A 115343-nucleotide genomic window follows, 5' to 3' on the forward strand; every position below is an offset into this window, starting at 1 on the left:
TTTCTCTCTAACAACAAATAATCAATAAATTTAGATAAGAGTTCCATACGTTTTTAATGAAGTAATATGAAGGTACAAAAAAACCCTGAAGTAAATTCAGGGTTTTTAATTTGTTGCTTAATGAATTAAGCTTGCTCTTCGTTTGTTCTTAATCTCTGAACATAAGCTGCTTTGATTCTTTGCTTACGATTAACAACAGATGGTTTATTAAACTGCTGACGTTCACGCAAAGTTCTCATTGTCTTTGTACGATCAAATTTTCTTTTGAAACGTTTTAAAGCTCTATCAATGTTTTCTCCGTCTTTTACTGGAATGATTAACATACTATAGCACCTCCCTTCATGTCGTAATATATTTTTAGTGTTTTTGATTCTAATTTTCGGACTGCAAAGATAGATTAAATTTCCTTACAGGAACTAATCTTTTAAAATATTTCTAGAAATTACAACTTTTTGAATTTCAGTAGTCCCCTCTCCAATGGTACACAACTTACTATCTCTATAGAATTTCTCTACTGGAAAATCTTTGGTATACCCATAACCTCCATGTATTTGTACTGCTTCATTAGCTACTTTTACACAAGTTTCAGAAGCATACATTTTAGCCATTGCTCCAATAGTTGTCATTTTTTCTCCTAACTCTTTCTTGGCTGCAGCTTTATGTGTTAACAGTTCCGAAGCTTCAATTTCTGTAGCCATATCTGCCAACTTAAACGACACTCCCTGGAATGCTGATATTGGTTTTCCAAACTGTACCCTTTCTTTGGAGTATTTTAAAGCAGCTTCATACGCTCCTTTAGCAATCCCTATAGACAGAGCTGCAATAGAAATTCTACCTCCATCTAGCACCTTCATAGACTGTATAAATCCTTCTCCAACCTTTCCAAGTACATTCTCTTTAGGAACTCTACAATTATCAAAAACCAATTCTGCGGTTTCCGATGCTCTCATCCCTAATTTATCTTCTTTTTTACCTGAGCTAAACCCTGGTGTACCTTTTTCAATTGCAAAAGCAGTCATACCATGAGAATCTCCTTTTTCTCCTGTACGAGCAATTACCACGGCAATATCTCCACTAATAGCATGTGTAATAAAGTTTTTAGCTCCATTTAACACATAATGATCACCGTCCAAAATAGCTGTAGTACTCATTCCTCCTGCATCAGACCCTGTATTATGCTCTGTTAAACCCCAAGCACCAATCCACTCACCTGTAGCTAACTTAGGCAGCCATCTTTGCTTTTGTTCATCGTTTGCAAACTGTAAAATATGTCCTGTACATAATGAATTGTGTGCAGCAACAGATAAACCTATAGAAGGGTCTACTTTAGAAATCTCTTCTATTACGGTAATGTATTCATGATAAGATAACCCAGATCCTCCATATGCTTCTGGAACTAAAATCCCCATAAATCCCATTTCTCCTAATTGCTTGAACAAAGCAACAGGAAACTCTTGAGATTCATCCCACTTGTAGATATTTGGAGTGATGTTTATTTTTGCAAAATCTCTAATGGATTCTGCAATCATTTTTTGGGTTTCGTTCTGTTCGAAATTCATTCGAAAAAGGTTTTAGTTGTTCTAATGAGCGTGCAAATATAAACTTATTAAGTCATATTTATCAACAGGAAAATTGCTAATTATCTTTAGCTCGGCTAAGTTCTGAATTTCTCCTACTTTAGAACGATACATCACTATTGATTTTGCTTGTTTATAATTTATATAAACTACCTTTTTCAGCTCGTTAATACTGGCTAAATTCACATCTATCTTTTCTATTTCTGGCTTAGACAATACTTTAAACGCTGCTTTTAAATTTAACAACACATCTGGTGGAATTCCCCACACCTCATCTAATTGTCTATCAACACTAAACCCCTTTAACAGTTCTCTGTATTTTAAAATTCTATTGGCTCTTTTTTCCGCAATTCCGTTTACCTGTATCAACTGTGCTAACGTAGCCGTATTAATATCTTTTACAACGCTCTTTTTCTTAACAGCTTTGGTATTTGCTAACTGTCTTGAGTTTTTTTGAGTCCATGCTGGAAATTTAAAATAAGGAAGCAATACGCGTAATAAAGAATCTGATACATGCGTAACTTTTTGAAACTCTTTGGCAGAATTCACATACTTTTCCTGCTTTCTATATACCAACAATCGGTCTATCTCTTCTACGGACATCCCCAATTGATAAGCGCTATAGTCTGACAAATAATTAGGATTAAACGCTTTTATTTTTTTAGGTTGATTAGCAACAGCCTCTAGACTATCTAACTTTGCTTGCAATTCTAAAGAGACCGCATCTAAAAGATCTGTATCATCCTCTTTAAAATTCCCATAAAAAATAAAAGCCTGTAAAGTAAAGACCAATACTATCAAAACAAAAATCCCATTTCGCTGACTCTTGGAGTATTTGAAATGGGATTTATTTATTTTCATGTTTTTTCTAGCTATTTGTACTTCTTTATTTCTCCCGAATCGACTCGTTTGAAATAATCTATAGAGTCTAATTTAACTTCTTTTACCAAGAAATACAAACCAAACACATTTGGAAGTGCCATTCCAAGAATCATCATATCAGAAAAATCCATTACAGCCCCTAAAGAAGAGGAAGATCCTACTACTACAAATAACAAGAATAAAATCTTGTAAACAATCTCTGCTGTTTTTTCTTTCATAAAACTCTTACACAAAAAAGTAAAAGCTTTAACCCCGTAGTAAGACCAAGAAATCATTGTAGAAAAAGCAAACAATACAATGGCTACTAGCAACACATATCTAAACCATGGAAATACACTAGAAAAAGCCGCTGATGTTAATTCAGCCCCTGTTAAACCTCCATTGTCCGATGCAAAACCTGTAAATATTAACACCAAAGCAGTCATGGTACAAATTACAATAGTATCTATAAAAGGTCCTAACATAGCCACTACTCCCTCGGTAATAGGTTCGTCGGTTTTTACTGCTGCATGTGCAATTGTTGCAGATCCAACACCTGCTTCGTTAGAAAACGCTGCTCTTTGTACACCTACTACTAACACTCCTATCAATCCTCCCTTTATTCCGGCACCGGTAAAAGCTCCTGCTAAAATTTGAGAAAATGCATTTCCTATTTCAGCAATGTTTACACCAATAATAATTAAACAAGCTAACAAGTACACAGCTACCATTAAAGGAACTATTTTGTCTGTAACTTTAGCAATAGATTTAATACCTCCAATAATAACCAATCCAACAAAAGCTGCAATTATAATTCCGTACACGGCACCATATCCTTCTAACGCTGGGAATACATTGCTTAATTGAGCATATGACTGGTTAGACTGAAACATGTTTCCACCTCCAAAAGATCCTCCCACACAAAGAATGGCAAAAATAACCGCTAGTATTTTTCCTAATGTACCTTTTCCTTGCTTCTCTAATCCTTTCCATAAATAATACATGGGTCCACCAGAAACCTCTCCTTTTTCGTTTATTTCACGATACTTTACTCCCAACGTACAGCCTACATACTTGGCAGACATTCCAAAGAAACCTGCTAAAATCATCCAAAAAGTAGCTCCTGCCCCTCCTAACACAATAGCAACAGCAACCCCAGCAATATTTCCTAAACCTACGGTACCAGACAACGCTGTTACCAACGCCTGAAAGTGAGAAACTTCTCCTTTCTTATTTGGATTATCGTAATCTCCTTTTATTAAATGGATGGCATGTTTTGCTTTTCTAAGGTTTACAAAACCAAGATATACTGTAAAGAACACAGAACCTACAACCAGCCACAATACAATCATTGGCATTTCAAAACCAATAAAACTAAAAGGCTTCCAAAAAAAGAAATCACTCAACACTTTAACAATTGGCTCAAATACATTGTTGATTTTTTCTTCTACACTTGCAAAAGTCAACAAAGGACTTAGCATTAACAATAAACTCAGTTTAGATTTCATATTTATATTCAGTATTATTTTTCATTAAAAACATTAGATAGACAACAGAAAAAAAGATTTAAAATTCTTACGTATCCATTCCTTTTCCTGTTTGGGCAACGGGTTACCGTCTAACACAATTCCTTTTATATTAAAGCGATTGCTTTTATATTCCTTAGAAAGATTGCTTATTCTATTATTATTTATATGCAACAATATAAGCGTTCTCATTTTATAAAACACTTTAGGATACTCTGTCACCCTATTATTTCCCAAATGTAACACTCTTAAACTTCTCATTTTCTGCATTTCCTCAGGAAATTCGGTCAAATAGTTATGATCTAAAAAAAGCCTCTTAAGATTTGATAGTTCTCCTATTTGTCTTGGCAATACTTTTAGTTCATTCGCATCTAACCAAAGTAATTGCAGCTTTTCTAAACCCGATAGCACCGTAAAGTTTTCTCCGCTATGGATTCTGTTGTAGGACAAATTTAAATCTTCTATAGATGTTAATTGTGATAAACTTTTAGGCAAACTCTTTATATTGTTATTTGACAGGTTTAAATAACTAAGATTCAACAAACTTAGCTCCTTAAAAGTTTTTTCTAAATTTAAATTCGGATTGCTCGCAAGCGATAGTTGTTCTAAGTTAGAAAACCTTTGTACATTTTGAGGTAAGAAACTCAAATCTAAACTATCTAACATTAACACCCTTAGTTTTGTTGGATTAGGAATAGCACCAAGAAACTCCTCTACTTCTACTTGGGTAGCATCTTTTATTTGGAGCATTCTGAGTTCTTTTAAAACAGCTTCCTCTGGTAAAACTTGCCCACCTTTAAAAACCACTCTAGTAGTATTATCTGTTAAGGCTTTAACAGTATCCGTTTTACCATAAAAAGTATCAAACGTCTTACAAGACGTAGCACAAAGGGCAAATAGTAATATGTATAAATACCTTAACATTATTGTACCTTTAAGAAAGCGTTTGATTCTAATTCATAATAGAGCTTATTCTTGGCTTTTACATTCCATGGGTATCTTGGATTTAAACCAAAACCATCGTGCAACCAATTCTGAATATACGCTCCTATCTTTTGACTGTTTACACCAACACTTAACTTATTAGAAAGTAAGTTTTTCTGATACAATCCTGAAACGTACCAATTCCCATAAAAACTCTTATCCCCTTGTGGTTTTACAAACCATACATTTTTTCTTCCATCATCAGAATTAATAGGATTTCTAGGACTTTTTAAATAATCTGGCTCGGGTGTAAAAATGGTAAAACTAGTTCCTAACTGGAACAGCTCATTACGATTCATCATTTTAGAAAAACCAACATGTAAAGATCCAGTCTCTGCAAAATCGGATCCTTGACCGTAAAATAATTTTCCGATTTTAAAATCATTTAAAAAATTAATATGGAAACTATAAGCTCCTTCTGCAACTCTAACAATCAACTTCCCTCTTCTTGGCTGATACTGTTTTAGCTCTTTGGGTAAAATTTCTTTCTCGAAACCAAAACCAAAACCTTTAAAACTTGATTTCTCTGAAGTATCTAACAAAAAAGCAGTATTCTGATTTGATACAGTACTTCCCAACAGATTTAAATTCTTACCATATCCAATAAGTGTAAAAAACTCATACCTAAGTCCAAAACCAGACACTTTTACATTGTGTCGCTTAACAGCTTTGTACCCCATTAAAGAAAAACCATGCTCTGTGCTTATATTGTTGTAATTTAAGGCTCCAAAAGCATACAACCCTGTATGTAAGCTTTGGTTTTGATTTCCAAGTACCAACTGTGTTTTTAATAAAATTCCACCGTTTGCTTTTAGGGGTTGAGCTTGTATTTTATTCCACACAAAACTCAACAACAGCACAAAACAAACCTTGTAGAATTTACTACTCATACACTTCTTTAAATTTCTCTATCTGTTCTGGGCTTCCCAACACAATTAACTTACAGGTAGGTTCTAAAATTAAATCAGAATCTGGATTTACAATATACTTATCCTCGGCTGTAATAAAACCTATTACCGTACAACCTGAATTTCTACGCACATCTAAATCTCTGATAGATTTCATCATGTATTCTTTGGGTAATTCTTCAACAGCAATTTCTTCTAAATTGGCATTTCTTTCTCCCTCTAAGCCTAGCATATCAACAAACTTTACTAAATCTGGAGTTACCAACAAAGAAGCCATATGCTCTCCTCCTAACCTGTCTGGCATAATTACATGATCTGCACCTGCAATTTTCATTTTCTCTACAGACTGATAGCTACTAGCTCTACTTACAATATTAATTTTAGGGTTTAGCTGTCTAGAAGACAAAACAATATATACATTATTTGCATCAGAAGAAGAAGCCGCAATTAAACTGCTGGCTTTATCTATTCCTGCATTTTTTAACACTTCGTCACTGGTTGCATCTCCTTTTAGCAAGGTCATGTTAGCACCATCAATCGCTTCTAATCTAGATTCGTCTTTTTCTATAATTACGCAAGACTTATTAAATTTCTTCAATTTTGCGTAGGCCTGTTTCCCATTTCTACCAAAACCACAAATAATTGTATGTCCTTCCATCTTAGAGATTTTTTTTAATTTCTTTTTAGCTCTATAAGCCTGCATTAACATATTGTTAGAGAAAAACTCCGAAACCACTGTTACCAAATAACCATAGGCTACAATACTAATCAAGAGCAAGAAAATTGTAAATAACTTTCCTCCGTCATCTAATGGCTGTACTTCGCCAAAACCAACCGTGGTTACGGTAATAATACTCATAAAAAAAGCATCTAACACCGAATAGTTAAATGCAAACGTAAAGCCTAGTGTTCCTATTAAAAGAACAATTGCAAACAATGATAAGCCTTTGTATATTTTTCTAAGCATATAGTGTTTATAAATCAAAAACAGAGGTTCTTTTAGTGCGAATCATATCTTTTAACTTTAATAAAAAGGCCAAGGTCAAATAGATACCTGTAGTTGCCCCAAGCGTTACAAACGAAATATAGATAAAAAACAACCTAACATTTACCGCTCTTATCCCCATCCTGTCTGCCAATCTAGACGAGACATCGAAACCATGCCTTTCAAAAAAATATTGTATTTGATCTATCAAACGCATCTATATAGTTTTATTAATGGCAAGATACTAAAATGACTTTACTTTTACCGAACCCACAGCTGCTAAAAACAACGAGAAAAATTGCAAATAAAAGTCCTTAAAAACTATATTTACAAACCTTAAAAATCAGTTTTAATTGAATATGAACAATTCTCAGCAAGTTGCAAAACTTACCCATATAAATCAGAAACAAGTAAATACTGTTCTAACACTTTTAAACGATGGAGCTACCATCCCTTTTATCGCTAGATATAGAAAAGATCAAACCGGAGGATTAGAAGACCACGAGGTGTTCTTAATACAGAAACAAAACGATTTGGTAAACGAGTTGATTAAAAGAAAGGCTCATATTCTAGATACTTTAGCAGCGCAACAAGTGAGCGATGAAAAATTAGTCTCTAAAATTGAAAACTCTTGGGACAAAAAAGAACTAGAAGACTTGTTCTTACCCTACAAAACCAAAAGAAAAACCAAAGCAAGTGTAGCACGTGAAAATGGTCTAGAGGGCTTGGCAAAGATTATCATGTCTCAGAACAATTACGGAATTAACGCAGGTAGATTTGTAAAAGGAGCTGTTAAAACAGAAGAAGAAGCCATTCAGGGTGCATTGGATATTGTAAACGAATGGATTGTTGAACACACTTACAGTAGAAATCAATTAAGACGATTGTTCCAAAGAGAGGGAATGTTGTTTAGTAAACTTAAAAAAGGAAAAGACGAGGAAGCTAAAACGTACAAAACCTATTTTGAGTTTGAACAAAAAGCTACTAAAGTTCCATCGCACAGAGTATTGGCCATTTTAAGAGCTACCGAAGAAGGATTGTTAAGCTCTGGTATTTCTGTAGACAAGACAACCGCCATTGCACAACTAGAAAGAAACTTTGTAAAGGGAAATAGCGAATCTGCCAATTTGATAAAACAAGCCATTCAGACCGCTTACAGTAAAAGTTTAAAAACGGCTTTAGAAAAAGAACTCATCAAAGAAATTAAACAAAAGGCCGATGTTGATGCAGTAGCTGTATTTTCCAAAAATTTAGAACAATTATTACTAGCTTCTCCTATTGGTAAAAAAAGAACCTTAGCCATAGATCCTGGTTTTAGAACCGGTTGTAAAGTAGTTTGCTTAAATGCACAAGGTGATTTGTTAGAAGAAACCGTTGTATACCCTCATCCGCCTCAGCAACAAACACATAAAACCATAGATACATTAACTCGTTTGGTAAACAAACACCAAATAGAAGCCATTGCCATTGGAAACGGAACTGCGGGTAGAGAAACAGAAAGCTTGGTAAAATCCATCCGTTTTGAAAACGAAATAGCCATGTACTTGGTAAACGAAGATGGAGCATCTATTTACTCGGCTTCTGAAATTGGAAGAGAAGAATTCCCAGATTACGACATTACGGTCCGTGGAGCAGTGAGCATTGGTCGTAGATTAATGGATCCTTTGGCAGAACTCGTAAAGATTGATCCAAAATCTATGGGAGTGGGACAATATCAGCACGATGTAGACCAAAGCTTATTAAAAACAGAACTAGACCATATTGTAGAAAAATGCGTAAACAAAATTGGAGTTCAACTAAACACTGCTAGCAAATATCTTTTGCAATATATTGCTGGTATCGGTCCTGGGTTGGCTCAGAATATTGTAGATTATAGAAAAGAGAATGGGAAGTTTACCAACATCAATCAACTAAAAAAAGTACCACGTTTAGGAAACAAAGCTTTTGAACAATGTGCAGGTTTTTTAAGAATACAAGGGGAACAGCCTTTAGACAATACAGGGGTACACCCAGAACAGTACAAAGAAACGGAGTTAATAGCAAAACAATTAAAAATCTCTGTAAAAGAGATGATTGGCAACCAAAGTATTTTGTCTTTGTCCAACGATACTTCTTTACAAGAAAAGTTAGGAACGCTCACTTTAACTGATTTGTTAAACGAATTGGCCAAACCAAACCAAGATCCTCGTAACCAAGACGATCAATTGAGTTTTGATAAAAACATTACAAGCATTGAGCATTTACACGAAGGCATGGTTTTAAAAGGGCAAGTAACCAACATTACCAACTTTGGTGCCTTTGTCGATTTGGGAATTAAAGAAAATGGGTTGATTCATATTTCGCAAATAAGCGATACCTTTATATCATCACCTAATGATGTATTGCATTTGAACCAGGTAGTAAGGGTAAAGATTTTACAATTGGATTTGAATAATAAAAGAATTGGGTTGACGATGAAGTTTTAGAATACAGGGGTTAAAAATTTAGAATACAGAAGTTAGAATGTAGAAAATTATGTGACAGGTTTTATTAGGCACTTATTACAAAATTTAGCTTATCTGCTAACTCCTAAATTCTGTATTCTAGATTCTAGTCCCCTTACTTCTTTTCTTCTTGTTTGCATTAGTCATAACTATTACCTTTAAAGAAAAACTCCCATGAAAAACTTAGTCATACTAACTGGAGCAGGAATTAGTGCTGAAAGTGGAATTAAAACTTTTAGAGATCATAACGGGTTGTGGGAAAACCACGATGTAATGGATGTTGCCTCTATTGATGGTTGGTATAGAAACCCTGAATTGGTTTTAGAATTTTACAATCAACGAAGAGCGCAAGCGGCAACTGTTTTTCCTAATGATGCACATAGCTACTTAGCTTCGTTACAAGACACTTACAACATATCTATTGTAACTCAGAATGTAGACGATTTACACGAACGTGCAGGAAGCAAAAAAGTAGTACACTTACATGGAAAATTGTCCGAAGTAAAAAGTTATGACAACCCTGCTTATGTAAAAGACATTGGAGGAGCTGCCATTCAGCTAGGTGATTTGTGCCCTGATGGGCATCAGCTAAGACCTAACATTGTTTGGTTTGGAGAAGAAGTTCCCATGTTGGAGACTGCAGCAGAGATTTGTGAAACTGCCGATATCTTTGTGATTATAGGAACCAGCTTACAGGTATACCCTACTGCAGGATTAATTTACAATGTTCCGCAACATGCTGAAGTGTTTATTATTGACCCTAAAGTTGATGAGATTACTGTTCCTAGTAATTATACATGTATTAAGGAGTCTGCAGTGAATGGGGTTAAGATTTTGGATAGTTATTTACATAAAATTAAATGATTGAAAGATTCAATGATTAAACAATTCTCATAACCTTGAAACTTTATAAACTTTCAACTTTATAACCCTATACATTTGACCTCTAACGAAAAAATAACATATCAATACCAAGGATTTAAAAACCAACCCAACTTATGGTTGGACAATTCTTTTTTTGACTATCCCCAAATAGACATTCCTTTTTGTGAAACACTGGATCTTTCTGATATAGACAGTACCAAACACCATAGGCTGGGAAAATTAGTAGAAATTTTCTATCAGAAAAACATAGAAAGTTTGCCCAACTATACCCCACTAGCAAACAACTTACAAATCCAAATAGACAAACACCAAACCATAGGTGAATTGGATTTTATATGCAATACCCCAACGGGGATTCAGCACATAGAACTGACTTGTAAATTCTATCTATACAAAACAGATATTCCCTATGAAATAGACCGTTGGGTAGGCCCTAACTTAAGAGATTCCTTTGTTAAAAAGCTAACTAAATTAAAAGAAAAACAATTCCCAAAGCTATATCATACAGCTACTCAAAAATTATTAGCTGACTTAAACATCCCTTTTGACAACATTCAACAATCTGTGCATTTTAAAGCACAACTGTATGTTCCTTTAAGTTTGATGAACCATCCATTTCCACACATTAATAATGACTGTATTAAAGGCTATTATATTAGCCATAAAGAAATAGATTACTTATTTCCTTTAGCCTTGTATCATGTACCTAAAAAACAAGACTGGCTCATTGATCCCAAACACAATGACGAGTGGATGACGTTTGTAGATGCCAAGCCACTTATTTTGGAACAAATTGCTGTAAAGCACAGTCCTCTAGTTTGGATAAAACGAGACGGAAAGTTTGAACGTTTTTTTGTGACTTTCTGGGGAGCTTAGCCTCTCTTTTATTTTGCCTTTTCTGATACTCAAATCTTATTTATGTTGGGTTTATTCTGTTTACAAGAATTTCAACTTCTCTCCTCTACTAATGTTACCTAAACATTAAATTACACTCCACCTGTAATTAGTATACAAACACCAGTAATTAGTATAACTCACAAACAAAACAGACCGCTAAGTTTGTAAGCATCTATTCATTTAAAATTTTAACAAATATGAAAAAGAAATTACTTATTACACTTGCGTTTTTTTTAGGCTTTAATTCATTATTATCTGCTCAAACTACTTTTACCGTTGACGATATAAAGTATGAAATTACTTCTTCTACAGCTCCATTAACTGTGAAAACTATAGATTACACAGGTAGTGCAACTGCTGTTACCATACCTGAAACCATAACGTATGATAGTAATGGACGAGAGTATACTGTAAATGAAATAGGGTATTTCTCTTTTTCTAACAAGAATCTAACATCTGTTACGATACCTAATTCTGTAACTACTATTGAAGGTCGTGCTTTCCAAATGAATAACCTAACCTCAGTAACTATTCCTAGCTCTGTAACGTCAATAGAAGGTTATGCTTTTTTTAACAATGACCTAACATCAATAGCTCTTCCTAATTCTTTAACTACTATTGGGGCTACTGCTTTCGGCGGTAATGACCTAACATCAATAGCTCTTCCTAATTCTTTAACTACTATTGGACATTATGCTTTCCAATCAAACAAAATAACTAGTATAACTATTCCTAACTCTGTAACATCCATAGGATGGGCGACCTTTGCACAGAACCAACTTACTTCAGTAACAATCTCTAGTTCTGTAACATCAATTGAAGGCAATGCTTTCAATTATAACCCCTCCCTAAACACTGTTATATCTAAGAGTAAGACCCCTGCAACTATAAGTAGCAATGTTTTTCCTACATTTAGTAATATTGACTTAACAATACCCACTGGAACTCTATCCGCTTATACTAGTGCTGGTTGGACCGGATTTAAATCTATAACAGAAGACGGAACGTTATCTCACAAAGAAATTGAACTAAACAAAGACATTAGCATAGCTATTACCAGCGATAAAATTTCAGTTACCAATTTAACCAATGTAGTCACAGGAGAGATTATCATTTACAATGCCGTTGGAAAAGAAGTGAAAAGTAACAAAGCTGGAAACATAGATATTTCTTCTTTAAGTGCTGGGTTGTATGTACTACAACTTAAAACCAACAAAGGAGTGTTTAGTAAAAAGTTCGCGAAGTAGTAGACAATATATAGACAGGCAACCAACTATCAGGATGTAAATATTCTGGTAGTTGGTTGTTTACGCACTTCACATAGCTAGCCATTAAAAATTCAACAACTATTACATCATAAATTTTTAACAACATGAACCAAAAACTACTTATCACTTTTACATTTATTTTAACCCTTAATTCACTTCTATTTTCTCAGAATTTTACCGATAATGGTATAAAATATAACATTACATCCCCTATAACTCCCTTAACTGTGGAAGTTAGTGGAGGTTCAGTGGCTAATATTGTTATACCAAATAGTGTAACGCATATGGGGCAAAATTATACCGTAACAGCAATAGGAAATGATGCTTTTTATTACATTGGAGGAATGGGAGAAGAAGAAACTACGGTATCAATAGAATCAGTAACAATACCTAACACAGTAACGTCAATTGGACATGGTGCTTTCTTTGGGAATTCTCTTACTACATTAAACCTCCCTAATTCGGTAATTTCAATTGGAAACAGTGCTTTTACTGAAAATGGTCTTACTACAGTAGCTATTCCAAACTCTGTAACCAATATAGGAGGTTACGCTTTTGGTAACAATCAACTAACTACATTAACCCTTCCTAAATCTGTAACTTCCATTGGGATTTATGCATTTGCTATTAACCCTTTAACATCCATTGTGTCGGAAAGTAAAAATCCTGACATTATAACAAACAAAGATGTGTTTTCTAACTTTAATACTATTGACTTGACTATCCCTACTGGTACTTCAGCAGCTTATAGTGCTGCTGGCTGGATAGGTTTTAAATCTACTACAGAGGACCCTACACTATCTAGCAAAGAAATTGTATTAGACAAAGACATTTCTATAGCTATTACTAGCTATAAAATTTCGGTTAGCAATTTAACCAATGTAATTACAGAAGAGATTATTATTTACAATGCCGTAGGAAAAAATGTAAAAAGTAAGAAAGGTGAGCATATAGATATTTATTCTTTAAGTGCTGGGTTGTATGTACTACAACTTAAAACCAACAAAGGAGTGTTTAGTAAAAAGTTTGCGAAGTAGTAATGTTAATTAAATATTAAATCACACACTACCAGTAATTAGTATACAAAAAACAGTAATTCGTCTAATTCACAGACAAAATACCACTGTATGTTTGTGGTGTGATAGTATTCAATCAATCTATTACAGCATTCCTAAATTATATAACTACCAGAGCCGTGTTAGGGGTAGCACTATCTGGTAGTTTTTTTGTTAAAATCAGTAAAAAGTATAAAACTATCAGTAATTAGAGTAATTTCTTAGTACCTGCTTACTCTTACATTTGTAGGTGTATTCAATTTAAATACATTTTTTAGGTTATACAATAACTCGTTACTATTGTACGCTTATTTACTACCAGACTGTTGCTTTGGGGATTGCACTTTCTGGTAGTTTTTCTATATTTAGATTAAAAAATTGTACTATCATAAAATCTTAAAATCATGTCTACCATATTTAAAATAGACTCTATTAAACAGTTATTTACTTTCTTTAACCTACCAGAAAAACACCCTTTGGTTGGAACTATTGATTTTTCTAAAGTCAAAGGTGTAAACTTTGCTGAGGGAAAATATGTCAACACTTTTTATTGCATTGTATTAAAAGAATATGACTGTGGTTCTTTTGAATATGGTAAATCTACTTATGATTATTCCCAAGCACCTTTAACTTTTATGGCTCCAAATCAAACGATATCTATTAATAATAACGGAGAAGAAAGTAACGAAGCAGGTGGTATTGGGCTTTTCTTTCACCCTGATTTATTAAACGGAACTGATTTAGCAGATAAAATAAGTAAATACCGCTTTTTTAGTTACGACACTAATGAGGCATTACACCTGTCGGATTACGAAAGACAAATAATTAAAGACATTTTAGAAAAGATAGATTATGAAGTAAACGAAGGCATGGATCAACACAGTCAAATGCTGATAGCTTCTAACATAGAGTTATTACTTAATTATTCGGTTCGTTTTTACGATAGACAATTCAACACCCGTAAAAAGGTAAACCAACACATTCTTTCTAAGTTTGAAACCATGTCTACTGAATACTTTAGTTCAGAGAGCGTTAAAAAACAAGGAATCCCTTCTGTAAAATTCTTTGCTGAGAACCTAAACCTTTCTCCAAATTACTTTAGCGATTTATTAAAAAAAGAAACAGGTAAGAGCGCACAAGACCATATTCACGAATTCTTAATCACAGAAGCTAAAAAGAGATTAAGTACCACTGAAAGCTCAGTAACAGAAATCGCCTACATGCTTGGGTTTGAATACCCACAATATTTTAGTAAAATATTTAAGAAGAAAACGGGAATGACACCTAATCAGTTTAGAAAAGAGAATTCTGTGCAATTGTAATAGATTAAACCCTCAACCTGTTCTCGATACGCTACGCACTCGAACTGACAACACCTTTTACTATATGTCTCTTCGAGTTTTTTTTCTGAAGAAGTGAAGAAAAAAGTATCGAGAAGTATTTTAGAAGTAAAATCCTACAAATAGTTCTCGATACTCTTTTTCGTTCCTCAAAAGAACTCGAACTGACATTCGTATCTTTGCATTAAATTCATTCTACATGCACCCAAACAATCCTTTTCAGAAAGACTACAATTTTAATGAACTTACCCAAGTAAATTCAGCTTTAAAAAAGCATGTTTTTGTAAACGAATACGGTAACAAAACCATTCCTTTTTCGGATAAAAATGCTGTAAGAGAACTGAATAAAAGTTTATTAAAGCATCATTACAAGCTGGGTTTTTGGAATATTCCAGAACAAAACCTATGCCCTCCCATTCCGGGACGTTTGGATTATTTATTACATGTTGCTGATTTACTAGAACAAAAAAAAGACATTCACTTACTGGATATTGGAACAGGTGCTAATTTGATTTACCCTATACTAGGAACTTGTCATTTTAATTGGAAGTGCACCGCCAGTGAAGTGGATAAAACCTCTTTCTCTAATGCTGAGAAGATTATTCAGAACAACGAGGCCTTAAACACAGTTAACGTACGTTTTCAACAATACAAAAGCAACATATTACAGCACATTATTCAGCCCAACGACTTTTTTGATGTGGTGGTTTGCAACCCTCCTTTTTTTAAAAACTCTTTTGATGCTGCACAAAAAAACAAACGCAAAAACGAGAATTTAAAATTGAATGAAAAGGAAAATTTAAACTTTGGAGGAAAATCTAACGAATTATGGTACAAAGGAGGTGAAGAAGCTTTTGTAAAGAAAATGGCAGAAGAAAGTGCATTGTTTAAAACTCAGGTAAACTGGTTTACTTCTTTGGTTTCTCAGAAAGAAAATTTAAAAAACATTAAAAGAGCTATTAACAAAACCAAACCTACAGAAGTTAAAATTGTAGACATGCAACAGGGGAATAAGCAAAGTAGGTTTGTGGCTTGGAGGTTTTAAAGACAACATCATTAAAATAAAGATGGGCACTAAACCATAAAGTGTGTAAGTTCTAAAAACAGGGTTTGAAGATGTTCAAACCCTGTTTTTTTGTTTAATTATTAATTTTACACTTTATGAAACCAGAAGACTTATTAAACGACGACTTTTTAAAGCAATTCAAAACGGGCGATGAATTGAGTAATTTTTTAGCCAAGATTCAAAAAAGAGGAATTGAAAAAATGTTAGAGGGAGAATTAGATGCTCACCTAGACTATGACAAACACCAAACTTCTCTAAGTGATAATACACGTAACGGCTACTCCAAAAAGAAAATCAAAACTAGTTTAGGGGAATCTGAAATCACAGTTCCAAGAGATAGAGACGGTAGTTTTAACCCTATGATTGTAAAGAAGAGACAAAATACTTTAGATGGTGTAGAAAACATCATTATTAGCCTCTATGCCAAAGGGATGTCCGTATCTGATATTGAACAACAAGTCTTAGAGCTTTATGATTTCAATATCTCTAGTTCTGCTATATCTCGAATTACAGATAAAATCAACTCAGATATCGTTGCTTGGAAAAACAGACCTTTAGACCCTTGCTATTTGATTGTTTGGATGGATGGAATTGTATTTAAAGTTCGAGAAAACTCAAAAATCATCAACAAGACCATCTATATAGCTGTGGGATTGAAAACCAATGGTAAAAAAGAAGTACTAGGTTTATGGTTAGGTAAGAATGAATCTTCCGCTTTTTGGATGACGGTTTTAACTGATATCAAAGCTAGAGGAACTCAGGATATTTTAATCACAGCTACGGACAATCTAAATGGATTTACAGATACTATAAAGACCGTATTCCCTGAATCGGTAACTCAAATATGTGTGGTACACCAAATTAGAAACTCTTGTAAATATGTGGTCTGGAAAGATAGAAAAGTGTTTTCTAAAGATATGAAAGAAATCTATACAGCTCCTACTAAAGAGGCAGCCAAAGCTGCTTTAGAAGACTTTAAGCAGAAGTGGAACTCTAAGTACTCCTATGCTATTAAAAGTTGGGAAAACAACTGGGATGAACTAACTGTGTTCTTTGACTTCCCTGTAGAGATTAGAACTATTATTTACACTACTAATCTTATTGAAAACTTAAATGGAAAAATTAGAAAGTATACCAAAAATAAACTCTCATACCCAACCGATGATGCAGTAATTAAATCCGTGTTTTTAGCTTTAAGAGAATCAACTAAAAAATGGACGATGCCTATCAGAAATTGGGGAGTAATACTAAACCAGTTTTTAGCTATATTTGAAAATAGGATCCAGCTATAAGTAGCTAAACCCTATTTTTAGAACTTACACAAATTAAGGGACAGTGTCTAAAGATGATAGCTTTTCAATGTACCACTATTAGTTTTTATTTAATTAATGAAAACATCATCACACTCTTTGATTTATTTTTTTATTCTTTCAACTTCTTTTTTTACTCCATCTAAATCTGGCTGAATTGTAATCCAATTAATATTTAACAACTCAAGCCTTTTCACAATTTGCCAAGCTACTTTATGAGATAAAGTAAATAAACTTGGTCTTCCTATTTTCTCTTTAATTAACTTCCCATTATCAGAACTCTTCTTAGAATCAAATAAATATTTATCGAGTGATTTTATTCTACCTTCCTCATCAAAAAGATCCCCATCATTTGATCTACCTTTAAAATAATTAATAAACAATCCTTGTTGTGCTACCATATTATGATTCTGAAACCCTTCAATAAATATTTTTTGTAAATAAAAATCTTCTTGACATACTTCAATCAATCTCTCAGGGATTGCCCAAACCCCTATTTTCATGTCTCCCTCTTTATTTACATGTTTTATCTTCTCCGAAGCAAAAAAGATAGCCTTATTCGGGTTAAAAGTAAAATCCAACAATCTCGTATGAACTCCATAATGTTGAGCTAAAGCTAATTCTTTTAACTGTTCAGGTTTTGGAAAATCTTCTATTAAATCAAATGCTTGTGAAACATCATCAATCAAAGGTGAACTTATTAACTTAAAAGACTCATCTTCGATCTTATAACCCAAACTATTTATCCCCCTAATGAAAGTTATAAAATCAGTTAACTCGGGCAAAACATGACCGTTTCCTGATTTTAGTATATTTAGTCTATTAATTTCTTTATCAGAATTTAAGTTCCTAAATACAGTAGGAATTAACTCCCATTTTGAATCTTGATGCCCTCTGAATATATATTTTGAACCTGAATTATATAATTCTGAAAATGGATCATTAAAGCAATCGAAAAAAGATTCACAGTCTTCTCCAAAATCATAAATCCAGTGAGTGATTCCATCTATTGGTTCTATACCTTTAATTGTTTTCCCAAAAGGATTTATTTCAAGTTCATAGTTGACCCTAATTTTTATAGGCAGATTTTTTAGTTCTCTCATTTTTTTTCATTTAACACAACTTTTTAAATATACAAAAACCCTCCTTTTCCAAATGGAAAAAGAGGGTTCTATAAATGTATTAATCCGTAAATAGATTACATGCTTTTTGCAGCTTCTAAGAATGTAGCCAAACCACTATCTGTTAATGGATGTTTCATTAAACCTTCAATTGCTTTTAAAGGTCCTGTCATTACATCTGCTCCAATTTTAGCACAGTCAACAATATGCATTGTATGTCTTACTGATGCAGCTAAAATTTCAGTTTCAAATCCGTAGTTATCGTATACTTCTCTAATTTCTTGAATTAAGTGTAATCCATCTGTAGAAATATCATCCAAACGTCCAATAAATGGAGATACATAAGTAGCTCCTGCTTTAGCAGCTAAAATAGCTTGTCCAACAGAGAATACTAATGTTACGTTTGTTTTAATTCCTTTGCTAGAAAAATACTTACATGCTTTAATTCCATCTTTAATCATTGGTAATTTTACCACAATCTGAGGATTTAAAGCAGCCAAAGCTTCTCCTTCTTTAATCATAGAGTCGTAATCTACAGATAAAACTTCTGCACTTACATCTCCTTCTACAGCATCACAAATGTCACGGTAGTGTTGTAAGATATTTTCTTCTCCAGAAATACCTTCTTTTGCCATTAAAGATGGGTTGGTTGTAACCCCATCTAAAACTCCTAATTCTTGAGCTTCCTTAATTTGATCAAGGTTTGCTGTATCAATAAAAAATTTCATTTTGTTTTAATTTATGTTTTTAAACGTTTTGTTTTTTTCGAAAAATAAATCCTTAGCAAGGATACATATTTATAGTGATAATGAGGTTTAAATTTACCTAAAAATAATGTAGGTAGAAACTACAATTATACAAATTACCAAACCAACTGGCTTTACAAACTTCCAAGGAGTAACATCTACTTGTTGCGTGTAATCTTGTACAAAGTCCTCTTCTCTTGGTTTTAATTTTCCTATTACCAACATAATAATAATGGTTAACACACAAGTTATTGCCTGCATGTGTAACATGTGTAACTCTATCAATCCTAAACCATCGTGAAGTACAATGTAAGCTACGTAAATAGTAAAGGCAAAAATAACTCCAATTTTAGCAGCAATGGCAGGAACTCGTTTTGTTACAAATCCAATTACAACTACTGTTAAAATAGGCACACTGTAGGCTCCATTTACCGTTTGCAAGTATCCAAAAATACTGTCTGCGTATACCAAGAATGGAGCAATAAACATAGAGAAGAAAGCCAAAATAACTCCAAAAGTTTTTCCTTTCTTTACCACTGTTTTTTCTGCTGCATCTTTGTCTATAAACTGCTTGTAAATATCTACCCCGTATAAGGTAACACAAGAGTTTAATGCTGAGTTAAACGAACTTAAAATAGCTCCGAATAATACAGCTGCAAAGAATCCTACCCATACATCTGGCAATACATCTGCTACCAATTTAGGGTATACATCACTAGTATTTAATCCTGCACCGTATTTATGAAAAGCAATAATCCCTGGTAATACCACAATAATTGGCCCTAAGATTTTAATGAAAGCTGCAATGGTTAATCCTTTTTGCCCTTCTGCTAAATTCTTAGCACCTAAAGCACGTTGAATAATTTGTTGATTACTTCCCCAGTAGAATAACTGTACCAACATCATCCCTGTAAAAATAGTTTCAAAAGGAATAGATGAATCTGGCCCTCCAATAGAATTAAACTTTTCTGGATTCTTATTCATTAACTCTGTTAATCCTGTTAAAATACTTCCATCTTCACTAATTGCCATCAATCCAAAAACCGGAATTAACAAACCTCCAATTAACAATCCAACAGCGTTGATACTATCAGAAACAGCTACGGCTTTTAAACCTCCAAAAATGGCATAAATAGAACCGATAATTCCAATTCCCCATACACAAATCCAAACAGCTCCCCACTCACTAACTCCTAACATTTCTGGAATGTTAAACATTCCGCTAATTGCTTTAGAACCTGTAAATAGTACCATTGGTAATAAAACCACTGCGTATCCTGTTAAAAATAAACCAGAAGTTAAAGCCTTGGTTGTTTTGTCGAACCTTCTTTCTAAAAATGTTGGAATGGTAGAAATACCTCCTTTTAAATAACGAGGTAATAAATAAACCGCAGTAATTACCATAGCAATAGCTGCTAAAGTTTCCCATGCCATTACCAAAATACCATCTGTATAGGCATCACCATTTAAACCTACAATTTGCTCTGTAGAAAGGTTTGTTAATAGCAAGGAACCTGCAATAACTGTTGCGGTTAAACTTCTTCCCCCTAAAAAATAACCTTCAGAAGTACTCTCGTTGGTACCTCTAGTTGCCAAATATGAAATAATGGCCACAAGCAATGTAAAGCCTACAAATGAAATGATTCCCATGATATATTGTGTGTTGTTTTAATTAAGTTGTTAAAATAAGAATCCCAAAGCTTGAAACCATCAAACTTTGGGATTTTAAAATTAAATATTATTATTTACAATGTTTTCGAATAATTCTTGTTTACCGCTAATACTTTGTAACTCTCCGTTCTCTTTAGCAATGCTGTATAAATCTTCGAAAGATAATTTTCCTTCTTCAAAAGCTTTTCCGTTTCCAGCATCGAAAGAAGCGTAACGCTTTTCTCTTAAGCTTGTGTAGTCAGATTCTCTCATAATCTTATCAGCAATCAATAATCCTCTTGCAAATGTATCTGCACCACCAATGTGCGCTAAGAATACATCTTCTAAGTCTGTAGAATTTCTTCTAATTTTTGCATCAAAGTTAACTCCACCACCTTGTAATCCTCCTGCTTGTAAGAATACCAACATAGCTTCTGCTGTTTCCTGAATGTTGTTTGGGAATTGATCTGTATCCCATCCGTTTTGGTAATCTCCACGGTTGGCATCAATACTTCCTAACATACCTGCTTGTGCAGCCACATCCATTTCGTGTTGCATGGTATGACTTGCTAAAGTAGCATGGTTTACTTCTAAGTTAATTTTAAAATCGTCTTGTAAACCGTGTTTGTTTAAGAAACCAACAACTGTTGCTGCATCAAAATCGTATTGGTGCTTGGTAGGTTCCATTGGTTTAGGCTCAATAAAGAAGTTTCCTGTAAACCCTTTTCCACGTGCGTAATCTTTAGCCAATCCTAAAAATTGTCCCATGTGGTTTAATTCACGTCCCATATCTGTATTTAATAAAGACATGTAACCTTCACGTCCACCCCAGAATACGTAGTTTTCTCCACCTAATTCCATAGTTGCATCTAAAGCCAATTTAATTTGGGCTCCAGCTCTTGCTACTACATCAAAATTAGGGTTGGTAGATGCTCCATTCATATAACGTGGGTTAGAGAAACAGTTTGCAGTTCCCCACAATAATTTAACTCCACTTGCTGCTTGCTTTTCTTTTAAGTAAGCTACAATTTCTTTTAAACGAGCTTCAGACTCTTCAAAAGTTGCTCCTTCTTGAATCAAATCAAAATCGTGGAAACAGTAGTAATCAAATCCCATTTTTGTAATGAATTCAAAAGCAGCATCTGCCTTGTCTTTTGCTGCTTGAATAGGGTCTGCGTTTTGATCCCACTCAAAGTTTTGTGTACCTGGTCCAAAAGGATCAGATCCTTGTCCACAGAAGGTATGCCAGTAAGCAATAGAAAACTTAAAGTGTTCTCTCATTGTTTTCCCTGCAACTACCTGATCTGGATTGTAATATTTATAAGCTAAAGGATTTTTTGAGTCCTTACCCTCAAACTTAATCTCTCCAATTCCTTTGAAGTACTCTTTACTTCCAATTGTTAATTTTGACATGATTTTATAATTCTGATTTTATTTTATTTTTGTTTCTAACACCGCTAACCACTTCTGGTAAGCTTGCTCTAAAGCTTCTTTTTTAAGAGCATCTCCTTGATAGGTTTTTACAATATTTTCTTTAGAGAAAGCAGTATCTAAATTTTCTATTTCTCCTGCTCCGTATCCTGCTCCAATAGCGGCTCCCACAGCTCCAGATGTTTCTTTTACCTGAATTTCTGCTCCCGTTAAAGTTGCAATAGTTGTAGAAAATACTTCGGATTGGAACATATTATCATTTCCAACCTTCATAACACTAGGATCTAAACCTAATTCTGCCATACAACGGATTCCATACACAAAAGAAAACGCAATTCCTTCTAAACAAGCTCTTACCATATGGCTTAAACCGTGCTTGCTAAATTGCAATCCTTCAAACTGAGCTCCAACAATTTTGTTATTCAGCATACGTTCTGCTCCATTACCAAAAGGCAAGAATGACAATCCTTCTGCTCCTGCCGGAACTTCTTGAGCCATTGTTTCTAACTCAAAATAATCCTTATCTGCAGCTAAATTATTACGCAACCAAGCATATGCACTTCCGGTTCCGTTAATACACAACAACACTCCTAATTTTCTATCTTCTGCAGTATGGTTGATATGTGCAAACGTATTTACTCGTTGATTTGCATCGTATTTTAACTGATCTACCACTCCATACACCACTCCTGATGTACCCCCCGTAGCTGCAATTTCACCTGCATTTAATACATTTAATGAAAAAGCATTGTTTGGCTGATCTCCTGCTCTATAAGAAACAATTGCTTCTGAGCTAAAACCAAATTGCTCAGCCATTGCCGTAGAAATCTGACCTTGATTGGCAAAAACAGGAACAATTTCGGGGAACAATTCGTTGTCAAAACCATAATGATTTACAATAGTCTCACTTAATTGTTCTTCTTTAAAGTCCCATAAAATCCCCTCGGATAATCCTGTATTTGTGGTAGTAATTTTGTCTGTGAATTTATACGCAATAAAATCACCGGGTAACATAACCTTGGCAATTGTTTTGTACAATGCTGGCTCATTTTCTTTTACCCATGCCAATTTAGAAGCGGTAAAATTCCCTGGAGAATTCAACATACTTTCCAAACACTTCTCTTCTCCTATTTCAGCAAATGCTTTATTACCTGTTGCTACTGCTCTACTGTCACACCAAATAATTGCGGGTCTTACTACCCCTCCACTTTCTGTTAAAGTAACCAAACCATGCATTTGATACGCTATACCAATAGCTGTTACCTGCTTCCTTTCTACATCCGTTTTTTCAAATAGTTTATCCGTTACTTTCTGAATGTTATTCCACCAATCATCAGGATGTTGTTCTGCCCAATTCTCCTGAGGAGCATCAATCTTCATCTCTCTTTCTGGGTAACTAGCAGATGCTAATACCTCTTTTGTTTGATTATTTATTAGAGTCGCTTTTACAGACGAACTTCCTAAATCAAAACCTATAGATATCATATTCCTTAAATATTAGTTAGTTATGCCAAAATTGGCAACGACAAATTTACTTAGTTTATTTTTTAAACAAAGTAAATATAGTAAAAATTTTAGCTTATTATTAAAAGAGTTAGATTATTTATTAAACTATCTTTATTTTTATGGCTTAAACCAAGAAATATGATAGAGAATTCTGTAGATTGTGTAATTTTTGGATTCCAAGAAGAGAGCCTTAAAGTACTCCTAATTAAAAGAAAGAATGAGCCTTCTAAAGGATTAATGGCATTACCTGGAGATTTCCTTGATGAAAATGTTAGCATATATGACAGTGCTAAGAACACTTTAAAAAAAATTACCAACTTAGACGATATCTACTTAGAACAAATTAGAGCTTTTGGAGAAACAGACAGATATCCTGGAAAAAGAGTTATTACAATTAGTTATTACGCTTTAATTAATATAGAACAATACACTCCACAAGCGGGTTACACTGCAGAAAAATTAGAATGGTGCGATATTGACAAACTAAACGAAATAGATTTAGCTTTTGATCACGAACACATTATAACGTCTGCACACAAAAGATTAAAGAGAAGAGTTAGACACGAACCTATTGGTTTTAACTTATTACCCGAAGAATTTAGCTTGACAAACTTACAGCAAGTATATGAGTCTATTTTACAAATAGAATTGAACAAACGTAACTTTAGAACAAAATTAAATCAGATGAAGTTATTGATTGATACGGGGAAAAAACAACAAAAAGTAGCACACAAACCGGCTATTTTATATCGTTTTGATGAAAACGTATACCAAAAACTAAAAGAGGACGGATTTTACTTTAAATTATAAAATAAGAATTATGAAATATTTTGCTTTCTTTTTTTTAGTTACCACTACTCTTATTGCACAAACAGAAATAAAACTCCCTTATAAAAAAACAGACAATGTAAAATGGGAAGGAGAAACCTTTGAAATATCTAGAAACGACCACAAACAACTTACCAATATTGCCAAACCTAGTATTTTAATTTACTCTCCTAAAGAAGAAATTAACACAGGAACTACGGTAGTAATTGCACCAGGAGGTGGCCTTAGAGTAAATAGTATTGAAACCGAAGGAACCATGGTAGCAGATTGGTTGGTAAAAAAAGGGATTACAGCCATTGTCTTAAAATACAGATTAGTACCATCTAACAAAGGAAAAGTAGCTGGTGATTATAACCAAAAACAAGAACTGTTACAAAAAGTATTTCCGTATGCCATAGACGATGCTTTAAATGCCATTGCCTATGTAAGAAAAGCATCCAACGAGCTCTATATAGACCCAAATAAAATTGGAATGATGGGATTTTCTGCAGGTGGAGCTGTAACCATGGGAGTTGGGTACAATTACACAACTAAAAACAGACCCAATTTCTTAGTACCTATTTATCCTTGGACCTCTAAATACCCAGTACAGAAACCTAAAAAAGATGCACCTCCTATGTTGGTTATTTGTGCTAGTAACGATCCTTTAAAACTAGCCATGGGAAGTATTCAATTGTATAGCTCTTGGAAAGAAATGGACTTGAATGTTGCCTTACACATGTATGCCAAAGGAGGACATGGATTTGGAATGACCAAAAGAAATACTCCTTCTGACACGTGGATTGAACGTTTTTACGACTGGGCAGTTAGTGAGAAATTAGTCACTATAAAACCAACAGCTAAATAAGTTCTAATTAACCTTAATTTAATAACAAAAATCATCTTATTTTTTTAAGTTTGCCGGATTTAAATTAAAAACCGACAAAAATGTTATTAAAAAGAATCGCTATAGTTGCGCTTATGATAAGTGCAATGGGAATTGTTGCACAAAAAAAAGAGGTTGAACAGTTTCGAATTAAGGAAGGTAGTAAACTAATTGGTGGAGCTATTAACTACAATCAAAGTAAATTCACTAGTAATGATGACTGGTCTCCAATTGATAATAAGGAACAAACTGCTCTAATTAATCTAAACTACGGAGTTGCCCTAAACGACAATGTTGTTTTAGGTTTAAAAGCTAGTTATATAATGACACGAATTGAAGCTACTGATTACGATACTAACGGATTCAGTTCTTCGCAAGACACTAAGAATACAAATTACATCATAGGTCCCTACCTAAAGAAATACTACCCTATAACTAAAAAATTATTGTTTAATGTAGAAGGCTTTGCCGGGCTCGTTAAGGGAAAATTTGAAGATTTTAACTATGATTCTGAAACTAAAACTAACGGGTATACATTAGCTATTGAACCTGGTCTTACGCTACAAATTTCTAAAAAAATTGCTCTTACAGCAAATATGGGGCAAATAAGACATACTTCTACGGAATATAGCAATGATGATGTAGATGTAGATTACAAAGCAGACAATACAATCTTTAATTTTGGTTTAGACAACTTAACATTAGGAGCTATAATTATATTATAAAACAATATACAATCCCAACGAAGATTTATTCAACCACAAAAAAGAGGTTTCTAATTAATTAGAAACCTCTTTTTTGTGGTTAGAAATTTTAATGTGGCAATTTATCTTTTACAACTCCATACACATAGGTCCCCAAAACCGCGAAAGCAATTACAATAAGTAGACTAAAAAAACCTGAACCTACCAACGTAAACATGGGTCCGGGGCAAGCACCTCCTAAGGCCCAACCTAAACCAAAAATAATCCCTCCAAACAAATAGCGTTTTACACTTTTTGCTTTATCATCTATTGTTATTGGTACTCCGTAAAAACTCTTTATTTTAAATTTCTTTATAAGCTGGATTGTTAGTATTCCTACCACAACTGCCACTCCAATAATTCCGTACATATGGAAAGACTGAAAATTAAACATCTCGTAAATTCTAAACCAAGAAGCAGCCTCGGACTTATACATGGTAATACCAAACAACATTCCTATACTTAAGTATATTATATTTTTCATTTCTTTCTATTTAAAAAATTAAAGGATACAACAAATGAATCATTACCAATCCACCAATAAAAAAACCAATGACCGCAATTAAAGAAGGGAGTTGTAAATTACTTAATCCAGAAATTGCATGTCCAGAAGTGCAACCTCCAGCATATCTTGCACCAAACCCCACTAAAAAACCACCAACGGCCAATACTAAAATGTTTTTAGGATTTAAATCAACAAATAATTCAGTTGGCAAATAAGAAGTTGCAGCACTTGTAATTCCGTAAGTCTCTAAACTTACTATGGTATTTTCACTAATTGCAACACCTTGGTTAACACTTAAAAAATTAGCAGCTATAAAACCTCCTAGTACCGCACCAAGTGCTACCATTAAATTCCATCGTTGTTCTTTCCAATCAAAACGAAAAAAGGAAGTCTTTTTACCGGCACCGCATATGGTACATAGCGTCCTTAAATTAGAAGACATTCCAAATCGGTCTCCCATCATCAACAAAATAAACAGTACCAAAGCAATCAGTAATCCTGATATATACCATGGCCAAGGTTGTAGTATTAGCTCCATGTTATTCATTATTATTTATGGGAACAAAAATAGAAACACATTTACAGGGCATCAGTAACATTTGTTACAGGGAAAAAATGAATAAATATTTTTTAGTTAGGAATCCTTACTATATATTTGTAATGCAATATTGCAACAACTTTTAATTTTTTAACAAAATGAGTAAATCAATTTTTTATCACGCAGGTTGTCCTGTATGTATTAGTGCTGAACACGATTTAGTAAACTTAATTGGTAACGAAAATGTGGATATTATTCACATTGGAGAAGACAAAACAAAAATTTCTGAAGCTGAAAAATCTGGCGTACAATCGGTACCTGCATTGGTTACACCTAATGGAAATGTATTGCACATAAATTTTGGTGCTTCTATAGAAGATGTAAAGAGTTAAACACGTGTTAAAATGTTAGGAATCCTAATAAAAAATAAAGCCATAATGTTTTCTATGATATCATCTTAAAAAGCTTTTATTTAATTAGGATTACTAACTTTGCCTGTCAATAACAGTTGACAGGCAATTTTTATGGATAAAAGTACCTTTAACCCCAAACACCAAGAAAAAGATATAGCTAGCAAGGTTGTAGCTAGTTTGGAGCGTATTTCTGAAGTTTTTAAAGTATTGCTCTGGGAAAAAGCAAAAAAAGAAAGCTTAAGCCCTATACAGATACAAATTCTAATCTTTGTTGCTTACCATACACCTTCTCTTTGCAATGTAAGTCATCTAGCCAAGGAGTTTAATATTACCAAACCCACTGTTAGCGATGCTATTAGAGTTTTAGATAAAAAAGAATTAATTGTAAAAGACTTCTCATCTACAGATAGCAGAAGCTATACAATTCTTATCTCTGAAAAGGGAAAAGAAGTTATAAAAACAACCTACAATTTTGATTTACCTCTTATAAAACAGGTAAAAACCTTAAGTACAAAAGAACAAGAAGACTTGTTTTCTACATTAAGTAAGTTGATCTATCAATTAAATCAAAAGGAAATTCTATCGGTTCAACGCACTTGCTATGGTTGTAAGTTTTATCAAAATTCCACAAACAAACACTATTGTAATCTATTGGAAAAAGAGCTAAAAGTTGGACAAATTAGAATAGACTGTCCTGAATTTGAAGAAAAGTAACTTTGGTTACAATCCATTTCTTTTTTGTTCCATACTTTTGAATAATGGAACTCCTAAATAACATTTTTTGCAGCAGCATGCTAAACTACTTCCACTGGGTAGTATCCATGATTTGTTGGGAAGTAAATTGGTACGAAAATTACTTTTGGGGGCTTATATTAATTTCTCTAATTATTTGGTTTCTAGAAATTTTGTTCCCATGGAGAAAACACCAAGGAGTTTTTAGAAAAGATTTTTGGTTGGATGTATTTTACATGTTTTTTAACTTCTTTATTTTCGGAACTTTTATTAGTGGTTTTTACGCATTAACATCGTCCTTATTTAAAAGTATAGGTATAGTACCTGATACCCTTGTTCTTATAAACATAAAAGAACTCCCTGTTGTTTACCAACTGATTCTATTTTTTGTGATCAACGATTTTGTGCAATGGTTTACTCATATCCTTTTACATCGATTCGATTTTTTATGGAAATTTCACCAAATCCATCACAGTGTAAAAGAAATGGGGTTTGCTGCTCACCTTAGATATCATTGGATGGAAAACATTTTCTACAAACCTTTAAAAACACTAGTTGTTATGGTACTGGGTGGTTTTCAACCAGAACAGGCATATATAATTCATTTTGCGGCAATCACCATTGGACATTTAAACCACGCAAACCTTAATATTACCTGGGGGCCCCTAAAATACATTTTTAACAACCCTGTAATGCATTTGTACCATCATGCGTATACCTTACCCAAAGAAAGAAAACATGGGGTAAATTTTGGAATAAGTTTAAGCTTATGGGACTATATCTTTAAAACCAACTACATTCCAAAAACAGATAAAAATTTAGAAATAGGTTTTAAAGGAGATGATAAAATACCCGCTGACTTTTGGAATCAACTAAGGGTTGGCTTGCACAAAAACAACAAGATTAATTCGTAAGTTTTTGAATATATTCAAAATATTTACTGGTGTCTCTTAAATAAGAATATCCAGCTATTTGTTCTTTTACTTTTCCTCTAGAATTCATAAACACAACCAAAGGAAAAGACTTTCTCTTATTGTATTTCTTTAACAGTTCCTTATTTCTTTCCATCTGCTTCTCAGAAATAATATCTACTCTACGAGGAATATCTACCAAAACCAAATTAAACTTTTTTGATACTTCTAAAAATTGAGTGGAATGAAAAAAATCTGCATCTAATTTTTTACAAGGTGCACACCAATCGCTTCCGCTAAAATACAGAATGATAGGTTTCTTATTCTTTTTGGCTTTTTTTAGCGTTTTCTCAAAATTCTGAGACCATTTTAACTCGCTTTTCTGAGAAAAAACACAACAACTTACCGCTAAACAAATAATGAATAATAAACGTTTCATAAATATTCTATTGACGATTTAAATATATAAAAAAACTCTTTTCTAAGTTTCTTAGAAAAGAGTTTCAAATATAATGCCTTAATTTAGTTTAACTCAAACTATTGAATCAATCTAAACTCAGTTCTTCTGTTTACTGCATGCTCTCTTTCTGTACAAGAAACACCATCAGCACATCTGTTTTTTAATTTGTTTTCACCATGACCGTTGGCTACTAATAAACTTTCATTAATTCCTTTTGTTTTTAAGTAGTTTACTACTGCCAAAGCTCTTCTTTCTGATAAATCTTGGTTAGATGTTTTAGAACCTCTAGAATCTGTATGAGAAGCGATTTCTAATTTAACTCCTGGGTTGTTTTCAATCACAGGCATTAATCTATCGTCAATTAACTTTTTAGCTTCTGCTGTTAAAGTTGCACTTCCTAAATTCCAGTTAATAGGTAACGCTTGGTATTCTATTAAAGAACATTCAACTTCTTTCCAAGTTGTTAAACCTCCTTTTTTAACCAATACTTCTTTTACGACTACTTCGTAAACAGCAGGAACAATTTCCTCTGTAGTATAAGCATCTCTTACCAAAACAGTTTTTGTAATTGTTTTGTATTCAGCAGGAATAATAATCTCTTTTACATGAGCAGGTTCTTTAATAACTCTCTTTTTATACGTAGCCCTTTCTTCTGCAACAGGATTTCTATCTGCAGATGCATCAGACTCTAACTCAATAGTAGGTACTGTTTTATATTGTGCAGGATATCCTTTATAACACCAATATTTACAATCATCTGGATTGCTAGACTCACAATCTGGTTTTTCTGGACTTAATTCCCATCTTGCATAAGCAGGTTTAATTTCAACCATTTTAGAAGCATTTTTAAAAGTCGCAGAATTTAAACTAAGTGTATTAGAAGCCTCTTTAGAAGTATACTCTACTACTTCTGTACCCCATACAGCAGGAACAAATTCAAACTTTTTAGATTCTTCTTTAACTAAAACCTCTTCTGTTACTGTTTGATATTCTGCAGGTACTTCTGTTAAGATTTTGTAAGCTGGTTCTACCTCAACTTGCTCTTCTTTATTTTCATAAATATCTGGTGTTGTACAACGTACATAACATTTTCCTGGCTGTGGATTTAATGGTAAATCTTGTGCAAATGATGTTGCAGAAACAGCTAAAAACATAGCTGCTAGTAGTAATTTTTTCATTGTTGATTTAGTTTAAATATGCAGGCTAATATCACTCTTTTGGATGAGAAAAAAAATGTATTTCAAACCTTTTAAACTTTTGTTAACATACATCAATAACAAATACGTAAAACACTGAACAACAACCGTAAAAAAGTTACCTAGTTTAATCTAAAAGATTGAATATCTTTGCCTTTAAGAATAGTCTTTAATTAATGATTAACAATCAACACTTTCACTCCTTTAATAGGGATGTACTCCAAATACCTTTACCAGAAAAATTTACGTTTCCGTTTTATTACGAACCTCATCCTTTGTGCAAGTTAGCAGCAGCAGAAGTTCAACAATACATCACAACTCAAAAAGACTGGAAACATCCTTTTTTTGATTCCAACGAATTGAACGAAAAAACCATTGGAAAAATGTTTGGGGTTTTAATCGTTAAAAATTCAAAAGACGAATTGGGATATTTGGCTGCTTTTTCTGGAAAATTAGCAGGCACCAATGATCATGATTTTTTTGTTCCTCCTATTTTTGATATGCTGCAAAATGAAAGTTATTTTCTACAGCAAGAAGAAATCTTAAACCAATTAAATGCTGATTTAAAAACTGCAGAAAATAACGACACTTTTCTACAACTTACACAAACATTAGAAGCCTACAAAAAAACTGCCGCAAACGAAATTGAAGCTTTAAGGCAACGTATTATTGAAGATAGAAAACAACGAAAAAAGAAACGAAACCAAGCAGAACAAGAGCTAGAGGGAGAACCACTTAGTGCACTTTTAAACCAGTTGGCAAAAGAGAGTGTAAGTTCTAAAACAGCTCTAAGAAAACTAACGGAAAATTGGGAGGATCAAATCTTGGACATTGAAAAACAAATTACTCCTTTTACAAACAAAGTAACTGCTCTTAAAAAAGAAAGAAAAGAAAGGTCTAATGCCCTACAACAGTACTTGTTTAAACAATACAAACTCCTTAATAAAGAAGGAGTCTCTCAAAACTTACTAGATATTTTTAAGACTACAGCTTTTGAAACACCTCCAGCAGGTGCTGGTGAATGTGCTGCTCCTAAATTGTTACAATATGCTTTTCTAAACAATTTAACACCTGTTTGTATGGCTGAATTCTGGTGGGGAGATAGTCCTAAATCTGAGATTCGAAAACACGGGCAATACTATCCTGCCTGTCAAGGAAAATGTAAACCTATTTTAGGTCATATGTTAGAGGGCATAGAAATGGACGAAAATCCTTTGTTAAAGAATCCTGCAATAGGAAAAGAACTAACAATTGTATACAAAGACGATTACCTACTTGCTGTAAATAAACCTCCTGAATTTTTATCCGTGCCCGGTAAAGATATTAGCGACTCTGTATACATAAGAATCAAACAACAATTCCCAAATGCTACAGGGCCTTTAATTGTTCACCGTTTGGACATGTCTACTTCTGGTTTGTTATTAATTGCAAAAGACAAAGACACACACGAGGCATTGCAAAAGCAATTTATAAAGAGAACCGTTAAAAAAAGATATGTAGCATTGCTAAACGGAACACCCCTAAAAACAGAAGGATTTATAGACTTGCCTTTACGTTTAGATGTAGACGATAGACCTAGGCAATTGGTTTGTTATGAACACGGGAAATCTGCTAGAACAAAATGGGAAATTATTGAACAAAAAAACGGAAAAACCAAAGTGTATTTTTACCCTATCACAGGAAGAACACATCAGTTAAGGGTCCATGCTGCACACACTCTAGGCTTAAATACTCCTATTGTTGGAGATGATTTGTACGGACAAAAGTCTAATAGATTGCACCTACATGCTGAATCCATTACCTTTATACACCCTGTAAGCAAAAAAGAAATTCACATAAAAGTAAAGGCTGAATTTTAACATTCAGCCCTTGCTATAAACATACTCTTACAAAATTTATCAACTATTTAATCTAAAACAAAACTTGTTTCTATAACTGTTTTAGAGCTACCTCCTAAGAAAATTTTAAATTCTCCTGGCTCTACTACAAATTCACCTTGATTATTGTAAAAACCTAATTCTTCGCTGGTTAATTCAAAAGTTACAGGCTTTTCTTCTCCAGGTTGTAATTCTATCAACTCAAAACCTTTTAACTCTTTTACGGGTCTGGTAACACTCGCCACAATATCTCTTATATATAACTGTACTACTTCTTTTCCTATTCTTTCTCCTGTATTCTTTACATGTACTTTTACAGAAACACTTCCTTCTTTTTGTGTAACTGATAAATCTCCATATTCAAATTGAGTATAGCTCAGTCCATGCCCAAAAGGATACAAGGCATCATTCTTTTCATCTTGATAATGAGACCAAAAAACAATATCTTTTCCTGGCAAAGTTGGTCTTCCTGTATTTTTGTAATTATAATACAATGGCATTTGTCCTACACTTCTTGGAAAACTCATTGGTAACTTTCCACTAGGATTGTAATCTCCATAGAGCACTTGTGCAATAGCATGTCCACTCATAGATCCTAATTGCCACGCTTCTACAATAGCCGGAATATTTTCATCAGCCCAATTTAGCACCAATGGTCTCCCGCTATTTACCACTAAAACTATATTGCTATTTACTTTATAAACCTCTTCTAACAACTCTTGTTGTACCCCCGGTAAATCTAAAACTACTCTACTTCTTCCCTCTCCACTTTGAAAACCATGTTCTCCTAACACCATCACAACAACATCAGCATTTTTTGCCGCATCTTTTGCTTCAGAAAAACCACTGGTGTCTGTTTCGTTAATTTTTACCTCAGTTATAAAATTGGTTTCACCAATTGTTACATCAGCACCTTTGGCATACTGTATTTTATTCCCCTCGTATGCTTTCATTCCTTCTAACACAGAAACTGCTGTACTATCTTTCGCTGCAATTCTCCAACTTCCCAAAGGACTTGTTTTATCTGCTGCTAAAGCTCCAATTACCGCTATCTTTTTGCCTTTTTTTGCTAAGGGTAAAAGCCCCCCTTTGTTTTTTAACAAAACAATAGATTTTTTGGCCATGTCTAAAGAAGCATCCAATACTTCCTTACTACCAATAACTGTTTGTTCTCTCTGCTCATTGCAATACCTGTAAGGGTCTTCAAACAATCCCAATTCAAACTTTACTTTCAAAATTCGCTTACATGCATCGTCAACTAAAGATTCGTCTACTTTTCCGTTTTTCACCAATTCTGATAAATAAGCCACATAAGCATTCGATTCCATATCCATGTCGGATCCTGCATTAGCTGCAATCTCTGCAGCATGCTCTAAATCTTTTGCATGACCATGAGCAATCATTTCTGCTATTGAACCCCAATCAGAAATCACCAAACCATCGTATTTCCATTTCCCTTTTAAAAGATCTCTTTGTAAAAATGAACTTCCTGTTGCTGGTACTCCATTTAACTCATTAAACGAATTCATAAAAGTCCTTACTCCTGCATCTACAGAAGCTTTAAAAGGAGGCAATACAACATTGTGTAACGTAGAAGTACCAATATCTACTGTATTGTAATCCCTACCCGCCTCTGCAAAACCATAACCTGCAAAGTGTTTTGCACATGCCAATATGGTGTTCGCACTCGATAAATCTTCTCCCTGAAACCCTACCACTCTAGCTTTGGCAATTAGACTTCCTAAATAAGTATCTTCTCCTGCTCCTTCCATTACTCTTCCCCAACGAGCATCTCTAGAGATGTCTACCATGGGTGCAAATGTCCAGTTTATTCCTGCTGCAGAAGCCTCTAACGCTGCCATTTCTGCAGATTTTTTTATTGCCTGTAAATCCCAACTAGCCGATTCTGCCAAAGGTATTGGACTCATAGTTTCGTACCCATGAATTACATCAAAACCAATGACCAAAGGAATTCCTAACCTAGTTTCTTCTACCGCTATTTTCTGAACTGCTTTTACATGTTTTACCCCTCTAACATTTAACATAGAACCCACATAACCAGATCTTAAATCTTTGTATTTCTTTACTGCATCACCATGTATGGGTGCAGGACCGGTTACATTCCAAAAACCGTTGTATTGATTCATTTGTCCGACCTTTTCTTCTAAAGTCATTCTAGACAATAAATCATCAACTCTCTCTTCTATTGAATATTTGGGATTTTTATATTTCACTTCACTCGTTTGATTGCATGAAAATACCACGAACACCATCAGACACAACATCCATAAATTTATTCTATTTTTCATACTTAATTAACTTTTTAAACGATTTACTTAGCATAATATCGTTTGATTCAAACTTCAATAATTTTATTAGCTCTTAAATTCGCTAATTCACCCTATTGATATACCCTTACATAATCTATTTCCATAGTTGACTGGGTAAAATTGGCATCTATGGTACCACCTAATGTTCCCCCCATGGCTAGATTTAAAATCATAAACTGATTGTTATCAAACGGCCAATTGCTTACTGTACTATTTGTAGGTCTTTGATAAGTTCCCATTACAACACCGTCTACAGTAAAATCAATTTTATTTTCTGTCCACACCGTTCCATATACATGAAAAGCGGTAGCAACATCGTTTACTCTTGCATAATGCTTTACAAAAGCAGGATTTCCTCCAGATCCAGAAATGGTATGAATTGCACTAGAAGTAACTCCTAAATCGTTCCCCGTATGTTCCATAATATCTATTTCTCCACAAGCTGGCCAACCTGCTGTGGTAATATTTTCTCCTAACATCCATATTGCAGGCCACGTACCTCCACCGTTAGGTAATTTTGCTCTTACCTCTACTTTTCCATAAGTAAACCCAAATTTATCCTGAGTTTTGATTCTAGCAGACGTATACGTTGCTCCATTAAACAATTGTTTAATAGCCGTTATTTTTAAGACTCCATTTTCTACTCTTACATTTTCTGGTTCTCTGGTATAGAATTGAACCTCACTATTTCCCCATCCATTATCTCCTGTTCCTACATCATAGGTCCAGTTACCAGAACAAGGACTACCATCGGTATCAAACTCATCAGACCAAACTAAAGTCGTCATATCACCCGTAGGTGTAGCACTTTCAACTTTACCAGAACAACTTTCATCAACTATTAATAATGTTTTATCATCGTTGCTACAAGCACAAGAAAACAAACAAATTATTAACAGGCTCTTTAGCCATAAATTCTTAGGTGTTGATATATTATTTATTTTCATCCTTTGTTTGTATTTAATTAAAGATCCACACACACCCACTTTGAATGTATGTGGATTTTTTCACTACCTAACTTTCTTATTAATTAGAACCGTACGTAAAGTCATCTATATAACCTGTAACAGCTTCAAAATTGTTTTCACTGTTAAACTGTACCACTATTCTACTAAATTTCGTTTCAGCACTTTGAGCAGAGAAATCAAAAGTTAATTCTTGCCAAGTATCGTATTCGTAAGTTTGAATTACTTCTACTTGTCCTTCCCATGGAGAGCTACTAGAACCATCTTGTAATTTTAAAGCCAATTGCTTAGGCTGTGTATGTGCTGTTGCTGGTGAAGGTACATAAACTTTTACCTTAAAGATATTCTTGGTTGATAAATCAAACTTATCGGTCTTATCTTCATTCAAGTCAAAACGGATATTTGCATACTGCCCTCCTGTATCTTCGTACTTTAAGATTTTGTTAGAAGTGTTAATTCCTGTTTTCCAACCATTGTCAACAACTTCAACTCCTGCTGCATCTCCAACCCAAGTAATATTTCCAGCTCCTTCAAAATCATCATGCGGATCTGTTCCAATACCTGTTGATGGACATCCATCTGTATTACCTCCTCCATGAACATCAGGACAAGCATCATCTACATCTGCAACTCCATCATTATCAGAATCTGTAGTTGGTAACGAAGCTCCAGGAGTCCCTTCTTTAGCAAACATAAATCTCCAAAAACCATTTTTACCATCTGTCCCTGCATCATTTAAAACAGTTATATATACAGTCATCGTATTTTTATCATCAGAGAAAGTTACATCGCTATAAGTAACGCTATCAGGTGCTTCACTTGGATTTCCTATTTCTTTACCATTCATTATTTTTGCCAATCCTAAATAAGCTCCTTTACCTGTAATTGTAATCGTATTATTTGTTTCGTCGTGGAACCAAGTAGCCGATGCAGTACCATCAAATGGAGCTACAGGTGTAGCACAAGCTTCAGGATCTGTACCCATCCATGGCTCTCCCCAAGTTTGACTACCTAAAGTATTTACAAAACTACCATCGCTTTTAAACTCGTATACATCATCAAACAAACAATCTCTTTTTTTCAAGTCTGCTAAACCGTTAGACCACCAAGAAAAGTTCGTTGCATCTGGTCCAATTGCTAAAGCAGCTGCATCGTGTAACAATACCCATCTACCTACAGCATCTGTCTGTGGTACAGTAAACGTAATAGAAACTTGCTTTTCTGTAGAAACATCTTCTTTACCAGTAGCCATTGCTGTTACTTTAATCGTATAAGTTTTAGTTTCGTTTGGATAATCATAATTAACAGGAACTCCCGCTGTTGGTTTTACATCATCGGTAGCATCTGTACCAAAATCCACCTCATATGAAGTTGCTCCAGTTGCTGTTGGGGTTACCGTTACAACCGTTCCGTCTCCACTAATCTCTGTAGTAAAATCTACATTGGTAATACCATCTGCAGTACTACCACCACCCATATCATCTGAATCATCGCTGCTGCTACAAGCAATGACTAATGCTAAACTCGTTAGGATAAACATCCACTTCTTTAAATTTTTCATCTTTTATCTATTTAATAAGTTAGTAATGATTCTACGTTTCCGAAGAATATCTTTAAAACGTTCTTGTTTTCATCTATTAATATCCAGGGTTTTGCCCCCATCTCTCTAAAGCATTTGCCAAATTCAATTCTACTAATGGAATTGGAAATACTTCATTTTTTCCTGTTGCATATGCAATACTTCCTGCTTCTGCAGGTTTACTTGTGTTGTAATCATCAAAAGCATCTTGTGCTTTGTTGGTTCTTACCAAATCGAAGAATCTATGCCCTTCTCCCGCCAGCTCTAATCTTCTTTCTACATAAATAGCTTCTAACAAATCACTCTCCCCATTGTAAGGATAGTCGTGCGAGTTGTTTCCAAAAGCTCTTACTCTTACTGAATTTAAATAAGACGTTGCATTCACAACGGAACCTCCGCTTTGCACTTCTGCTTCTGCAGCCATTAGCAATACATCTGCATAACGAATTGCCCTGTAATTGTTCTGAAAGTTTAATGGATCTGATCCTGCTCTTGCATTTTCGTCTGCCTGAGTTGGTAAGTATTTTTTTGTAAAGAACCCTGTATCTTCTCTACTCTTTTCATAAGCACCATTTGTTCTTAGGTCAAGAATTGTAACATCTCTTCTGGTATCTCCAATGTCATACGAATCGTACAACGCTTGTGTTGGTAAATTAAATCCCCATCCATTTATGTAAGGTGCTATGGATACATTTCTAGGAGCATTGAATTTAGGGAAATACGTTCCCTCGCTACACTGAATACAATCCCATCCTGCTCCTTCTACATTGGTATACTGAATCTCAAAGATGGATTCATTTCCATTCTCTCCTCCTGCTGTAAATAGAGTATTAAAATTTTCTAGACTGTAAATATTTGCACTAATTACATCTCCTAAAACAGTAGCCGCATCTGCAAAGGCTGCACTATCAAATTTTCCATGATACAAATACACCTTTCCTAAAAGTGCCTGCGCAGCTCCTTTGGTTATTTCATACTTTTCGGTCTGGGTTACTGGTAAATTCTGAATTGCTTCTTTTAAGTCTTCTTCTATTAAACCATAAACCTGAGCAATGCTTCCTACTCTATTTAAAGCATATTCCTCTCCAACTCTAACACGCTTGTTTGCAATCCTCTGTACTCCATTTCTTTCTTCTGTTAACAATGGAATATCTCCATAGAACTTTGCCAACTCAAAAGTAAAATAGGCTCTTAAAAAATATGCCTGTGCAATAATCTCTTCTTTTCCAGCAAAGTCTGCATTGTCTTTAAACTCCAAAATGTAATTGGCTCTGTTTATAGCAGCATACATAAACTTCCAAATATCTCTTAATTGATTATTGTCCGCTTGTGTATGAGACATTTTATCTATTCGTTGCAAAGTTGGCTGGTCTAAATTTGCCGCATCTCCTCCTGCAATAATATCATCTGATGCTACAACACCTGTTAACACATTCCAAAAAGTAGTCTGTAACATATCATATGCACCAATCAATGCCTTTTCATACTCTTCTTGAGTCTGAAAATAATTATCTGCAGTAGGTCCTATAGGATCTAATTCTACAAATTCATCACAAGAGTTTAGGGTAGGTACTAATAATAGTAGTCCTGTAATGAAAGCCAAAAAGCTTATTTTTTTATTTATTGATCTATTTTTCATCTCTCTGTATTTATATAAGATTAAAAACTTAAGTTCATTCCAAAAATGTAAGTCTCAGCCACTGGATAAAAACCTCTATCTATCCCAGCTCCAATTGGCTCACCTTTGTTATCTGTACCTGGTGAAGAACCTGATGGATCGAACCCTGAATAATTGGTAAAAGTGTGTAGGTTATTAGCAGACACGTACAATCTTAGCTTGTCTATCCCTACTTTTGAAATTAACTTCTCGTTAAACGTATACCCCACTTGTACATTCTGAATTCTTACATAAGAAGCATCCTCTACATAATAGTCTGAAAATTTATCTGTGTTGATAGAAGCTCCAGAAACCACTCTAGGATTTGTGTTACTTGGGTTGGTTGCTGTCCAAGCATCTAACACTCTAGTACTTTTGTTGGCCAATGTATTTACACGTTCATAGTCGCGTACCATTTCGTTTCCAAAAGATCCAAAGGCAGAAGCGCTAAAGTCTATATTCTTATAAGAGAACCCTATATTTAAACCTGCTGTTAAACTAGGCAATGGATCTCCAATATTTGTTCTATCATTTTCGTCTACTTTTCCATCTCCGTTGGTATCTACAAATCTTAAATCTCCAACTCCTGCTCCATCGTGGTAAGTACCTTCTGGGGCACTTGCATCTAAAGCATCTATTTCTGCTTGACTTTGGTAGATTCCGTTAGTCTTGTATCCGTAGAAGTAACCTATTGCATGACCACTTTCCATTCTAGACGGTAAAATTCCTGTTCCAATTCCAAAACTACCTCCTTCTAAAAATCCTGATTCACTTCCTACAAATACAACCTCATTTTTAAGCGTTGTAAAGTTTACACTGGTATTAAATTTAAAATCATCAGAAAACTGATCTCTATAAGAAACTAGAAATTCAAATCCACTATTCTCAACCGTACCTGCGTTGATAAATGGAGCCGATGATCCAATACCTCCTACTCCTGTTAAACCTGAAATCTGAGCATCAATCAGTAAATCTTCTGTTCTTTTAGTATATACATCTGTGGTAATGGTAATCTTGTTTTTTAGCAATGCTATATCAAAACCTATATTTCCTGTAGTGGTTGTTTCCCATTTAATACTTGGGTTAGACAATCTCCCTTCTGCAACTCCTGTCAATAATTCTAACTGTGTAGCTTCTTCGTTGTTTGTATAAACTCCCTCACCATCTAACCTAGAGATGTAGGCAAAGTCTCCAATTCTATCGTTTCCAATAATACCGTAACTCGCTCTTAGTTTTAAGTTGTTTACCACACCTTTTTTCTTAAAGAAATTCTCTTCAGAAAGTACCCAACCTAAAGAAACCGAAGGGAAATAGGCTACTTTGTTTTCTGGTCCAAATCGAGAAGATGTATCTCTACGCAACATTCCAGAGAACAAATACTTTTCTTTGTAGTTGTACTGCAACCTTCCAAAGTAAGAAAACAACCTATTCTTAAATTGTTCGCTACCTACGGCCAACTGAGCTGGATTAAAACGGTCTCTTACAATTTCAAAATTCTCTATTCTTGCATAGTCATTAGCGTTTTCTCCTTGTCTCATAACCTCTCCAAACTGTCCAGCAAAAGTTCCTCTAAATTCAACCATTTCCTGCCCTAAAAGAACGTCTACATTGTGAACCTCATCAAACGTATTTTTATAAGTAACAATGTTGTTCCATGTATAATCATCAAAAGTATTCTGATCGTCTACATACTCGTTTCTTGTGGTTCTTGTTAACGATTTACCCGCTCCAAAATACGCTAAGGGTCTAAAGATGTTAATGTCTACAACCGCATGGTTGAATTGATATTTAGATCGAATAGATAAGTTCTCTGTAATATCGTATTTAGCAGTAAACGTTGGACTGATTTTATTTACAATATCTTTGTCAAAACTAGTTGCCATTTGAGCCACTGGATTTGCAACCTCAATCGCATTTGTATTCACAACTCCAAAACCCCCTCTGTATCTTTCAAAACCGATATCGTTTGTAGCAGCATTACTGTATACACTTGTTAAAGGGTCTGCATTTATAGCGTTGTACAACACTGCTCCCACTCCATTTTCTGCTAGTTTATTCTTTTCAGAAAAACTATAAATTGCCGTTGCCGAAAGGTTTAATTTATCCGTTACGTCGTAGCTTAATTTAGTTCTAGCAGTCAATCTATTGTAATTGGATTTTTCGCCTCCAACAATACCATCTTGATTTAGGTAGGAAGCTCCAACCGCATAAGTTAATTTCTCCGTACCACCAGTAGCAGATACATTTACATTGTACATAGGTGCTACTTCAAAAACTTCATCTTGCCAATCCGCAGCCCCCAAAGGAGTAACAGCACTAATACTTGGATCAAAAATCAACCCTGTATTGTCTTGTATAAAATATCTATTGCTTCCTTCTGCCTGATTTACATACCCTGCAAACTGACTTGGATTTAATAAATCTAACTTTTTACTTGTTTGCTGAAAAGCGTAGTAAGAATCTACATTTATTTTTAAGTCGCTCTTTTTACTTCCCGACTTGGTTTCTATAATAATTACCCCATTCGCAGCTCTTACCCCATAAATACCAGCTGTTGCATCTTTTAATACATTTACACTCTTAATATCATTTGGGTTGATAACTGATAAATCTTCTATAGGGTTACCATCTACCAGAATTAAAGGTCTGTTATCTCCATTTGTAGAAATACCTCGAATTCTAATGTTAGACCCTGCACCAGGTGCACCAGAAGATGACGTAATAGAAACTCCAGAAACCTGTCCCTGAAGTGCTTGTTCTACTCTTACAGGATTTAACTTTTCGATAGTTTCACTCTCCACTACCGAAACAGCTCCTGTTACTTCTCTTTTATCCTGAGTTCCGTAACCTATTAAAACAACCCCCTCTAATTGCTCAACATCTTCTTTTAAAATTATATTTAAAAACGTTTGAGACTTGATTGCTATTTCTTCTTTAGTATACCCTAAATATGAAAACACCAACACATCTTCTTCTTGGATATTTGCTAATTTAAACTCTCCATTAAAGTCTGTTAGAACAAGTTTGTCTGATCCTTTAATAGATATATTAACACCTATTAAAGGCTCCCTTGTTGTGTTGTCTACCACCTTACCTTTTACTTCTTTCCCTTGAGAGAAGACATTTAGCGAAAACAACAATAAAAAACACTTGAAAATAAAATTTCTCATTATTACAACTATAAAATTGAACATATGTCAAAATTAAAGCTGAATTATTGATATATCTAAAAAACAACCGCTACAAAAATCATACAAGTTGTTTTTTATACCCACCAGTAGGTTTTAACTAAGTTTTTAAAGGGTTTTAAAAGTATTAACTTTGGTTAATGTAGTGGTGTTGTATAGGTGTTGTAGTGTGCTGAAACCCCGTAAACAAAAGGCAAAACTAGGTTTTGTAATAAAATACACTACATAAAAACGCTTGTTTGTAGTAGTTTTAATACTAAAAAGAGACTTGTTAGTTACATCTGAAGTATGTAGTCTACCAAATTTTGCTCATTTGCCAAGCTCATTTTCTTTCGCAACCTATATCTTTTAACTTCTACACTCTTTGGAGATATATTTAAGAGTGGTGCAATCTCCTTAGAAGACAAATTCAAACGTAAATACGCACACAATCTTAAATCGTTAGACGTTAACGACGGGTGTAATTGTTTTACCTTTTTTATAAAATCTTTATCAGCATTATTAAAGGCTTCTTCAAACAATTCCCAATCTCCTTCGTTGTTTAAATTTTTATCTATAATTCGTATTACATTGTTCATGCTTTTTTGATCTCCTTTTAACAATTCATCTTTGATAGCACTTAACAATTCATTTTTCTTAATCACACTCATCGTAGAGCTTGCCAATTCTTTACTCTTTAACGCTACATCTGCTTCTAACTTTTCATTCTCCATAAGTGTTAAACGCTTGTCATTCTCTAACTTTTGCAATTCTAATTCTTTTTGCTTTTCTCTTAATAAACGTTGTTTGTCCTTATTGTGTTTTAGAGTATATACCCTATGCATAAAAACAGAAAAGAAAAAGATTCCTAATAAGTATAAACCAATCCATAGGTTAGAAAAATACCAAGGTCTTTTAACAGAGAAACGATAAGAAGCTATGTTTTCTGTCTCTATCCCATCTACTCTGGCTTTTACCGAAAACACATATTTTCCAAAAGGAAGGTTTTCTACTACTATTTTACTTTCTGTAGACCATTCGCTCCACAAATTAGACAAGCCCTCTACTTGGTATTGAAATTCTACTTGCTTAAACTGGTCGAATACGGGTGCACTACAATAGAATTCAAAATTATTTGCTTCGTTGGAAAACTTTCGAACGCTATCCAAAGCTATATTTACATAGTTCTTGTCTAAAGAGGCATTCTTTATTTGATTAATCTCTACATTACGTCCTTTAACTTCGCTTAAAGTTTTTATGTCTAAAGTGATATATCCATAAGAGTTCCCTAGCAAATATTTCTTAGAACTTACTTCTGATATGTTCTCAAAACCAGTTGCTCCTTTTCTTAAAACTAAAGGAACCGCATAGGTTTTTATATTAGGCTTTGAGCTTACCCCCCCTTGCTCTACACAAACAACTTCCTTTTGTGTAAAACCCCATAGTTTGTCTTCGCTCTTCTCTGCATGATACAACACTCCTGAAATGTATTTTTCTCCCGAAAGATATGCAGACAGTGTTTCGTCTTTTATAAATTTATCTTCTTGCTTTACATATTTAAACACACCTTTCTTATAGGCATACAAAACATCTCCCTTGTACTTAACCAAAGCAGAGTGTAAACCTTTAGGAATAGAACTTATAATTTTGGTATTTAACACCTCTGTTAGTTCTTTATTTACAGATAGTTTATAGACTCCTTTATACTCATGGTTTATAAAAATGGTTTTATTTTCAAAAATTTCGAAATACCTACTAGAGATATTAAACCCCTTTAATTTATTCTTTAACTCCCACATCCCTTCATTTTTACGAAACACATAAAGCCCTGTATAAGTTCCTTGTATAAACGTATTTTCATCTATTGCTTCTATTTTCCATGCTCCCATTACAGCACTAAACCTAGTAGCGGTATTACCTTTTATTAAAAAAGTACCAGAATTGTGTCCACAAAACAGCTCACCATTCAATTCTTTTAATGTCCAAACTTGTCCCTCTGTACCTTTCACCAGTAAAAAAGGTTCGTTCTCGTCTTTATTTTTAGAAAACAATCCTTGGTTGGTTCCTAAATACACTCTATCCTTATGTACTATAGAACTATAAACAGTTCCAATTACTCCATTTATATCCTTAAAAACTCGTAAAGGAGAATCTACATCTAGTACATTAATTCCATCATCTAAACCTAGCCAAACACTTTGCTCGCTATCCTCAAAAAGAGAGAGTACAGTATTGTTAGACAAGCCTTTTTTCTGATTGATTTTATAAACAACATTCCCAGTATCATCAAGTACTATTAGACCATGAGAAATGGTTCCTAAGACAATATTGTCGTTCTTTAATTGTATGCTACTATAGATGGTATATTTAGAAGATAGCTCTTCTTGAATAGTAACATTCCACACCTCTAAACCTTTTTCTCTCTCAACAAAAGCTCCTTTACTATCTGTTATATAAATAAGTTCTCCGTTAACAGCGTGCACACCTACCACCACGTTTTTCTTAAGTACAGGATTATCTACAATAAGCTCTGGCTCTCCTTTTAACATTTTATACACTCCCTTACCTAACTCTTGGTAATACAATACATCGTCTACCTCAAAAACGTTTTGCAACTGCCCTTCTGTTTGATGAATTTTTACAGCCCCATTTTCTATATTACAAAAATAGATTCTCTGTAAGGACTGAAAAACCACCCACTCTTCTACTGTTTCTATCCCCCAAAACTGTTCGTCATCTAACAAATCTAACTCTGCAGATAACGATGTATATTCTAAAATTCCTTTTCTGTTTTTTTGCCAATAACCAAAACCATTAAAAAAACCAGTATAAACCTTATTTCCCTTTGCCTTAACAGATCGTACAATGGTTTCGTTAGGAGATGGATACAAACTCCAATTGGCTCCATCAAATTCTAAAAGCCCTTTATTGTTTGCTACATATATATGCCCATCTTCCCCCTGAGAAATAGACCAATTCTGATTTTCGGCTCCATATTCTTTAGAACTGTAAATACTGATAGGTGGCAACTCTTGAGCAAAAAGTTGACTCATAAAAAGCAAAAAAAATAAAAGCTTAGGGATACGCATCTTTTTTGGGTTAGATTGCCCATTAAAATAACAAAAAAGAGCCACTTAATAGTGACTCTTTTGGTTTTATTAACTCTATTTATAATTTATTGTAACTCTAGTAAATTTTTATAAATTTTATAATTCTCATCATCGTAACAAACAAAATACACTTTCTTTACCTGTTTAACATCAGTCATTTTTATTGTTTCTATAGCAATTCTAGCAGCCAACCCTTTTGGTACTTATAAATCCCAGTACTTATATTAGGAAATGCTATACTTTTTAAACTTTCCTTTTCAGCTAGTTTTAGACTCTCTATGTAACAAGATTTTAACTTTTCTTCTTCATTAGATTTACCTAAATTCCATCTAGGACCAACTGTATGTATCACTCTACTACATGGTAAATTTCCAGAAACAGTTATTACAGCTTCTCCTACTTTACAACCTCCTTGGCGATTTCTTATCCTTTTACAATCTTCAAGTATTTCTCTCCCTCCTTTTCTATGTATAGCACCGTCTACTCCTCCACCACCTAATAAAGATGTGTTAGCTGCATTTACAATTACATCTACCTCTGTTATATCTCCTTGTACAATTTCTAATTCCATAGCTGCAATATCTATCTTTTATTCTTAAAAACTACAAATAACTCTCTGCCCATTCTGGTCTCGTGTGAATTGGTACAGGGTTCCATGCTTACAATTTCAAAATGATTTTTAAACAACGCTTGGTATTCTTTCTTAGCACCTCCAAAAGGGGGGTGGTCTTTATGTAGCTCCGCATTAAACAACAAACCCACTAACATACCATTTGGTTTTATAAGTTGTTCCATTTTTGCTGCATATGCTGGTCTTAAATCGGGATACAACGCACAAAAGAATGTTTGTTCTAACACCAAATCAAACGTATCATTCAGCTCAAAAAAATCACCTTGTATCAATTGATCTTTAGGAAAACTGGGAACTCTTGTAAGGATATTCTTTAAAGGCTCTTCCGCCAAATCTACCACAAATACATTTGTAAAGCCTTTACCAAACAAATACTCCGCTTCGTAAGAATTTCCTCCTCCCGGAATTAAAATTTTCAGGTCTTTATCTGTCAATTCATCAATATAGGCTTTTAAAGGAGGACTAACTTCTCCCAAATCCCAACGATGGCTACCTTCTAAATAACGATTGTTCCAAAATTCTGCATCTAATACCTCCATTCCTTATTTGCTAATTTTTCCTATAGCACAACTTACGTAAGACTGTGCTTTTTTATGCAATGGATTTTTCTCATCTACCATAGGATAACCAATGCTAGATAGTTTTTCCTTTACGAAGTCTACTTGCTCTTTTGCTACATATTTAAAAGTAACGGTACTTTCTTCTACATGTACTTGCACATTGCTAACTCCTTCTAAAGCATTTACTTTATTGCTAATAGTAGTGGCACAACCGCCACATTTTAAATTTTGTATTTTAATGGTTGCTTCCATAACGGTTTTGTCTATCTCTGTTGCTCCCAAGCCATATAACCACCTTTTAAATCCCAGGCTTGTTCAAAACCTGCTTTTGCTAAAATTCTTAGGGCTGTTAAACTTCTCTTACCCGATCGGCAATAAATGTATACGGGTTTGCTTGGATCTAATTTTTGTATTTGCAATTTAAAATTTGGTGTTGCCAGCACGTCTATGTTTTTTGCATTGGCAATGTGCCCAGCTACAAATTCTTTAGGTGTTCTTACATCTATTAACTGTACCTCTTCTACACTAATTGCGTTTTTAAACTCTGTTACGTTCATTCTTTTAAACTTTACCTGAGCCGTTAAACGTTGCGCGTAACTTAAGCCCCAGATAACAAGAACTACAATACAAATTGTTTTAATCATAATTTTTAAGATATGGTTGATGGACATACGTAATCTGTTATTTCTATGTCCGATTCTTTTATGGCTGCAAAACCACCGATTACATCTACAAAATTATGAATTCCTCTGCTTTTTAGTATAGATGCAGCAATCATACTTCTATATCCTCCTGCACAATGCATAAAAAAACTGCTATCTTTTGGAAAATCAGACAAATACGAATTGATCCCATCTAGTGGTGTATTCTTTGCTGTAGGTATTCTTTCCGAAATAAATTCGGTTTGTTTTCTTACATCAAAGACCTTTGCCCCTGGTAACTGCTCTTTTAATCCCGCTGCCGATACTTGATTTACCGTATCGTATTCCTTATTGGCCAACTTCCAAGCCTCAAATCCTCCTTTTAAATAGCCCAAAGTATTGTCAAAACCTACTCTAGACAAACGGGTAATAGTTTCCTCTTCTCTACCTTCTGGAATTACCAAAACAATAGGCTGTTGTACATCTCCTATCAACGCTCCTACCCAAGGAGCAAAACCACCATCAATCCCAATAAAAATAGACTGAGGAATGTGACCTTGTGCAAACTCTGTTGCTGTTCTAACATCTAAAACCAAAGCTCCTGCTTCGTTTGCCAACTGTTCTAGCTCGTTTGCAGACAACTCGTGTGTTCCTTGTGCTATTACGCTTGCAATATCCTCGTATCCTTCTTTATTCATCTTTACATTCAACGGAAAATATTGTGGTGGAGGCAACAAACCGTGGGTTACTTCTTTTACAAACTCGGCTTCTGTCATATTCGCTCGTAAAGCATAGTTATTCTCTTTCTGATCTCCCAAAGTTCCCGAAGTCTCTTTGCTCAAATTCTTTCCACAAGCAGATCCTGCTCCATGCCCAGGATATACAATTAGCTCGTCTTCTAAAGGCATAATTTTAGTTCGTAAACTATGATACAATGTTGCAGCTAACTCATCTTGAGTCATATCAGCAGCTTTTTGTGCCAAGTCTGGACGACCTACATCTCCTAAAAACAGGGTATCTCCTGTAAACAAAGCATGATTGTTTCCTTGCTCGTCTATCAACAAATAAGTGGTAGACTCCATAGTATGCCCTGGTGTATGTAACACTTTAATAACTACATCTCCTAGCTTAAACTCCTGTTGATCTTTTGCAATAATTGCTTTAAAACTGGGGTTTGCATTGGGTCCGTAAATAATAGGTGCTCCTGTTTTTTCTGATAAGGTAACATGTCCACTTACAAAATCTGCATGAAAATGGGTTTCTAAAATATAGCTAATACTCGCCCCGTTGGCTGCTGCCAAATCTATATAGGGTTGTACTTCTCTAAGTGGATCTATAATTGCTACTTCTCCGTTACTTTCTATGTAATAAGCCCCTTGTGCTAAACATCCTGTATATATTTGCTCTATTTTCATGAGTTGTGTTTTTAATACCATTCAAAAATAAGGTTCGTTCCCAAGCCCCACAGTAACAAACGTTACACATCCTTGGTAGCCTGATGACAAATTTTTCGCTGTAAATCGTCTTTGCAAATAATTCCATCAAAACAATCTACGGCTTCGTAAGTTCTTACAAATAAATTTTCTTTCCCCAACACGTCCATCAATCCATTGTTAAACAGCACATCTCGGGTAGGGCCAATGGCTCCGGCGATAAAGAATTGAATCTCCTGCTCTTTTAGTTTCTGAACTAGCTGAATTAACATGCTATTTGCACTGTTGTCAATATAATTGATGGATTCTGCATTGAGTATAATCGCTTTTAAAGTAGCGTTCTTTTGCTGCACTAAGCTTTCTAATTTTTTCTTAAAGTAATCTTTGTTTCCAAAGAACAATTGCGCATCGAATCTTAAAATGAGTAAATCTTCTCTTTCTTGCGTATTAAATCTGTGAATGTTTTTAAAATAATTGCTTCCTTCTATTCTTGCCAACACTGCAATATGTGGCTGCGATGTCCTGTACACCATTACAATTAAAGAGGCAATCATTCCAATAACAATTCCTTGGGTAATACCCATAAACAGCGTTATAATAAAAGTTCCTATCAGTAAAAAAAACTCTTCTCTATTTTGTTTCCATAACTCTATGGGATAGCTCACATTAAACAAATTGGCAACGGCCACCAAAATCATAGCTCCCAAAACTGCTTTGGGTAAATAGTAAAACAAGGGCGTTAAAAACAATAAGGTAAGTGCTACCACTCCGGCACTTATCCAACTTGCCACACCTGTATTTCCTCCAGACTGATTGTTAACTGCCGTTCTAGAAAAACCTCCTGTGGTAGGATAGGCCTGAAAAAAAGAACCAATCATATTGGCAGCTCCCAAGGCTATTAATTCCTGATTGGCATCTACCTCGTAATTCTTTTCCTTTTCTTCTAAAGATTTAGACACAGAAATGGCTTCCATAAAAGCCACCAAAGCCAAGGTAACCGCCAATGGAGTCATTTCTAAAAAAGGCAGCTCGTTTACACGGGGTATTTTAAAAGAAGGCAAACCTTGCGGAATGGCTCCCACTATTTGTACACCTAAACGCTCTAACTGCAAGCCATACACCAATAAAACACCTAGTACTACTACCACCAAAGCAGCAGGTACTTTAGGAACGTACTTTTTTAAAAGCACCAACACCACAATACTGCTTAGGCCAAGTACAAATGTTGCTCTATTTATATGAGGCAACACATCAAATAGCTGATAGGCTAACAGGTGCAACTTAGAACTCCCTTTTACCCCAACTCCTAAAATATGTTTTAACTGACTTAGTCCTATAATTACAGCGGCTGCAGAAGTAAAACCACTTATAACAGGTTTGGATAAAAAATTTACCAAAAAGCCCATTCTAAGAAAACCCAATAACAATTGTACAAACCCCATAAACAAGGATAAGAATACAGCCATGGCTATATAATTTTCTAACCCAGATACCTGCAATGCTCCTAACCCCGCAGCCACTAATAAAGAATCCATGGCAACAGGCCCTACTGCCAACTGTCTAGAAGTTCCTAAAAATGCATAGATTACCTGTGGCATTAACGCCGCATACAAACCAAATACCGGAGGCAAACCGGCAATTAAAGCATAGGCCATTCCTTGTGGAATTAATAAAATCCCAACAGTTATACCTGCCATTACATCTCCATACACCCACTTTTTAGAATAAGAGGACAACCACGTAATAAATGGGAAATAGGTCTTCATTTAGAATCTGTTTATTGCAAAATTAGAACCTTAACACCTACTTAGCAGTAACAAAAGTTACAGACCCGTAAAAAAAGGGGTGATATTTTTTTATATCAACAATAGAATACCGAATTTTACGCCCTGTTAATTAATTCAATAGACCTACATGGCAAACGCACAAAAAGAAGTCATCTTATTAAAAGTTTCAGGACAAGACAAACCTGGAGTTACTGCTGGTTTAACTTCTGTATTGGCAGATTACAATGCAACGGTTTTAGACATTGGTCAGGCAGATATTCACGATACTTTATCTTTAGGTATTTTATTTGAAATTCCTGCAGATAACGACTCGGGGCCTGTTTTAAAAGATTTATTATTTAAAGCTTACGAACTTGGAATTAGTGTTAAGTTTATTCCAATTACTATAGAAGACTACGAAAACTGGGTAAGTTCTCAGGGAAAACCTCGTTATATTGTTACCATCTTAGGAGAAGCATTGGCTGCTGAACAAGTGGCTGCGGTTACCAAAGTAATGGCAGAAGAAGGACTAAATATTGATGCTATTAAGCGTTTAACAGGTAGAACTTCTTTGATAGAGAAAAAAGAGCAATCTCGTTCTTGTATTGAATTGTCTGTACGAGGAGAGGTTACCAATAAAACAGAAATGACTTCTAAGTTTATGGACATTTCTAGAAACTTAAATGTTGATTTATCTTTTCAGGAAGATAATATTTACCGTAGAAACCGTCGTTTGGTTTGTTTTGATATGGACTCTACATTGATTCAGGCAGAGGTAATTGTAAAGTTGGCTGAATTGGCAGGTGTTGGTAAAGAAGTAGACGAGATTACAGAGTCTGCAATGCGTGGTGAGATTGATTTTAACACAAGCTTTAAGAAACGTATGGCTATGTTAGAAGGGTTAAGCGAAGATGTATTGCAAGATGTAGCTAAAAACTTACCAATTACAGAGGGTGCACACCGTTTGTTTAAAGCCTTAAAATACTACGGATTTAAAACGGCTATCCTTTCTGGAGGGTTTACTTATTTTGCAGAATACTTACAGAAAGAATTGGGGATTGACTATGTACATGCCAACCAATTAGAAATTAAAGACGGTGCCTTAACCGGTAACTATATTGGTGAGATTGTAGATGGAAATAAAAAAGCAGAATACCTAAAGGCAATTGCTGAAAAAGAAGGGATTCACATTAACCAAACTATTGCAGTGGGAGATGGTGCAAACGACTTGCCTATGTTAAACTTAGCTGGTTTAGGAATTGCTTTCCATGCCAAGCCAAAAGTAAAAGAAAGTGCAGAAAGCTCTATTTCTAGCTTAGGATTAGACGGTGTTCTTTATTTATTAGGTTACCACGATAGACATATTGATTTGAATTAGTACTTCGTACTGCTTTAGGCTATAAGCTGTATGCTAAACTTATATAAAATCCTTCCTGAATTTATTTTTGGGAAGGATTTTTTTGTTCTTGGCTATTAATGGTTAAGGGTTAAGGGTTAATGGTTAATGGTTAATGGTTAAGGGTTAAGGGTTAAGGGTTAAGGGTTAATGGTTAATGGTTAATGGTTAATGGTTAATGGTTAATGAAAATCGTAATTCTAAATTCGTCAATCGTAATTTACTTTACAAACTTTCAACTTTAAAAACACATCAGCACCTGCTACTTGCTACCTGATACCCAATACCTACTCCCCAGAAAAGAATTCCACCCTATTTTTGTTACTTACCTAAAAACCAGTATCTTTAAAGAAGGCCGTAAACTAATCCCTAAAAGAAACACAGATGAAAAAAGGAATGATTAAACTAAGCGTACTCTATCCAAGCGGAGAAGGAGCAACATTTAACATGGACTATTATTGCAACAAGCACATTCCAATGGTAGCAGGTTTACTTGGAGATGCCGTTAAAGGAGCTACTGTTGAATCTGGGCTAGGCAGTGCAGCCCCAGGATCTACACCTCCATATGCTGCTATGGGAAACATGTATTTTGATTCTATGGAATCTTTTCAAAACGCATTTGGTCCCCATGCAGAAACGATTATGGCAGATGCAACAAACTATACCAATGTAGCTCCCGTTGTACAAATTAGTGAAGTTTTAATCTAAAAAAGCGAATCTTTACAGTAAACCATACAAGGCCCTACAGCTCTTAAAACACATTTTAAGAATTGTACTTGGCCTAAATATTGCTTGTTCCCTATAGCAAGTGCTTTGTGCAAATACCATGTCTAAATCTTACAATTCTTTTACACTACAATGAAAAAATACGGTTTCTTCTTCTTATTTCTTTTTGGTTTCTTTTTTTGCTTTTCACAATCTCACACAAAAGATCTATCTAGTGCAGCCATCGAGTTAACAAAACAAAAAGCCACCTACGACCCTAGTTATTTTTCCATCAAGTATCCAAATGGAGACGTTCCAAGTAACAAAGGAGTATGTACAGACGTTGTAATTCGTGCCTATAGAAAGTTAGGCATTGACTTGCAAAAGGAAGTACACGAAGACATGCTACAAAACTTTAACTCTTACCCTAAACTATGGGGTTTAAAAAGGACAGACAAGAACATTGATCACAGAAGAGTGCCCAATTTGATGACTTTTTTTAAACGAAAAGGTGCGGAGAAACCTATTTCAAAAAAAGCTGAGGACTACTTACCTGGCGATATTGTTTGTTGGAGTCTAGGAGGTGCAATTACACATATTGGAATTGTAATTCACAAAAAGTCTAAAACTAAAAATCAATTTTTAATTGTTCATAACATTGGTGCCGGACAAGTAGTAGAAGATTGCCTGTTTGACTACAAAATAATAGGACATTATAGATATACTGCGAAACATTTAAAGTCAAGTATAAAAAAGTAAACGCATCAATTGGAATAGTTAGAATGACTCTTGGCTAAACAAAACTCGATTTTCTCAATTTGTAATTCCTAAATATCTTTGGGTTGTCAAGTAGCTCCCGAAATTTCAAAAGAAATGCAATTCTTGCTACCTGATACCTGATACCTGATACCAATTATAATTTCTATTTTTAGAAAACCAAACAATTGCTTTTACCATGAACTTCAACCTCAACAAATCCGTAGAAATGCTGGAGAGAACTCCAGATGCCTATATCGCTTTATTTCAAAATCTGACCTACGAATGGGATACCCTAAACGAAGGAGCGAATACTTGGAATGCAAAAAACATTCTAGGACACTTAATTCATGGAGAAAAAACGGACTGGATTCCTAGAGCCACCCAAATACTCGACCCAAACTTTAACGAGACTTTTGAGCCTTACGACAGATTTGCACAGGATACCTTGTACAATACGCAAACTACAGACCAATTGCTAGAAGAATACAAAGCCCTTAGAGTTAAAAATATAGCTACCTTACAATCTTGGAACTTAACCAAAGAAGATTTAGACAAAACGGGAACACATCCAGACTCAAATATTGGTACTGTAACCCTAAGAGAACTTATTTCCACTTGGACTATCCACGATTTAATTCACCTAAACCAAATATCTAGAGTGCTCGCCAAACACTATTCAGAAGACATGGGACCTTGGAGGCAATACACAAAGTTGTTAAACCAATAGAGGAATACATCACCCCAAAAACTAACACTTGTTAATTCACGGCATGCTATTTGTAACCTTCATGAAAAAAAATAAATTCATGAAAAAAACACTAGCCGTTCTACTTTGTATGCTATCCATACAAGTATTCTCGCAACACAAAAATGTTACTGTAAAAGGAAAAGTCTTAACCGACAATGTAAAAGAAGTTAAACTCTATCTAAACATAGACCCTATTTCTCGACAAAAAACCTATATAAGCTCCTTAGACAAGAACAATAATTTTTCTATAGAAGTTCCTGTAAACAAAGTTACCATAGGTACTATTTACATAGGTAGGTATCGACACAAAATATATATCTTTCCTGAAGACAATTTTACATTGACTGCAGATAACGACGACATTGTGTTTAAAGGAAAAGGAGGAAATAAGAACAACTTCTTATACGATTTAGAGAAAAACAAAATTAGTAACTACCAGTTCTATAGACCTTCTAACAAAGCAAAACTAGCTCCTGCGCAGTTAATGAATAAACTAAAACAATTCAAGAAAAAAAGGATTGCTGCTCTTAATAGTTTCCATCAAGGAACCTTAAACACAGCGTTTAAAAAGTACTTTACACTAGAAACAGAAACTATCTATCAAAGTATTTTAAGGGGATACCCTAGAAGGTATAAGTATAAGAACAAAATAGACACAACTTTAGAGTTACCAGAATCTTATCAAAAACTGTATCACTTTTCTTATGCGGTAGACGATAAAAAAGCTTTTTCTAGCACTTATATAAGAGACATAAGAGGCTTATTATTCACCAATTTTTACAAAGAAGGAACTCGTTCTTTTACATCTATGGAAGAATCTAGAATTGCTTTTAACAAAGTAATTAAAGACTCTTTAACTGGAAAAACTAGAGAATATGTTTTGGCAAATTGTATTGTGGGGAACCTAGGTAGAAACGATTACGAATCTAATAGTATAGAACTATTTAACAGTATAAGCCCTGGTAAGCTTAGCAAAAGAGTAGTTAACAAATCCTTAGACAAGTACAACGTAAAAAAGGCATTACTCAACAAGCCATTAAACAAGGAGTTTAAAAACACCTTGGTAATAGACTCCCAAGGAAACAAAATGACCTTTGGAAAAATGATGAAAAAGTTCAAAGGAAAAGTAGTCTACTTAGATATGTGGAATATGCAATGTGGCCCTTGTAGAGCTGCCATGCCATTCTCCAAAGACTTAAAAGAAAAGCTAAAAGACGAACCTATAGAATTTGTGTACTTCTACGTGGGTAGCAGGAGAGGAACTCCTTGGAGTAAAATATATGAGACCTCACTTACGGAAGAAAATCATTTCTTAAGTCCCAAAGGTTTTGAATCTAAACTGAACCGATTTATGGAAATTAACTGGGTGCCAAATTATATGATTTTTGATAAAAAAGGAAAACTCGTTAGTTTTAGTGCAGACAGACCTACTTCTCAAACTAAAAAGTACGTAACCCCTATAGAAAAAGAGTTACGAAAATTAGCGGCATTGTAATTTACACATACTTAAAGACCAACCTAAAAATACCCCATATGGGGTATTTTTTTTATGCTTATATCTTTAGACTTTTGGTACTAGTTTATAGACAATGAAGAAAAAAGAAAATCATACATTAGAATCTCTTACCCAACTAGAGAAAGAAATAGTGCTTTTAATTGTAAAAGGTTCCAACGAACAAGAAATAGCCGAAACACTAAAAATCAACATAGACAAAGCCATCAGCTATAAGAATATCATTTTTAAAAAACTAGCAATAGAATCTGACACTGAATTGATCTTTTTAGCATATAGCAAACCACTTTACTGAGCACCTCTCCCCTACAGTTTCTAGAATGTTTGTATATTCAAGCTCAATTTTAAACAACACCCAATGAAAGCGCTATCTTTAAAAGCCTGTGTATTTTTTCTAATTGCAATTTGCACCTCTTGTTTAGACGACAACTCTTCTACTTTTGAAATTCCTGATTTTAGAGAACAAAACGATGCTACCATTACCCAATACATCGCAGATAACAACTTAACTGCTACCAAAACCGAATCTGGTTTGTACTATATCATTAATGAACCAGGAACCGGAGCCCACCCAACAGCTACAGACAACGTTACAGTTACTTATAAAGGATATTATACCAACGGAGCTGTTTTTGAAGAACCTGACAACGAAAATACTTTTAACTTAAGCGGCGTAATCCAAGGTTGGACAGAAGGAATACAATACCTTAAAGAAGGAGGAAGTGCTACACTATTAATCCCAGCTCACTTGGGCTATGGTAGTTTTAACTTTGCGAGTATACCTGGTGGTTCTGTGCTAATTTTTGATGTGGAGTTGATTGCCATAAACTAGTTCTAGCCTTCTCTACACAAGCATTCTAACCACAAGCCTATTAGCAACAGTACCAGCACAACGCTGCTATAAAAATATTGGTGTACACCAACCAAACAATTAGTGTAGACCAACTAGTTCATTGGTGTAGGCAAACCAAATAAACGGTGTACACCGTTTATTTAATACACCTAGGCCAATAATGCAAAAGTTACGTAGCTCTTGTCAATAAGGACAATTGCTATCCTTTGCTTACTTTGTATTTTAAGTTCTTAAGCATGTTACGAATGCGTGTGTCGGGACGAAAGACCATTCTACTTTTTACAACAGAATTGGCCGTTACTGCTTCTGCTGTTTCCTCTGCAACAGAATTAACACTTACCTGAAAAGCCCCCAAACGGTCTAGCTTTACTATTTTTCCTTGTTGTAGCTCGTCTACAATGTTATTAACCAACGTAATAATTACATTGTAACAATCTCCCTCGTTTACACTGCTTTGGTGCGATACCAAATAAGCCAAACGTTCTAAATCTACACTCCCTGTAGCCACAGCTCTTGCGTAGTATTTTTTAGCTGCAGTAGCATCTCTAGGGTCTCCTTTTAAAGATGGTTTAATCTCTATCATAATTTTTCTTTTTTAAACAATACACATGTCATAGCAAACATTGTTACAAGATAAAAAAAGTTCAGTATATATGTCTGTAGCACCCCTAACTAGCATTACAACAAAACACACGACATCATACTTTTAGGTGAGTCTTTCTATGTATAATTGGTTAAATTTGAGGAAATACGTGCAACTACAAACTACGGTTATTTGGATAATACCCCGGATAAGCGTAATAAATGAACGGATATAACGAGTTAGCCCTCATTTGAAAAAAACACTTGAACTCAATGAAAAATATTTTAGAAGCTTATATTAGAATCATAAAAAGAATTGGATCTAACAAAATTTTGGTTCTAATAGGAGCTTTCTCAGCACTTGTTTCTTTATTGACGTTTTTTGGTTTAACTGACGAAAGGCTTTATTACACATTTACTGAAAAGTATAACTTGCCGATAGCAAACGAAAAAACATTTTTATTGTTCATATCCATAGCATTTGGCTCATTTGCCATAATATATCTTCAATCAGGTGGCAAGAAGAAGAGATATGATGAAGATGAAATAAATGATTTTAATGAAAGGAAAATAAACAATCTAACTAAAGAAATAAATGACCTAAAAAAGTCCATAAAAACTATTAAAACTGATTATAATTTCAATGACTCTGACAAAGCTTCTATTGAAGGAAAAATAATTGATAATCTTACAACTGAAACCTTAACAAGGATTTTCGATAGTAAAATTACGGATATCAAAAATGATTTAGAAGCAGAATCATCTTTTACTAGAGTTTTAGATTCTTCTAAAGAAATTGTCTCAAGATTAAAAAGAGAAATAAAAGACTTAAGATTAAGAGCTAACATCAATCTAGTATTTGGTTTAATTATAACTTTTGGCGGCTTATGGTTACTTTGGTCAACTGTTAATATAATTGATTCATCAGAATTACTTAAACAACTTGCCTCAGAAGGAAATGATTCAAATTATAAATTTCTCAAAAACTTATTTATACCTATCGTTCCTAGAATATTACTAGTCTTGTTCATTGAAATTTTTTCTTATTTCTTTTTAAAACTATACAAACAAGGTTTAACTGAAATAAAATTTTTCCAAAATGAACTTACAAATATTGAATCTAAACTCTCTGCTGTATCATTTTCATATGCAACGAATGAGAAAGAGACATTGAGGAGTGCCATATTAAGTTTGGCAAATACGGAAAGAAATCACTCGATAAAAGAAAAAGTCGAATCGAAAGATTCAGTTAAAGAAAAAGATTTATTAAACAAACTATCTGAACTGATTTCAAAAGTGGTCAAAAACGAGGGCTAACAAGGTGTATAAAACATAGCTGGTAAGTGCTAAACCAAAAAGTTGTGCTTATTTGCAAAGACCGCCAAATTTTTAAATTTGGCTTTTAGATTAGAAAAGTTAAAAACAGAATATAAAAATTCGGCTCTGTGTTAATCCGAAAATTTAGCATCTTTTTACACGCTACGTTTCATACACAAGTCCGTTGGCATTCATTAAAAACAAAAAAGGTCTATTCAATAACTTAACGCAACAAATCTTACTTTTTAGATTTGTAGAATGGACATCAAAAAACACAAGAAATTATCCCTTAAAGAAAGAGTTATCATTGAGACTTTATTGAAAGAAAACAAGTCACAATCCTACATTGCTAAATCTCTTTCCAGAGCTAGATCTACAATATCTAGAGAACTTAGAAAATGGGGAGATAACTACAGAGAAGAATATAGTGCTGAAATTGCTTTTTGGTCTGCTAAAGATTATTATCTCAATAAAAGAAACCTTGATAAAATAAACACACATAAAAGATTAAAATTTTATGTCTATAAAGGCTTATTGAAAGGTTGGACTCCTGAGCAAATTTCGGGAAGAATCAAAATCGAATATCCTAATGACCCGGTGATGTCCATATCGCATGAAGCTATATACAGACACATTTATCTAACACCTCAAGGGGCTTTAAATAAAAAACTAATCAAACTATTAGTACGAAAGAAAACTAGACGTAGACCCATCAAAAAGAAGCGTGGAAAAGGTTCTAAAATCATAAATCAAGTCAGTATAGACAACAGACCTAAGCACATTGAATTAAGAAATGAAATTGGACACTGGGAAGGTGATTTAATTGTCGGTCTAGGTCAAAAATCTGTCATTGGAACTATTGTAGAAAGAAAATCTAGATATACAATCATCGTAAAATTAAATGCTAGAAATGCTTCTGAAATAGCTAAAAAGTTCATTCGTGAACTTAATCAGTTAGATCCTATCCTTAAAAAAACTATGACCTATGATAATGGAATGGAAATGGCTAAACATGAAATCATAACTCAAAAAACAGGAGTGAAAATTTACTTTGCTCACCCCTATTCTTCTTGGGAAAGAGGGACTAATGAAAATACTAATGGGCTTATCAGAAGGTACTTCCCTAAAGGAACTGACTTCTCTAAAATAAATCAAAAAACTCTTAAAAAAATACAAGAAAAACTAAACGATAGACCTCGCAAAATTATTGGGTATAAAACTCCTAAAGAAATATTAAATTCTGAACTAAAAATTGTAGCTTAGAATCAAGTAATTATTAATGCGATATGTTGCGTTTTAATGTTGAATCCACGAAATGAAACCTAAATTAATAACATCAATATTATTATTTATTAGCGCATATTCACCTCTATCATTAATCTTAATAGTAAAAGATTTTGATTTTAATTGTTGGAGAGGATTTAAACATCCTATCGTGGTTTTATCACTATTGATAGTATCTTCGTTGAGTATTATACTTCTCGTATTATCAATAAAGCTAATAAAAAAAGGTAATTATCAAGTTAAAGTTATAGAAGTACAAAATAGATCTGTTGACTTGATAAATTACACAATACCATACATTGTTTCATTCTTTGGGTTTGATTTAGCTAAAATGGATGATGTTTTCTCCTTAATTATCTTTTTATTATTAATGCTTTTTTTGACAATTAAAAGTAAATCGGTATTTCTTAATCCTATTTTACTATTAATGGGATACAACCTATACGATATTAAATATGAATTTGAAAAAAAAGAACATAATACAATTATCTTAAATAAATTTGAGAACCTTAAAAAAGGTGATAAACTATATATTAGAAGTTTAACACGATTTTTATACTTAGCAAAAGAAAAAGAAGAAAATGACAATTAAACAAACTTTTAAATCCCTAAAAAAATTAGATTTATCTAATTCAAGTATATCATTAGCTGTAGTTAAAGAATATAAAAGTAAAAGAGAATCTAAGTATAATATTAGTTACGTTCCAATAGACGAGAAATTAGAAACTCGTTTAGCTAACATTATTAAAAATAAAATTGAAAAATCTAACAGTATAGAAGAGTATTCCTTTGACTGCCCTGAACCGGAAGAAGATCAAATAAGGTCTATAAATTCAGAAGGCACCGATTTTGAAAAAATATTAGATAAACTAATTGATTTAAACCCTGAAGAAGATATTATCGAAAATGTTGACGAATTAGTAAAATCTAAATCTTATCTAATTATATTAAGAATTGACTCTGAAATAAAACTAGTTGGGTTTAAAAAGTTACCTGAAAATTGGAAAATGAAAAAAAGTAAAGGATTCATTCCTCTACTATATAAAGAAAATCGTTTTGAAGACCTTGAAGAAGAAAACGTATTTAGTATATCTAATTCTCTTGACTTTATCTATTATTCTGAAAATCTATTTATCTTAAATAAAAAAGGATTTGAGGCTGGTTTAAATTTTAGAGAAGGAATGATTTCTAAAGCTAATGAATTTTACGAAGAAGCTCAATCATTAAACTTATTTGTAAACATCGATAAACTTGAAGAAAAGGTTGGTAATAATCAGAGATACTTAAGAAAAATTTCAACTATAAAAAAACTAGGTCATTATAAAGACCAACTATTTCTTAACAGATTTAAAACTATTAACGATATTAAACAATGGGGAGTTGAATTTACAGATGACCAAATAATTATTGAGGATAATAATATTGAAACAATATTAACTATTTTACAAAATAAAAGACTTCACTCAGACTTAACTGAAGAGGATTTTGATGTAGAAAGTGTTAAATCTTTAGAACATTATAAAAAATAACGAAATGCCAACAACGGTAACCCCAACACAAGCCCCCAAAAAAAAGAAAACAACTACACTATAGAGCCCTTTTAAGGGCTTTGTATTTTTTAACGAGTTACTAAACTCCCAACACTCTAAACTTAATTTCTAGCTTTCAGTTTTCTACTTTCAAACTAGGTCGTTGAAACTCCCTTTTTAGTAAAGCATCTAATTTTAGAAAACCTGCATATAGAGAATTTCTTAGTTCTACCTTACCTTTGTTGTATGCTTTCACTAAAAAGGTAGAAGGCAGTAGTACTCCCAAGTACAGATAAAACACAAATTAAAGCAACCTATGGAACTATTAAAATTAGCCACAGAATGGGCAAAAGCAGAGGTCTTCTCTACACGTTTTTTTATTTTCTTTGCCCTATTATTTTTAATTGCGGGCATTGGTTTTTGGCAATTTGGTAAGACAGATTTGGCAAAGGCTTACATTATTCCAACCCTGGTAGCGGGAGGCTTGTTATTAACCATAGGACTTGGGTTGTTTTACACAAACAAATCAAGAATTACTCAATTTAAAAAAGCATTTGATACAGATGCTCCGGCCTTTTACAAATCCGAAATTGAACGATCGGAGAGCACCTTAAAAGAATACACCGTGGTCTTTAAGGTGATTCCAAGTCTACTAATTGTAGCCGCATTGTTTATGCTTTTTATAAACACACCAACCTGTAGAGCCATTTGTATTACTGCCATAGCCATGTTAACCGTTATCTTATTGGTAGACGGAATGGCACATGCAAGAATTAAAGAGTACCACAAAGAACTAAAGCTACACAATAGCTAAGTACCTCTAAAAACACTTTACATAACACATGGAAACATATTACACCAAAATAGTAGAGTCTCTAATTATTGTCGTTTTTTTTATAGTCTTTAGAATTATTATACACCAGTTTGTAGAAAAAAAAATCATAGACAAGGTTGTTCAAAAAACAAGAAGTCAGCTAGTTAAAAAGGTCATTAACCTTATTAACTTATTAGCTTGCATTACCTTATGTATGATTGTTTGGGGTGTAAAAAAATCTGATTTGGCCGTTTTTGTAGGTTCTGTTTTAACCATTGTTGGTGTGGCTTTCTTTGCACAGTGGTCGCTATTATCTAACATTACCTCTAGCATTCTTTTGTTTTTTGGTCATACAGTTAAAATTGGAGACACCATAGCCATTATGGAAGCCAAAGACTACGAAATACAAGGTAAAGTTGTAAATATTGGTTTGTTTTTTACCAAAATAAAACTTCTTACTTCTGATGATGAAATTACATTGCCTAACAATATTTTTATTCAAAAGACCATTAGAACCATACACCAAACGTCTGACACACAAAATAACTAAGACAAACAAACATCACTCACATTACAGTCTTTTACGTTTTTAATAGTAGTACCGATGAATTAATTTTTTAAATTTGGGAGAATGAGAAATTGCTATGAGGTGTACTTTTAGGGAATACCTTTCCTGATAACCATACCTTTGGTAAGTTTATAACAAGTTGGCTACTAGCTATGAAAAATCCCAACATAATTTGAAATGAGTGGAAAAAATATACATTCTGAACCTTTTGATAATGGAACAATAACTAAGCTCGAAATCTTTGAAGATTATGCTCAAGCTTGGATACCTACATTTTTACCTCAAACTCATTTTAGTGAGATACACATATTTGACTTTTTTTCTGGACCAGGTTATGATTCAAATAACGTAGCTGGTAGTCCAATACGACTTTTAACTAAAATAAACGAGCATTTAGGCAATATTTTGAGGACTAAAACTAAAATTGTTTTACACTTTAATGAATTTGAACCTACCAGAAAAAAGCAACATAAATTTGAACTTCTCAAAAAGAATTGTGAAGATTTTATTTCACAAAGTCCCAAATTCAAATATTTCCTCACAGTAAATTATTACAATGAAAATGCTGAAGAATTATTCTTTAAGTTAATACCTATAATTAAACAATATCCATCATTAGTGTATTTAGATCAAAATGGAGTAAAATTTATCTCTCAGGAATATATTAATGAACTCGAAAGACTAAATACAACTGATTTTATCTATTTTGTTTCATCCTCTTTTTTTAGAAGATATGGAATGACAGATGAGTTTAAAAAGGCTTTAGAGATTGATGTTGAAGAATTAGAAAATGAGGAATATCGAAATATGCATCGTTTGGTTTTCAATAAAATCAATTCAAGATTACCTCAAAAAACTGAATTAAAATTATTTCCATTTTCAATTAAAAAAACCAGAAATATTTACGGAATCATATTCGGTGCTAAAAATTATGCAGCAGTTGATAAATTTTTAAAAATAGCATGGAAAAGAAATAGCTTAAATGGAGAGGCTGATTTTGACATCGATGAAGATAAAAGTAAAATTCAACTTGACATGTTTGAAGGGCAAAAACTGACAAAAGTTGAAAAATTTAAAAACGAATTAGAAACGAAACTTTTACAAAAAGATACTGTTACTAATAAATCTGTTTTGATGTATACATATTCTAATGGTCATATTCCACAACATGCAGTAGACTTACTGAAATTAATGAAGAAACAAGGAAAATTAGAATACATTGGTAAATCACCCTTTTTAAATTATGTGAATGTCTTTAGAAAAGGTAATATTGTAACCTACAAAATAATAAAAAAGTAAAATGGCACAATCAAGTATAGAATGGACAGAAATGACTTGGAATCCTACAACTGGTTGTACTAAAGTTTCTCAAGGTTGTAAATTCTGTTATGCAGAAATTATGTCTAAACGACTACAATCAATGGGAGTTGAAAAATACAAAGACAATTTTGAAGTTCGCACACACGAATCAGCACTTAAAACACCATATACTTGGAAAAAATCAAAAGTCGTTTTTGTAAATTCTATGAGCGACTTATTCCATGAGCAAATACCTTTAGAGTTTATAAAAAAGGTTTTTAAAGTTATGAATGAAAATCCACAACACGTTTTTCAAGTTTTAACCAAGAGAGCTGAGAGATTATTAGAGTTACATTCTGAATTAAAATGGAGTCATAACATCTGGATGGGAGTTTCAGTTGAAGAACAAAAAGTAGAAAGCAGAATTGACTATTTGAGAGAAACTAATGCTAAAGTAAAATTTTTGTCACTTGAGCCATTAATTGGAGCTCTTCCAAACTTAAATTTGAAAAATATAGACTGGGTAATTGTTGGAGGAGAAAGTGGTCATACTCCAAGACCAATAGATGCTGATTGGGTAATTGATATTCAAGAACAATGTGAAAAAGCTGATGTTGCATTCTTTTTCAAGCAATGGGGTGGGAAAAACAAAAAGAAAAACGGTAGAGAATTGAATGGTAGAACCTATGATGAAATGCCCGAAATTGAATTACAACATAGTGTATAAAAAAGCCATTAGCCAACACGGCATATACTCAATTTAGGGTTTTGTTCTTGCCTCCTACTTCATTATTTTTATACTCCCCTCGTTTATTGGGTAATAAGAAGTTTATTCATTTTCCAAAAACTGAGCATATACAACCCTGTCAAACCACCTCCAAAGAATTCCGATGCAAAGCTATAATTCCCTGCTTCTCTAGCTTCTTTAACAATCTGGAAATTACTACACGAGAGGTATGGAGTTCGTAGGCAATTTCTTGATGGGTACTTTTTATGGTGTTACTACCTGTTACCGCAACTTTGTCTTGTAGGTACTTTAGCAAACGTTCGTCCATTTTTTTAAAAGCAATATTGTCTACGGTTTCAAACAAGTCCATCAAACGGTTGTGGTAACTGTCTAACACAAAGTTTCGCCAGCTTTTGTATTTCCCTATCCACTCCTCCATTTTTTCTACGGGAATCATCACCAGTTTGGTATCTAGTTCTGTTACGGCTTTTATCTCGCTTTTTTGGTTTCCGGTACAACAGGTCATGGTCATGGCACAGGTATCTCCTTTTTCTAAAAAGTACAACAACAGCTCATCTCCATCATCGTCTTCTCGTAAAATTTTTATAGCTCCCTCTAACAACAAAGGCATGGACTTTACATACTGTCCTATGTTCATTAAAGTAGTTCCCTGGGCTACTTCTTTTACGGTAGCCACTCGGTCTATTTCTTCCAATAGCTCTTTTTCAAATATATACCCGTAATGTTGTTCTAGTTCTGTTAACATAATTCTTGCGTTGGTAAGACTCCCTAAATTTAGAAAAAAGCAAGTCCATTTTGCTACAGAAACACAAAAGAAATACGTGCATAGATTTTAACAAGACAAGCATAGATTTGGAAAAGGCAACCAACTAAAATAGCAACAACTTTGTAATAGCATATTAAATACAAACACTATGAATTCTAAAACAGCAATTATTACCGGAGCAAGCAGAGGACTGGGGAGAGACATGGCCATTAACCTAGCTAAAAACGGAGTGAACATTATTTTCTCTTACTACCAAAACAAAGAAAAAGCCCAAGAGGTGATTTCTGAAATTGAAGCCTTGGGACAAAAAGCGGTGGCTTTTCCTTTTGATGCCAACCAACCTGAAAGCGGTGCAGCGTTTCTAAAACAAGCTACAGACTACTTAAGCAATCAAAACAACAGTCCAAACTTTGATTTTCTTATCAACAACGCAGGCACAGGAACCTATAATTTAGTAGCAGACACCACCGAAGAACAGTTTGATGAAATGCTAAACATCCACCTAAAAAGTGTGTTTTTTCTAACCCAAGCAGCACTTCCTTACCTCAACGAAAAAGGGAGCATTATCAATGTATCTAGCGGATTGGCTCGTTTTAGTTTGCCAGGTATGTCTGCTTATGCCATGATGAAAGGAGCCATTGAAGTCTTTACCCGATATTTAGCCAAAGAATTGGGAGCTAAAAAGATTACAGCCAATGTAGTAGCTCCGGGTGCCATTGCTACCGATTTTGCAGGTGGAACAAATAGAGACAATAAAGAAAAGAGACAAATTATTGCTAATATTACTGCTTTGGGTCGTGTAGGAGAAGCCGAAGATATTGGTGGGGTGGTTGCCTTTTTGTGTTCCGAAAAAGCACACTGGATTAACGGACAACGAATAGAAATATCTGGAGGAATGCTAGTGTAAAATCTTTTGTATAATTTTATAGAAATGACCGAGATGAAACATTTTAAAAAAATTAGCGACTACCACAAAGTAGCCAGTCTAACTCCACCTGAGCATCCTTTAATCAGCTTGATAAACTATAACGACATTCAATACCCTAAAAATACTGAGGAGCTAAAATGGAGACAAGACTATTATACCATAGGCTTAAAACGTAATATTCCTTACAAGTTTTTCTATGGTCAGCAAGAATACGATTTTGACGAAGGCGTTATGACCTTTATAGCTCCCAATCAAGTAATGAGTTTGGGGAGCAACCCTAATGTTAAAAGCAATCAGCCATCGGGTTGGTTGCTTTTAATTCACCCCGACTTTTTATGGAACACCTCATTAGCCACCCAAATAAAACAGTACGATTTCTTTGGGTATGCTATTAACGAAGGACTTTTCCTTTCTGCTAAAGAAGAGGCTACACTTATCAATTTACTGAACAACATAAAAACAGAATACCAAGCTAATATTGATAAATTCAGTCAGAAAATCATCATCTCCCAACTAGAACTGCTGTTAAGCTATGCAGAACGTTTTTACGAAAGACAATTCATCACACGCAAAATTACCAACCACCAAGTAGTCACTCAGCTAGAGCAGTTACTGGAGAACGCTTTTGAGCAACACAGCTTAATTGACAAAGGAATTCCAACCGTTTCGCAAGTTGCTCAAAGTTTACACTTATCCCCTAACTATTTAAGCAACCTCCTTAAATCCTTAACTGGACTGAGTACGCAACAACACATTCATCAAAAACTGATACAGAAATCTAAAGAACAATTGTCTACCACCAATTTATCTGTAAGTGAAATTGCCTACAACTTAGGTTTTGAACATCCTGCTTCTTTTACCAAACTTTTTAAAAACAAAACCAACCTATCTCCAGTAGCCTTTAGAAAATCTTTTAATTAACTGTTCATATAAAAAATAAATGAAACTACAAGAATACTCCAATACACTAGCTCAACTTATACACGACTGTAGAAAAGAGTTAATCCACCCTAAAATGAAAAGTATTAATGACGATAAAGAATCTTCACAATTCTTTTTCACTATACTTTTTAAACTAACCAATGGTCTGGATTCTTTAAACATCTTTTTAATTAATCTAGAAAACAAACCCCAGTTTTCTGACTCTCTTTTTATATGTTTGAGATCTTTACTTCTAGATATGTTAACCGTTGATTATTTGATTATAAAATCTGAGTTTGAAGAAAAAAACATTCAAGCAAATCTAGACTCTCTAAAATCAGACCATGTACTTTATCAAATAAAAAACCTCAAAACCTATAAAGAAATCTTCAATCTTTCTGAATCTGACTATCAGAAAAAAAGAAAAGAACTCATTAATCATTTTAACAAGTATTTAAATAAAAATGGAAAGCTCCAAGAAAATCTTAATAAGTTTCCAACCTCAGCAGGAATAATGATTAAGGAGATAAAAAAGAGATGTAACAATACAGCATTTTTATCAAATTCAATAGAAGCTTTTGAATACTATGATCTCTATTCTAAATACGAGCATTTAGGAGAATATACAACTAAGCTTGTGTTTAGAGGGTATCACTCCGAAAACATTAACTCTCTTTTTAATGAAGCTAAGTCTTGCCTTAGATTGTTAATTAGCTTTCAATACGTATTATTAACTGAATTCTACAAAAGAGAAAAACTTATAAAAACCAATTATTGGAAAAATTATCAATTACTAACCTAATAAAAAAACCCAGCTCGTCCGTAAACGAGCTGGGAAAATTGCTATGAAAAAGAATATACTACTTACTAAAAGTAGTATTTGGTTCCAATTAGAAACAAGTTGTAACTAAAATCAATTGTTGGAATTGACTCGTCCACAATCTCTTTGTTTTCTAATTGATATATTCCGTAAAGGGAAAATTTCTTATTTGTGAATGCATTTAGTTGCACTCCTAATCTATTAGTCGTAGTACCTATAGAATTGTTTACAAAGTAAACGTTATTTTCGATAACATTGGTATTATTATTCAATAAATAACTAACTTTTGCTGAAAATCCTTTTCCCAACTCAAAATAAGTAAAAGGTTCCATAGAAGTTTGCATACCTGTTTCGTTTTGACCCTTAAATCCGTAAAAAGTTCCTCCCAACAACCAATTATTATTTCCTAATGGTGCGTATGAAAATCCTCCAAAGGCAACTTTTCTATCTAAGTTCATTACTTTAGAAATAGTTCCCCCTACAAACACATCTAAATAGTTAAAATTCTTAGTAACTTGTATAGATGCTGCTATGTTTGTTTGCTGATCTGTGGTATCTTCAAAACCTACATACCCAGTAAAATCTGTACTTACAATATGAACAGCAGGTTGTAACGACCAATTGTCTTTTAAAGGAACGTTGGCTCCTACATAATATTGTGTTTGCTTGGCTTCTCCATACACACTTTCTTGATTAAAAGCCGTAAAAGCATGGGTTAACGAAAAATTATTCTTCACAAAGTGCTTTGCTCCTACCTGAACGTTGGTTGCATTTCCAAAGTAAGTGGTATTGTTCCCCTCTTTGTACGCTTCTTCTATTACTTTGGTAGCAAATTCTGCAAATACATGTTCTACAGCGGGCAATTCTCCAGTTTGTGTTTTCTTTTTTAAATCCATAGAAAACGTCTTGGTCAACTTTCTGGCTTCTTCTGCCCTTCCTGTAAATACCCAACAGTAATACAAGTACTCCTTAGCAATATCAGATTTTTGATTGAACGCAATGGCTTTCTTAAAATGTTTCTGAGCCAATCTGTACTTTTTTTGTTGGTAATACCCTACTCCTACACGCATACGCATAAAATAGTAATCGTAGCCATTATCCAATGCTTGCATCCCAACTTTGGTCAACTCTTTCCAATTTCCCTGAGTATATAACTCGTAGGTTTTGTTTTGTGCCTCTGCAGAAGTTAAGGTACTCTGCGCAAATACAAAGCTGTTCATTCCCAATAAAAACAGTATTATTAGTCCATTTTTACACGTTTGTTGTATCGTTACTTTCATGCTTTTTTTATTTAATTAAAGACAAACCTTCTAAGGCAGAAGCATCGTTAGGGCTATACAACAACACCTTGTTAAACAAAACCGATGCATTGTTTATATTCCCCAAAAAGTAATTTGTCCAAGCACTCATTAACATATAATTGTAATTAAAAGGGGTTAAGTCTAAAGCAACGTTAAAATATCTTTTTGCTTGTACATAGTCTTTTCTGTAATAATAAATAAGCCCCAAACTATAGTTTGCCCCAGCATTTTTAGCATCCAATTTTAAAATCTTATGATACAATCCTTCTACCTCGTTCCAATTTTCTTTAGAAGAGTACACGGTAATCATGGCCCACTTTGCTTCTGTAGATGCTGGCATTAACTCATCGGCTCTTTGGTAGTGTAACAACGATTCTTTGTTACCTCCCGCCAAATAATACAACCACCCCAAACGCAAATTCATTTCGTACGACTTAACAGTGTATACCTTGCTAAAATCTGAAATTGCTTTTGCATATTTTTTCTCTTTCTCGTGCTTATACGATCTTGCAAAAGCATCTAACACTTCTTTATTCTGAGCGTTGATTGTTGTACAAACTAAAACCGCTGCAATACATAGGGCTTTTAATTTTTTCATCTTTTAATATTTTTTTGATTTTAATTATTTGATTCCTTTTACTCACTGTAGTGAGTTAGTTTTTTTTAAACAAATAGGTTTCTTGTTTGTGCTTATGTTGTACTGTAAACCTTTTAATTTCGTAGTCTTTTAATTCCATTTGGTAGCTAACTTTTCTAAAAGAATACCCCAGAGCAGAAGCTTCAACCTCTGAATGTAACACCATATTTTGTGGTGCATAGGTATTGTCTACACTTACAAATTTAGTTTGATAATTGGCTCTGGTAAACAAATAGAAAGGAGCTAAAAAATCTTGAATAAACTGCACCCATCTTGCATTAAAATGAATTAACGGTACTTTATCATCTAACACAACATCGGGATAATACCCCAATAACTGTCTGTAAGTTGCCAAGTAGAATTGAAACAACACCGATTTCTTGCTTCCTTCAAAATCTGTACAATAAAACATTACGCCATCGTTTTCAAAGTACACATAAGACTTACTGGTCTTGCAGTAAATATGTTTTCTATTAAACGCATCGGTTTTTACTTCCCAATGCAAGGTTTCATTGGTTCCCTCTTTGGTAATTTCTAGTCGATCTCCTGGCAACATACCAAACGCTACAGAAAGTAAGTGTGTAACGGTTACATTGCTAATAAACGTTCCTTCTTTTGGCACTTCGGAAACTCGTAACAGTTTTTTATCTCCTTGTCTTTCTATAAAATATCCTATAGGATACGGATATGTTTTTTCTCCTATAACAGGAGTGGTTTGTAACTGAAAGTGTATGTGCGGTTCTGGAGAACGTCCGCTATTACCACAAGTTCCTAAAAAAGTTCCTTTGGTAACATACTGACCGATATACACTTTAAAAGAATCTTTTTTAACATGACTAATTTGTGAAAACAAACCGTTTAAATGATTGATAATAATGGTATTTCCCCAATTATTATTGGTATCCATATCTCCTACATCGTTATCCTCTACCGTGTTGATAATATCATACACATAACCATCGTATGGTGCCACCACATCTTTATCGTAGCAATAGAAATGTCCCACTCCAAAACCTTCTCTTGCGCTTAACGGCAACCTGTAGGTATTCGATTTTTCATCCTCTATTACAAAATCCAACGCTTTTCCCCAGTCTCCTAAATGTGTAATTCCTCCATCGTATCCCTGACTTACGTTCCACTCTCCTGTAAAAGGCAAAGCCAATTTATACAAATGCTCGTTTTTAAAACGCTGAATGGAATTCAGGAACTTATAAATAGTTTTCTCGGCAGAAAAATATTGCAAAGTAACTACTTGTAAATAGTTAGAAAACAATCGTTGATTTAGGGCAAAGAGAAATCCAATGGTGATTAAACTAAAAGAAATAGAGTAAGGTTTTATATTAAACTGCAATAAAATCTTAGTTAAGGCCAAAGAAGTTAATAACACAATAGGGGTTAAAACAATTACGGCAATGTAACTATATATATTAGGAATGATAAAGAAACATCCAATGGCAATTCCAACAAATATAAAATTGGCTCCTAACAAGTTATGATTTAAATCGCTTACATCTGCTCCAAAAATATAGTAGTAAAAGTAAGCACAAGCAAAACCTAATACACTTAATGAAAAAGCAATTCTAGAAAACTGTAACAAACCTATAGCTATAATTAACCCTGCCAATACGCTTGTCTGAAAAAAAGTTCCCGCTAAGGTTCTTAAAAAAGTCAACACAAAAGAACTCAAAGGCAGTCCGTCCAATGCATGTAGGTAGGAATAAAACCAAGAAGCTTCTGCTTTTACTGCTTTATTGGCTAAATACACATGTGTCTCATCAAAAGAAATATTTTCGAAATTATGAGCCGCCAAAGAAACAATCCAATAGGTAATTATAAAAGGAAACACCAAAAAAGGGAGGTTATACATTCCTAACAAACCTTTTAAAGAAGCTGTTATTAACAATAGAATGATTAAAGCAGACAAGAATAAAATTACAAAAGGAAAGTTTAGGTTAAACTCATACCCCATAGACATCCCTACAAACAATGCATTAAACCCAAAAAGCCCCATTCTCACTTCGTCTTTATCAAAGCCCAAAGCATTGGCCATTCCATTTACAATTAATATTGCAGCCAATCCGCATATTCCCACAAAAGGGTTAAATAAAGTAACCGCTAAAATGCACAATGCAAATACATTGTCTTGCGAAAAAAACATTAAACTATAACTGTTTAAGGTGCTTTGTAAAAAGTAATTCGCCTTTATTTTTTGTTTTAATGTCATCCAATATTTTTTTAAACTTTTTATTTTCAAACCTTTAGATAAACCTTTGAAAATTAATTTCATTTTTTCATAAACAATAGTTAGGGTTTCTTTTTTGATGCCTGTTATACTAGTGTTACAAGTCTAAAACATGAGAGCGTTTATTTACCCTACCATTTTTTTAGAAAATTGTAATAAAAAAAGAACAAAAAAAACCTAAATTACTAACCAACAATATATTACATAAAAAACAAGTTTTAAGACGAAAGCTTAAAGATTATGTAAAAGATTACAAACTATTTTATCACTATGGGATCAACGGTAAATTTTAAAAGCAAGATAAAAGATGAGAACTTAAAGAAACTTCGCGAGCAAGAAAACAATGCCGGAACCTTTAAAAACTTTGTAAACTGGTTCGAAATTCCAGCATACAATCACTACCGCTCTGTTTGTTTCTATAATTACATCTATGGTATTAATATACACACTGTAGAACTAAACGGTTTTGCCATGGGATTCTTCCCAGCAGAAAGCGGTATAGGAGGTGCTATTGTAGCCGGTCCGGGGTGTATTCCTAGCGAAGTGGGTCCTTTAATATACTTAAACGGTGGTGAAGATTTAAACAATGTCCTTTCTAGAATAAACGAAGCAGGAGGACGTGTAGTAATGGAAAAAACGTTCTTAGGAGAAGGAGCAGGTTATTTTGCCTTATTTATTGATTCTGAAGGAAACAGATTGGCTTTGCATTCGAAACAGTAATTCAGTGGACAGTCAGCAGTATTCAGTTGGCAGTATTCAGAAGTCATTGAGCAATAACTAATAAGAGTAGTACTTATTTGCAGTAAGCAGTCCTCTGCATTAAATAGGTTGTTCTCTACACACTAAGAACCAATACCAAATACCCGACACCTGATACTAGATACTAAATAAAATAATCAACAAAAAAGGTAGGGTCTTTATCCTAAAAGCTGTTTCATACTAAAAAGAACTAAACATGATTTCAAAACACTATAGCGTTAACCAATTAAGAGTAGATCTTTGGAATGAGCTAAAAGAGCACAGCAATCAAATTACGCTGCATCCAAAAGAAGGAAAAAAGGAAAACCGTTTACAAAAGTTAGATGAAATCCTTAAAAACTTGTTAAGCATAGAGCAGTACTTCTCTTTCCCGGGTGCTACCTTAACCCAACAAATTATAAACGCAGTAGATAAAGGCGAACTAAAAGCAGTAAGCAATCGTGTTTCTGAAATTGTTTCTTTGTTGGTAAGCGATGATTATAGAAATCATACCGAATTAAGACCCGAACATTTTGACAGCACAGAAAGAGCTAGAGACAAAGATATTTTAGATACCAACAGCAACTCTTTTGAAGTTTTATATGTAGAAGATTTATCTTCTAAAGAAGAAGAACACCTAAAAAGTAAAGCCAAAGAATTAACCGACTACAGAGACAAGCTTACCTACGATTTAGTAGTACAAAGCTCTTTTCAGGATGCGTTGATTTGTTTGTTCTTTAACCACAATATACAAGCTGCTGTAATTAGATATGCCCCTCAAAAATTATCTAAAAACATCACTCAGTTAATCAAACCTTTTATACAAAACGTATTAAAGATTGATTTATCGGAGGTATCGGATGCTGACTTAGGAACCCTGTTAGGAAAATACATTAAGCAGTTTAGACCCGAGCTAGATATTTATTACATTACCGATAAATCGTTAACTCATTTAGATGATAGTACCGTAAAATCTTTCCGTAGAATTTTCTACCGTATGGAAGATTTACAAGAATTACATTTAACCATTATTAGCGGAATTAACGAACGTTACGAAACTCCATTTTTTACTGCATTAAAAGAGTACAGTAAAAAACCTATTAGTGTTTTCCATGCCATGCCAATATCTAGAGGAAACTCCGTATTTAAATCTAGATGGATTTCTGATTTTGGTGACTTTTACGGACGTAATGTTTTTTTGGCAGAAACATCTGCTACCAACGGTGGCTTAGATTCTTTGTTGCAACCAACAGGACCTATGAAAAAAGCACAGGAAAAAGCTGCCAAAGCTTATGGAGCTCAGCAAACTTTCTTTGTGACCAACGGAACCTCAACAGCCAATAAAATTGTACAACAGGCTTTAATTAAACCCGGAGATGTAGTATTGGTAGACCGTGACTGTCATAAATCGCATCATTACGGATTGGTGTTAGCGGGAGCATTTCCAGCCTATTTAGACTCGTATCCTATTGAAGAATATTCTATGTATGGAGCGGTGCCCTTAAAAGTGATTCGTGAAAACTTAACCGAACTAAGCAAAGCAGGACGTTTAGACAAAGTAAAAATGTTGTTGCTTACCAACTGTACGTTTGATGGTGTGGTATACAATGTAGAAAAGGTAATGGAACAGACGTTGGCCATTAAACCCGATATGGTTTTTCTTTGGGACGAAGCCTGGTTTGCCTTTGCAGGATTTACCTATATGTACAAACAACGAACAGGAATGTACGTTGCCCAAAAACTATACAACAAATACAAAACCCCAGAATATAGAGAAGAATACGAAGCCCACATTGCTTCTTTAGAGCCAGGTGAAATACCTACCCTCCCCGATCCAGACAAAGTAAAAATTAGAGTATACGCTACCCAGAGTACTCACAAAACCTTATCTAGTTTCCGTCAGGGATCTATGATACAAGTTTGGGACGAGGAATTTAGTCGTTTGGTGGCAGATACTTTTAACGAGGCCTACATGACTCATACCACCACTTCTCCTAATTATCAGATTGTAGCTTCTTTAGATGCTGGACGAAGACAAATGGAGTTAGAAGGGTATGAGTTGGTAGAGCAAAGTGTAGAAATGGCCATGATTTTACGTTCTAAAATTAAAGACCATCCTAAACTTAGTAAGTATTTTAGCCTATTAACCGTAAACGATATTATTCCAAATGAATACAGAGCGTGTGGTTTAAACGAATACTACACCGATGAAAAAGGTTGGGACAGACTGGAAGATGCTTGGGAAAAGGATGAATTTGTTTTAGACCCTACCAAATTAACACTCTCTGTAGCTAAAACAGGAATTATGGGAGATACGTTTAAAAACGATTATTTAATGAATCGTTTTAACATACAAATCAATAAAACCTCTCGTAATACGGTATTAATGATGACCAACATTGGTACCACTCGTGGAAGTGTGACTTTTTTAACCAATGCTTTATTACAAATTGCAGATGAGTTAGAAGAACAAAATCGTTCCCTAAACAAAAGAGAGAAAGAAATATCTCAAAAGCACATTCACTCGTTAATGTACGATGTACCTCCACTACCCGACTTTAGTGAATTTCATCGTTCGTTTTTAGCGGCCCCAGGAGTACCTGGTGGAAACATTAGAGAAGCTTACTTTTTAGGCTATGAAGAGGATTTATGCGAATATGTATTGCTAGAGAATTGTTTAGAAGTAATGGCAGAAGGAAAAGAATTGGTTTCCACTTCTTTTGTAATTCCTTATCCTCCAGGATTTCCAATTTTGGTTCCCGGACAAGTAGTTAGTGAAGCTATTATACAATTTATGCTGGCTTTAGACGTAAAAGAGATCCACGGTTACAGAGCCGATTTAGGACTAAAAGTATTTACCAAACAAGCCTTAAATAGAAAAAACACCATTTCTGCTATGGGAGCTATGCATGCCATGCAAGCTTTACAAATGGGAGGAAAAAATTAATACTGAATCAAAAAAAATAAAACACATATGGACGTTTCTAACACACCAACTAAAACATTACAAGGAATAGAAGAAATAAAAAGGTTCTTTAAAGAAAATGAAACCCCAATTTACTTTATAAGCGCTACAAACTTTAACCTAACAGGGATAGATAAGTGGGTAAACAATTTTAACTTCATCACCTATATTGATTCATACGATGGAGCTTTACCCAACTTATTCTCTCCCAAAAATGAAGCTCCACACGAGGAATTTACTTGTATAGAAGATATTAACAACTACTTACTTTCGCACCCAGAAGTAATTGCACATATAGACCAAAAAGAAGTAAACGGAGAAGCCGGAAAGGCTTTATTCCTAATGTTCGATCGTAAAACGGAACAACTGGCGAATATCTTAGGACTGGATGTTTGTTTTCCATCTTCGGATTTACGAATTTCTTTAGACCATAAAGTAAACACCAACAGAATTGCAGAAAAAGCAGGTGTTGCTTGTGTGCCTTATGTATTATCTAAAGTAAAAAGTTTTGAACATTTAAGAGCTATTTCTAAAGAATTAGGGGACAAATTGGTGATTCAAACCCCTTTTGGTGATTCAGGTCACACCACTTTCTTTATCGAAAATGAGGAGGAGTTTAACGTACATGCGGATGAGATTTTAGCAGAGGACGAAGTTAAAATCATGAAACGCATCAACTGTTACGGAACAGCTATTGAAGGATGTGTTACACAACACGGAACTTTGGTTGCTCCCTTAATGACAGAATTGGTTGGTTTTAAAGAATTAACTCCTTACAAAGGAGGATGGTGTGGAAACGAAATTTACCCAAATGCTTTTAATGCAGAAATTAGAGAAAAAGCCAAAGTCTACACACAACGTTTTGGAGATCAGTTACGAGAAGAAGGTTACAAAGGCTATTTTGAATTGGATTTCTTGATTGACCAAGACAATGGTGAAATCTATTTGGGAGAATTAAACCCTCGTGTTTCTGGAATTAGTAGTTTAACAAACAATGCACAGTTTGCCAATACTGATGTGCCTTTGTTCTTGTTCCACTTACTAGAATGGATGGATATTCCATACGAAATTGATACACAAGAATTAACTGACCGTTGGGCTGCAGAAGCAAACATGGATAGCTGGAGTCAGTTGGTAATTAAGCATACTATCAAAACTTTAGAAGTTACCAACGAAGCACCTGCTTCTGGAATTTGGGAAATGAAAAACAATGGAAACATTCAGTTCAAAAAAATGGATGTAGACAGACAAGCAATCCAAGGAGATAATGAGGCTTTCTTTTTACAGATAACCCGCAAAGATGACTATTTGTACGAAGGAGCCGATGTAGGAATTTTAATATTACGTGGTAGATTAATGTCTGATGAGTTTGAATTAGCAGAACGTGCTAAAAAATGGATCAAAGCCATTCGCTCACAATTAAAAGCAACCATTTTAGATATGAGTGCTTTGTCTCCAGAAGAAATTGAAGAATTGCAAAAACTAAACCTAAAGTAACCCCAAAATAGTTTTTGACATTTATGACACCATCACTCCGTTTTTGGATTGGTGGTGTTTTTGTTTCTTTTCTAGTTTCTAAAACATAGATACCTTTTGTCGTAAATAATCATATAGATATGATACAGAAACTATTGTTATTAGTTTTAGTATTATTCCTAAAACAACATACCAAATAGTGATACTCAATACAATAGTATCTAAAAAACTTGACTCATTCTGAAATTGACCTCCCCAAGCTTCATAGCTATTCCAAGCTGCAATCACTGCTCCTACTATATTAACATCTACAACAAATAGAATTCCAACAAGCACCCTAAGCAACAACATCCTTTTCAAGGCTTTAAATCTTAACAAGTTAGGCAATCCAAACCACAATAAGTTTTGAACAATTGATGCTGGTAAATATACATGTGGTCTTACAAAAAAGTGACGTCCCAACACTATAAGCGTGGATACTACGAAACAAAACAAGCTTAAATCTACAATCAATTTTATTACTTTCTCATCAGTATCTATCAACCATTTTTTTTTGGAGAAAAAGAGTTTTAGAATAAAGAAGATGAGTGAATAAATAATTAAACCTCCTAATATATGGATTCGAATATTTTTTAAAACTTCATAAAAAATATCCATATTTAAACTTCTCTTTTAGTAACATGTTCTGGATCTCTTTTCATATGAAGAACTCCAACAGTAACAATCTGTTTTCTCTTTTGATCTACAATATAAAATATGGAATAAGGAAACCTTTTCAAATGAGACAGTCTAAATTGTTTGTATCGCTTTTGATAATGTTCCGGATTTAAAGAGATATGGTCTATTTCAGAATTAACTTGCTCTTTAAAGTCTATAGCTAAATCTTTATTAATTTCTGAATACCATTTCTTAGCCTCTCGCATATCAGTATATGCACTGGGCAAGATTTTAACTCTATAAGTCATTATTTACCAAGACTTTTTTACATCTTCCCAATCCAACACATCTTCGGGATTTTTATGGTAAGATGCAAGTCTGCTATCTAACAAATCTTTGGTTTCTTGAGATAATTCTTCTTTTTCTTCTTGCGCTCTTTTCAAAACAGCTTCTAAAGAGTCCATTACTTCTTCATTTACAGTCAATAACTCCTGTATAAAGTGATATTTTCTTGCTGATAAATCCATAATCGTAATTCTTTGATACTAACAAAAATACAATTTCTATTTTTGAAATAAGAATTAAGATTACACCACCCAAAAAAATCGCTCTTTGGTTTTAGAACTAGCTCCTAACTTTTTATAAAACTCAATCGCTTTAGTATTAAAGTCTGGTGTTTGCCATTGTACCTCTGCACAACCTTCTCGCTTGGCATACTCCTTTACCTTTTCCATCAATTGTGCCCCGTACCCTTTGCCTCTGGTAGCTTCGGTTAAAAACAAACAATCCAAATACACATACTCAGCAACATCCCAAGTAGAAAATTGTTTGATGCAAGTAGTATAGCCCTCTATTTTACCATCTAGCTCCACCACCCAACATTGGATTTTCTCAAAATGTTTGAACAACAAAACTTCTTTTCCTTCGGTCGAAAAAGAAGCCTGTTCGTAAGCTGCATGGGCTGCAAACAGCTCTATCAATCGTGGTATGTCTTTTCTTTCTGCTTTTCGTATCATATTAACAATTACACGTTATTCCTGTACCTTGTACAGCACTCGTTCCTTCAGTAGCATATCCATCTCTTTTCCACCAATCCAGTCCTCCAATAAGCTCCTGAACTTTAAACCCTAATTTAGTCATTTTTAAAGCTCCTTTGGTAGAACCATTGCACCCAATTCCATCGCAATAACAAACGTAGGTTTTATTTTTATCTAAATGCGCTGTACTCTCTGCTGTCATTTCTCTGTGCGGTACATTAATAGCTGTTGGAATGTGCTCTGTTTTATAGGCAGCTAATTTTCTAGTATCCAAAGCAACTACGTTCTCTTGGTTTTCAAAAGCTTCGAATAAATCTGCTGAATCCATTTCGTAAGCTAGTTTGTTTTGGTAAAATTCAATTTGTGTTTTCATATTTTTTCTTTTTTGTTCTCGATATACCTCCTTTCGTTGGCACTCGAACTGACATTAATACTTGATCGTAAAATTATCTAGTACAAATGAAGGTTTCTAAAAATGAAATTGAATTCCATTACATCATAATTGAAAAATTCTCAACTACAACCCTGCACATAAAATTGTATTTTTATCATATGGAGATGAAATACTTAAAATTGATTAAAACCATTGCAGAACATGGTAGCTTGGCAAACTCTGCTGCGCAATTGTACTTAACACAATCTGCACTAAGTCATCAGTTAAAAGATTTGGAAAACCAACTAGGTTTTAAAGTATTTTACAGAAAAAGAAATGAGTGGACCTTAACCGATGAGGGACAAGAATTGTATGAATTGGCAAAAAAGGTATTGTCTGAAATTGACAGTAGTTTTTATAAAATTCAGCAACTCAAAAACGGTTCACAAGGTACCATTCGTATTAGTACAGAATGCTATTCTTTTTACCAAGGGCTGCCTGCTTTTGTTCAGAAAATGGGGGTTTTGTATCCGCAAATTCAGATTGACTTAATTTTAGAAGCTACCCATAAACCTATTGCAAAACTCATCGCTAAAGAGATTGACTTAGCCATTACGGCAACTAAACCCAACGAAGAAAATTTAGAATGCTTTGAGTTGTTTGAAGATGAAATTTTTGCTGTGATGCACCAAGAAAATTTGTTTGCAAAACAGGATTACATCAAGGCTAAAGATTTTGAAGAAATCCACCTGATTATTCACTCCTATCCTATTGAAACAGTCTCTGTGTATGAACAGTTTTTTAAACCCAACCGTGCTGAACCTAAACAAATTTCTGCCATTCCATTAACAGAGGTTGCACTGGAATTAGTAGCAGCAAACTTTGGAGTATTTTGTATTCCTAAATGGGCTTTAAAACCATTTAAACTGTCCGATGAATTTGCCTATAAAAAGATAAGCTTAGAAGGCTTAAAAAGGAAACATTACTTAGTCATTCGAAAAGAAGATACTCAGAAAAAATACATCCAAGACTTTATCATCAATTTTAGGGAATTATTTGCTTAGTCTTGTTTTGTAACGTTCGTACAGAAATGTTAACAAACAAGTTACCACCAATACACTCACAAAAAACACGGCTAATAACCAATAGGAGTCTACTGTTTTATAAATAGCTGTAGCAATATTACCAATTAATATCCACTGAATTACATAGGCAACCGTTACATTTTGCCCCAACCATTTGATACTCTTTAACAACACCGTTTTTCCTGCAAACCTCTCTAATTGATACATCCAAAAAAGGAACAACAATAAAAAAAACAAGGTCCACAAAAAGAACACAGAACCATGATGGTAATATTGTGGCAAATCTGAAGATACTTTAAGAGCGTATGGAATGGTAAAAATCAAAAAAATAGACGATACTAAAAACAACTGTGCCTTTGTTTTATGCTTGTGTAGTCGGTTAAAATCTATGCGAGGTTGAATTTTGGTAAACAACATTCCTAGCAACGGGTAACACAGCCAAGGAAACAAAGGAAAATAAGACCAACTTTCTTTTCCAAAGAAATAAGCCGTTACATAATTAGCCTCTTGTAACGTATACTCCGCAAGAAACTTCCCTAAAAAAGAAACCACCAAACAAATTGCCAACAATGCTATATTATTCCTTAACAACCATTTTTTTGTAAAAGCAAAGAATACAATAGTTAAACCAGCCAAGTGTAAAATATCTACTCCTAAAATGTATTCTAATGGGTTTAATGCTATCTCATTTGTGGTAATTTTAAAGAGTAAATGAGCATTTAAAGCAATATTTAAGCCCATTCCCAGTAAAAAAATAAGCACTCCCCTTTTAAGCAATTCTTTGGAACTCTTTTTAGACATTGCCAAAAAATAACCAAAAACAGCCATAAAAACAGGAGCAACAGGAGGCCCACCTAAAAACAATAAAATTTCACCCGCTGTACTCAAAGTAATTTGTTCAGTTGCAAACAACTCAACCAAATGCACTTGTACCATTAGTACAACTGCTATTCCTTTTAATAAATCTGGTGTTTGGTATCTGGAACTCATTTAAAATGGTAAATACCTATACAAATTACATTTTTTTATTCATACTCTGGTAATTAGCCTCTATTATTTACTCAATCCAAAGACCAAACACTTATATCATCAAACTCTGCTGCTGTAGACCATAGCGAAAAAGCAATATTCTCTTTTTTAACATCAAAACCAGAAGAAGTGTGTTTTCCAATGTATTCATTATCTATGTATACTAATAAAGTATCATTTCTAAATACGATCGTAATCTCATACCACTGATTTAACGTATAAGCTACGGCAATTTTTTTCTTCTTTGTAGCTAGTATTTTTTTCACTTCTTTTTTATCTACTCCCTTTTTCATTTTTTTTCTAAGCTCCGGATTAAAACGCCCCGTGTACTGATCTTCTATTTTTATAGAAGTTGGACTTACAGCTACCTGACACACATGTCCGTTTACTGTTTTATCCTTTGCTTTAGGGTTGTTAAAATTAAACTCAATAGCATTTCCTCTTTTGTTAACAGATAGCATCTTAAACTTAACTTTAACCACACCATTGTCTATGGGTGCAGTATGTAAAATAGAAGTTCCATGCGTAGCATCTTTCCACATTTCTACATACAAAACATGGTTTCTTAAATCTGCTTGTTTATTTCCATTGGCTCTATTTTTACTATTCGTTTTCCACCCATTCCCTAATTGTTCTTTACGATTGTCTTCTTCGTCTCTGTTAAAATCATCCTGAAAAACCAACTTTGCACTATCTAACTCTGTCTCTAAAAATCTTTTTTTAGTTTGTCCCTGTATTGATCCAATCATTAAAAAAAGAGTTATTCCCATAAAAAGGTTCCTTTTACTTAAAATTAGCTGCATATTTAAATCTATTTTGTTTGTTACTTACTTAGATTATAGAACTATTATATAGTTTAAGTATTGACATTTTATGTACGCTAGCGCACTTTAACTCTCTAGTAGAAAAACATTTGTTCTATTCATGTTTAGTTCTGTAAAACACAAATGTGTAAATTTAAACACAAACCCATGTAATTGTTTAATATATTTTAAAAACATATATCAATCTGCGATAACGCAGCTAGATGACTGTTTCTGTTTTTTAGATTTGTAGTAGAGATAGTTATTAATTTTAAACGATTTAGTTATGAAGTATTTAAACAAAAACATTGAGGAATTAGGTAAAAAATCTTTGGACAAATCTTTGATAAACTCTTCTACATCAGGAGGGATTGTCTTAAAATGTGATTTAGAAAGCAATCGCTTAAAACACTATCTTCAGCACGTTAAAAAAGCATCATAATTAGCTTACAATTCGTTAATCTACAGATTAAAACATATTTTTTAATTTTATAGATACAAAGTTACTAACCGCTGAAACAGGAAAAAATGAAATATTTAAACCCTAATATTGAACAACTTTCAAAATTACAATCAAAGAAATCGCTTGTAAGAGCAAATACTTCTTGTGGTATTTTTCAGGATACCGATTATAATGAACCTACTAAGAAGTTGTATCACCAGCAAAAAGTTGAAAAATTGAAGATATAAAAAAAGGTCACTAACAAACGTTAGTGACCTTTTTTTATATCTTAACTATCTCTTAAAGAACTACCACTGAAATAACGGTCTTTCTTGCATAAACTCGTTAACTTTCTTAGCAACACCTTCTAAAACTTCATCGTTCTCAAAGTTCGTAATTACCTCGTCAATAAAGTTTGCAATTACCGTCATATCCTCTTCTTTTAATCCACGAGTTGTAACTGCTGAAGTTCCTAAACGAATTCCAGAAGTAACAAATGGAGACTTATCGTCAAAAGGAACCATGTTTTTGTTTGCTGTAATATCTGCTTTTACCAATGCTCCTTCTGCATCTTTACCAGATAAATTCTTATTTCTTAAATCGATTAACATACAGTGGTTGTCTGTTCCTCCAGAAATAATTTGGTAATCTTTAGCCACTAGCTCTTCTGCTAATTTAGCTGCGTTTTTCTTAACTTGAGTTTGGTATGCTTTGTACTCTGGAGTTAAAGCTTCACCTAAAGCAATTGCTTTTGCTGCAATTACATGCTCTAATGGTCCACCTTGTAATCCTGGGAATACAGCTCCGTTTAAGATTGCAGACATTTTCTTTAAGTTTCCACTCTTTAACTTAATTCCATCTCTGTTCTCAAAATCTTGCCCCATCATAATCATTCCTCCTCTAGGACCTCTTAATGTCTTGTGAGTAGTAGTTGTTACAAAGTGACAGTGAGGCATTGGATCGTTTAATATTCCAGAAGCAATCATACCAGAAGGGTGAGAAATATCTGCCAATAAGTAAGCACCTACAGCATCTGCAATTTCTCTAAACTTAGCAAAATCGATATCTCTTGAGTAAGAAGATGCACCAGCAACAATAATTTGTGGCTTTTCTGCTTTTGCGATTTCTAATATGTTATCGTAGTTTAAAACTCCTGTTTCTTTTTCTACTCCGTAGTGAACTGCCTTGTATATTTTACCAGAAAAGTTTACAGGAGACCCATGAGTTAAGTGTCCTCCGTGAGATAAATCGAATCCTAAAATCTTATCTCCTGGTTGTAATACAGAAAAGTAAATAGCTGCGTTTGCCTGAGACCCAGAGTGAGGCTGTACATTTACGTAAGCTGCACCGTATAATTCTTTAGCTCTATCAATAGCTAATTGCTCTACAACATCTACCACTTCACAACCTCCATAATACCTTTTACCAGGGTATCCCTCAGCATATTTATTGGTTAAAACAGATCCCTGAGCTTCCATAACTTGTTCACTAACAAAGTTTTCAGAAGCAATCAATTCAATCCCTTTTAATTGTCTCTCTTTTTCTTTCTGAATTAAATCAAAAATGATTTGATCACGTTTCATATTCTTGATGTTTTGAAGGTTGAAAAATAAAGTGCAAAAATAGTAAATATTTATTCACACTAAACTAAAAGTAAGAAGAATATATTTGTTTAATTTTGCAATCTTTTAAAGAAGCTATAGCTTTCAAAACCAAACCAATATCAACATGAAATACAAAATGATAGTCTTAGATATGGACGATACGCTTTTAACCGATGCGCATACCATATCTGAAAGAAATAGAAAAGCAATCAAAGCGGCACAAGAAAAAGGAGTTTATGTTGTACTTGCCTCTGGTAGACCTACCAATGCAATGACTAGCTTTGCTAAAGACTTAGAATTGGACAAATACAACTCTTATATTATTTCTTACAATGGTAGTCAGATTATTAATATGGCAACCGGAGCATGTATTTTTGAACAAGCATTGAGTGTAAAAGATCTTCATAAAATGTTTGATTTTAGTGTAGCTCATAAAACAGCCTTTATTACCTATAAGGAAGGAACTATTATAGGACCTATTCAGTCGGAATATGTAGATGTAGAAATTAACCTAACGGGAATGCCTTTTAGAAAGGTTACTGATATTAAAGAAGAAATAAAAGAAGACTGTGTAAAATGTTTGTTACTAGAAGAACCTAGCTATCTAAGGACTGTAGAAACTAAACTTTTAGCTGCAAGACCCGATTTGAGTATTGCAATGTCTAAACCTTTCTTTTTAGAAGTAATGCCAAAAGGAATAGACAAAGCGGCTACTTTAAAAAGGTTGATTGATCAATTGGGTATTAAACAAGAGGAGACTATTGCTGTAGGAAATGCAGGGAACGATTTAACAATGGTTGAATTTGCTGGTTTAGGGGTTTGGGTAGACAATGTTACCCCAGAATTAAGAGATAAAGCAGATTTAATTGTTGCTTCTAACAATAACGATGGAGTGGCAGAAGTGATAGAAAAACACATTCTTTAAAATTAAGCATAGTTAAATAAATCAACTCTTTAGTTAACAAAAATCAAGTCATTCAATATATTTTTTTCATATTTTTACAATCCAACTATTAATTTTTATAGTTATGAAAAAAAGACATTGCCCAAATTGTGGGTCTACATTACGATCTAAGAATAAAAAAAAGAAACTAAAAAGACTCTTATTCTTTTCTGAGTTTCTAACATGTTCTAAATGCGATACACAGTATACCTATATAAAAGGAGTAGAAAGATCTGTTAGATTAAAGAGTAAGAAAAAGAAACTATCAGCTTAATTTTTTTTACTGATTTTTAATAAAAACAAAAACATCCGTCAATTATTAAATTGACGGATGTTTTTTATTGGGTAGTCTAGTTTAGCCTAATGTGGCTATTCTTCGTCTATTTCGCTAAGTGCAATCTTAGTATTCGAATCTGAGTTATATACTGTTGCAATTCTGTTGTTTTTATTAAATTCAACTCTTGCGAAATGAGAATTTTGTTGTCCTGGATTATTCCAAAAAACCCAAGTTCCAACTTTCATTCCATTATTGTAATTTCCTGTAGACTTTAAATTACCGTTTACATCATATAGCTTCCAAACTCCGTGATTTTTTTTGTTGTTATTAATAAATCCCGTTTGTGCTACCTTACCATTATCATGATAATAAGTAACTTCTAACAGTCCTGATTTAGTTTCTTTAACCTCAACTTTGTTTTGACTATATGATAATGTTCCAATGAATAGCGCTACTAATAAAAATGCTTTTTTCATAATTTTTTGTATTTGTGTTTTACACTACAAAGATACATTTATTTTACATTTGAACAACATTAAGTTAACATTAATTTAACATTTAATGCTTTTTATCATAAAACAGACTGATTTTAGACAGTTTAATTTAACATTAAACCTTATAATCAGCAACTTATTTATTCTTCTCTTATGATTTCTACGGGATGATATCGCAGTGCTTTATAAGCATAAAACGAGATATTTAACAAAGCTACTAGGATCACGGAGCAAATTCCTATTAAAAAATAGACTGGTGAAATGACAATTTTGTAGGAGAAATTATTCAACCAATTCTGTAAAAAATACCACACCATAGGACTTGCTATTGCTCCAGAAATTAAAATTAATCTCATAAAACCTATAGACATCAACTTAAACACCTCTTTATTGCTGGCCCCTAACACTCTTCTTACACCAATTTCTTTTAACTTTTCTGTGGTTGATAAGGAAACCATTGCCAACAAACCAAGATTGGCAATAAAAATAGTTAACAAGGTTAATGCATTAAAAATAATTCCAAATTGCTCATAACTTTTGTATTGCTGATTAAAATAGTGATCTGAAAATTCTGGAACAAAAGGGTCGTTAGGATAATTATCTTCCCATATACTTTTTATAAAATTAATTTGCTCTGAAACATGTACACCATCTAACTTAATAAGGTAATAGCCAAACTCCCAAGGGTGGACATTTACAAAAAAGGTAGGCTCTACAGATTCGTCTAATGATTTTAAGTGAATATCTTTAACCACCCCCACAATTTTAAGTTTAGGATTATAGGTATGTATCATTTTACCAATTGCTTCACTAGCACTCTTAAAACCTAGTAATTTTCGGGCTTTATTATTAATTATCACATCCTGTCTTGGTTTATCTACAGGACTCGGCAAAAAGTTTTTTCCTGCTAAAAAACCTGTTCCGTACACAGGAAAAAAAGATTCGTCTATTATCCTTCTTTCCATTTTACCTTCAAAGACCTCTCCGGTATCCATACGCTGCACCTTGTTAATTACCCTTCTATTTACATCCTGCCCTGGTAATACCATAGAAGTTCCTACATTTTTAATTCCAGAATTCTTTAATAAACGTTCTTTAAAATACCTAAACTTCCTTTCCTTAATGGCTCGTGCCTGTTTATTTCTAAATCCTGAGTTTAAAGTAGAAGGTGCCTGTAGAGACAATACGTGCTTCATATCCATCCCTAAATCATGATTTTTCATATAATTCACCTGTTGATAAATTACAAAGGCACCTATAATTAAAAAAATAGAAGCCGTAAACTGTACCGTTAACAATACCTTTTTTACTGTAGAATCTGTATGATTTGCATGGTTTAGTTTTCCTTTTACCGCAGAAACAATATTTAAAGAAGAAAGCACCAATGCCGGATACATTGCCACTAAGACAATAGTACCTAAGAAAAAAACGAGCAATAGCAACCAACTAATAGGATTGGATAGAAATTTGAAACTAAAATGTATCTGAAACAACTGCTCTAAGTAACTTTTACTTATAAGTACCAATAAAGCTGCTAAGACAAAAGCTACAAAATTCAACAACAATGCTTCTACAAAATATTGAGCTCTCAATTCCATTTTAGAGGCTCCAAAGGTTTTTCTTACTCCAACATCTTTGGTTCTTTTTAAAACCAATGCAGTACTTAAGTTCACAAAATTTAGGAACACAATTAGCAACAACAATACTCCTACTGTAATTACAATATATAGCAAACTTACATTTCCACTCAATTCAAAATCATCGGCAAAATGAGAATTTAAATGTATCGACTGAATCGGATCTAGCTCAAACTCTAAGCGTTGTCCTTTTTCTTTTTTAGGGTTTACATGCAATAGAGCGAGTGCATTTAAATCGTTCCCTACCTTTTCTTTAGATGCTGAATTATCTATGGTAACATAGGTATAATTAAAGTTTCTATTCCAATTTCCCTTTGGTGACATCCAGCCATATTTTACAAATGTGGACAAGGTAGTTAGGTAATCGTATTTAAAATGTGTGTTCTCTGGAGGAGCTTTTACAACACCAGATACTTGAAACACCATTCCCTCGTTTATTTTAACAGTCTTCCCTATTGGATTCTCCTTGCCAAACAAAGCATTTGCTTTAGATGCTGTTAGTACCGTTTTTAAAGGACCGTCTAAAACAGTTTCTGGATCCCCTATTAACAACACTCCTTTAAACACCTTAAAAAAGTCTTTACCTACCCAAGAAACCTTTTCTGTAGCAGACTTATACTCATCTGTATACACCAAACAAATTTCGTTGTAAACCCTTACAACTGCTTCTAAATTCGGAATTTTTTCTACTGCCACCTCTCCTAACCTAGAAGGCCCCTTACCAGCATGATATACTTTCTTTTCGTTTAAATATCGCTTTGTATTTACCCTATAAATAGAACTACTATTAGAAATTTCACTCTCATAAGAAAACTCAAACAAAACATAGCCCAACACAAACACGCAGGTAGTATAGCCCAACACCAAGCCTGCAATATTAATAGAGGTAAATAACTTTTCTCTTTTAAAAATTCGTAAAGAGAATTTTAATGTGTTCTTTATCATTTTATTCGGTTTTTAAACTTAAAACTACATTGCTCCAAGATGCTTTAATTACATGATAGCTAATGGTGACTAAAGCAATAATTACACTTATCATACTACCTAAGAACATCACCTCCCATGGCATTTCTATTTGGTATGCAAAATTTTGCAACCAATTATTCATTAAGATGTAAACCACTGGAATAGAAATACCAATGGATAGTACAACCACTTTTAAAAAATCTTTAGACAGCATTACAAACAACTCCAAAACAGTAGCACCCAATACTTTTCTTACACCAACCTCCTTTATTCTATCTCTAATAGCAAAAGCAGAAAGAGCATACAGTCCTAAAGCACATATTAGAATCGCAATAAACGTGGCTATTAAAAAAACATTCATAAAGTTATCCTCTTTTTCATACTGCAAATTGTAATAATCTTGCATTGGATAAGAAACAAAAGAATCTTCTGTATAAATTGAATTCCATATCGTTTTTACCTGAGAAACTACTTCTTGATGGTTGTTTGTAGAAAGTTGAAGAGAGAAGTGCCCAAAAATATAGTTATACTTTAGTCCATAGAAATACACTGTCGGTATTATCTCAGACTGCAATCCTAATTGATGGTAATTTTTCACCACTCCTATAATATTCAGACTACTATTTCTATCCGCCCTAATTTGTTGATGAACGGCCTCTTCAGCATTTTTAAACCCTAATGCTTTGCAAGCCTTTTCGTTGATAATAATATCCTTTTTATGTTTCTTTAAATTCTTAGTAAAATTTCGTCCTGCTAAAAATGGAATTTCATAAGTTTCAAAAAAGCTCTCGTCTATAATTCCTTTCTGATAAAAAACATCTTGTGATTTTTCCTGAGCTGCGTTTGCTCTTTTATAGTTGTTTGTTGTTCTAATATGAACCTGCCCTGGTACAGTCATAGAAGCAGATGTTTTCTCTACTCCTAAAAGATGTTCTGTTTTCTGTTTAAAAATTGCCATATTAGAAAACGCCTTTTGATGCGAGTTCATAGACTTTGGAGCTTTTACCAATAGAATCTTTTCTGGATGAAAACCTAAAGGCTTTTGCTTCATAAACTGCAATTGTTTAAAAACAATTAGTGAACTAGAAATGAGACCTACTGCAACAATAAATTGAAACAAAACCAAACCTTTCTTAACCAACTGAAACTGACTTGAGGATTTTCCTTTTAATGCTTTAAACGGAACCAGTCTTGACAATACAAAAGCTGGATACAAAGAAGACAATAAGGAAACAAAAAACACTAAGGAAATAACCCTTACCCAAAAAGAAACGTCGTTCCAAACATTATATACAAACTCAAAATTAGCTTCCTTAGTCGTAAAATTTTTAAAGCCCCCAATAATCACTACCGAGAGAACAAATGATAAAACACTTATAATAAATGTTTCACCAAAGAAAGAAAAAGCAATGTGTTGCTTAGTAGCTCCTAGTGATTTTTTAACTCCTATTTCTTTTACCCTATCCATTGTTTTCCCTGTGGATAAGTTCACATAGTTAATCCAAGTAACTACCATGATAATAATAGAGATGATTACCAAAAACTGAATTCGTTCCTCATCTACTCCTTTACGCTCTTTTATTTCTCCTTTATAATTATGCTTTAAATACACGTCCTTAATAGGAATCGTACTATACTCTGAAACCACATCCGATTTACCAATCGACTCCCTACGTAATCTTTTTAATCCTTTTGTTATTTTTTCTAAAGTAGAGACAACAGAGACATGTTCTTTAAGTCTAAAATAAGTATGCATTCCTAAAGATTTCCAAACATGTCCTTTTTTAAGCCACCCTTTACTAATACCAGTTGCCCAAGACACAACAAAATCACATGGAAGATGAGAATTAGAAGGTATATTTTCAAACACAGCTGTTATTTCCATGGGATAATCATCTCCATTTAAATTCACAATTTTCCCTATTGGACTTTCACCTTTTTTAAAATATTTAGCTGCTGTAGACTTTGATATAATCGTAGTAAATGGACGACTCAAAGGTTGATTGGTATCTCCTTCTAAAACCTTTAAATTAAATACTTTTAAAAAGGAACTTTCTCCCCAATATACATTCATGTCATTCAAACGAACCTCACCCTCACGATAATCCATCAAACATTTTTCATAAATCAACCGTGTAGCAGCTTCCACTTCAGAAAAATCGTTTTCCAGTGCAGGAGCCACAGCTTTGTATGATTTTGCTAAATCATCCAACTTTATATCATTCTTATAACGATGTGTACTAACTCTGTAAATGCGTTCGGAACCATCAAAAAAGTTATCAAAGCTAGTATGATAAGAAACGTACTTTAACAAAAGTAAACTACTTACAATCCCCAAGGATAATCCCAAAATATTAACAATGGTAAAAAGCTTGTTTTTCACCAAAAAACGGGTAAATATTTTTATAAAGAGTGTATTTATCATCTAACTATTTTTATTCTGTTTTTAATGTTTTTAGCGGAGTACTTTTGGCCACTTTAAACGTTAACCCTATAATCAGCATGCTACAAATTGCCCATAGACTTATTATAGAAACAACAAAAGGAGTGGTCGTTATCTTAATGCTATACGCATATCCACTTAGCCAACTACTCATAGAGTAATACACTAAAGGAGTAGCAATTACAAAAGCAATCAGAATTAAAGCACTCATTTCTTTGGTAAACAACAATACATTATTTAATAAAGAAGCTCCTAAAACTTTTCTTACAGCTAACTCTTTTTCTCTTTTTTGAATATTAATTAAAACCAAACCAACAACCCCTAAAAGCACAATTAAAAACGAAATAACAGCAGCATAGTAAACGGCATTTTTAAAACGTATTTCGTTTGTGTACAAACCTTTTACCACCTCATCCATAAACTCAAACTCAAAAACTGTATCTGGAAAAAACTGTTGCCACTTGGCTTCAATTTCAGAAAGTGTATTTTCTATTTGATTGGATTTTACTTTAAAACTTAGGTATCGAAAATGATTCAACGCTGTTACATCAAAAAAGACCAAAGGTTCTATATGATTCTTCATAGAATCAAAATGAAAATCTTTAACAATTTGGTGAATGGTATAAAATTGCTGTTGGTTTTGAATTCTTATTTTTTGCCCTAAAGCCTCCATAGGGTTTTTCCATCCCAAGTATTTTGCTGCAGATTCATTAATACTAATACTATTTTTTCTATCAAAATCCTTGTAGTCGTCTACGTACACCTTCATGCCATAAGTAGCAAAGTAGTGCTTATCTACGGTAAACGATTTTATTTTTATTCTATCTTCTGGGGTATCTTCTTTTAAAAAGGAGAAGTTATACCCAAAATAACCATTGGGTATTTCATAAGACAATGAAGCATTAACCACCGTAGTTAAATTCTTAAATTCATTACGAACTACTTCCATTTTTCGCACTCCTTTTGGCGACCAGTCTCGTGGAACTTGAGCCGTAATAACAAACTCCTTATTGTACCCTAAATCTTTCTGAAAAAAGTAATCTATCTGTTTTGTAATGATAAGAGAAGCGGTAACAATTACCAATCCTATTACAAATTGTGAAACCACTAAAGCTTTTTGAAGTTGACTCTTCTCTCTTCCTTTATCTCCTTTTAAAGAAGAGATAATGCTTAAAGACGATAGCACAAACGCAGGATACAAACCAGACAACAAACTAATAGAAATTAACAGTCCTAAAAACACAAAAACTCCCCAGTAAGAAATAGTAGAAAGACCCACAATGTCCACTCCCATTAATTCACTAAAAAAAGTTCTACATAAAACAAAAGTTCCCAATGCGAGTAACTCTGCAACCAATACCAAAATAAACGACTCTGATAAAAACTGTAATACTAGCTGAGCTCTGTGTCCTCCCACTACTTTTCTTACACCAATCTCTCTAACTCTGCCCCCCATAATACTAACAGAGATATTAATAAAATTCACAGTTGCCATCAATAAGATAAACCCTCCAATTACCATTAAAACCCAAATATTGGTCTTTGCAGCCCCATCTTCTTTCTCCAAATAGTAATCTTGTAACAATACTGGACTTACTTTTAAATTTTCCTGAATTTCTTTAGAAGTATGTTGAGACACCAATGCTGCAATAGCACTTTCCAACTGTTCTTTTTTAATTCCCTTCTGAAGCTTTACAAATGAAGGTGTATAGATATTATGCCAAGAGGTTAGTGTTCCTCTCCCAAAAAATGCATTTGCCTCAATAGGCATAAATAAACCTGCCACTAAAGAAGTATCTGTAGTGTTTTCGTATTGAATATGGGTTACGGAACTTTTGGATAATGATTTTAAAACACCCGTAATTGTAAAACTTTGTTTCTTTTTACTAAAATTCTCAACAACTAATGTTTCTCCCACCACATCCTTTTTTCCAAAATATTTTAACGCTACTTGTTGAGTAATTACTACAGAATTTGGACTCTCAAAAGCAGATAGACTATTTCCGTAAAGCAATTGAAAACCATACATATTTAACAACGAATGATCTCCCAACTGAATACTTTCTCTTGCTGTAAAATCGTTACTAGAAATAATAGACGTAACTCCATCAAATCTATAATAGTCCGCAACCAAATTTGGATAATCTTCTTTTAGTTTTTTAGCCAAAGGAGCCAGAGTTGTAAAATCTAAGCCCATGCTTTTTTTCTTCCACTCGCTCATTAAAAAACACTGCCTATCTGTATCTTTTAATTCTCTGTTTATATGATATTCTCCCCATATATAAGCACCAATTAAAAAAAAGAAAAATAGTCCTGCATACAGTCCAAAACAATTGATTACTGCAAATAGTTTATTCTTTTGAAGATTCCTCCAAGCTATTTTAAAATAGTTGTGTATCACTGTCTATGCTTTTACTTCCAAAACTCTATTCTGACTTTCTGTTACAATCTGACCATCGAATAAGTTTACTACTCTATGCGCATAATGAGAATCTCTATCGGAGTGTGTTACCATAATAATGGTGGCTCCTTCTTGATTTAATTCCGTTAATAAATTCATTACTTCAATTCCATTTTTAGAATCTAAATTCCCCGTTGGTTCATCCGCTAAAATTAATTTAGGGTTGGTAACCACCGCTCTCGCAATTGCCACTCTTTGCTGTTGTCCTCCAGATAATTGTTGTGGAAAATGTTTGGCTCTATGACCAATTTTCATGCGCTCTAACACCTCTGTTACTTTTTGTTTGCGTTCTGCCTTTCCCATTTTTAAATAGATCAATGGCAATTCTACATTTTCGTAAACCGTTAGTTCATCAATTAAATTAAAACTCTGAAAAACAAACCCTAGATTTCCTTTTCTTAATTGGGTTCTTTCTCTTTCTTTTAAACCTGATGCCTTATGTCCCGCAAAAGTGTATGCTCCACTGGTAGGATTGTCTAACAAACCAATAATGTTTAACAAGGTAGATTTTCCACAACCCGAAGGACCCATAATAGCTACAAACTCTCCTTTTTCTACGTTTAAATTCACACTATTTAAAGCCAAAGTTTCTACCTCTTCTGTCTTAAAGCTTTTCTTTAAATTTTCTATTTGTATCATGATATTTATGATGTTTTTACTATTTCTTATTTATTCTTTATTGTCACTTCGAGTTTTCTGACTCATGTAAACTGAAAGCTCAGAAAGTATCGAGAAGTATTTCCGAGTTTAAATTCAAAAGCTGCTCTCACTACTCAAAACTTCCATAATGACTAGACACCTCTACGCATCAACCTTTATTACTTAAACACAATTTGTTCTACCTCTCCAAAACTATCGTAACTAGAGCTAATAATTGCTTCACCTGCATCTAAACCAGACAACAATTCGTAATATCTAGAATTTTGTTTTCCAATTTTAACAGTTCTTTTTATAGCCCTTTCTCCTGTTGGATCTAATACAAAAACCCACTGTCCCCCTGTACTCTGAAAAAAACCTCCCCTAGGAATCATTTTGGCTCTGTTAGAAGCACCTAACTGTAACTTTACATGATAGCTTTGTCCTGCTCTTATGGTTGCTGGCTTTTCACCAGTAAAAACCAAATCGACCTTAAAGGTTCCATTTCTTACTTCTGGATAAACTTTCTTTATTTTTAGGCCATACTCTTCTTCATTACGCTCAAAAGAAGCCAGTAAACCTCTTTTTACACGATCTATATAATGTTCATCTATTTCGGCTTCTATTTTAAAATTTGTTAAAATATTAATTTGTCCAATTCGTTTTCCTCTGCCTATGCTTTGTCCAATTTCGCCGTCTAAAAAACCTAACTGTCCATCCGATGGTGCTCTTACATTTAAATGATCAATACGTTCGTATACCATAGACAGTGTTTTTTTCATTCTTGCCAGGTCCAAATCCAAATCGTTTAAAGTGGTTTTTCTTAGCTGCTCAAATTGTGTTGCCTGTAAATTAATCAGTTGATATTGTTGGGCTGCCTGTTCGTAATTCTCTTGCGCAATCGTACAACTTTCTCTAGAAATCAATGCTTCGTCGTATAATGCTTTCTGTTGCTCGTAATTTCTTTTCAACCTTTTTAATTGATACTCGGCTCTAATTAATTCTTTCTTATTATCGGCTTGTCTGCTATCAAATGTAATTTTGGTAGATCGTAGATCGTTCTGCTTTAATGCCAAATTATTTTCACTGGCCAGTATCTGTTCGTACAATCCTCTATTTTCTAATTTTAAAATCACATCTCCCTTTTTTACCATCGCTCCTTCTTCTATAAACTTTTCGGTAATTCTCCCCCCTTCATAAGCATCCATATAAACGGTACTAATAGGAGCTACCATTCCGTTAATGGTAATATAATCATCAAAATCTCCTTCTATTACAGTAGCAATAGACAGCTTTTCTTTCTCTATTTTAAAAGTAGCAACAGACACTCCAAAAATGGCCTTCCACATTAAAAACAAAATAAATACAACCAATACAATGTAACCGTATTGCTTGGGTTTTAATCCTTTTTTCTTCTCTAATTTAATATCCATTTTTCTATTCTTGAATAAAACCAAACACTTTTATTCCTTTGTAAAATGACAATGTTTTACTTTGAATTTCTAGATTTAGTTGATTTTGTAAATTTTCGTTTTGCGCTTGCGCATATCTATTTTTAGCTTGATTTAATTCTATCATGCTTAACAAACCTCTTTTGTATTTTTTTTGAGCTACTTTAAAAGACAATGCTCTTAGTGCTTCGTTTTTTTGTGCCAACTGATAAGAGGCACTTGCGGCTTTGTATTTCTGAATAACACTCTGAATAATTCTATACAGTTCTTGTGTTTCCATAGCCAACTGATTCTCTGCAATTTTTACCGCTATCTTTTGCTTTTTTACTCTAGACCTTGCTCCCCACTTGTTAAAAATGGGCACATTTAAATTTAAACTTACAAACTGAGATAAATTATTATCAAATTGCTGTTTAAAAGGAATCATCTCATCGTTTTCATTCCTATTGGTTTCAAACACACTGGTAGATAGTCCAGAAGAAACCGTTAAAGACGGATACAAATCTCCCTTTACCAATTGTAAATTCTTGCGAGTTGCTTTTAGATTGAAAACTTTGGATTTAATGCTTGGTAAAAAAGTCTTAGAGGCTTTATAAACACTGTCTATATTTACATGCTCTTTGGCCAACACTAACTCTAACCTTTCTTTACTTTCTATGTTAAAACTCTCAACTACCTCAATATTCATAGTCTGTTGTAATTTTAATGCTGCTTCTTTTAAAAAGTTGTTACTTCTGGTTAATTCCAACTGATCGTTCATCCAAGCAGACTCTGCTTCGTAAACATCTACCCCAGCTTTTAATCCTAAAGCCACTTGCTTTTTTACATACATAAAATTTGCATGAGAAATGGCTTCTTGTTCTTTCGATATTTTTACCAAGCCTTTAAAAAAGATCAAATCGTAATAGGCATTCATGGTATTAAATGCTAACATAAACTGCTGTTGCCTTACTTCTTCTGTTACCGCTTTGTAAATAAATTTAGAAGCTGCTATTCTATTCCACTTTTTTAGCCCTTGAAAAACATCTATGGTTGCGTTAATTGAATAAAAATTAGAAAAATTATCGCTAAACGTTACACGGTTTTGGTCGTCTATAGAACGTCCGTAGCGAATTCTATAATTGGCACTGGCACCTATTCTTGGCAATAATTCTCTGTAAGACTGTTTGTAATTTTCTTTTTGTGTTGCTGCTTGGTAATTCAAAGACTTTAATTTTAAATTATGATCCAACGCATAACTAATACAGTCTTGTAAAGACCATACTTTTTGTGCCCTTGCCTTTACAAACATCAATATAAAAAGCACTACTAAAACGTATGTTGTGTATTGTTTTGTTCTCATTTGACTTTTCTATTGGCTAAGCTCGTGCCAAAAACACAACACACTACAAAACAACACTTTAACACAAAAAAACAGCCTAAATATTTTATAGTCTGTAAAATATATTAACTTAAAGTGTAAATTTATTTTACACTTTAAAGATTCTATAGCGTAGAATTTGTAGCTTCATTTTTATAAAATGGTTTTCATATCATTTAACAGAAATCGTGAACCATGTCAGTTCGAGTACCCTGAACTCGTTTCAGGGATATCGAGAACAACTTTGGAATTTTAATTCCGAAATACTTCTCGATACTGATTTCTCCGTTGCACTAAAAAATCAACTCGAAGTGACACTGAAAAAGTAATACTGATAATGACCAACGCACATATTTTGATTATTGACGACAACAAAAGTGTTTTAAGCGCTTTGGAAATTTTATTAATATACGAATACAAAAAAGTATCGTGTTTAAGCAATCCTAATCGTATTAGCTCCTTTGCTGATTTAAAGTCGGTAGATGTGGTATTGCTAGACATGAATTTTTCGGCTGGAGTAAATACAGGAAACGAAGGATTGTTTTGGCTAAATGAAATACAAAAACAAGCACCAGATGCATCTGTTATTCTAATGACCGCTTTTGGAGCTATTGATTTGGCTGTAAATGCGATTAAAAAAGGAGCTACAGATTTTATTCTTAAACCTTGGCACAATCAAAAATTGTTAACCACCATTAAGTCTGCCTTAGATTTAAGAAAGTCTAAAGCAGAAATTAACAAACTTAAAAACAAGGAAAACCAACTAAAAAGTCTGATCAACCCTCCTAAGAACATTATCGTAGGAAATTCTAAAGCACTAAACAAAGTCTTGTCCGTTACCCGAAAAGTAGCCCAAACAGATGTAAATGTACTTATTACAGGAGAAAACGGAACAGGAAAAGAACTAATTGCCAAAGAACTACATCAGCATTCCCAAAGAAGCACAGAGGTTTTTGTAAGTGTAGATATGGGGAGTATTTCCGAGTCGCTTTTTGAAAGTGAATTGTTTGGGCATGTTAAAGGATCTTTTACCGATGCTAAAGAAGACCGAATTGGAAAATTTGAAGCCGCCAATGGAGGTACATTATTTTTAGACGAAATAGGAAACCTGTCGTTGTCTATGCAATCCAAACTGCTACGCGCTATTCAAGACCGTGTAATTGTTAAGGTAGGATCTAACCAACCTATTCCTGTAGACATTCGCTTGGTTTGTGCCACCAATGCCAATCTAATAGAAAAGGTACAAGAAGGCTCGTTTAGAGAAGATTTACTCTACAGAATAAACACCATTCATTTAGAAATTCCAAGTTTAAAAGAACGAGAGAACGACATTTTGATTCTAGCCGATTTTTTCATGAAAAAGTTCACTAACAAATACAACAAGCAACCTTTTGTACTTAACACCAAGGCTCAGAAAAAACTCTTAGCTCACAATTGGCCTGGAAACATTAGAGAACTACAGCACACCATGGAAAGAGCAGTAATTTTGTGCGAAGAACTTACACTAACAGACACTGATTTTTTACTGAACACAACAGCGACCACTACTCTAGAAACAAACTGTAAAACCATAGAAGAAATGGAACACAGAATGATTGCCAATGCCTTAAACAAACACGAAGGAAATTATTCTGCAGCCGCTACTGAATTGGGAATTACCAGACAAACATTGTACAACAAAGTAAAAAAGACGATTCACAAATAAATGGCTAGTAAAAACTTCTATTACCTTCTAATTTTTAGAATTCTACTACTTACAATTCTATTGTTTGTATTGAATTACTGTATCTTAAAAGAACACTATATTCTTGCAGTACTTACAGCCTTGTTAAGCATTGGACTTAGCATCAATTTGGTTAGATTCCTAAACCAAACCAATAGAAAAATAGCTTATTTTTTTGATGCTTTAAAGAATGAAGATTTTACACTTCAATTTCCAGAAGACAAAAAACAACAAGTTTCTTTAAATGAGCTACACACCAGCTTAAACAAGGTAAACTCTCTAATTAAGAACATTCAATTAAAATACCAATCGCAAGAAAATTACTATCAAGAAATTTTAAAACATACCAAAACAGGAATTTTAACCATTAACCAAAAGGGACATATTTTATTTGCAAATCCCGCATCCAAAACCTTGTTTCATAAACCTCAACTTAATCATATTCGTCAACTAGAAAGCACCAATAGTAACTTATACCGTTTGTTAGAAAGTTTTAGTTCTTTTGATAGAAAACTGATCAACTTTAACAACGAGCGTGAATCTTTAGAATTGGTGGTAAAATCTATTGACTTGGTCTTAAACAGCGAACATTTAAAACTGATTACTTTAGAAAATATTAAGAGTGAATTGGACGAAAAAGAAACCGAATCTTGGTCTCGACTGATACAAGTACTGGCTCATGAAATTATGAATACCATCACTCCAATTAGCTCTATCTCCAACTCTATTATTACCTACTTTAAAAACAATGAAGAGCCACTAGACGAGCAGCAAACCAAAAACACGGTAAAAGGATTGGAAGTGATTAAAAGTCAAAGTGATGATTTGATGAGCTTTGTAGATGCTTACCGTAGTTTGATGAACATTCCAACTCCCGACAAAAGCATTATCAACGGACAGGATTTCTTTGACAAACTAGCTATCATTTCCAAAGAAAATTACCCTCTGGTTACTTTTCAATTTAACATAACCGAACCCGATTTTGAACTATTTGCCGACGAAAAGCTCATTACCCTTGTCTTAAGCAATTTGATTAAAAATGCCGTACAAGCAACCAAAGAAACAAAACAACCTTTGATTGAAATCTCGGCAGGGCTAAATGAACAAAACCAAAAGTACATTGCTGTTAAAGACAACGGAACAGGAATTTCTGAGGACCTGCAACAACAAATTTTTATTCCGTTTTTTACTACAAAAACCAACGGCTCTGGTATTGGTTTGAGCTTGTCTAAACAGATTTTAAAGCTCCACGGTGGTAGACTAAGTTTACATTCTGTATTGGATGAGGGGAGTACGTTTGTGTTGTTTTTTTAAATATTATCAATACTAGAAAAATCACTTAATTAAAGTATCTTTAAAGTAAAAATATTGGACAACTTAGAAGTTAAGATTAATCAGTTAATTGAAAAAATAGCCAAGTATGATACTGAAAGCTTTGTTGGTTTCTTTGCTTATTTCTTGAAAAGAAGACCTGATGATTCTCTAGACATTAAATTGAACCTTTTTAAATCTAAATTTAAGGACTTTCAGTACTTGATGGCTATAAAAATGTCATTACCTGATGAGAATACAAAAAAATTTGAATTAGATGATAGTAAGATTATTGGCGAATTGGCAAAAAGCCTAAACGAAATCAAAGATTTCTATCAAACTAAAAATTTTTCAGACTACACTGTTGAATCTGTGATCCATGAACTGGCTTATAGAAATCATTTTGATAATGGAAGTCTAAGTTATGTTGAGCAAGACCTAGAGAAAATTCGAACTATTTTTTCTCACTTTGAAGAAAAAATAATCACTGATTTTGGTTTTGACATAGACTTTCTAATTCAATTTTATCAATACAATGAGCTAATTTCAAAAAATCGTGCAGAAAAGTTCACTGCATTTTCAACAACTACAGATTTCATAAACTTCACTGAAAAGATTAAAACTAAAGAAACAAGTTTTTCAGAGAGCTTAGAACTTTTATCTAAAGAAACAAAAGAAGACTTTTTATCCTTCTTTAGTAAGCCTCATGAATATTTATTTTTTTCAAAAGAAGATTTGTTTCAATATTTACCTAAAAATGAGATTAATCGATTTTTAGAACTATTTTGTTTAGACTACAACTCTAAGTTAAATCATAGATATTACGCAGCTGAAAACCCCATAGAAAATAAGCCTATTTTAAAACTTTCAAAAAACTATTATTTAAACTTATGTCAAAAGCAAATACCTATTGCTATATACAATCACCTATATCTTCATTTTTTGAATGATAAAAAAAATAATCCTAAAATTAGAAGACACCGCGAAAAATGTCTCGAAAAAAAAGTAGTCGAAATCTTTAAAAGCTTTTTCTCTCATAAAGAATCATATTTCTTTGAAAATTACTATGTAGAAGAAAATTTTGAACAGGATTTATTAATAATATATAAGGGAAATGCAATTATTATCGAAACGAAAGCTTCAAAATTAAGAGCTCCTTTTCGTGATACAGATAAAGCTATTACTAGACTAAAAGATGATTTTAAAAATTCAATTCAATATGGATATCAACAGTGTTTAAGAATTGAAGATTATTTTTTTGACAATAAAATCTTTGAAATAAAAAATCGTCAAAATAAAACTCTCCACAAAATAGATCCTAATAAAATTCACAATATTCTTTCTATTGTAGTAACACTAGAAAGATATGGTAGTTTGCAAACCGATTTAGCTCTACTACTGGATAAGCATGAAGAGGATTATTACCCATGGTCAGTTTATATAGATGACCTTGAAACATTTTTACTATCATTAAAACATTATTTCAATAATCACGGTAATCGATTAATTGAATACTTAAAACTGAGAAGGACTTTACATGGGAGAATATACGCTATTGATGAACTAGACATTTGTGCTTCTTTTATTAAAGAACCAAGAAAATTTAGAGCTTCTTCAAAAAATAAGCTAAAGCAAATTAAGTTTTCTGCTTTTGAACAATCCTTATTTGATAAATTATACTTTTCAGGGAAATTAAATTTCAAAGAAAATCCTTTACCAAATAAATATTGTTGATAGAATTATTCACTTTTAAATACTATATTTAATCGAAACCGATAAGACTATGAAACATTGGAAATTCACCACCAAAAGAAACACTAAAGAAGTTTTTAAAAGTTTAAGGGCTAAAGGTTTTGTATTCCAACAAAACGATAAAACCAACTTTACTTTACGAAAAAGAATTTTATATCCTTTCTATCTTATTTTTCAAAATAGTTTGGTCGTAAGTGGAAAAATGGTGAATACAGCTGATGAAAACGAAACAGAGGTAGAAATTTCTTTTCAACAACATTTCTTATGGAAAAGTTTGGTTGTGGTTCATCAACTACTATTTTTAGCCTGGGGAATGGCCTTAATTGTACAATCTAATTTTGTAACAGGTACTTTACTCCTTGGGGCTAGTGCTTTGTTATGGTCTGCAGTCCGTTTAAAATACCAAAGAAATGTAGCAGCATACAAAACGTTATTTACTAAGCTATTGCAAAAATAAAAAGGCTATCTTTTCTATTTAAATAACCCAAAATGAATATTCACAAACTAGCCATTTTCATCTTATTTGTATGTGTAGGTTTTGCATGTACTAGTAGTGACAATAGTATTGAAGCTTCCAATACAAGTACTTTTGGAATTAGACACGACAAACTTTTATCAGACTACGAAAGTGTTGCTGCAACTAACAGTACCAACTTACCAAATTTCTCAGCCGTAATTGCTTTTGACTATAGCTTAGATGGTAGTAACAATAGTGAGTTTACTGCAACAGGAGTTTTAATCAATTCGGAATGGATATTAACAGCCGCTCATAACTTTTACGATGCAGAGGAACAAGACAACCCTGCTCCAGTTTCAGGTATAACGGTATTGGTAGGAAATGATCCCAACAACCCAGAAGCAACGTATGCTGTTTCACAAGTAGTACTTCATCCTACATGGTTGCAAGGAAATCAAAATTACAACCATGCCAATGATTTGTGTTTGGTAAAATTAGCGAGTCCTATTACTACTATTACCCCCGTAAGCCTATATACGGAAACAAATGAACTCGTAGGGAGTACTGTTTGGCATTGTGGATTTGGAGACTATTCTCAAACTACAGGTCAGAATCCAGACTTGGACTCTAAAAAGCATGCTATTGCAAATGTATTAGATCGAGTAAAAGGAGATTTTAGAACAACAAGAGATACCCAAGAGTATCTTGGAGGTTTGCTAGCCTTCGATTTTGACAATCCATCGGGTACAAGCAACGCTTTAGGAGACACAACTGTTAACACCGATGAAAGCTATTTAGGTACAGGAACGAGTAATGCAACAGCACTAGATTTAGAAGGAACCACGGTTACTGGAGACAGTGGAGGTCCTTTATTCTTGAATCAAAACAACACTTGGAAAGTGGCTGGAATCTTATCTGGTGGTGCTTCAGAACCTATTGACAATCACAAAGATGGTGATTATGGAGATATTAGCATCTACACACGTGTTTCTACTTCTATAGATTGGATCAATTCTGTAATGGAATAAAAAAAATTGAATTGCTAAAAGCATACTTGATACCTTCAAACAAAAGTATCAAGTAATGCACTAACAAAACCTAGCCTAATACCCAACTACAATTAGCTTTAAGCTAGTGTCCAGTCAACAGAAGCTACCCAATCTAAAATACTAGAAGGCTCTACATTCAATAGTTCTTGAGTTTTAGAAAATGGTTTCATTGCTAAATATTCTCTCTCTTTTTCTACATATCTATACAAATTAGAAATCTCTTTCGCATTCAACGATCCAAAAACAGGAATTAATTGTTGCTCAAAATCGTCTGGTTGTACACTAATAAAAGTGATTTCTTTTCCTAAGTGTTCCGATATCACTTTTGCTATTTCTTCTCCAGAAGCTAAGGTTCCTCCTATCGGTAATTTTAATCCCGACAACTCAGTTTTTTCAACTGCAGCGGCCATAAAACGTGCCAAATCATCGTGGCTTAACCAAGGTACTTTCTGTCCTGAAACTACAGGATAAGGCAATATATTTTTCTCTACCACTAACGGAATAGACCATGGAGCTGCTAAATTATTCAAGTAAACATCTGGCATTAAAGTCAATACTTTTAAACCAGAACTCTTAAACAAGTCTTCTATTTTATACTTAATGTCTATTCCTAACAAATTAGTTTCATGCTTTGGAATGTCAAAACCAGCATTAAAAATTACAAAAGAAACATTCTGAGCCTTAGCTGCATCAATAAAATTCTGTGTAAAAGCAATCGCTTTGACCATATCAAAAATTAAAGGAAAAGTATACACTGCTACCTCAACATTTTTTAATGCTTTTTCTATAGCAACTCTATCTCCTAAACTCCCTAAATAAGCTTCTACCCCTGTTTCTAAATTTGGATGATCTACATTAGAAGTTAGCGTACAAACGGTATGACCTTGGGAAATGATCTCTTTTGCTATTGCCCCCCCTTGAAAACCACTAGCTCCTAAAACAAATACTCTTTTTGACATGATAAATAATTTTAAAATGATAAGACAAACCTATACCTTTACAATACATAAGACAAGTACCTACCCAAAAGTAGGGTGCTAACTTTTTAGTAATAATTACTGATTATCAACAGTATAAAAAGTAAAAAAAATGAAAAATAATTCTGACTGTCCAGTGAGTTATGCCTTAGAAATTATTGGTGGAAAATGGAGCTTGCTATTGGTTAAAGAAATAGGACTGGAAACAAAAAGATTTGGGGAAATTAAAAGATTGATTCCCAGCATTAGTGAAAAAATGTTAATCCAAGAGTTGAAAAAATTGGTTCGTTATGGTATTCTAGAAAGAAAGGCATATCCTGAAATTCCTCCCAAAGTTGAATATTCATTATCCAAAAACGGGAAAAAGATATTACCCATTATTGATCAGATAAAAGAGTTTGGAGTAGAAGTTATGAGTTTAAACACATCTAAGATCTCTTAATAATATAAACTCCAACAAGATACTTAACCATACTAATCCCATGAAAAACACCTCTGAACAAGACACTAAAATAGCTCAATTAACCCTTTGCATCTGTCTAATTCATTTTAGTTTCTCTTGTAAAAACACAGCTCAAATTAACGAATACACCTATGATAAATCTGCTTCCTAACTTAAACTTTCATTTTTTTCTGAAACTTTAAAAATAATTATATATCTTTGAACTATGGAATTAAAAGAAGCTAAAAACAAATACATACAAACGTGGGGAGCATTAGGTTCTCAATGGGGAATTAACAAAACTATGGCACAAATACATGCCTTGTTAATGGTATCTGTTGATGCTCTTTCCATGGAGGAAATTATGGAAGAACTTCATATTTCTAGAGGGAATACAAGTATGAACTTAAAAGCTTTAATTGATTGGGGAATTGTATACAAACAATATAAGCAAGGAGAGCGAAAAGAATATTTTGTAGCCGAAAAAGACTTGGATGTACTAGCTATAAAAATATCTCAAGAAAGAAGTAAAAGAGAAATTAAACCTGCACTAAGGGTACTAAAAGAAGTATCTAATATAGAGAACAATCAAACTGAAGAAACAGTACATTTTATAGATCAAACGACCAAATTACATGACTTTGTTTCTAAAGTAGACAATGTATTAGACAAGGTTACAGAACACAAAGACAACTGGTTAACAAAGTTGGTTCTAAAAATAATGAAATAATTTTTTTTAAACATAACTTTCAATATTTTCTGAAAGTTTAAAACATAAAAAAAATGACACTAAATACTATAGGCTATCTATGCTACCTTTTAATTACATGTATTATTATAATCTACATGGGAAGAGTATGTTACAAAAATGGCAATGTCTATGTTTTAGAGATTATACCAAACCATAAAGATCTTTGCTTGCAAATAAATAAAATGCTGCTCATTGGTTTTTATCTAGTAAATATTGGCTACTGTGCGACCACTATAATTACGTGGACAACCATAAACCACCCCTTACAATTATTAGAAATGATTAGCTCAAAAACAGCTACTATTATAACCATTCTAGGTATCCTACACTATGGGAACATCAGTATAATCTCTATCTATTTAAAACGAATTATTAATTAAATACACAATATTATGGAAAGTCAAAAAATCTTAATTGCCTACTTTATTTATTTACCTATCGCACTAACATTAACCTACTATGTTTCTAAAACACTTTTTAAAAACAGCATTCCTTTTATGCTAGATATTTTTAAAGGTCGTGAAGAAATAGCCATTGCTACAAACAAGTTATTCGAGACAGGATTTTACCTATTAAATATTGGTTGGGCATTACATATTTTAAAAATTAAATACAATATTTCAACCTATCAAAGCTTGATTGAAACCTTAAGCTATAAAATCGGAAACTTCTCTATCTACCTAGGAATCATGCTATTTATAAATCTATATTTATTTTTTAGAGGAAAGAAAAAATCAAAACAAACCACAACTGCTACAGTTATAAAAAGTTAAATAGTTATGAAACAAATAAATAATTATTTCATTGCAAGTATTTGGATATTAAATGGGCTATTCTGTAAAATATTCAACCTAGTACCAAGACACTCACAAATTGTTAAGAAAATATTAGGGTACGAACATTTTCTAACCTTGACAACAATTATTGGATGCTTAGAGGTAGTAATGGCCTTCTGGATACTGTCTAAAATACAATCCAAATTAAATGCCATCGCTCAAATTGTTATTATTCTTATTATGAATATCCTTGAGTTTTTCTATGCTCCAGAATTGTTGTTATGGGGACAGTTGAACGCTGTGTTTGCTCTAATATTTGTCGTGTTTATCTATATAAATGAGTTCAACTCTTTCTCTATAAATACTAAAAAAGCTTATTGATATGAAATTTTTAAAACAACATCCTTTTTCTGTTAAAGCTTATTTTGACCATTCCACAGTTCTAACTTTTGCTGTTCCAAAAGAAGATTTAGAATCTCTAATTCCAGATTGTCTTGAGCTAGATACTTACGATGATAAATGGGCATTTGTAGCTATAGCTATAGTACAAACCAAAGCACTTAGACCATCAAGAATTCCTGAATTTTTAGGTAATAACTTTTTCTTAATTGGTTATAGAATCTTCGTTCGTTATCAAAATTTAAAAGGTCAAAAGCTAAGGGGATTGTATGTCTTAAAATCAGAGACTGACAAACTTAAGATGCAGTTTTTAGGGAATATTTTTACACATTTTAATTATGCTACTACTGATATTAACACGAAAACAAATGAAACTTCTACAATTATCTCATCTAAAAAATCTGATTTTAAAATTGAATATTTAAACCAAGTAAAAGAAACACAACTCCCAATACAATCCCCTTTTAGGACATGGAGAGAAGCAAGAAAATTTGCGGGCCCTATGCAATATACATTCTCGTACTCTAAAAAGAGTAATAAAGTAATTATTGTAAAGGCAATTAGAAAAAACTGGAAACCTCAACCGCTAAGCATAACTAATTATCATATCAACTTTCTAAAAGAACTTGGTTTTAAAGAAAAAACTGTTTTAGCAAATGCTTTTCAAATTAAGAATGTACCATATCAATGGCAAAAAGGGGAAGTAGAATTATGGAACTAACTAGAAGACCTCTTCAGGGAACAGTAAATATTATACGTTTCAACTGGCATTTTTATGCAATTTCCTTAGGACTGATTTCATTAAACACTTTGCTATTAGACTATAGGTTAACACCTTATGTAAACAGTAGTATTCTTATCCCTCTAATACTATCCCTTGCTGTCTCCTGTTACATCTATGATTATTCAAACTTGTATGAATTACCTTGGTTAGATAACTTAAACAATACTAAAATCTTGAATGTAAGTGCTGGGTTTGATGAAACAAGTGAATTATTAAAACAAAAATACCCTAAAGCAACTATCTCAAAATGTGATTTTCACGAACCTGATAAACATACAGAAGTTTCAATTGAAAGAGCGAGAAAAATCTTTCCTCCCAGCCCAGAAACGATAAATGTCAGCACGAAGCAACTACCTTTTGCATCTGATTCCTTTGATACAATTCTTATCACGTTCTCTGCTCACGAAATTAGAAATGAAAAAGAAAGAATCCATTTCTTTGGAGAACTAAATAGAATTTTAAAATCCAATGGTACCATCTATGTTACTGAGCATTTAAGAGATATTCCAAATCTTATGGCTTATACGATAGGGATCTTTCATTTTTATTCAAAAAAGTCTTGGATAAAAGCATTCACAAAATCTAAGCTTTCTATACAACAAGAAATTAAAACAACACCTTTTATATCAACCTTTAAACTTTGTAAACATGGAACTACATCTTAAAATTATCGGAATTGCATTTATTCTACTAGCAGGTATACATATTATTTTCCCTAAGTTCTTTCATTGGAAAAAGGAGTTATCTCATTTAAGTATTATTAACCAAGAGATTATGAAAGTTCATACATTTTTTATTGCCATAACAGTATTTCTTATGGGAATTCTATGTATCAATTCAACAAACCAATTACTTACAACAAAACTTGGAAAAACAATTTTATTTGGACTGGCAATATTTTGGTCACTTAGGCTCCTTACCCAGTTCTTTGGTTATTCCTCTAAGACCTGGAAAGGCAAAACGTTTGAAACTAGTGCTCATGTATTCTTTAGCATTTTTTGGTGCTATGTATCTGGAGTATTCTGGATATCTTATGGAGGATAAAAAAGAACCATTACACATAAGTACAAAAATGCAAAGAACTACGGTATGGCTTTGTATTTTATTAGTTTTACTTAAACAATATTTGTATGTTTCTTAAAGCCCTATTATTCACAATTATGTTACAAACACCTTTAACTTCTAAACCTATTTTCCATTTTTATAAAAATGCCAATATTCAAAACTGGGTGGTAGTAGACGATGTAGTAATGGGTGGAATATCTACAGGAAGTTTTAGCTTAAACCCAGATGGACATGGGGTTTTTAAAGGATACGTTTCTTTAGAAAACAACGGGGGATTCTCCTCTGTTCGCTATAATTTTAAAAAAATAACCGTAGAAAATTACACCAAAGTCTACATTCGTTTAAAAGGTGATGGCAAAGACTATCAATTTAGAATAAAGACCAAAACCACAGATTACGAAGCATATATTCAACCTTTCTCTACCACAGGTAAATGGCAAGAAATTACCATTGATCTAAAAGACTTATACCCTACTTTTAGAGGTAGAATTTTAGACAAACCCAATTTCGCTAGTGAATCTTTTGAAGAGATTCGTTTTTTAATCGCCAATAAAAAAGCAGAAACTTTTTGTTTGTTGATTGATACAATAGAGTTGAGATAAAAGGTTACTTCTTGATACACTCCGTACTCGAAGTGACCTTTCATTAAAATCTCATGTTTAAATCTTTCAATTATTGAATTATTTTATAAATCCATCTCTTTTAAATTCTCTATTTTATTTCGTTCTAAAAAGGCATCAATTGTTTCAAAATGCTCTACAACACGTTGTTCTTTAAACTCATACACTTTTTCAGACAATCCTTTTAAGAAATCACGGTCGTGAGAAACAAGAATTAAAGTTCCATCAAAATCCATTAAAGCATCTTTAATAACATCTTTAGAACGTAAATCTAAGTGGTTGGTAGGTTCATCTAAAATTAAAACATTTACTGGCTCTAGTAATAACTTTACCATGGCCAAACGTGTTTTTTCTCCTCCAGAAAGCACTCCTACTTTTTTCTCTATATCGTCTCCTTTAAACATAAAGGCTCCTAATATATTTTTAATCTGAGTTCTTACATCTCCTACAGCAACATTGTCTACTGTTTCAAAAATGGTCATTTCGTTGTCTAACAAAGAAGCTTCGTTCTGAGCAAAATAACCCACTTTGGCATTGTGTCCTAAACCTCCTGATCCTTCAAAATCAATTTGCCCCATAATGGCTTTTATCATGGTAGACTTACCCTCTCCGTTTCTTCCTACAAAACTCACTTTTTCTCCCCTACGAATAGCAATATTCGCATCTTTAAAAACCGTATGATCTCCATAGGTTTTAGTCATATTTTCTACTTTAACCGGATAATCTCCCGATCGTTGAGAAGGTGGAAAACGCAATCGTAAAGAAGAAGTATCTACTTCATCTACTTCTATAATTTCCAATTTCTCTAACATACGTTTTCTAGAAGCTACCGAAGAAGCTTTGGAATAAGTTCCCTTAAAACGTTCTATATACAACTTATTATCTGCAATCATTTTTTGTTGCTCATCGTAGGCTTTTTGCTGATTTGCTCTACGTTCTTTACGCAACTCTAAATAATGAGAATAACTTGCTTTGTAATCGTACACTTTCCCCATAGAAACCTCTAAAGTTCTATTGGTAATATTATCTACAAAGGCTTTATCGTGAGAAATTACAATTACAGCCTTGGCTTTGTTTAATAAAAAGTTCTCTAACCAAATTACCGACTCTATATCTACGTGGTTGGTAGGCTCATCTAACAATATCAAATCGGGCTTTTTAAGTAATATCTTTGCCAACTCAATACGCATACGCCACCCACCACTAAACTCAGATGTTGCTCTGTTAAAATCTTCGGCTGTAAATCCCAATCCTTTTAGCGCTACTTCTACTTCTGCCTGATAGTTTACCTCTTCTAAGGCATAATATTTTTCACCCAAGTCAGATACTCGCTCAATAATCTTCATGTATGCTTCCGATTCATAATCGGTACGAGTTTCTAATTGCTTGTTTAAATCATCCATTTCGGCTTTCATTTTAAAAACCTCATCAAATGCTTTAGAAGCTTCTTCTACCACAGTACAATCATCATCCATTAATAAATGCTGAGGCAAATAAGCGATTACCGTATCTTTAGGACAACGAACCCCTCCCCTAGTTGCTTTCTGATAGCCTGCAATAATCTTCATCATGGTAGACTTTCCAGCTCCATTCTTTCCCATTAAGGCAATCTTATCATTTTCATTAATCACAAAAGAAACGTCACTAAAAAGTGTATGCCCACTAAACTCTACTGCTAAGTTATCTACAGAAATCATCGGTATAAATTTTGAATGCCAAAAGTACAAAAAAGGTCTCTAGACAATTTGACTAAAGACCTTTATTTTATACGTGAAATGAATTAAAAAAACTTGCCATAACTGACTAGTGAAATGGCAAGAAATAACTAGAAACTATTAAAGTTAACCTGAACAAGTTGTTACAGGTTACTGATAATACAGGTTTAAATATTCTACGAATCGTTGGTATTTTTAAGGTAGATAAAACTTAAATTTATCAAAAATTGATTCTTTATTTATCTGCTTGCTACTTTCAACCTAATAAAACTTTTTCCAAAATTTTTAAAAGCAAACAGAAAAAACATAAAAAAACTCCCACTTTTTATTTTGATCATGTTGATATTTTTCGCCCAACGATCGTAGAACTTTAAAATACATTAAGTATTTATACGTACAAAACTAAGTAATGTTTTTTCAATACCAAAATAATTTAGCCTTTTTATTTTCATCCTACTTAAGAACCACAAACAAACAAAACATAGTATATCAACAACTTAACTAAAAAAATCTAAAAGAAAAAGGAATCCTAGTAAAAACTAAGACTCCTTTAAAACACTTTCCAAAAACTAAGTAATAATACCTGTATATTTATGCTATTTCTGGCTTTACCTCTACTGCAGCAATTTCATCTTCTGGAGAAAACTTAATTGTTAACGCAACCAAACCAGTTACAATTACCATAATACCAATTATAAAATAACCGCTAGATACCGCATTAGAAGATGCTGCTGCTTGTGCTGCTTTTACTACATCTTCTGCAGCTCCATTATTAGCTATAATAGCTGCTTTTTCTGCTACTGCAGATTTAGATTTTAATAAAATGGCTGCTAAGAATGCTCCTACATTTCCTCCTGCTCCAACAATACCACTAATAGAACCTATTGCTTTTTTATTGATAAAAGGTACTACAGAAAATGTAGCTCCTTCTGCCATTTGCACAGATAAACTAAATAAAATTAAGAACACAAATGCAACAGTAAAACTTTCCATTCCAGAAAAGGCTGCTAACATTACTCCTTCTACTGCTAAAATTACTGTAAGAAACAATACACGTCCTCTTAAACCTTTTAGTTTTCCAAACTTATCTCCAAAGAAACCTCCTAAAGTTCTTGCAAAAATATTCATTAATGCAAACGACAATACTAAGTTACCTGCTGTTACACGCTCTAACTGAAATGAGTTCTGTAAATAATCATCCATAGTTCCATATACTGTTAACTCCATTCCAAAACAAGCAGCATATACTACAAATAAAATCCAAACTCTATAATCTTTAACAGCCACTCCAAAACCTGCCTCATCTTTCTTTAACTCTGGCATTTTTCCTGTAGCTTTTAACTCTTTAAAGTTACCTTCTGGTGTATCTTGTGTAAAAAAGTAATACACAATCCCCATTAAAAAACAGATAGCTCCAGCTATTATCATAGAATACCTCCATGCTTCTGTTTCTGCAATTCCAAAACTAACAACAGCAGCTGCAATTAAAGGCATCCCCAAACGGTTAGCACCTCCTCCTAAGTTCCCCCATCCTGCAGAAGTAGCATTGGCAGTACCTACAATATTAGGAGCAAACATAATAGATGTGTGGAACTGTGTAATTACAAAAGAGGCTCCAATAAATCCAATAAACAACCTACACACTAAAAATTGCAAAGGTGTTTGTACCAAACCAATACAAATTACCGGAATAGACCCTAACATTAACAACCAAGTATAACATAATCTTGGTCCATACTTATCACACAATTTTCCAATTAAAAGTCTTGCGAATACAGTTCCTGTTACCGCTAAAATAATTGAGTTCCATTTTTGATCTGGTGTTAACCCTAAATCCTTAACTACGTAAGGCATAAATGGAACAATTCCAAACCATGCAAAGAAACACATGAAAAATGCAATAGCAGTAATCCAAAACGTTTGTATTGGCTTACTTTTTAAATTAAACAACTCTAATTTGGTTGCTTTTGCTGAAGTTGACATACTCTAATTTTTAAAATTCCTTAATCCTTAATAATAACTACGTAATAATACGTAAATTCAGTACCGCAAAATTACGTATACATTTGAACTAAAAAATTTTTTAAAGCATTTTTTTAAGGCTAAAATGAAAATAAAAACCCCAAACTATTAAAAAACAACACAAAAACCCTTTTTAATCATTTTAAAAACTGCCAAAAGACATATTTAATAAAACTGCAACTAACATCATTAAAAAACTACCTGTTTTACATTTAAAAAGTTGTTAATAATCATACTTAGTTTTATTACAAATATGTAATTATACAGTTTTAATAAATTTAACTATGCATCTTATTTTTTGTTTAAAAATTTCTTAGTTAAACTTTGTACTTTTGCGCTATTAAAATCATACTATGCAAAAAATTTTCTTTACCTTATTACTGGTATTCATTAGTTCTAAATCTTTTAGTCAAGAAATAGGAATTCGATTTGGAGAATTTACCAACAGCAATGTTGCTATTGATGGAATTGTAAATTTTGATGATAACTCTAGGCTTCATGGAGACATAACGTTTGGAAACGGAATTGGAGCAAATCTTTTATATGACTTTAAAGTTGATGCCATTGATAAAACAGATTTTCAATACTATTTTGGTCTAGGTTTAGGAACCTTTATAGGAGACCCTTTTGTTTTAGGTATAAATGGAGAAACCGGTGTAGAATATTTATTTAAGAAAACTCCTATAACCTTAGGTGTAGATTGGAGACCACAATTAAATATTATTGCCAAAACAGAACTTAAAATACTACAATTTGGGGTGAATATTCGTTATAGGATAAACGAATTATAAAATTTAAGAAAAGGATATATGCAGAAGAAAATAAATATACAAAACAAAAAAGCTCGTTTTGAATACGAAATACTAGACAAATACGTAGCTGGAATTGTACTAACAGGAACCGAAATTAAATCCGTAAGACTAAGCAAAGCTCGTATTACCGAAAGCTTTTGCGAGTTTAATGACAGAGGAGAGCTTTTTGCGATTAACACATTTATAGAAGAATATCTTTACGGAAACGCTTACAATCACAAACCCAAAAGTTCTAGAAAACTCTTATTAAATAAAAGAGAATTAAAAAAATTAGAAAAAGAAGTCCAAAATGTTGGGTTGACAATAGTCCCTTTACGTCTTTTTTTAAATGATAAAGGTTACGCAAAATTAGAAATAGGTCTTTGTAAGGGTAAAAAATTGTACGACAAAAGGCAAACTATTAAAGATCGTGACAATAAAGTAGCTTTGGATAGATTAAAAAAGAGCTATAATTAACATTACAAACATTCTATATGTTACAAAAACTACTAAGTAGTCATAAAATTATTTTAGGATCTAAATCGCCTAGAAGACAACAATTTTTAAAAGACCTAAACATCCCGTTTGATGTAAAAACTTCTGAAGCAGAAGAAATCTACCCTCACCACTTAACCCGTGGAGATGTAACGGAGTTCTTAGCAAAACAAAAAGCCTTTAACATTGGCGTAGAAAACAACGAACTTTTAATAACCTCAGATACAATTGTTTGGTTTGATGGTCAGGCATTGGGAAAACCAACGGATAAAGACGATGCCATTCGTATTTTAGAAAACCTATCGGGTAGTTCTCACGAAGTAATTACTTCTGTCTGTCTTTCTACAATAAAAAAAACACACTGCTTTACAGTAGCTACAAAAGTTTTTGTTGATGAGCTTGATAAGGATGAAATTAACTTCTATGTAAACCACTACGAACCTTTTGACAAAGCAGGAAGTTATGGAATTCAAGAATGGATTGGATTGATTGCCGTATCTAAAATAGAAGGTAGTTACACCAATGTTGTAGGACTCCCTACAAGTAAGTTATACCAAGAGCTTAAAAACTTTTTATAAAACACTTATTGGCGGCATAAAATTATTACTTTTGTCGTCGATTAAACGTTAGATATCTAAAATGAAAAAATATACGTACACAGAGAAGAAAGATACTCGTTCTGGTTTTGGTGCTGGTTTAGCACACTTAGGGAGAACAAACCCTAATGTTGTTGCTTTATGTGCAGATTTAGTTGGATCTTTAAAAATGGGAGAGTTTATTAAAGAAAACCCAGAGAGATTTTTCCAAATTGGTATTGCAGAAGCTAACATGATGGGAATTGCTGCAGGATTAACAATTGGTGGAAAAATTCCTTTTACTGGAACTTTCGCAGGATTCTCTACAGGTCGTGTTTACGATCAAATTAGACAATCTATCGCTTATTCTGATAAGAACGTTAAAATATGTGCTTCTCACGCAGGTTTAACTTTAGGAGAAGATGGTGCTACTCACCAAATCTTAGAAGACTTAGGTTTGATGAAAATGTTACCTGGTATGACAGTAATTAACCCTTGTGACTACAATCAAACAGAAGCTGCAACT

The 115343-nt window shown here is 33.4% G+C and carries 109 protein-coding genes (2 of these 109 running past the window's edge); 56 read left to right on the top strand and 53 right to left on the bottom strand.

All coding sequences use genetic code 11. The features are described 5' to 3' along the window. The 9 genes from ACXHHC_RS06545 to ACXHHC_RS06585 form a co-directional block, all read right to left on the bottom strand. Positions 1–47 carry the 5' end (the start) of a tyrosine-type recombinase/integrase gene (locus ACXHHC_RS06545; RefSeq protein WP_458228829.1) on the bottom strand. It extends 850 nt beyond the left edge of the window, so 47 of the gene's 897 nt are visible here — the first part of the coding sequence; it begins with the start codon at positions 45–47; the stop codon falls past the left edge of the window. A 78-nt stretch (positions 48–125) separates the two neighbouring features. Continuing rightward, positions 126–323 (bottom strand): 30S ribosomal protein S21, encoded by a 198-nt coding sequence (gene rpsU / locus ACXHHC_RS06550; RefSeq protein ID WP_458228830.1) that lies wholly within the window; start codon positions 321–323, stop codon positions 126–128. Between the two features lie 93 nt (positions 324–416). Further along, positions 417–1559 (bottom strand): acyl-CoA dehydrogenase family protein, encoded by a 1143-nt coding sequence (locus ACXHHC_RS06555; protein WP_458228831.1) that lies wholly within the window; start codon positions 1557–1559, stop codon positions 417–419. Between the two features lie 21 nt (positions 1560–1580). After that, positions 1581–2438 carry a ComEA family DNA-binding protein gene (locus ACXHHC_RS06560; RefSeq protein WP_458228832.1) on the bottom strand — a complete coding sequence of 286 codons (858 nt, stop codon included), beginning with the start codon at positions 2436–2438 and terminating at the stop codon, positions 1581–1583. Positions 2439–2449: 11 nt separating this feature from the next. Then, positions 2450–3946 carry an alanine/glycine:cation symporter family protein gene (locus tag ACXHHC_RS06565; RefSeq protein ID WP_458228833.1) on the bottom strand — a complete coding sequence of 499 codons (1497 nt, stop codon included), beginning with the start codon at positions 3944–3946 and terminating at the stop codon, positions 2450–2452. Positions 3947–3979: 33 nt separating this feature from the next. Next, positions 3980–4888 (bottom strand): leucine-rich repeat domain-containing protein, encoded by a 909-nt coding sequence (locus ACXHHC_RS06570; protein WP_458228834.1) that lies wholly within the window; start codon positions 4886–4888, stop codon positions 3980–3982. Continuing rightward, a complete protein-coding gene (locus tag ACXHHC_RS06575) occupies positions 4888–5838 on the bottom strand; it encodes a hypothetical protein (RefSeq protein ID WP_458228835.1) in 951 nt (316 codons plus the stop codon). The genes ACXHHC_RS06570 and ACXHHC_RS06575 overlap by 1 nt, the downstream gene beginning before the upstream one ends. After that, entirely contained in the window at positions 5831–6823 is a 993-nt protein-coding gene (locus ACXHHC_RS06580) for a potassium channel family protein (protein WP_458228836.1), read from the bottom strand. Before ACXHHC_RS06580 ends, ACXHHC_RS06575 begins: the two co-directional genes overlap by 8 nt. 7 nt (positions 6824–6830) lie before the next feature. Beyond that, positions 6831–7058 (bottom strand): PspC domain-containing protein, encoded by a 228-nt coding sequence (locus ACXHHC_RS06585; protein ID WP_458228837.1) that lies wholly within the window; start codon positions 7056–7058, stop codon positions 6831–6833. A 142-nt stretch (positions 7059–7200) separates the two neighbouring features. On the opposite strand from ACXHHC_RS06585, the gene ACXHHC_RS06590 reads away from it, so the two are divergent. The 8 genes from ACXHHC_RS06590 to ACXHHC_RS06625 all read left to right on the top strand — a co-directional run bounded on the left by ACXHHC_RS06590 (position 7201) and on the right by ACXHHC_RS06625 (position 17127). Further along, positions 7201–9306 carry a helix-hairpin-helix domain-containing protein gene (locus ACXHHC_RS06590; RefSeq protein WP_458228838.1) on the top strand — a complete coding sequence of 702 codons (2106 nt, stop codon included), beginning with the start codon at positions 7201–7203 and terminating at the stop codon, positions 9304–9306. A gap of 192 nt (positions 9307–9498) precedes the next feature. Beyond that, positions 9499–10188 (top strand): SIR2 family NAD-dependent protein deacylase, encoded by a 690-nt coding sequence (locus tag ACXHHC_RS06595; RefSeq protein WP_458228839.1) that lies wholly within the window; start codon positions 9499–9501, stop codon positions 10186–10188. Positions 10189–10263: 75 nt separating this feature from the next. After that, on the top strand, positions 10264–11085 hold the full coding sequence (locus tag ACXHHC_RS06600) for a DUF1853 family protein (RefSeq protein WP_458228840.1): 822 nt from the start codon (positions 10264–10266) through the stop codon (positions 11083–11085). Between the two features lie 218 nt (positions 11086–11303). After that, positions 11304–12353: a leucine-rich repeat protein gene (locus ACXHHC_RS06605; RefSeq protein WP_458228841.1), complete on the top strand. Its 1050-nt coding sequence runs from the start codon at positions 11304–11306 to the stop codon at positions 12351–12353. Between the two features lie 125 nt (positions 12354–12478). Beyond that, entirely contained in the window at positions 12479–13411 is a 933-nt protein-coding gene (locus ACXHHC_RS06610) for a leucine-rich repeat domain-containing protein (RefSeq protein WP_458228842.1), read from the top strand. 422 nt (positions 13412–13833) lie between these two features. Next, a complete protein-coding gene (locus ACXHHC_RS06615; protein ID WP_458228843.1) occupies positions 13834–14751 on the top strand; it encodes a helix-turn-helix domain-containing protein in 918 nt (305 codons plus the stop codon). A gap of 217 nt (positions 14752–14968) precedes the next feature. Continuing rightward, positions 14969–15814 carry a 23S rRNA (adenine(1618)-N(6))-methyltransferase RlmF gene (gene rlmF / locus ACXHHC_RS06620; RefSeq protein WP_458228844.1) on the top strand — a complete coding sequence of 282 codons (846 nt, stop codon included), beginning with the start codon at positions 14969–14971 and terminating at the stop codon, positions 15812–15814. A 116-nt stretch (positions 15815–15930) separates the two neighbouring features. Beyond that, positions 15931–17127 carry an IS256 family transposase gene (locus ACXHHC_RS06625; protein ID WP_458226684.1) on the top strand — a complete coding sequence of 399 codons (1197 nt, stop codon included), beginning with the start codon at positions 15931–15933 and terminating at the stop codon, positions 17125–17127. A gap of 122 nt (positions 17128–17249) precedes the next feature. On the opposite strand, the gene ACXHHC_RS06630 is transcribed toward ACXHHC_RS06625, so the two are convergent. The 5 genes from ACXHHC_RS06630 to ACXHHC_RS06650 form a co-directional block, all read right to left on the bottom strand. Next, positions 17250–18248 (bottom strand): FRG domain-containing protein, encoded by a 999-nt coding sequence (locus tag ACXHHC_RS06630; RefSeq protein WP_458228845.1) that lies wholly within the window; start codon positions 18246–18248, stop codon positions 17250–17252. 95 nt (positions 18249–18343) lie between these two features. Continuing rightward, complete coding sequence (fsa, locus tag ACXHHC_RS06635) at positions 18344–18994, bottom strand: fructose-6-phosphate aldolase (RefSeq protein ID WP_458228846.1); 651 nt, start codon at positions 18992–18994, stop codon at positions 18344–18346. Positions 18995–19087: 93 nt separating this feature from the next. Next, positions 19088–20662: a solute:sodium symporter family transporter gene (locus ACXHHC_RS06640; RefSeq protein WP_458228847.1), complete on the bottom strand. Its 1575-nt coding sequence runs from the start codon at positions 20660–20662 to the stop codon at positions 19088–19090. 81 nt (positions 20663–20743) lie between these two features. After that, complete coding sequence (gene xylA, locus ACXHHC_RS06645; RefSeq protein WP_458228848.1) at positions 20744–22075, bottom strand: xylose isomerase; 1332 nt, start codon at positions 22073–22075, stop codon at positions 20744–20746. Positions 22076–22093: 18 nt separating this feature from the next. Continuing rightward, a complete protein-coding gene (locus ACXHHC_RS06650) occupies positions 22094–23578 on the bottom strand; it encodes a xylulokinase (RefSeq protein ID WP_458228849.1) in 1485 nt (494 codons plus the stop codon). Between the two features lie 159 nt (positions 23579–23737). Here ACXHHC_RS06650 and ACXHHC_RS06655 point away from each other — a divergent pair, with 159 nt between their 5' ends. The 3 genes from ACXHHC_RS06655 to ACXHHC_RS06665 all read left to right on the top strand — a co-directional run bounded on the left by ACXHHC_RS06655 (position 23738) and on the right by ACXHHC_RS06665 (position 26017). Continuing rightward, positions 23738–24409, top strand: coding sequence for an NUDIX hydrolase (locus ACXHHC_RS06655; protein ID WP_458228850.1), 672 nt, complete (start codon positions 23738–23740; stop codon positions 24407–24409). A gap of 10 nt (positions 24410–24419) precedes the next feature. Next, the gene (locus ACXHHC_RS06660) at positions 24420–25274 is read left to right on the top strand and encodes an alpha/beta hydrolase (protein ID WP_458228851.1); all 855 of its coding nucleotides are present in this window, start codon (positions 24420–24422) and stop codon (positions 25272–25274) included. An 80-nt stretch (positions 25275–25354) separates the two neighbouring features. Next, complete coding sequence (locus ACXHHC_RS06665) at positions 25355–26017, top strand: outer membrane beta-barrel protein (protein ID WP_458228852.1); 663 nt, start codon at positions 25355–25357, stop codon at positions 26015–26017. Between the two features lie 88 nt (positions 26018–26105). Here ACXHHC_RS06665 and ACXHHC_RS06670 read toward each other — a convergent pair whose 3' ends face one another. Next, positions 26106–26519, bottom strand: coding sequence for a DUF6691 family protein (locus tag ACXHHC_RS06670; protein ID WP_458228853.1), 414 nt, complete (start codon positions 26517–26519; stop codon positions 26106–26108). A 10-nt stretch (positions 26520–26529) separates the two neighbouring features. Continuing rightward, positions 26530–27078 carry a YeeE/YedE family protein gene (locus tag ACXHHC_RS06675; RefSeq protein ID WP_458228854.1) on the bottom strand — a complete coding sequence of 183 codons (549 nt, stop codon included), beginning with the start codon at positions 27076–27078 and terminating at the stop codon, positions 26530–26532. A 158-nt stretch (positions 27079–27236) separates the two neighbouring features. Between ACXHHC_RS06675 and ACXHHC_RS06680 the strand changes: the two genes are divergently transcribed. The 3 genes from ACXHHC_RS06680 (at position 27237) to ACXHHC_RS06690 (ending at position 29137) form a co-directional block, all read left to right on the top strand. Further along, positions 27237–27470, top strand: a complete 234-nt coding sequence (locus ACXHHC_RS06680; RefSeq protein WP_458228855.1) for a thioredoxin family protein — start codon at positions 27237–27239, stop codon at positions 27468–27470. A gap of 132 nt (positions 27471–27602) precedes the next feature. After that, on the top strand, positions 27603–28205 hold the full coding sequence (locus tag ACXHHC_RS06685; RefSeq protein WP_458228856.1) for a MarR family winged helix-turn-helix transcriptional regulator: 603 nt from the start codon (positions 27603–27605) through the stop codon (positions 28203–28205). Positions 28206–28282: 77 nt separating this feature from the next. Then, positions 28283–29137 (top strand): sterol desaturase family protein, encoded by an 855-nt coding sequence (locus ACXHHC_RS06690; RefSeq protein WP_458228857.1) that lies wholly within the window; start codon positions 28283–28285, stop codon positions 29135–29137. Here ACXHHC_RS06690 and ACXHHC_RS06695 read toward each other — a convergent pair. Together ACXHHC_RS06695 and ACXHHC_RS06700 are read right to left on the bottom strand one after the other, a co-directional pair. After that, positions 29127–29573 (bottom strand): thioredoxin family protein, encoded by a 447-nt coding sequence (locus ACXHHC_RS06695; protein WP_458228858.1) that lies wholly within the window; start codon positions 29571–29573, stop codon positions 29127–29129. The two genes, ACXHHC_RS06690 and ACXHHC_RS06695, sit on opposite strands and share 11 nt — an antisense overlap. A gap of 98 nt (positions 29574–29671) precedes the next feature. Beyond that, the gene (locus tag ACXHHC_RS06700; protein WP_458228859.1) at positions 29672–30772 is read right to left on the bottom strand and encodes an OmpA family protein; all 1101 of its coding nucleotides are present in this window, start codon (positions 30770–30772) and stop codon (positions 29672–29674) included. 194 nt (positions 30773–30966) lie between these two features. Here ACXHHC_RS06700 and ACXHHC_RS06705 point away from each other — a divergent pair, with 194 nt between their 5' ends. Continuing rightward, positions 30967–32649 (top strand): pseudouridine synthase, encoded by a 1683-nt coding sequence (locus tag ACXHHC_RS06705; RefSeq protein WP_458228860.1) that lies wholly within the window; start codon positions 30967–30969, stop codon positions 32647–32649. A 47-nt stretch (positions 32650–32696) separates the two neighbouring features. On the opposite strand, the gene bglX is transcribed toward ACXHHC_RS06705, so the two are convergent. From bglX to ACXHHC_RS06765, 12 genes are all read right to left on the bottom strand, one after another. Continuing rightward, positions 32697–34976, bottom strand: a complete 2280-nt coding sequence (bglX, locus tag ACXHHC_RS06710; RefSeq protein ID WP_458228861.1) for a beta-glucosidase BglX — start codon at positions 34974–34976, stop codon at positions 32697–32699. A gap of 92 nt (positions 34977–35068) precedes the next feature. After that, positions 35069–35944, bottom strand: a complete 876-nt coding sequence (locus tag ACXHHC_RS06715) for a glycoside hydrolase family 16 protein (RefSeq protein WP_458228862.1) — start codon at positions 35942–35944, stop codon at positions 35069–35071. Between the two features lie 79 nt (positions 35945–36023). Next, positions 36024–37523, bottom strand: coding sequence for a hypothetical protein (locus ACXHHC_RS06720; protein ID WP_458228863.1), 1500 nt, complete (start codon positions 37521–37523; stop codon positions 36024–36026). Positions 37524–37599: 76 nt separating this feature from the next. Then, complete coding sequence (locus ACXHHC_RS06725) at positions 37600–39180, bottom strand: RagB/SusD family nutrient uptake outer membrane protein (protein ID WP_458228864.1); 1581 nt, start codon at positions 39178–39180, stop codon at positions 37600–37602. A 20-nt stretch (positions 39181–39200) separates the two neighbouring features. Next, positions 39201–42368: a SusC/RagA family TonB-linked outer membrane protein gene (locus ACXHHC_RS06730; protein WP_458228865.1), complete on the bottom strand. Its 3168-nt coding sequence runs from the start codon at positions 42366–42368 to the stop codon at positions 39201–39203. A 293-nt stretch (positions 42369–42661) separates the two neighbouring features. Next, on the bottom strand, positions 42662–45418 hold the full coding sequence (locus ACXHHC_RS06735) for a triple tyrosine motif-containing protein (protein ID WP_458228866.1): 2757 nt from the start codon (positions 45416–45418) through the stop codon (positions 42662–42664). Positions 45419–45644: 226 nt separating this feature from the next. Beyond that, a complete protein-coding gene (locus ACXHHC_RS06740; RefSeq protein ID WP_458228867.1) occupies positions 45645–46046 on the bottom strand; it encodes a macro domain-containing protein in 402 nt (133 codons plus the stop codon). An 11-nt stretch (positions 46047–46057) separates the two neighbouring features. After that, on the bottom strand, positions 46058–46645 hold the full coding sequence (locus ACXHHC_RS06745; protein ID WP_458228868.1) for a methyltransferase domain-containing protein: 588 nt from the start codon (positions 46643–46645) through the stop codon (positions 46058–46060). A gap of 3 nt (positions 46646–46648) precedes the next feature. Continuing rightward, on the bottom strand, positions 46649–46948 hold the full coding sequence (locus ACXHHC_RS06750; protein WP_458228869.1) for a heavy-metal-associated domain-containing protein: 300 nt from the start codon (positions 46946–46948) through the stop codon (positions 46649–46651). After that, positions 46930–47310, bottom strand: a complete 381-nt coding sequence (locus ACXHHC_RS06755; RefSeq protein ID WP_458228870.1) for a rhodanese-like domain-containing protein — start codon at positions 47308–47310, stop codon at positions 46930–46932. Before ACXHHC_RS06755 ends, ACXHHC_RS06750 begins: the two co-directional genes overlap by 19 nt. Positions 47311–47315: 5 nt before the next feature. Beyond that, positions 47316–48722: an MBL fold metallo-hydrolase gene (locus tag ACXHHC_RS06760; protein ID WP_458228871.1), complete on the bottom strand. Its 1407-nt coding sequence runs from the start codon at positions 48720–48722 to the stop codon at positions 47316–47318. Between the two features lie 62 nt (positions 48723–48784). Beyond that, positions 48785–50506 carry a SulP family inorganic anion transporter gene (locus ACXHHC_RS06765; protein ID WP_458228872.1) on the bottom strand — a complete coding sequence of 574 codons (1722 nt, stop codon included), beginning with the start codon at positions 50504–50506 and terminating at the stop codon, positions 48785–48787. A gap of 148 nt (positions 50507–50654) precedes the next feature. Here ACXHHC_RS06765 and serB point away from each other — a divergent pair, with 148 nt between their 5' ends. From serB to ACXHHC_RS06800, 7 genes are all read left to right on the top strand, one after another. Continuing rightward, positions 50655–51884 carry a phosphoserine phosphatase SerB gene (serB, locus tag ACXHHC_RS06770; RefSeq protein WP_458228873.1) on the top strand — a complete coding sequence of 410 codons (1230 nt, stop codon included), beginning with the start codon at positions 50655–50657 and terminating at the stop codon, positions 51882–51884. A gap of 402 nt (positions 51885–52286) precedes the next feature. Further along, complete coding sequence (locus tag ACXHHC_RS06775; RefSeq protein WP_458228874.1) at positions 52287–52610, top strand: EthD family reductase; 324 nt, start codon at positions 52287–52289, stop codon at positions 52608–52610. A gap of 150 nt (positions 52611–52760) precedes the next feature. After that, entirely contained in the window at positions 52761–53366 is a 606-nt protein-coding gene (locus ACXHHC_RS06780) for a DUF1287 domain-containing protein (RefSeq protein ID WP_458228875.1), read from the top strand. 196 nt (positions 53367–53562) lie between these two features. Beyond that, positions 53563–54093 (top strand): DinB family protein, encoded by a 531-nt coding sequence (locus tag ACXHHC_RS06785; protein WP_458228876.1) that lies wholly within the window; start codon positions 53563–53565, stop codon positions 54091–54093. Between the two features lie 79 nt (positions 54094–54172). Continuing rightward, on the top strand, positions 54173–55609 hold the full coding sequence (locus tag ACXHHC_RS06790) for a TlpA family protein disulfide reductase (RefSeq protein ID WP_458228877.1): 1437 nt from the start codon (positions 54173–54175) through the stop codon (positions 55607–55609). A 94-nt stretch (positions 55610–55703) separates the two neighbouring features. After that, positions 55704–55922 carry a helix-turn-helix transcriptional regulator gene (locus ACXHHC_RS06795; RefSeq protein WP_458228878.1) on the top strand — a complete coding sequence of 73 codons (219 nt, stop codon included), beginning with the start codon at positions 55704–55706 and terminating at the stop codon, positions 55920–55922. A gap of 63 nt (positions 55923–55985) precedes the next feature. Next, on the top strand, positions 55986–56459 hold the full coding sequence (locus ACXHHC_RS06800) for an FKBP-type peptidyl-prolyl cis-trans isomerase (RefSeq protein WP_458228879.1): 474 nt from the start codon (positions 55986–55988) through the stop codon (positions 56457–56459). A gap of 220 nt (positions 56460–56679) precedes the next feature. Here ACXHHC_RS06800 and ACXHHC_RS06805 read toward each other — a convergent pair whose 3' ends face one another. Beyond that, positions 56680–57063 carry an HU family DNA-binding protein gene (locus ACXHHC_RS06805; protein WP_458228880.1) on the bottom strand — a complete coding sequence of 128 codons (384 nt, stop codon included), beginning with the start codon at positions 57061–57063 and terminating at the stop codon, positions 56680–56682. Positions 57064–57335: 272 nt separating this feature from the next. Between ACXHHC_RS06805 and ACXHHC_RS06810 the strand changes: the two genes are divergently transcribed. The 8 genes from ACXHHC_RS06810 (at position 57336) to ACXHHC_RS06845 (ending at position 64600) form a co-directional block, all read left to right on the top strand. Further along, a complete protein-coding gene (locus ACXHHC_RS06810) occupies positions 57336–58379 on the top strand; it encodes a hypothetical protein (RefSeq protein WP_458228881.1) in 1044 nt (347 codons plus the stop codon). Positions 58380–58637: 258 nt separating this feature from the next. Then, the gene (locus tag ACXHHC_RS06815; RefSeq protein ID WP_458228882.1) at positions 58638–59642 is read left to right on the top strand and encodes an IS30 family transposase; all 1005 of its coding nucleotides are present in this window, start codon (positions 58638–58640) and stop codon (positions 59640–59642) included. Between the two features lie 52 nt (positions 59643–59694). Beyond that, positions 59695–60255: a hypothetical protein gene (locus ACXHHC_RS06820; protein WP_458228883.1), complete on the top strand. Its 561-nt coding sequence runs from the start codon at positions 59695–59697 to the stop codon at positions 60253–60255. Beyond that, on the top strand, positions 60245–61192 hold the full coding sequence (locus ACXHHC_RS06825; protein ID WP_458228884.1) for a Kiwa anti-phage protein KwaB-like domain-containing protein: 948 nt from the start codon (positions 60245–60247) through the stop codon (positions 61190–61192). The genes ACXHHC_RS06820 and ACXHHC_RS06825 overlap by 11 nt, the downstream gene beginning before the upstream one ends. Positions 61193–61508: 316 nt before the next feature. Then, complete coding sequence (locus ACXHHC_RS06830; protein WP_458228885.1) at positions 61509–62006, top strand: hypothetical protein; 498 nt, start codon at positions 61509–61511, stop codon at positions 62004–62006. A 28-nt stretch (positions 62007–62034) separates the two neighbouring features. Next, a complete protein-coding gene (locus ACXHHC_RS06835; RefSeq protein ID WP_458228886.1) occupies positions 62035–62556 on the top strand; it encodes a mechanosensitive ion channel domain-containing protein in 522 nt (173 codons plus the stop codon). Between the two features lie 195 nt (positions 62557–62751). Then, positions 62752–63873, top strand: a complete 1122-nt coding sequence (gene tcmP / locus ACXHHC_RS06840) for a three-Cys-motif partner protein TcmP (RefSeq protein ID WP_458228887.1) — start codon at positions 62752–62754, stop codon at positions 63871–63873. A 1-nt stretch (position 63874) separates the two neighbouring features. Then, the gene (locus ACXHHC_RS06845) at positions 63875–64600 is read left to right on the top strand and encodes a DUF5131 family protein (protein WP_458228888.1); all 726 of its coding nucleotides are present in this window, start codon (positions 63875–63877) and stop codon (positions 64598–64600) included. 139 nt (positions 64601–64739) lie between these two features. On the opposite strand, the gene ACXHHC_RS06850 is transcribed toward ACXHHC_RS06845, so the two are convergent. Continuing rightward, positions 64740–65366 (bottom strand): Crp/Fnr family transcriptional regulator, encoded by a 627-nt coding sequence (locus ACXHHC_RS06850; protein WP_458228889.1) that lies wholly within the window; start codon positions 65364–65366, stop codon positions 64740–64742. Positions 65367–65535: 169 nt separating this feature from the next. Between ACXHHC_RS06850 and ACXHHC_RS06855 the strand changes: the two genes are divergently transcribed. The 3 genes from ACXHHC_RS06855 to ACXHHC_RS06865 are packed head-to-tail and all read left to right on the top strand — an operon-like array spanning position 65536 to position 68038. Further along, positions 65536–66294 carry an SDR family NAD(P)-dependent oxidoreductase gene (locus tag ACXHHC_RS06855; RefSeq protein WP_458228890.1) on the top strand — a complete coding sequence of 253 codons (759 nt, stop codon included), beginning with the start codon at positions 65536–65538 and terminating at the stop codon, positions 66292–66294. A 33-nt stretch (positions 66295–66327) separates the two neighbouring features. Beyond that, a complete protein-coding gene (locus ACXHHC_RS06860; protein WP_458228891.1) occupies positions 66328–67236 on the top strand; it encodes a helix-turn-helix domain-containing protein in 909 nt (302 codons plus the stop codon). 19 nt (positions 67237–67255) lie between these two features. After that, positions 67256–68038 carry a hypothetical protein gene (locus ACXHHC_RS06865; RefSeq protein WP_458228892.1) on the top strand — a complete coding sequence of 261 codons (783 nt, stop codon included), beginning with the start codon at positions 67256–67258 and terminating at the stop codon, positions 68036–68038. Between the two features lie 65 nt (positions 68039–68103). On the opposite strand, the gene ACXHHC_RS06870 is transcribed toward ACXHHC_RS06865, so the two are convergent. The 3 genes from ACXHHC_RS06870 to ACXHHC_RS06880 are packed head-to-tail and all read right to left on the bottom strand — an operon-like array spanning position 68104 to position 72218. Then, entirely contained in the window at positions 68104–69336 is a 1233-nt protein-coding gene (locus tag ACXHHC_RS06870) for a tetratricopeptide repeat protein (protein WP_458228893.1), read from the bottom strand. Positions 69337–69343: 7 nt separating this feature from the next. Continuing rightward, positions 69344–69955 carry a tetratricopeptide repeat protein gene (locus tag ACXHHC_RS06875; RefSeq protein WP_458228894.1) on the bottom strand — a complete coding sequence of 204 codons (612 nt, stop codon included), beginning with the start codon at positions 69953–69955 and terminating at the stop codon, positions 69344–69346. 55 nt (positions 69956–70010) lie between these two features. After that, entirely contained in the window at positions 70011–72218 is a 2208-nt protein-coding gene (locus ACXHHC_RS06880; protein ID WP_458228895.1) for an urea transporter, read from the bottom strand. A gap of 288 nt (positions 72219–72506) precedes the next feature. On the opposite strand from ACXHHC_RS06880, the gene ACXHHC_RS06885 reads away from it, so the two are divergent. The 3 genes from ACXHHC_RS06885 to ACXHHC_RS06895 all read left to right on the top strand — a co-directional run bounded on the left by ACXHHC_RS06885 (position 72507) and on the right by ACXHHC_RS06895 (position 77436). Next, a complete protein-coding gene (locus ACXHHC_RS06885; protein WP_458228896.1) occupies positions 72507–72956 on the top strand; it encodes a VOC family protein in 450 nt (149 codons plus the stop codon). Positions 72957–73191: 235 nt separating this feature from the next. Further along, the gene (locus tag ACXHHC_RS06890) at positions 73192–75921 is read left to right on the top strand and encodes an aminotransferase class I/II-fold pyridoxal phosphate-dependent enzyme (RefSeq protein ID WP_458228897.1); all 2730 of its coding nucleotides are present in this window, start codon (positions 73192–73194) and stop codon (positions 75919–75921) included. Positions 75922–75948: 27 nt separating this feature from the next. Then, positions 75949–77436: a biotin carboxylase gene (locus ACXHHC_RS06895; RefSeq protein ID WP_458228898.1), complete on the top strand. Its 1488-nt coding sequence runs from the start codon at positions 75949–75951 to the stop codon at positions 77434–77436. Positions 77437–77514: 78 nt separating this feature from the next. Here ACXHHC_RS06895 and ACXHHC_RS06900 read toward each other — a convergent pair whose 3' ends face one another. Genes ACXHHC_RS06900 through ACXHHC_RS06920 form a run of 5 tightly spaced genes read right to left on the bottom strand, consistent with a single transcriptional unit; the run spans position 77515 to position 79482 of the window. Beyond that, entirely contained in the window at positions 77515–78072 is a 558-nt protein-coding gene (locus ACXHHC_RS06900; RefSeq protein ID WP_458228899.1) for a hypothetical protein, read from the bottom strand. Positions 78073–78074: 2 nt separating this feature from the next. Then, entirely contained in the window at positions 78075–78380 is a 306-nt protein-coding gene (locus tag ACXHHC_RS06905; protein WP_458228900.1) for a type II toxin-antitoxin system RelE/ParE family toxin, read from the bottom strand. A 3-nt stretch (positions 78381–78383) separates the two neighbouring features. Then, positions 78384–78599, bottom strand: coding sequence for an addiction module protein (locus tag ACXHHC_RS06910; RefSeq protein WP_458228901.1), 216 nt, complete (start codon positions 78597–78599; stop codon positions 78384–78386). A gap of 60 nt (positions 78600–78659) precedes the next feature. Then, complete coding sequence (locus ACXHHC_RS06915) at positions 78660–79088, bottom strand: N-acetyltransferase family protein (RefSeq protein ID WP_458228902.1); 429 nt, start codon at positions 79086–79088, stop codon at positions 78660–78662. A 1-nt stretch (position 79089) separates the two neighbouring features. Continuing rightward, entirely contained in the window at positions 79090–79482 is a 393-nt protein-coding gene (locus tag ACXHHC_RS06920; RefSeq protein WP_458228903.1) for a rhodanese-like domain-containing protein, read from the bottom strand. Between the two features lie 86 nt (positions 79483–79568). On the opposite strand from ACXHHC_RS06920, the gene ACXHHC_RS06925 reads away from it, so the two are divergent. Beyond that, entirely contained in the window at positions 79569–80546 is a 978-nt protein-coding gene (locus tag ACXHHC_RS06925; protein WP_458228904.1) for a LysR family transcriptional regulator, read from the top strand. Here the strand turns inward: ACXHHC_RS06925 and ACXHHC_RS06930 are convergent. Beyond that, on the bottom strand, positions 80535–81557 hold the full coding sequence (locus ACXHHC_RS06930) for a heparan-alpha-glucosaminide N-acetyltransferase domain-containing protein (protein WP_458228905.1): 1023 nt from the start codon (positions 81555–81557) through the stop codon (positions 80535–80537). The two genes, ACXHHC_RS06925 and ACXHHC_RS06930, sit on opposite strands and share 12 nt — an antisense overlap. A 71-nt stretch (positions 81558–81628) precedes the next feature. Further along, complete coding sequence (locus ACXHHC_RS06935) at positions 81629–82366, bottom strand: family 16 glycoside hydrolase (RefSeq protein ID WP_458228906.1); 738 nt, start codon at positions 82364–82366, stop codon at positions 81629–81631. A 319-nt stretch (positions 82367–82685) separates the two neighbouring features. On the opposite strand from ACXHHC_RS06935, the gene ACXHHC_RS06940 reads away from it, so the two are divergent. After that, positions 82686–82841: a hypothetical protein gene (locus ACXHHC_RS06940; protein ID WP_458228907.1), complete on the top strand. Its 156-nt coding sequence runs from the start codon at positions 82686–82688 to the stop codon at positions 82839–82841. Between the two features lie 308 nt (positions 82842–83149). On the opposite strand, the gene glyA is transcribed toward ACXHHC_RS06940, so the two are convergent. Continuing rightward, complete coding sequence (glyA, locus tag ACXHHC_RS06945) at positions 83150–84424, bottom strand: serine hydroxymethyltransferase (protein ID WP_458228908.1); 1275 nt, start codon at positions 84422–84424, stop codon at positions 83150–83152. 145 nt (positions 84425–84569) lie between these two features. Between glyA and ACXHHC_RS06950 the strand changes: the two genes are divergently transcribed. Then, positions 84570–85370 carry a Cof-type HAD-IIB family hydrolase gene (locus tag ACXHHC_RS06950; protein ID WP_458228909.1) on the top strand — a complete coding sequence of 267 codons (801 nt, stop codon included), beginning with the start codon at positions 84570–84572 and terminating at the stop codon, positions 85368–85370. 387 nt (positions 85371–85757) lie between these two features. On the opposite strand, the gene ACXHHC_RS06955 is transcribed toward ACXHHC_RS06950, so the two are convergent. The 7 genes from ACXHHC_RS06955 to ACXHHC_RS06985 all read right to left on the bottom strand — a co-directional run bounded on the left by ACXHHC_RS06955 (position 85758) and on the right by ACXHHC_RS06985 (position 97095). Further along, on the bottom strand, positions 85758–86141 hold the full coding sequence (locus ACXHHC_RS06955; protein WP_458228910.1) for a toxin-antitoxin system YwqK family antitoxin: 384 nt from the start codon (positions 86139–86141) through the stop codon (positions 85758–85760). 158 nt (positions 86142–86299) lie between these two features. Beyond that, positions 86300–88741, bottom strand: coding sequence for an ABC transporter permease (locus ACXHHC_RS06960; RefSeq protein ID WP_458228911.1), 2442 nt, complete (start codon positions 88739–88741; stop codon positions 86300–86302). A gap of 1 nt (position 88742) precedes the next feature. Beyond that, positions 88743–91187: an ABC transporter permease gene (locus ACXHHC_RS06965; protein WP_458228912.1), complete on the bottom strand. Its 2445-nt coding sequence runs from the start codon at positions 91185–91187 to the stop codon at positions 88743–88745. A 10-nt stretch (positions 91188–91197) separates the two neighbouring features. Then, positions 91198–93606, bottom strand: coding sequence for an ABC transporter permease (locus ACXHHC_RS06970; RefSeq protein WP_458228913.1), 2409 nt, complete (start codon positions 93604–93606; stop codon positions 91198–91200). 3 nt (positions 93607–93609) lie between these two features. Then, complete coding sequence (locus ACXHHC_RS06975) at positions 93610–94305, bottom strand: ABC transporter ATP-binding protein (protein ID WP_458228914.1); 696 nt, start codon at positions 94303–94305, stop codon at positions 93610–93612. A 179-nt stretch (positions 94306–94484) separates the two neighbouring features. Continuing rightward, positions 94485–95735, bottom strand: a complete 1251-nt coding sequence (locus ACXHHC_RS06980) for an efflux RND transporter periplasmic adaptor subunit (protein ID WP_458228915.1) — start codon at positions 95733–95735, stop codon at positions 94485–94487. 4 nt (positions 95736–95739) lie between these two features. Next, on the bottom strand, positions 95740–97095 hold the full coding sequence (locus tag ACXHHC_RS06985; RefSeq protein ID WP_458228916.1) for a TolC family protein: 1356 nt from the start codon (positions 97093–97095) through the stop codon (positions 95740–95742). 355 nt (positions 97096–97450) lie between these two features. Between ACXHHC_RS06985 and ACXHHC_RS06990 the strand changes: the two genes are divergently transcribed. Genes ACXHHC_RS06990 through ACXHHC_RS07010 form a run of 5 tightly spaced genes read left to right on the top strand, consistent with a single transcriptional unit; the run spans position 97451 to position 103384 of the window. Beyond that, the gene (locus ACXHHC_RS06990) at positions 97451–98818 is read left to right on the top strand and encodes a sigma-54-dependent transcriptional regulator (protein WP_458228917.1); all 1368 of its coding nucleotides are present in this window, start codon (positions 97451–97453) and stop codon (positions 98816–98818) included. Further along, on the top strand, positions 98819–100150 hold the full coding sequence (locus ACXHHC_RS06995) for a sensor histidine kinase (protein ID WP_458228918.1): 1332 nt from the start codon (positions 98819–98821) through the stop codon (positions 100148–100150). It begins immediately after the preceding gene. 54 nt (positions 100151–100204) lie between these two features. After that, positions 100205–101881, top strand: a complete 1677-nt coding sequence (locus tag ACXHHC_RS07000) for a hypothetical protein (protein ID WP_458228919.1) — start codon at positions 100205–100207, stop codon at positions 101879–101881. 49 nt (positions 101882–101930) lie between these two features. Then, the gene (locus ACXHHC_RS07005; RefSeq protein WP_458228920.1) at positions 101931–102356 is read left to right on the top strand and encodes a DUF423 domain-containing protein; all 426 of its coding nucleotides are present in this window, start codon (positions 101931–101933) and stop codon (positions 102354–102356) included. Positions 102357–102388: 32 nt separating this feature from the next. Continuing rightward, complete coding sequence (locus ACXHHC_RS07010; protein WP_458228921.1) at positions 102389–103384, top strand: S1 family peptidase; 996 nt, start codon at positions 102389–102391, stop codon at positions 103382–103384. 98 nt (positions 103385–103482) lie between these two features. On the opposite strand, the gene ACXHHC_RS07015 is transcribed toward ACXHHC_RS07010, so the two are convergent. Further along, positions 103483–104364: an SDR family oxidoreductase gene (locus tag ACXHHC_RS07015; RefSeq protein ID WP_458228922.1), complete on the bottom strand. Its 882-nt coding sequence runs from the start codon at positions 104362–104364 to the stop codon at positions 103483–103485. 130 nt (positions 104365–104494) lie between these two features. Between ACXHHC_RS07015 and ACXHHC_RS07020 the strand changes: the two genes are divergently transcribed. The 8 genes from ACXHHC_RS07020 (at position 104495) to ACXHHC_RS07055 (ending at position 109201) form a co-directional block, all read left to right on the top strand. Next, positions 104495–104824 carry a winged helix-turn-helix transcriptional regulator gene (locus ACXHHC_RS07020; RefSeq protein ID WP_458228923.1) on the top strand — a complete coding sequence of 110 codons (330 nt, stop codon included), beginning with the start codon at positions 104495–104497 and terminating at the stop codon, positions 104822–104824. 226 nt (positions 104825–105050) lie between these two features. Continuing rightward, positions 105051–105554: a GbsR/MarR family transcriptional regulator gene (locus ACXHHC_RS07025; RefSeq protein ID WP_458228924.1), complete on the top strand. Its 504-nt coding sequence runs from the start codon at positions 105051–105053 to the stop codon at positions 105552–105554. A gap of 413 nt (positions 105555–105967) precedes the next feature. After that, entirely contained in the window at positions 105968–106348 is a 381-nt protein-coding gene (locus ACXHHC_RS07030; RefSeq protein WP_458228925.1) for a hypothetical protein, read from the top strand. Between the two features lie 6 nt (positions 106349–106354). Next, positions 106355–106732 (top strand): DoxX-like family protein, encoded by a 378-nt coding sequence (locus ACXHHC_RS07035; protein ID WP_458228926.1) that lies wholly within the window; start codon positions 106355–106357, stop codon positions 106730–106732. Position 106733: 1 nt separating this feature from the next. After that, the gene (locus ACXHHC_RS07040; RefSeq protein WP_458228927.1) at positions 106734–107471 is read left to right on the top strand and encodes a DUF2071 domain-containing protein; all 738 of its coding nucleotides are present in this window, start codon (positions 106734–106736) and stop codon (positions 107469–107471) included. Beyond that, positions 107462–108199 carry a class I SAM-dependent methyltransferase gene (locus tag ACXHHC_RS07045; RefSeq protein ID WP_458228928.1) on the top strand — a complete coding sequence of 246 codons (738 nt, stop codon included), beginning with the start codon at positions 107462–107464 and terminating at the stop codon, positions 108197–108199. The genes ACXHHC_RS07040 and ACXHHC_RS07045 overlap by 10 nt, the downstream gene beginning before the upstream one ends. Beyond that, on the top strand, positions 108183–108578 hold the full coding sequence (locus ACXHHC_RS07050; RefSeq protein WP_458228929.1) for a hypothetical protein: 396 nt from the start codon (positions 108183–108185) through the stop codon (positions 108576–108578). Before ACXHHC_RS07045 ends, ACXHHC_RS07050 begins: the two co-directional genes overlap by 17 nt. A gap of 86 nt (positions 108579–108664) precedes the next feature. Then, positions 108665–109201 (top strand): CIA30 family protein, encoded by a 537-nt coding sequence (locus ACXHHC_RS07055; RefSeq protein ID WP_458228930.1) that lies wholly within the window; start codon positions 108665–108667, stop codon positions 109199–109201. Between the two features lie 83 nt (positions 109202–109284). Here the strand turns inward: ACXHHC_RS07055 and ACXHHC_RS07060 are convergent, their stop codons facing one another. Beyond that, entirely contained in the window at positions 109285–110916 is a 1632-nt protein-coding gene (locus tag ACXHHC_RS07060) for an ABC-F family ATP-binding cassette domain-containing protein (protein WP_458228931.1), read from the bottom strand. Between the two features lie 609 nt (positions 110917–111525). After that, on the bottom strand, positions 111526–112917 hold the full coding sequence (locus tag ACXHHC_RS07065) for an MFS transporter (protein WP_458228932.1): 1392 nt from the start codon (positions 112915–112917) through the stop codon (positions 111526–111528). 392 nt (positions 112918–113309) lie between these two features. On the opposite strand from ACXHHC_RS07065, the gene ACXHHC_RS07070 reads away from it, so the two are divergent. From ACXHHC_RS07070 to ACXHHC_RS07085, 4 genes are all read left to right on the top strand, one after another. Continuing rightward, complete coding sequence (locus ACXHHC_RS07070) at positions 113310–113747, top strand: hypothetical protein (protein ID WP_458228933.1); 438 nt, start codon at positions 113310–113312, stop codon at positions 113745–113747. An 18-nt stretch (positions 113748–113765) separates the two neighbouring features. Next, positions 113766–114224 (top strand): SsrA-binding protein SmpB, encoded by a 459-nt coding sequence (smpB, locus tag ACXHHC_RS07075; RefSeq protein WP_458228934.1) that lies wholly within the window; start codon positions 113766–113768, stop codon positions 114222–114224. Positions 114225–114241: 17 nt separating this feature from the next. Beyond that, entirely contained in the window at positions 114242–114820 is a 579-nt protein-coding gene (locus ACXHHC_RS07080; RefSeq protein ID WP_458228935.1) for a Maf family nucleotide pyrophosphatase, read from the top strand. Positions 114821–114881: 61 nt separating this feature from the next. Beyond that, positions 114882–115343, top strand: partial view of a transketolase family protein gene (locus ACXHHC_RS07085; protein ID WP_458228936.1) — the start only. Its footprint extends 513 nt past the window's final position; the window shows 462 of its 975 coding nt (coding positions 1–462); the start codon lies at positions 114882–114884; its stop codon lies beyond the right edge, outside the window.

The organism is Wenyingzhuangia sp. IMCC45574 (assembly GCF_054182685.1).

What these genes read in the sequence shown, in the direction of transcription:
- rpsU (WP_458228830.1), bottom strand. Translation starts at nt 323, where the DNA reads ATGTTAATCATTCCAGTAAAAGACGGAGAAAACATTGATAGAGCTTTA.
- ACXHHC_RS06555 (WP_458228831.1), bottom strand. Translation starts at nt 1,559, where the DNA reads ATGAATTTCGAACAGAACGAAACCCAAAAAATGATTGCAGAATCCATT.
- ACXHHC_RS06560 (WP_458228832.1), bottom strand. Translation starts at nt 2,438, where the DNA reads ATGAAAATAAATAAATCCCATTTCAAATACTCCAAGAGTCAGCGAAAT.
- ACXHHC_RS06565 (WP_458228833.1), bottom strand. Translation starts at nt 3,946, where the DNA reads ATGAAATCTAAACTGAGTTTATTGTTAATGCTAAGTCCTTTGTTGACT.
- ACXHHC_RS06570 (WP_458228834.1), bottom strand. Translation starts at nt 4,888, where the DNA reads ATGTTAAGGTATTTATACATATTACTATTTGCCCTTTGTGCTACGTCT.
- ACXHHC_RS06575 (WP_458228835.1), bottom strand. Translation starts at nt 5,838, where the DNA reads ATGAGTAGTAAATTCTACAAGGTTTGTTTTGTGCTGTTGTTGAGTTTT.
- ACXHHC_RS06580 (WP_458228836.1), bottom strand. Translation starts at nt 6,823, where the DNA reads ATGCTTAGAAAAATATACAAAGGCTTATCATTGTTTGCAATTGTTCTT.
- ACXHHC_RS06585 (WP_458228837.1), bottom strand. Translation starts at nt 7,058, where the DNA reads ATGCGTTTGATAGATCAAATACAATATTTTTTTGAAAGGCATGGTTTC.
- ACXHHC_RS06590 (WP_458228838.1), top strand. Translation starts at nt 7,201, where the DNA reads ATGAACAATTCTCAGCAAGTTGCAAAACTTACCCATATAAATCAGAAA.
- ACXHHC_RS06595 (WP_458228839.1), top strand. Translation starts at nt 9,499, where the DNA reads ATGAAAAACTTAGTCATACTAACTGGAGCAGGAATTAGTGCTGAAAGT.
- ACXHHC_RS06605 (WP_458228841.1), top strand. Translation starts at nt 11,304, where the DNA reads ATGAAAAAGAAATTACTTATTACACTTGCGTTTTTTTTAGGCTTTAAT.
- ACXHHC_RS06610 (WP_458228842.1), top strand. Translation starts at nt 12,479, where the DNA reads ATGAACCAAAAACTACTTATCACTTTTACATTTATTTTAACCCTTAAT.
- ACXHHC_RS06615 (WP_458228843.1), top strand. Translation starts at nt 13,834, where the DNA reads ATGTCTACCATATTTAAAATAGACTCTATTAAACAGTTATTTACTTTC.
- rlmF (WP_458228844.1), top strand. Translation starts at nt 14,969, where the DNA reads ATGCACCCAAACAATCCTTTTCAGAAAGACTACAATTTTAATGAACTT.
- ACXHHC_RS06625 (WP_458226684.1), top strand. Translation starts at nt 15,931, where the DNA reads ATGAAACCAGAAGACTTATTAAACGACGACTTTTTAAAGCAATTCAAA.
- ACXHHC_RS06630 (WP_458228845.1), bottom strand. Translation starts at nt 18,248, where the DNA reads ATGAGAGAACTAAAAAATCTGCCTATAAAAATTAGGGTCAACTATGAA.
- fsa (WP_458228846.1), bottom strand. Translation starts at nt 18,994, where the DNA reads ATGAAATTTTTTATTGATACAGCAAACCTTGATCAAATTAAGGAAGCT.
- ACXHHC_RS06640 (WP_458228847.1), bottom strand. Translation starts at nt 20,662, where the DNA reads ATGGGAATCATTTCATTTGTAGGCTTTACATTGCTTGTGGCCATTATT.
- xylA (WP_458228848.1), bottom strand. Translation starts at nt 22,075, where the DNA reads ATGTCAAAATTAACAATTGGAAGTAAAGAGTACTTCAAAGGAATTGGA.
- ACXHHC_RS06650 (WP_458228849.1), bottom strand. Translation starts at nt 23,578, where the DNA reads ATGATATCTATAGGTTTTGATTTAGGAAGTTCGTCTGTAAAAGCGACT.
- ACXHHC_RS06655 (WP_458228850.1), top strand. Translation starts at nt 23,738, where the DNA reads ATGATAGAGAATTCTGTAGATTGTGTAATTTTTGGATTCCAAGAAGAG.
- ACXHHC_RS06660 (WP_458228851.1), top strand. Translation starts at nt 24,420, where the DNA reads ATGAAATATTTTGCTTTCTTTTTTTTAGTTACCACTACTCTTATTGCA.
- ACXHHC_RS06665 (WP_458228852.1), top strand. Translation starts at nt 25,355, where the DNA reads ATGTTATTAAAAAGAATCGCTATAGTTGCGCTTATGATAAGTGCAATG.
- ACXHHC_RS06670 (WP_458228853.1), bottom strand. Translation starts at nt 26,519, where the DNA reads ATGAAAAATATAATATACTTAAGTATAGGAATGTTGTTTGGTATTACC.
- ACXHHC_RS06675 (WP_458228854.1), bottom strand. Translation starts at nt 27,078, where the DNA reads ATGGAGCTAATACTACAACCTTGGCCATGGTATATATCAGGATTACTG.
- ACXHHC_RS06680 (WP_458228855.1), top strand. Translation starts at nt 27,237, where the DNA reads ATGAGTAAATCAATTTTTTATCACGCAGGTTGTCCTGTATGTATTAGT.
- ACXHHC_RS06685 (WP_458228856.1), top strand. Translation starts at nt 27,603, where the DNA reads ATGGATAAAAGTACCTTTAACCCCAAACACCAAGAAAAAGATATAGCT.
- ACXHHC_RS06690 (WP_458228857.1), top strand. Translation starts at nt 28,283, where the DNA reads ATGCTAAACTACTTCCACTGGGTAGTATCCATGATTTGTTGGGAAGTA.
- ACXHHC_RS06695 (WP_458228858.1), bottom strand. Translation starts at nt 29,573, where the DNA reads ATGAAACGTTTATTATTCATTATTTGTTTAGCGGTAAGTTGTTGTGTT.
- ACXHHC_RS06700 (WP_458228859.1), bottom strand. Translation starts at nt 30,772, where the DNA reads ATGAAAAAATTACTACTAGCAGCTATGTTTTTAGCTGTTTCTGCAACA.
- ACXHHC_RS06705 (WP_458228860.1), top strand. Translation starts at nt 30,967, where the DNA reads ATGATTAACAATCAACACTTTCACTCCTTTAATAGGGATGTACTCCAA.
- bglX (WP_458228861.1), bottom strand. Translation starts at nt 34,976, where the DNA reads ATGAAAAATAGAATAAATTTATGGATGTTGTGTCTGATGGTGTTCGTG.
- ACXHHC_RS06715 (WP_458228862.1), bottom strand. Translation starts at nt 35,944, where the DNA reads ATGAAAATAAATAATATATCAACACCTAAGAATTTATGGCTAAAGAGC.
- ACXHHC_RS06720 (WP_458228863.1), bottom strand. Translation starts at nt 37,523, where the DNA reads ATGAAAAATTTAAAGAAGTGGATGTTTATCCTAACGAGTTTAGCATTA.
- ACXHHC_RS06725 (WP_458228864.1), bottom strand. Translation starts at nt 39,180, where the DNA reads ATGAAAAATAGATCAATAAATAAAAAAATAAGCTTTTTGGCTTTCATT.
- ACXHHC_RS06730 (WP_458228865.1), bottom strand. Translation starts at nt 42,368, where the DNA reads ATGAGAAATTTTATTTTCAAGTGTTTTTTATTGTTGTTTTCGCTAAAT.
- ACXHHC_RS06735 (WP_458228866.1), bottom strand. Translation starts at nt 45,418, where the DNA reads ATGAGTCAACTTTTTGCTCAAGAGTTGCCACCTATCAGTATTTACAGT.
- ACXHHC_RS06740 (WP_458228867.1), bottom strand. Translation starts at nt 46,046, where the DNA reads ATGGAATTAGAAATTGTACAAGGAGATATAACAGAGGTAGATGTAATT.
- ACXHHC_RS06745 (WP_458228868.1), bottom strand. Translation starts at nt 46,645, where the DNA reads ATGGAGGTATTAGATGCAGAATTTTGGAACAATCGTTATTTAGAAGGT.
- ACXHHC_RS06755 (WP_458228870.1), bottom strand. Translation starts at nt 47,310, where the DNA reads ATGATTAAAACAATTTGTATTGTAGTTCTTGTTATCTGGGGCTTAAGT.
- ACXHHC_RS06760 (WP_458228871.1), bottom strand. Translation starts at nt 48,722, where the DNA reads ATGAAAATAGAGCAAATATATACAGGATGTTTAGCACAAGGGGCTTAT.
- ACXHHC_RS06765 (WP_458228872.1), bottom strand. Translation starts at nt 50,506, where the DNA reads ATGAAGACCTATTTCCCATTTATTACGTGGTTGTCCTCTTATTCTAAA.
- serB (WP_458228873.1), top strand. Translation starts at nt 50,655, where the DNA reads ATGGCAAACGCACAAAAAGAAGTCATCTTATTAAAAGTTTCAGGACAA.
- ACXHHC_RS06775 (WP_458228874.1), top strand. Translation starts at nt 52,287, where the DNA reads ATGAAAAAAGGAATGATTAAACTAAGCGTACTCTATCCAAGCGGAGAA.
- ACXHHC_RS06780 (WP_458228875.1), top strand. Translation starts at nt 52,761, where the DNA reads ATGAAAAAATACGGTTTCTTCTTCTTATTTCTTTTTGGTTTCTTTTTT.
- ACXHHC_RS06785 (WP_458228876.1), top strand. Translation starts at nt 53,563, where the DNA reads ATGAACTTCAACCTCAACAAATCCGTAGAAATGCTGGAGAGAACTCCA.
- ACXHHC_RS06790 (WP_458228877.1), top strand. Translation starts at nt 54,173, where the DNA reads ATGAAAAAAACACTAGCCGTTCTACTTTGTATGCTATCCATACAAGTA.
- ACXHHC_RS06795 (WP_458228878.1), top strand. Translation starts at nt 55,704, where the DNA reads ATGAAGAAAAAAGAAAATCATACATTAGAATCTCTTACCCAACTAGAG.
- ACXHHC_RS06800 (WP_458228879.1), top strand. Translation starts at nt 55,986, where the DNA reads ATGAAAGCGCTATCTTTAAAAGCCTGTGTATTTTTTCTAATTGCAATT.
- ACXHHC_RS06805 (WP_458228880.1), bottom strand. Translation starts at nt 57,063, where the DNA reads ATGATAGAGATTAAACCATCTTTAAAAGGAGACCCTAGAGATGCTACT.
- ACXHHC_RS06810 (WP_458228881.1), top strand. Translation starts at nt 57,336, where the DNA reads ATGAAAAATATTTTAGAAGCTTATATTAGAATCATAAAAAGAATTGGA.
- ACXHHC_RS06815 (WP_458228882.1), top strand. Translation starts at nt 58,638, where the DNA reads ATGGACATCAAAAAACACAAGAAATTATCCCTTAAAGAAAGAGTTATC.
- ACXHHC_RS06820 (WP_458228883.1), top strand. Translation starts at nt 59,695, where the DNA reads ATGAAACCTAAATTAATAACATCAATATTATTATTTATTAGCGCATAT.
- ACXHHC_RS06825 (WP_458228884.1), top strand. Translation starts at nt 60,245, where the DNA reads ATGACAATTAAACAAACTTTTAAATCCCTAAAAAAATTAGATTTATCT.
- ACXHHC_RS06830 (WP_458228885.1), top strand. Translation starts at nt 61,509, where the DNA reads ATGGAACTATTAAAATTAGCCACAGAATGGGCAAAAGCAGAGGTCTTC.
- ACXHHC_RS06835 (WP_458228886.1), top strand. Translation starts at nt 62,035, where the DNA reads ATGGAAACATATTACACCAAAATAGTAGAGTCTCTAATTATTGTCGTT.
- tcmP (WP_458228887.1), top strand. Translation starts at nt 62,752, where the DNA reads ATGAGTGGAAAAAATATACATTCTGAACCTTTTGATAATGGAACAATA.
- ACXHHC_RS06845 (WP_458228888.1), top strand. Translation starts at nt 63,875, where the DNA reads ATGGCACAATCAAGTATAGAATGGACAGAAATGACTTGGAATCCTACA.
- ACXHHC_RS06850 (WP_458228889.1), bottom strand. Translation starts at nt 65,366, where the DNA reads ATGTTAACAGAACTAGAACAACATTACGGGTATATATTTGAAAAAGAG.
- ACXHHC_RS06855 (WP_458228890.1), top strand. Translation starts at nt 65,536, where the DNA reads ATGAATTCTAAAACAGCAATTATTACCGGAGCAAGCAGAGGACTGGGG.
- ACXHHC_RS06860 (WP_458228891.1), top strand. Translation starts at nt 66,328, where the DNA reads ATGAAACATTTTAAAAAAATTAGCGACTACCACAAAGTAGCCAGTCTA.
- ACXHHC_RS06865 (WP_458228892.1), top strand. Translation starts at nt 67,256, where the DNA reads ATGAAACTACAAGAATACTCCAATACACTAGCTCAACTTATACACGAC.
- ACXHHC_RS06870 (WP_458228893.1), bottom strand. Translation starts at nt 69,336, where the DNA reads ATGAAAGTAACGATACAACAAACGTGTAAAAATGGACTAATAATACTG.
- ACXHHC_RS06875 (WP_458228894.1), bottom strand. Translation starts at nt 69,955, where the DNA reads ATGAAAAAATTAAAAGCCCTATGTATTGCAGCGGTTTTAGTTTGTACA.
- ACXHHC_RS06880 (WP_458228895.1), bottom strand. Translation starts at nt 72,218, where the DNA reads ATGACATTAAAACAAAAAATAAAGGCGAATTACTTTTTACAAAGCACC.
- ACXHHC_RS06885 (WP_458228896.1), top strand. Translation starts at nt 72,507, where the DNA reads ATGGGATCAACGGTAAATTTTAAAAGCAAGATAAAAGATGAGAACTTA.
- ACXHHC_RS06890 (WP_458228897.1), top strand. Translation starts at nt 73,192, where the DNA reads ATGATTTCAAAACACTATAGCGTTAACCAATTAAGAGTAGATCTTTGG.
- ACXHHC_RS06895 (WP_458228898.1), top strand. Translation starts at nt 75,949, where the DNA reads ATGGACGTTTCTAACACACCAACTAAAACATTACAAGGAATAGAAGAA.
- ACXHHC_RS06900 (WP_458228899.1), bottom strand. Translation starts at nt 78,072, where the DNA reads ATGGATATTTTTTATGAAGTTTTAAAAAATATTCGAATCCATATATTA.
- ACXHHC_RS06905 (WP_458228900.1), bottom strand. Translation starts at nt 78,380, where the DNA reads ATGACTTATAGAGTTAAAATCTTGCCCAGTGCATATACTGATATGCGA.
- ACXHHC_RS06910 (WP_458228901.1), bottom strand. Translation starts at nt 78,599, where the DNA reads ATGGATTTATCAGCAAGAAAATATCACTTTATACAGGAGTTATTGACT.
- ACXHHC_RS06915 (WP_458228902.1), bottom strand. Translation starts at nt 79,088, where the DNA reads ATGATACGAAAAGCAGAAAGAAAAGACATACCACGATTGATAGAGCTG.
- ACXHHC_RS06920 (WP_458228903.1), bottom strand. Translation starts at nt 79,482, where the DNA reads ATGAAAACACAAATTGAATTTTACCAAAACAAACTAGCTTACGAAATG.
- ACXHHC_RS06925 (WP_458228904.1), top strand. Translation starts at nt 79,569, where the DNA reads ATGAAGGTTTCTAAAAATGAAATTGAATTCCATTACATCATAATTGAA.
- ACXHHC_RS06930 (WP_458228905.1), bottom strand. Translation starts at nt 81,557, where the DNA reads ATGAGTTCCAGATACCAAACACCAGATTTATTAAAAGGAATAGCAGTT.
- ACXHHC_RS06935 (WP_458228906.1), bottom strand. Translation starts at nt 82,366, where the DNA reads ATGGGAATAACTCTTTTTTTAATGATTGGATCAATACAGGGACAAACT.
- ACXHHC_RS06940 (WP_458228907.1), top strand. Translation starts at nt 82,686, where the DNA reads ATGAAGTATTTAAACAAAAACATTGAGGAATTAGGTAAAAAATCTTTG.
- glyA (WP_458228908.1), bottom strand. Translation starts at nt 84,424, where the DNA reads ATGAAACGTGATCAAATCATTTTTGATTTAATTCAGAAAGAAAAAGAG.
- ACXHHC_RS06950 (WP_458228909.1), top strand. Translation starts at nt 84,570, where the DNA reads ATGAAATACAAAATGATAGTCTTAGATATGGACGATACGCTTTTAACC.
- ACXHHC_RS06955 (WP_458228910.1), bottom strand. Translation starts at nt 86,141, where the DNA reads ATGAAAAAAGCATTTTTATTAGTAGCGCTATTCATTGGAACATTATCA.
- ACXHHC_RS06960 (WP_458228911.1), bottom strand. Translation starts at nt 88,741, where the DNA reads ATGATAAAGAACACATTAAAATTCTCTTTACGAATTTTTAAAAGAGAA.
- ACXHHC_RS06965 (WP_458228912.1), bottom strand. Translation starts at nt 91,187, where the DNA reads ATGATAAATACACTCTTTATAAAAATATTTACCCGTTTTTTGGTGAAA.
- ACXHHC_RS06975 (WP_458228914.1), bottom strand. Translation starts at nt 94,305, where the DNA reads ATGATACAAATAGAAAATTTAAAGAAAAGCTTTAAGACAGAAGAGGTA.
- ACXHHC_RS06980 (WP_458228915.1), bottom strand. Translation starts at nt 95,735, where the DNA reads ATGGATATTAAATTAGAGAAGAAAAAAGGATTAAAACCCAAGCAATAC.
- ACXHHC_RS06985 (WP_458228916.1), bottom strand. Translation starts at nt 97,095, where the DNA reads ATGAGAACAAAACAATACACAACATACGTTTTAGTAGTGCTTTTTATA.
- ACXHHC_RS06990 (WP_458228917.1), top strand. Translation starts at nt 97,451, where the DNA reads ATGACCAACGCACATATTTTGATTATTGACGACAACAAAAGTGTTTTA.
- ACXHHC_RS06995 (WP_458228918.1), top strand. Translation starts at nt 98,819, where the DNA reads ATGGCTAGTAAAAACTTCTATTACCTTCTAATTTTTAGAATTCTACTA.
- ACXHHC_RS07005 (WP_458228920.1), top strand. Translation starts at nt 101,931, where the DNA reads ATGAAACATTGGAAATTCACCACCAAAAGAAACACTAAAGAAGTTTTT.
- ACXHHC_RS07010 (WP_458228921.1), top strand. Translation starts at nt 102,389, where the DNA reads ATGAATATTCACAAACTAGCCATTTTCATCTTATTTGTATGTGTAGGT.
- ACXHHC_RS07015 (WP_458228922.1), bottom strand. Translation starts at nt 104,364, where the DNA reads ATGTCAAAAAGAGTATTTGTTTTAGGAGCTAGTGGTTTTCAAGGGGGG.
- ACXHHC_RS07020 (WP_458228923.1), top strand. Translation starts at nt 104,495, where the DNA reads ATGAAAAATAATTCTGACTGTCCAGTGAGTTATGCCTTAGAAATTATT.
- ACXHHC_RS07025 (WP_458228924.1), top strand. Translation starts at nt 105,051, where the DNA reads ATGGAATTAAAAGAAGCTAAAAACAAATACATACAAACGTGGGGAGCA.
- ACXHHC_RS07030 (WP_458228925.1), top strand. Translation starts at nt 105,968, where the DNA reads ATGGAAAGTCAAAAAATCTTAATTGCCTACTTTATTTATTTACCTATC.
- ACXHHC_RS07035 (WP_458228926.1), top strand. Translation starts at nt 106,355, where the DNA reads ATGAAACAAATAAATAATTATTTCATTGCAAGTATTTGGATATTAAAT.
- ACXHHC_RS07040 (WP_458228927.1), top strand. Translation starts at nt 106,734, where the DNA reads ATGAAATTTTTAAAACAACATCCTTTTTCTGTTAAAGCTTATTTTGAC.
- ACXHHC_RS07045 (WP_458228928.1), top strand. Translation starts at nt 107,462, where the DNA reads ATGGAACTAACTAGAAGACCTCTTCAGGGAACAGTAAATATTATACGT.
- ACXHHC_RS07050 (WP_458228929.1), top strand. Translation starts at nt 108,183, where the DNA reads ATGGAACTACATCTTAAAATTATCGGAATTGCATTTATTCTACTAGCA.
- ACXHHC_RS07055 (WP_458228930.1), top strand. Translation starts at nt 108,665, where the DNA reads ATGTTTCTTAAAGCCCTATTATTCACAATTATGTTACAAACACCTTTA.
- ACXHHC_RS07060 (WP_458228931.1), bottom strand. Translation starts at nt 110,916, where the DNA reads ATGATTTCTGTAGATAACTTAGCAGTAGAGTTTAGTGGGCATACACTT.
- ACXHHC_RS07065 (WP_458228932.1), bottom strand. Translation starts at nt 112,917, where the DNA reads ATGTCAACTTCAGCAAAAGCAACCAAATTAGAGTTGTTTAATTTAAAA.
- ACXHHC_RS07070 (WP_458228933.1), top strand. Translation starts at nt 113,310, where the DNA reads ATGCAAAAAATTTTCTTTACCTTATTACTGGTATTCATTAGTTCTAAA.
- smpB (WP_458228934.1), top strand. Translation starts at nt 113,766, where the DNA reads ATGCAGAAGAAAATAAATATACAAAACAAAAAAGCTCGTTTTGAATAC.
- ACXHHC_RS07080 (WP_458228935.1), top strand. Translation starts at nt 114,242, where the DNA reads ATGTTACAAAAACTACTAAGTAGTCATAAAATTATTTTAGGATCTAAA.